Source organism: Escherichia sp. E10V10 (genome assembly GCF_004211985.1).
Lineage (GTDB): Bacteria > Pseudomonadota > Gammaproteobacteria > Enterobacterales > Enterobacteriaceae > Escherichia.
The window spans coordinates 1-115,343 of the sequence record NZ_RHJO01000004.1 but is presented as its reverse complement, the minus strand read 5'-3'; the positions used below and the strand labels follow the sequence as shown (position 1 = coordinate 115,343).

General features: G+C 50.7%; 115 protein-coding genes, 2 pseudogenes and 1 riboswitch (1 of these 118 running past the window's edge). Of the genes and pseudogenes, 64 read left to right on the top strand and 53 right to left on the bottom strand.

Translation table 11 applies throughout. The annotated features are described in order from the left end of the window. Together D9736_RS09310 and D9736_RS09305 are read left to right on the top strand one after the other, a co-directional pair. Positions 1 to 209 carry the final stretch of an SDR family oxidoreductase gene (locus D9736_RS09310; protein WP_130258193.1) on the top strand. It extends 1,222 nt beyond the left edge of the window, so the window shows 209 of its 1,431 coding nt (coding positions 1,223-1,431); its start codon lies off the left edge, out of view; the stop codon is at positions 207 to 209. Positions 210 to 308: 99 nt separating this feature from the next. After that, the gene (locus D9736_RS09305) at positions 309 to 1,322 is read left to right on the top strand and encodes an NAD(P)-dependent oxidoreductase (RefSeq protein ID WP_130205719.1); all 1,014 of its coding nucleotides are present in this window, start codon (positions 309 to 311) and stop codon (positions 1,320 to 1,322) included. Here the strand turns inward: D9736_RS09305 and D9736_RS09300 are convergent. Together D9736_RS09300 and D9736_RS09295 are read right to left on the bottom strand one after the other, a co-directional pair. Next, positions 1,319 to 2,149: an N-acetylmuramoyl-L-alanine amidase gene (locus D9736_RS09300; RefSeq protein WP_130258192.1), complete on the bottom strand. Its 831-nt coding sequence runs from the start codon at positions 2,147 to 2,149 to the stop codon at positions 1,319 to 1,321. The genes D9736_RS09305 and D9736_RS09300 overlap by 4 nt on opposite strands. After that, the gene (locus tag D9736_RS09295; RefSeq protein ID WP_001160732.1) at positions 2,146 to 2,469 is read right to left on the bottom strand and encodes a heavy metal-binding domain-containing protein; all 324 of its coding nucleotides are present in this window, start codon (positions 2,467 to 2,469) and stop codon (positions 2,146 to 2,148) included. The genes D9736_RS09300 and D9736_RS09295 overlap by 4 nt, the downstream gene beginning before the upstream one ends. A gap of 125 nt (positions 2,470 to 2,594) precedes the next feature. Here D9736_RS09295 and D9736_RS09290 point away from each other — a divergent pair, with 125 nt between their 5' ends. The 6 genes from D9736_RS09290 to artJ all read left to right on the top strand — a co-directional run bounded on the left by D9736_RS09290 (position 2,595) and on the right by artJ (position 7,173). Next, on the top strand, positions 2,595 to 3,110 hold the full coding sequence (locus tag D9736_RS09290) for a lipoprotein (RefSeq protein WP_130205231.1): 516 nt from the start codon (positions 2,595 to 2,597) through the stop codon (positions 3,108 to 3,110). A gap of 217 nt (positions 3,111 to 3,327) precedes the next feature. Next, positions 3,328 to 4,056 (top strand): arginine ABC transporter ATP-binding protein ArtP, encoded by a 729-nt coding sequence (artP, locus tag D9736_RS09285; protein ID WP_130222140.1) that lies wholly within the window; start codon positions 3,328 to 3,330, stop codon positions 4,054 to 4,056. A gap of 17 nt (positions 4,057 to 4,073) precedes the next feature. After that, complete coding sequence (artI, locus tag D9736_RS09280) at positions 4,074 to 4,805, top strand: arginine ABC transporter substrate-binding protein ArtI (RefSeq protein ID WP_130258191.1); 732 nt, start codon at positions 4,074 to 4,076, stop codon at positions 4,803 to 4,805. 6 nt (positions 4,806 to 4,811) lie between these two features. Further along, on the top strand, positions 4,812 to 5,528 hold the full coding sequence (artQ, locus tag D9736_RS09275; protein ID WP_130258190.1) for an arginine ABC transporter permease ArtQ: 717 nt from the start codon (positions 4,812 to 4,814) through the stop codon (positions 5,526 to 5,528). Next, positions 5,528 to 6,196: an arginine ABC transporter permease ArtM gene (gene artM / locus D9736_RS09270; protein WP_130258189.1), complete on the top strand. Its 669-nt coding sequence runs from the start codon at positions 5,528 to 5,530 to the stop codon at positions 6,194 to 6,196. Before artQ ends, artM begins: the two co-directional genes overlap by 1 nt. Before the next feature lie 245 nt (positions 6,197 to 6,441). Next, positions 6,442 to 7,173: an arginine ABC transporter substrate-binding protein ArtJ gene (gene artJ / locus D9736_RS09265; protein ID WP_130214725.1), complete on the top strand. Its 732-nt coding sequence runs from the start codon at positions 6,442 to 6,444 to the stop codon at positions 7,171 to 7,173. 174 nt (positions 7,174 to 7,347) lie between these two features. Here the strand turns inward: artJ and rlmC are convergent, their stop codons facing one another. The 10 genes from rlmC to D9736_RS09215 all read right to left on the bottom strand — a co-directional run bounded on the left by rlmC (position 7,348) and on the right by D9736_RS09215 (position 16,071). Continuing rightward, positions 7,348 to 8,475 carry a 23S rRNA (uracil(747)-C(5))-methyltransferase RlmC gene (rlmC, locus tag D9736_RS09260; protein WP_130258188.1) on the bottom strand — a complete coding sequence of 376 codons (1,128 nt, stop codon included), beginning with the start codon at positions 8,473 to 8,475 and terminating at the stop codon, positions 7,348 to 7,350. Between the two features lie 40 nt (positions 8,476 to 8,515). After that, complete coding sequence (locus D9736_RS09255) at positions 8,516 to 9,004, bottom strand: YbjO family protein (protein WP_130205221.1); 489 nt, start codon at positions 9,002 to 9,004, stop codon at positions 8,516 to 8,518. A 59-nt stretch (positions 9,005 to 9,063) separates the two neighbouring features. Continuing rightward, entirely contained in the window at positions 9,064 to 9,909 is an 846-nt protein-coding gene (potI, locus tag D9736_RS09250; RefSeq protein ID WP_130258187.1) for a putrescine ABC transporter permease PotI, read from the bottom strand. Further along, positions 9,906 to 10,850: a putrescine ABC transporter permease PotH gene (gene potH, locus D9736_RS09245; protein WP_130214732.1), complete on the bottom strand. Its 945-nt coding sequence runs from the start codon at positions 10,848 to 10,850 to the stop codon at positions 9,906 to 9,908. The genes potI and potH overlap by 4 nt, the downstream gene beginning before the upstream one ends. Positions 10,851 to 10,859: 9 nt before the next feature. Beyond that, positions 10,860 to 11,993, bottom strand: coding sequence for a putrescine ABC transporter ATP-binding subunit PotG (gene potG, locus D9736_RS09240; protein ID WP_130214734.1), 1,134 nt, complete (start codon positions 11,991 to 11,993; stop codon positions 10,860 to 10,862). 94 nt (positions 11,994 to 12,087) lie between these two features. After that, the gene (gene potF, locus D9736_RS09235) at positions 12,088 to 13,200 is read right to left on the bottom strand and encodes a spermidine/putrescine ABC transporter substrate-binding protein PotF (RefSeq protein ID WP_130205213.1); all 1,113 of its coding nucleotides are present in this window, start codon (positions 13,198 to 13,200) and stop codon (positions 12,088 to 12,090) included. A gap of 350 nt (positions 13,201 to 13,550) precedes the next feature. Then, entirely contained in the window at positions 13,551 to 14,027 is a 477-nt protein-coding gene (locus tag D9736_RS09230; protein WP_000203025.1) for a YbjN domain-containing protein, read from the bottom strand. 87 nt (positions 14,028 to 14,114) lie between these two features. Next, positions 14,115 to 15,017 carry a 30S ribosomal protein S6--L-glutamate ligase gene (gene rimK, locus D9736_RS09225; RefSeq protein ID WP_130258186.1) on the bottom strand — a complete coding sequence of 301 codons (903 nt, stop codon included), beginning with the start codon at positions 15,015 to 15,017 and terminating at the stop codon, positions 14,115 to 14,117. Between the two features lie 60 nt (positions 15,018 to 15,077). Next, positions 15,078 to 15,800 carry a nitroreductase NfsA gene (nfsA, locus tag D9736_RS09220; RefSeq protein WP_130258185.1) on the bottom strand — a complete coding sequence of 241 codons (723 nt, stop codon included), beginning with the start codon at positions 15,798 to 15,800 and terminating at the stop codon, positions 15,078 to 15,080. Further along, positions 15,784 to 16,071, bottom strand: coding sequence for a DUF1418 family protein (locus D9736_RS09215; RefSeq protein WP_130205207.1), 288 nt, complete (start codon positions 16,069 to 16,071; stop codon positions 15,784 to 15,786). The genes nfsA and D9736_RS09215 overlap by 17 nt, the downstream gene beginning before the upstream one ends. 159 nt (positions 16,072 to 16,230) lie before the next feature. Between D9736_RS09215 and D9736_RS09210 the strand changes: the two genes are divergently transcribed. Further along, entirely contained in the window at positions 16,231 to 16,488 is a 258-nt protein-coding gene (locus D9736_RS09210; RefSeq protein ID WP_130205205.1) for a GrxA family glutaredoxin, read from the top strand. Between the two features lie 31 nt (positions 16,489 to 16,519). Here the strand turns inward: D9736_RS09210 and D9736_RS09205 are convergent, their stop codons facing one another. After that, positions 16,520 to 16,897 (bottom strand): inner membrane protein YbjM, encoded by a 378-nt coding sequence (locus D9736_RS09205; protein ID WP_130205203.1) that lies wholly within the window; start codon positions 16,895 to 16,897, stop codon positions 16,520 to 16,522. Between the two features lie 267 nt (positions 16,898 to 17,164). On the opposite strand from D9736_RS09205, the gene D9736_RS09200 reads away from it, so the two are divergent. Then, entirely contained in the window at positions 17,165 to 18,850 is a 1,686-nt protein-coding gene (locus D9736_RS09200) for an aspartate:alanine antiporter (RefSeq protein ID WP_130214743.1), read from the top strand. Positions 18,851 to 18,985: 135 nt separating this feature from the next. Here the strand turns inward: D9736_RS09200 and rcdA are convergent, their stop codons facing one another. Next, complete coding sequence (gene rcdA / locus D9736_RS09195; RefSeq protein ID WP_130214746.1) at positions 18,986 to 19,561, bottom strand: DNA-binding transcriptional regulator RcdA; 576 nt, start codon at positions 19,559 to 19,561, stop codon at positions 18,986 to 18,988. 83 nt (positions 19,562 to 19,644) lie between these two features. On the opposite strand from rcdA, the gene D9736_RS09190 reads away from it, so the two are divergent. The 3 genes from D9736_RS09190 to ybjH all read left to right on the top strand — a co-directional run bounded on the left by D9736_RS09190 (position 19,645) and on the right by ybjH (position 22,037). Continuing rightward, positions 19,645 to 20,853, top strand: a complete 1,209-nt coding sequence (locus D9736_RS09190; protein ID WP_130258184.1) for an MFS transporter — start codon at positions 19,645 to 19,647, stop codon at positions 20,851 to 20,853. Further along, on the top strand, positions 20,853 to 21,668 hold the full coding sequence (gene ybjI / locus D9736_RS09185; RefSeq protein WP_130205195.1) for a 5-amino-6-(5-phospho-D-ribitylamino)uracil phosphatase: 816 nt from the start codon (positions 20,853 to 20,855) through the stop codon (positions 21,666 to 21,668). The genes D9736_RS09190 and ybjI overlap by 1 nt, the downstream gene beginning before the upstream one ends. An 84-nt stretch (positions 21,669 to 21,752) precedes the next feature. Continuing rightward, a complete protein-coding gene (ybjH, locus tag D9736_RS09180) occupies positions 21,753 to 22,037 on the top strand; it encodes a protein YbjH (RefSeq protein WP_074399644.1) in 285 nt (94 codons plus the stop codon). 40 nt (positions 22,038 to 22,077) lie between these two features. Here ybjH and mdfA read toward each other — a convergent pair whose 3' ends face one another. Beyond that, positions 22,078 to 23,310 carry a multidrug efflux MFS transporter MdfA gene (mdfA, locus tag D9736_RS09175; RefSeq protein WP_130205191.1) on the bottom strand — a complete coding sequence of 411 codons (1,233 nt, stop codon included), beginning with the start codon at positions 23,308 to 23,310 and terminating at the stop codon, positions 22,078 to 22,080. Positions 23,311 to 23,584: 274 nt separating this feature from the next. Between mdfA and ybjG the strand changes: the two genes are divergently transcribed. Together ybjG and deoR are read left to right on the top strand one after the other, a co-directional pair. Then, positions 23,585 to 24,181 (top strand): undecaprenyl-diphosphate phosphatase, encoded by a 597-nt coding sequence (gene ybjG / locus D9736_RS09170; protein ID WP_130215049.1) that lies wholly within the window; start codon positions 23,585 to 23,587, stop codon positions 24,179 to 24,181. A gap of 57 nt (positions 24,182 to 24,238) precedes the next feature. Next, positions 24,239 to 24,997, top strand: coding sequence for a DNA-binding transcriptional repressor DeoR (gene deoR / locus D9736_RS09165; RefSeq protein ID WP_130222152.1), 759 nt, complete (start codon positions 24,239 to 24,241; stop codon positions 24,995 to 24,997). 47 nt (positions 24,998 to 25,044) lie between these two features. On the opposite strand, the gene dacC is transcribed toward deoR, so the two are convergent. After that, a complete protein-coding gene (gene dacC, locus D9736_RS09160) occupies positions 25,045 to 26,247 on the bottom strand; it encodes a serine-type D-Ala-D-Ala carboxypeptidase (RefSeq protein WP_130222153.1) in 1,203 nt (400 codons plus the stop codon). Positions 26,248 to 26,493: 246 nt separating this feature from the next. Here dacC and gstB point away from each other — a divergent pair, with 246 nt between their 5' ends. Further along, positions 26,494 to 27,120: a glutathione S-transferase GstB gene (gene gstB / locus D9736_RS09155; protein ID WP_130258183.1), complete on the top strand. Its 627-nt coding sequence runs from the start codon at positions 26,494 to 26,496 to the stop codon at positions 27,118 to 27,120. Here the strand turns inward: gstB and yliI are convergent. The 3 genes from yliI to D9736_RS09140 all read right to left on the bottom strand — a co-directional run bounded on the left by yliI (position 27,117) and on the right by D9736_RS09140 (position 30,888). Then, positions 27,117 to 28,235: an aldose sugar dehydrogenase YliI gene (gene yliI / locus D9736_RS09150; protein ID WP_130258182.1), complete on the bottom strand. Its 1,119-nt coding sequence runs from the start codon at positions 28,233 to 28,235 to the stop codon at positions 27,117 to 27,119. The two genes, gstB and yliI, sit on opposite strands and share 4 nt — an antisense overlap. A 110-nt stretch (positions 28,236 to 28,345) precedes the next feature. After that, on the bottom strand, positions 28,346 to 28,729 hold the full coding sequence (gene bssR, locus D9736_RS09145; protein WP_130214762.1) for a biofilm formation regulator BssR: 384 nt from the start codon (positions 28,727 to 28,729) through the stop codon (positions 28,346 to 28,348). A 104-nt stretch (positions 28,730 to 28,833) separates the two neighbouring features. Then, positions 28,834 to 30,888: a beta-galactosidase gene (locus D9736_RS09140; protein WP_130258181.1), complete on the bottom strand. Its 2,055-nt coding sequence runs from the start codon at positions 30,886 to 30,888 to the stop codon at positions 28,834 to 28,836. A gap of 233 nt (positions 30,889 to 31,121) precedes the next feature. On the opposite strand from D9736_RS09140, the gene D9736_RS09135 reads away from it, so the two are divergent. The 3 genes from D9736_RS09135 to rimO all read left to right on the top strand — a co-directional run bounded on the left by D9736_RS09135 (position 31,122) and on the right by rimO (position 35,146). Beyond that, positions 31,122 to 32,204 (top strand): LacI family DNA-binding transcriptional regulator, encoded by a 1,083-nt coding sequence (locus D9736_RS09135; RefSeq protein ID WP_130258180.1) that lies wholly within the window; start codon positions 31,122 to 31,124, stop codon positions 32,202 to 32,204. A 253-nt stretch (positions 32,205 to 32,457) separates the two neighbouring features. After that, on the top strand, positions 32,458 to 33,693 hold the full coding sequence (locus D9736_RS09130) for an oligosaccharide MFS transporter (protein WP_130215051.1): 1,236 nt from the start codon (positions 32,458 to 32,460) through the stop codon (positions 33,691 to 33,693). 127 nt (positions 33,694 to 33,820) lie between these two features. After that, positions 33,821 to 35,146: a 30S ribosomal protein S12 methylthiotransferase RimO gene (gene rimO / locus D9736_RS09125; protein WP_130258179.1), complete on the top strand. Its 1,326-nt coding sequence runs from the start codon at positions 33,821 to 33,823 to the stop codon at positions 35,144 to 35,146. Between the two features lie 47 nt (positions 35,147 to 35,193). Here the strand turns inward: rimO and D9736_RS09120 are convergent, their stop codons facing one another. The 7 genes from D9736_RS09120 to iaaA all read right to left on the bottom strand — a co-directional run bounded on the left by D9736_RS09120 (position 35,194) and on the right by iaaA (position 45,289). Continuing rightward, a complete protein-coding gene (locus D9736_RS09120) occupies positions 35,194 to 36,522 on the bottom strand; it encodes a GGDEF domain-containing protein (protein WP_130205173.1) in 1,329 nt (442 codons plus the stop codon). A 7-nt stretch (positions 36,523 to 36,529) separates the two neighbouring features. Further along, the gene (locus D9736_RS09115; RefSeq protein WP_130258178.1) at positions 36,530 to 38,878 is read right to left on the bottom strand and encodes an EAL domain-containing protein; all 2,349 of its coding nucleotides are present in this window, start codon (positions 38,876 to 38,878) and stop codon (positions 36,530 to 36,532) included. A 177-nt stretch (positions 38,879 to 39,055) separates the two neighbouring features. Beyond that, a complete protein-coding gene (gsiD, locus tag D9736_RS09110) occupies positions 39,056 to 39,967 on the bottom strand; it encodes a glutathione ABC transporter permease GsiD (protein ID WP_130205171.1) in 912 nt (303 codons plus the stop codon). 2 nt (positions 39,968 to 39,969) lie between these two features. Further along, positions 39,970 to 40,890: a glutathione ABC transporter permease GsiC gene (gsiC, locus tag D9736_RS09105; RefSeq protein WP_130214772.1), complete on the bottom strand. Its 921-nt coding sequence runs from the start codon at positions 40,888 to 40,890 to the stop codon at positions 39,970 to 39,972. Between the two features lie 17 nt (positions 40,891 to 40,907). Further along, positions 40,908 to 42,446 carry a glutathione ABC transporter substrate-binding protein GsiB gene (gene gsiB / locus D9736_RS09100; RefSeq protein ID WP_130258177.1) on the bottom strand — a complete coding sequence of 513 codons (1,539 nt, stop codon included), beginning with the start codon at positions 42,444 to 42,446 and terminating at the stop codon, positions 40,908 to 40,910. Positions 42,447 to 42,465: 19 nt separating this feature from the next. Continuing rightward, the gene (gsiA, locus tag D9736_RS09095; protein ID WP_130258176.1) at positions 42,466 to 44,337 is read right to left on the bottom strand and encodes a glutathione ABC transporter ATP-binding protein GsiA; all 1,872 of its coding nucleotides are present in this window, start codon (positions 44,335 to 44,337) and stop codon (positions 42,466 to 42,468) included. Beyond that, the gene (gene iaaA, locus D9736_RS09090) at positions 44,324 to 45,289 is read right to left on the bottom strand and encodes a beta-aspartyl-peptidase (RefSeq protein WP_130258175.1); all 966 of its coding nucleotides are present in this window, start codon (positions 45,287 to 45,289) and stop codon (positions 44,324 to 44,326) included. The genes gsiA and iaaA overlap by 14 nt, the downstream gene beginning before the upstream one ends. A gap of 203 nt (positions 45,290 to 45,492) precedes the next feature. On the opposite strand from iaaA, the gene moeA reads away from it, so the two are divergent. Then, positions 45,493 to 46,728 (top strand): molybdopterin molybdotransferase MoeA, encoded by a 1,236-nt coding sequence (gene moeA, locus D9736_RS09085; RefSeq protein ID WP_130258174.1) that lies wholly within the window; start codon positions 45,493 to 45,495, stop codon positions 46,726 to 46,728. Then, positions 46,728 to 47,477, top strand: a complete 750-nt coding sequence (gene moeB / locus D9736_RS09080) for a molybdopterin-synthase adenylyltransferase MoeB (protein WP_130258173.1) — start codon at positions 46,728 to 46,730, stop codon at positions 47,475 to 47,477. Before moeA ends, moeB begins: the two co-directional genes overlap by 1 nt. A 188-nt stretch (positions 47,478 to 47,665) precedes the next feature. Here moeB and fsa read toward each other — a convergent pair whose 3' ends face one another. Then, positions 47,666 to 48,328 (bottom strand): fructose-6-phosphate aldolase, encoded by a 663-nt coding sequence (gene fsa, locus D9736_RS09075; protein ID WP_130258172.1) that lies wholly within the window; start codon positions 48,326 to 48,328, stop codon positions 47,666 to 47,668. A gap of 129 nt (positions 48,329 to 48,457) precedes the next feature. On the opposite strand from fsa, the gene D9736_RS09070 reads away from it, so the two are divergent. From D9736_RS09070 to D9736_RS09055, 4 genes are all read left to right on the top strand, one after another. Next, positions 48,458 to 49,357, top strand: a complete 900-nt coding sequence (locus D9736_RS09070) for a glycyl-radical enzyme activating protein (RefSeq protein ID WP_130258171.1) — start codon at positions 48,458 to 48,460, stop codon at positions 49,355 to 49,357. A gap of 5 nt (positions 49,358 to 49,362) precedes the next feature. Next, entirely contained in the window at positions 49,363 to 51,795 is a 2,433-nt protein-coding gene (locus D9736_RS09065) for a glycyl radical protein (RefSeq protein ID WP_130258170.1), read from the top strand. A gap of 144 nt (positions 51,796 to 51,939) precedes the next feature. Next, a complete protein-coding gene (ybiV, locus tag D9736_RS09060) occupies positions 51,940 to 52,755 on the top strand; it encodes a sugar-phosphatase YbiV (protein WP_130258169.1) in 816 nt (271 codons plus the stop codon). Between the two features lie 150 nt (positions 52,756 to 52,905). After that, positions 52,906 to 54,165, top strand: a complete 1,260-nt coding sequence (locus D9736_RS09055) for a DUF1479 domain-containing protein (protein WP_130258168.1) — start codon at positions 52,906 to 52,908, stop codon at positions 54,163 to 54,165. A 221-nt stretch (positions 54,166 to 54,386) separates the two neighbouring features. On the opposite strand, the gene D9736_RS09050 is transcribed toward D9736_RS09055, so the two are convergent. Next, positions 54,387 to 55,979: an ABC-F family ATPase gene (locus tag D9736_RS09050; protein ID WP_130258167.1), complete on the bottom strand. Its 1,593-nt coding sequence runs from the start codon at positions 55,977 to 55,979 to the stop codon at positions 54,387 to 54,389. Between the two features lie 218 nt (positions 55,980 to 56,197). On the opposite strand from D9736_RS09050, the gene ldtB reads away from it, so the two are divergent. Further along, the gene (ldtB, locus tag D9736_RS09045; RefSeq protein WP_130258166.1) at positions 56,198 to 57,118 is read left to right on the top strand and encodes a L,D-transpeptidase; all 921 of its coding nucleotides are present in this window, start codon (positions 56,198 to 56,200) and stop codon (positions 57,116 to 57,118) included. A gap of 215 nt (positions 57,119 to 57,333) precedes the next feature. Here the strand turns inward: ldtB and D9736_RS09040 are convergent, their stop codons facing one another. Together D9736_RS09040 and mntR are read right to left on the bottom strand one after the other, a co-directional pair. Then, positions 57,334 to 58,452 (bottom strand): anion transporter, encoded by a 1,119-nt coding sequence (locus D9736_RS09040; RefSeq protein ID WP_130258165.1) that lies wholly within the window; start codon positions 58,450 to 58,452, stop codon positions 57,334 to 57,336. Further along, entirely contained in the window at positions 58,449 to 58,916 is a 468-nt protein-coding gene (gene mntR, locus D9736_RS09035) for a manganese-binding transcriptional regulator MntR (protein ID WP_130214798.1), read from the bottom strand. Before mntR ends, D9736_RS09040 begins: the two co-directional genes overlap by 4 nt. Positions 58,917 to 59,101: 185 nt before the next feature. Between mntR and mntS the strand changes: the two genes are divergently transcribed. Beyond that, positions 59,102 to 59,230: a manganase accumulation protein MntS gene (gene mntS, locus D9736_RS09030; protein ID WP_001001761.1), complete on the top strand. Its 129-nt coding sequence runs from the start codon at positions 59,102 to 59,104 to the stop codon at positions 59,228 to 59,230. A 270-nt stretch (positions 59,231 to 59,500) separates the two neighbouring features. After that, entirely contained in the window at positions 59,501 to 61,084 is a 1,584-nt protein-coding gene (gene opgE / locus D9736_RS09025; protein ID WP_130258164.1) for a phosphoethanolamine transferase, read from the top strand. Positions 61,085 to 61,132: 48 nt separating this feature from the next. Here opgE and ompX read toward each other — a convergent pair whose 3' ends face one another. Next, positions 61,133 to 61,648 carry an outer membrane protein OmpX gene (ompX, locus tag D9736_RS09020; protein WP_105289445.1) on the bottom strand — a complete coding sequence of 172 codons (516 nt, stop codon included), beginning with the start codon at positions 61,646 to 61,648 and terminating at the stop codon, positions 61,133 to 61,135. Between the two features lie 52 nt (positions 61,649 to 61,700). Next, on the bottom strand, positions 61,701 to 61,766 hold the full coding sequence (locus D9736_RS09015) for a protein YliM (protein ID WP_120795379.1): 66 nt from the start codon (positions 61,764 to 61,766) through the stop codon (positions 61,701 to 61,703). A 233-nt stretch (positions 61,767 to 61,999) separates the two neighbouring features. On the opposite strand from D9736_RS09015, the gene rhtA reads away from it, so the two are divergent. The 6 genes from rhtA to ybiO all read left to right on the top strand — a co-directional run bounded on the left by rhtA (position 62,000) and on the right by ybiO (position 68,811). After that, a complete protein-coding gene (gene rhtA, locus D9736_RS09010; protein ID WP_130258163.1) occupies positions 62,000 to 62,887 on the top strand; it encodes a threonine/homoserine exporter RhtA in 888 nt (295 codons plus the stop codon). A 298-nt stretch (positions 62,888 to 63,185) separates the two neighbouring features. Next, on the top strand, positions 63,186 to 63,689 hold the full coding sequence (dps, locus tag D9736_RS09005; protein ID WP_064530112.1) for a DNA starvation/stationary phase protection protein Dps: 504 nt from the start codon (positions 63,186 to 63,188) through the stop codon (positions 63,687 to 63,689). 403 nt (positions 63,690 to 64,092) lie between these two features. Next, complete coding sequence (gene glnH / locus D9736_RS08995) at positions 64,093 to 64,839, top strand: glutamine ABC transporter substrate-binding protein GlnH (RefSeq protein ID WP_130205139.1); 747 nt, start codon at positions 64,093 to 64,095, stop codon at positions 64,837 to 64,839. Between the two features lie 107 nt (positions 64,840 to 64,946). Further along, the gene (glnP, locus tag D9736_RS08990; protein WP_061090926.1) at positions 64,947 to 65,606 is read left to right on the top strand and encodes a glutamine ABC transporter permease GlnP; all 660 of its coding nucleotides are present in this window, start codon (positions 64,947 to 64,949) and stop codon (positions 65,604 to 65,606) included. Beyond that, entirely contained in the window at positions 65,603 to 66,325 is a 723-nt protein-coding gene (glnQ, locus tag D9736_RS08985; RefSeq protein ID WP_032302757.1) for a glutamine ABC transporter ATP-binding protein GlnQ, read from the top strand. Before glnP ends, glnQ begins: the two co-directional genes overlap by 4 nt. A gap of 260 nt (positions 66,326 to 66,585) precedes the next feature. Next, the gene (gene ybiO, locus D9736_RS08980) at positions 66,586 to 68,811 is read left to right on the top strand and encodes a mechanosensitive channel protein (RefSeq protein WP_058101129.1); all 2,226 of its coding nucleotides are present in this window, start codon (positions 66,586 to 66,588) and stop codon (positions 68,809 to 68,811) included. Here ybiO and rlmF read toward each other — a convergent pair. After that, complete coding sequence (gene rlmF, locus D9736_RS08975; protein WP_001275941.1) at positions 68,808 to 69,734, bottom strand: 23S rRNA (adenine(1618)-N(6))-methyltransferase RlmF; 927 nt, start codon at positions 69,732 to 69,734, stop codon at positions 68,808 to 68,810. The two genes, ybiO and rlmF, sit on opposite strands and share 4 nt — an antisense overlap. A gap of 275 nt (positions 69,735 to 70,009) precedes the next feature. Here rlmF and mcbA point away from each other — a divergent pair, with 275 nt between their 5' ends. From mcbA to ybiJ, 6 genes are all read left to right on the top strand, one after another. Then, entirely contained in the window at positions 70,010 to 70,270 is a 261-nt protein-coding gene (gene mcbA / locus D9736_RS08970; RefSeq protein ID WP_010347475.1) for a DUF1471 family periplasmic protein McbA, read from the top strand. Between the two features lie 264 nt (positions 70,271 to 70,534). Then, a complete protein-coding gene (locus tag D9736_RS08965; RefSeq protein ID WP_130258162.1) occupies positions 70,535 to 72,817 on the top strand; it encodes a catecholate siderophore receptor Fiu in 2,283 nt (760 codons plus the stop codon). A 55-nt stretch (positions 72,818 to 72,872) separates the two neighbouring features. Next, entirely contained in the window at positions 72,873 to 73,190 is a 318-nt protein-coding gene (locus D9736_RS08960; RefSeq protein WP_130258161.1) for a hypothetical protein, read from the top strand. 50 nt (positions 73,191 to 73,240) lie between these two features. Continuing rightward, positions 73,241 to 73,918, top strand: a complete 678-nt coding sequence (gene ybiX / locus D9736_RS08955) for a PKHD-type hydroxylase YbiX (protein ID WP_130258160.1) — start codon at positions 73,241 to 73,243, stop codon at positions 73,916 to 73,918. Positions 73,919 to 73,991: 73 nt separating this feature from the next. After that, a complete protein-coding gene (gene ybiI / locus D9736_RS08950; RefSeq protein ID WP_130214871.1) occupies positions 73,992 to 74,258 on the top strand; it encodes a C4-type zinc finger protein YbiI in 267 nt (88 codons plus the stop codon). 264 nt (positions 74,259 to 74,522) lie between these two features. Further along, positions 74,523 to 74,783, top strand: coding sequence for a DUF1471 family protein YbiJ (gene ybiJ / locus D9736_RS08945; RefSeq protein WP_000849307.1), 261 nt, complete (start codon positions 74,523 to 74,525; stop codon positions 74,781 to 74,783). Positions 74,784 to 75,011: 228 nt separating this feature from the next. On the opposite strand, the gene hcxB is transcribed toward ybiJ, so the two are convergent. The 3 genes from hcxB to dinG all read right to left on the bottom strand — a co-directional run bounded on the left by hcxB (position 75,012) and on the right by dinG (position 79,378). After that, a complete protein-coding gene (gene hcxB, locus D9736_RS08940) occupies positions 75,012 to 76,097 on the bottom strand; it encodes a hydroxycarboxylate dehydrogenase HcXB (protein WP_130258159.1) in 1,086 nt (361 codons plus the stop codon). A gap of 140 nt (positions 76,098 to 76,237) precedes the next feature. Then, positions 76,238 to 77,200: a DNA-binding protein YbiB gene (gene ybiB / locus D9736_RS08935; protein ID WP_130258158.1), complete on the bottom strand. Its 963-nt coding sequence runs from the start codon at positions 77,198 to 77,200 to the stop codon at positions 76,238 to 76,240. 27 nt (positions 77,201 to 77,227) lie between these two features. Further along, positions 77,228 to 79,378 (bottom strand): ATP-dependent DNA helicase DinG, encoded by a 2,151-nt coding sequence (dinG, locus tag D9736_RS08930; RefSeq protein WP_130258157.1) that lies wholly within the window; start codon positions 79,376 to 79,378, stop codon positions 77,228 to 77,230. Positions 79,379 to 79,497: 119 nt separating this feature from the next. Between dinG and ybiA the strand changes: the two genes are divergently transcribed. Together ybiA and D9736_RS23360 are read left to right on the top strand one after the other, a co-directional pair. Further along, complete coding sequence (gene ybiA / locus D9736_RS08925; protein ID WP_130258156.1) at positions 79,498 to 79,980, top strand: N-glycosidase YbiA; 483 nt, start codon at positions 79,498 to 79,500, stop codon at positions 79,978 to 79,980. A 15-nt stretch (positions 79,981 to 79,995) separates the two neighbouring features. Beyond that, positions 79,996 to 80,136, top strand: coding sequence for a hypothetical protein (locus D9736_RS23360; RefSeq protein ID WP_165383153.1), 141 nt, complete (start codon positions 79,996 to 79,998; stop codon positions 80,134 to 80,136). Between the two features lie 77 nt (positions 80,137 to 80,213). On the opposite strand, the gene rhlE is transcribed toward D9736_RS23360, so the two are convergent. After that, a complete protein-coding gene (gene rhlE / locus D9736_RS08920; RefSeq protein ID WP_130258155.1) occupies positions 80,214 to 81,578 on the bottom strand; it encodes an ATP-dependent RNA helicase RhlE in 1,365 nt (454 codons plus the stop codon). Between the two features lie 228 nt (positions 81,579 to 81,806). Between rhlE and cecR the strand changes: the two genes are divergently transcribed. From cecR to D9736_RS08895, 5 genes are read left to right on the top strand one after another with little or no spacing between them, the layout of a single operon-like run. Further along, a complete protein-coding gene (gene cecR / locus D9736_RS08915; protein ID WP_024191852.1) occupies positions 81,807 to 82,478 on the top strand; it encodes a DNA-binding transcriptional regulator CecR in 672 nt (223 codons plus the stop codon). 2 nt (positions 82,479 to 82,480) lie between these two features. After that, the gene (gene hlyD, locus D9736_RS08910) at positions 82,481 to 83,476 is read left to right on the top strand and encodes a secretion protein HlyD (RefSeq protein WP_130258154.1); all 996 of its coding nucleotides are present in this window, start codon (positions 82,481 to 82,483) and stop codon (positions 83,474 to 83,476) included. Further along, positions 83,469 to 85,205: an ATP-binding cassette domain-containing protein gene (locus D9736_RS08905; protein WP_130258153.1), complete on the top strand. Its 1,737-nt coding sequence runs from the start codon at positions 83,469 to 83,471 to the stop codon at positions 85,203 to 85,205. Before hlyD ends, D9736_RS08905 begins: the two co-directional genes overlap by 8 nt. Continuing rightward, a complete protein-coding gene (locus D9736_RS08900; protein ID WP_000070131.1) occupies positions 85,198 to 86,331 on the top strand; it encodes an ABC transporter permease in 1,134 nt (377 codons plus the stop codon). The genes D9736_RS08905 and D9736_RS08900 overlap by 8 nt, the downstream gene beginning before the upstream one ends. A 10-nt stretch (positions 86,332 to 86,341) precedes the next feature. Continuing rightward, positions 86,342 to 87,448 (top strand): ABC transporter permease, encoded by a 1,107-nt coding sequence (locus D9736_RS08895; protein WP_000469031.1) that lies wholly within the window; start codon positions 86,342 to 86,344, stop codon positions 87,446 to 87,448. Here the strand turns inward: D9736_RS08895 and D9736_RS08890 are convergent. Then, on the bottom strand, positions 87,410 to 87,820 hold the full coding sequence (locus D9736_RS08890) for a YbhQ family protein (RefSeq protein WP_025237330.1): 411 nt from the start codon (positions 87,818 to 87,820) through the stop codon (positions 87,410 to 87,412). The genes D9736_RS08895 and D9736_RS08890 overlap by 39 nt on opposite strands. 132 nt (positions 87,821 to 87,952) lie before the next feature. Here D9736_RS08890 and D9736_RS08885 point away from each other — a divergent pair, with 132 nt between their 5' ends. The 3 genes from D9736_RS08885 to D9736_RS08875 are packed head-to-tail and all read left to right on the top strand — an operon-like array spanning position 87,953 to position 90,908. Then, positions 87,953 to 88,714 carry an endonuclease/exonuclease/phosphatase family protein gene (locus tag D9736_RS08885; RefSeq protein ID WP_130214893.1) on the top strand — a complete coding sequence of 254 codons (762 nt, stop codon included), beginning with the start codon at positions 87,953 to 87,955 and terminating at the stop codon, positions 88,712 to 88,714. Then, a complete protein-coding gene (clsB, locus tag D9736_RS08880) occupies positions 88,711 to 89,952 on the top strand; it encodes a cardiolipin synthase ClsB (protein ID WP_130258152.1) in 1,242 nt (413 codons plus the stop codon). Before D9736_RS08885 ends, clsB begins: the two co-directional genes overlap by 4 nt. After that, positions 89,952 to 90,908, top strand: coding sequence for a YbhN family protein (locus D9736_RS08875; RefSeq protein WP_130258151.1), 957 nt, complete (start codon positions 89,952 to 89,954; stop codon positions 90,906 to 90,908). Before clsB ends, D9736_RS08875 begins: the two co-directional genes overlap by 1 nt. A 247-nt stretch (positions 90,909 to 91,155) precedes the next feature. Here D9736_RS08875 and D9736_RS08870 read toward each other — a convergent pair whose 3' ends face one another. From D9736_RS08870 to moaA, 7 genes are all read right to left on the bottom strand, one after another. Next, a complete protein-coding gene (locus D9736_RS08870) occupies positions 91,156 to 91,869 on the bottom strand; it encodes a Bax inhibitor-1/YccA family protein (RefSeq protein ID WP_130222208.1) in 714 nt (237 codons plus the stop codon). Positions 91,870 to 92,076: 207 nt separating this feature from the next. Further along, entirely contained in the window at positions 92,077 to 92,781 is a 705-nt protein-coding gene (locus tag D9736_RS08865) for a Bax inhibitor-1/YccA family protein (RefSeq protein ID WP_130205105.1), read from the bottom strand. Between the two features lie 135 nt (positions 92,782 to 92,916). After that, positions 92,917 to 93,369 (bottom strand): molybdopterin synthase catalytic subunit MoaE, encoded by a 453-nt coding sequence (gene moaE / locus D9736_RS08860; protein ID WP_000852287.1) that lies wholly within the window; start codon positions 93,367 to 93,369, stop codon positions 92,917 to 92,919. 1 nt (position 93,370) lies between these two features. Continuing rightward, complete coding sequence (moaD, locus tag D9736_RS08855) at positions 93,371 to 93,616, bottom strand: molybdopterin synthase sulfur carrier subunit (RefSeq protein WP_000598612.1); 246 nt, start codon at positions 93,614 to 93,616, stop codon at positions 93,371 to 93,373. Further along, a complete protein-coding gene (gene moaC / locus D9736_RS08850) occupies positions 93,609 to 94,094 on the bottom strand; it encodes a cyclic pyranopterin monophosphate synthase MoaC (protein ID WP_000080885.1) in 486 nt (161 codons plus the stop codon). Before moaC ends, moaD begins: the two co-directional genes overlap by 8 nt. Before the next feature lie 2 nt (positions 94,095 to 94,096). After that, positions 94,097 to 94,609: a molybdenum cofactor biosynthesis protein B gene (gene moaB, locus D9736_RS08845; RefSeq protein ID WP_000084634.1), complete on the bottom strand. Its 513-nt coding sequence runs from the start codon at positions 94,607 to 94,609 to the stop codon at positions 94,097 to 94,099. A gap of 21 nt (positions 94,610 to 94,630) precedes the next feature. After that, a complete protein-coding gene (gene moaA, locus D9736_RS08840; protein WP_001295301.1) occupies positions 94,631 to 95,620 on the bottom strand; it encodes a GTP 3',8-cyclase MoaA in 990 nt (329 codons plus the stop codon). Then, positions 95,608 to 95,752: riboswitch (molybdenum cofactor riboswitch) on the bottom strand. It overlaps the preceding gene by 13 nt. A gap of 265 nt (positions 95,753 to 96,017) precedes the next feature. On the opposite strand from moaA, the gene yvcK reads away from it, so the two are divergent. Then, positions 96,018 to 96,926, top strand: coding sequence for a uridine diphosphate-N-acetylglucosamine-binding protein YvcK (yvcK, locus tag D9736_RS08835; RefSeq protein ID WP_130214903.1), 909 nt, complete (start codon positions 96,018 to 96,020; stop codon positions 96,924 to 96,926). A gap of 191 nt (positions 96,927 to 97,117) precedes the next feature. On the opposite strand, the gene uvrB is transcribed toward yvcK, so the two are convergent. From uvrB to bioB, 5 genes are all read right to left on the bottom strand, one after another. Then, positions 97,118 to 99,139: an excinuclease ABC subunit UvrB gene (gene uvrB / locus D9736_RS08830; RefSeq protein ID WP_130205097.1), complete on the bottom strand. Its 2,022-nt coding sequence runs from the start codon at positions 99,137 to 99,139 to the stop codon at positions 97,118 to 97,120. A gap of 574 nt (positions 99,140 to 99,713) precedes the next feature. Then, on the bottom strand, positions 99,714 to 100,394 hold the full coding sequence (gene bioD / locus D9736_RS08825; RefSeq protein WP_130258150.1) for a dethiobiotin synthase: 681 nt from the start codon (positions 100,392 to 100,394) through the stop codon (positions 99,714 to 99,716). Then, complete coding sequence (bioC, locus tag D9736_RS08820) at positions 100,387 to 101,142, bottom strand: malonyl-ACP O-methyltransferase BioC (RefSeq protein ID WP_130258149.1); 756 nt, start codon at positions 101,140 to 101,142, stop codon at positions 100,387 to 100,389. The genes bioD and bioC overlap by 8 nt, the downstream gene beginning before the upstream one ends. Further along, complete coding sequence (bioF, locus tag D9736_RS08815) at positions 101,126 to 102,283, bottom strand: 8-amino-7-oxononanoate synthase (protein ID WP_130258148.1); 1,158 nt, start codon at positions 102,281 to 102,283, stop codon at positions 101,126 to 101,128. The genes bioC and bioF overlap by 17 nt, the downstream gene beginning before the upstream one ends. Continuing rightward, the gene (bioB, locus tag D9736_RS08810; protein ID WP_000951213.1) at positions 102,280 to 103,320 is read right to left on the bottom strand and encodes a biotin synthase BioB; all 1,041 of its coding nucleotides are present in this window, start codon (positions 103,318 to 103,320) and stop codon (positions 102,280 to 102,282) included. Before bioB ends, bioF begins: the two co-directional genes overlap by 4 nt. A gap of 86 nt (positions 103,321 to 103,406) precedes the next feature. Between bioB and bioA the strand changes: the two genes are divergently transcribed. Beyond that, on the top strand, positions 103,407 to 104,696 hold the full coding sequence (gene bioA, locus D9736_RS08805) for an adenosylmethionine--8-amino-7-oxononanoate transaminase (protein WP_130258147.1): 1,290 nt from the start codon (positions 103,407 to 103,409) through the stop codon (positions 104,694 to 104,696). Between the two features lie 58 nt (positions 104,697 to 104,754). Next, positions 104,755 to 105,231 carry a kinase inhibitor gene (locus D9736_RS08800; RefSeq protein WP_000767391.1) on the top strand — a complete coding sequence of 159 codons (477 nt, stop codon included), beginning with the start codon at positions 104,755 to 104,757 and terminating at the stop codon, positions 105,229 to 105,231. Between the two features lie 220 nt (positions 105,232 to 105,451). On the opposite strand, the gene D9736_RS23355 is transcribed toward D9736_RS08800, so the two are convergent. After that, entirely contained in the window at positions 105,452 to 105,664 is a 213-nt protein-coding gene (locus D9736_RS23355) for a hypothetical protein (protein WP_162753496.1), read from the bottom strand. A 136-nt stretch (positions 105,665 to 105,800) separates the two neighbouring features. Beyond that, positions 105,801 to 106,253 (bottom strand): hypothetical protein, encoded by a 453-nt coding sequence (locus D9736_RS08795; protein WP_130258146.1) that lies wholly within the window; start codon positions 106,251 to 106,253, stop codon positions 105,801 to 105,803. A gap of 1,229 nt (positions 106,254 to 107,482) precedes the next feature. Between D9736_RS08795 and D9736_RS08785 the strand changes: the two genes are divergently transcribed. The 4 genes and pseudogenes from D9736_RS08785 to D9736_RS08770 form a co-directional block, all read left to right on the top strand. Continuing rightward, positions 107,483 to 108,421 (top strand): hypothetical protein, encoded by a 939-nt coding sequence (locus tag D9736_RS08785; protein WP_130258144.1) that lies wholly within the window; start codon positions 107,483 to 107,485, stop codon positions 108,419 to 108,421. A gap of 140 nt (positions 108,422 to 108,561) precedes the next feature. Then, positions 108,562 to 109,677, top strand: a complete 1,116-nt coding sequence (locus D9736_RS08780; RefSeq protein WP_130258143.1) for an HNH endonuclease signature motif containing protein — start codon at positions 108,562 to 108,564, stop codon at positions 109,675 to 109,677. Positions 109,678 to 109,803: 126 nt separating this feature from the next. Continuing rightward, positions 109,804 to 109,956: a DNA polymerase III subunit theta gene (locus tag D9736_RS08775; protein ID WP_130258142.1), complete on the top strand. Its 153-nt coding sequence runs from the start codon at positions 109,804 to 109,806 to the stop codon at positions 109,954 to 109,956. Continuing rightward, positions 109,932 to 110,042, top strand: a pseudogene (locus D9736_RS08770) (IS6 family transposase); the annotation flags it as partial. The gene D9736_RS08775 and the pseudogene D9736_RS08770, both read left to right, overlap by 25 nt. 139 nt (positions 110,043 to 110,181) lie before the next feature. Here D9736_RS08770 and D9736_RS08765 read toward each other — a convergent pair. Then, on the bottom strand, positions 110,182 to 110,883 hold the full coding sequence (locus D9736_RS08765; protein ID WP_130216485.1) for a hypothetical protein: 702 nt from the start codon (positions 110,881 to 110,883) through the stop codon (positions 110,182 to 110,184). A 489-nt stretch (positions 110,884 to 111,372) separates the two neighbouring features. Here D9736_RS08765 and D9736_RS23465 point away from each other — a divergent pair. From D9736_RS23465 to D9736_RS08730, 7 genes and pseudogenes are all read left to right on the top strand, one after another. Continuing rightward, a pseudogene (locus D9736_RS23465) lies at positions 111,373 to 111,640 on the top strand (hypothetical protein). A 28-nt stretch (positions 111,641 to 111,668) separates the two neighbouring features. Further along, the gene (locus tag D9736_RS08755) at positions 111,669 to 112,097 is read left to right on the top strand and encodes a DUF2513 domain-containing protein (RefSeq protein ID WP_130258141.1); all 429 of its coding nucleotides are present in this window, start codon (positions 111,669 to 111,671) and stop codon (positions 112,095 to 112,097) included. 83 nt (positions 112,098 to 112,180) lie between these two features. Continuing rightward, positions 112,181 to 112,348, top strand: coding sequence for a hypothetical protein (locus D9736_RS08750; protein WP_000545733.1), 168 nt, complete (start codon positions 112,181 to 112,183; stop codon positions 112,346 to 112,348). Positions 112,349 to 112,387: 39 nt separating this feature from the next. After that, entirely contained in the window at positions 112,388 to 112,606 is a 219-nt protein-coding gene (locus tag D9736_RS08745) for an excisionase (protein ID WP_001337487.1), read from the top strand. After that, entirely contained in the window at positions 112,584 to 113,654 is a 1,071-nt protein-coding gene (locus D9736_RS08740; RefSeq protein WP_000533637.1) for a tyrosine-type recombinase/integrase, read from the top strand. Before D9736_RS08745 ends, D9736_RS08740 begins: the two co-directional genes overlap by 23 nt. Positions 113,655 to 113,788: 134 nt before the next feature. After that, positions 113,789 to 115,072 carry a putative acyl-CoA thioester hydrolase gene (locus D9736_RS08735; RefSeq protein ID WP_130214915.1) on the top strand — a complete coding sequence of 428 codons (1,284 nt, stop codon included), beginning with the start codon at positions 113,789 to 113,791 and terminating at the stop codon, positions 115,070 to 115,072. A gap of 181 nt (positions 115,073 to 115,253) precedes the next feature. Then, the coding region (locus tag D9736_RS08730) for a type I-F CRISPR-associated endoribonuclease Cas6/Csy4 (protein WP_130258140.1) at positions 115,254 to 115,343 on the top strand (90 nt) is incomplete at its 3' end.

Genomic DNA, 115,343 nt, shown 5'->3' with positions numbered 1-115,343 from the left:
TATTTGGTATGAAAGCACCGGGACTGGGGCGGCTTTGTTTTACGCTGGAAGATAAAGGCGACTACCGCACCATAGACGTTCGCGCTTTCTGGCATCCGCACGGCATGCCAGGCTTGTTTTACTGGCTTTTCATGATCCCTGCACATCTGTTTATTTTTCGCGGCATGGCAAAACGAATCGCCAGACTTGCAGAACAAATCACAGATTAATCGAAAAAAACCTGCGTGATTCTTTCATGTTTCCCATTGCATCAAGGGGGAAATCACGAAAGAATGCGCACGTCGACTTATCAACAACAGTGGAATGATATGAAGGTACTGGTTACCGGCGCTACCAGCGGCTTAGGTCGAAACGCGGTTGAATTTTTATGCCAGAAAGGCATCAGCGTGAGAGCGACCGGTCGCAACGAAGCGATGGGCAAATTGCTGGAAAAACTGGGCGCAGAGTTTGTCCGGGCGGATCTGACCGAACTTGTCTCATCGCAGGCTAAAGTGATGCTCGCAGGCATTGATACGCTGTGGCACTGCTCCAGCTTTACTTCGCCGTGGGGAACGCAGCAGGCTTTCGATCTGGCCAACGTTCGCGCTACGCGTCGCCTGGGCGAATGGGCTGTTGCCTGGGGAGTGCGTAACTTTATTCATATCTCTTCCCCCTCCCTGTACTTCGATTATCACCATCATCGCGATATTAAAGAAGATTTTCGCCCTCACCGCTTCGCTAACGAGTTTGCCCGCAGCAAAGCTGCCAGCGAAGAAGTGATTAATATGCTTTCGCAGGCGAATCCACAAACGCGCTTTACTATTCTGCGCCCACAGAGTCTGTTCGGACCGCACGATAAAGTGTTCATCCCCCGCCTGGCGCATATGATGCACCACTACGGCAGCATTCTGTTACCGCACGGCGGCAGTGCGCTGGTCGATATGACCTACTACGAAAATGCCGTGCATGCCATGTGGCTGGCGAGCCAGGAAAACTGCGACAAACTGCCGTCCGGCAGGGCATACAACATTACCAATGGTGAGCATCGTACACTGCGCAGCATCGTGCAGAAGCTCATCGACGAACTGAATATTGATTGCCGTATTCGTTCAATTCCCTACCCGATGCTGGATATGATCGCCCGCAGCATGGAGCGTTTAGGCCGCAAGTCAGCGAAAGAGCCGCCGCTAACCCACTACGGCGTCTCTAAGTTGAATTTTGACTTTACGCTGGATATTACGCGTGCACAGGAAGAGTTAGGTTATCAGCCTGTCATCACGCTGGATGAAGGGATCGAGAAAACTGCCGCCTGGTTACGCGACCACGGAAAACTGCCGCGCTAATCCTGACCGTATTTCTCCAGCAACGCTTGTGCAATTGCCAGAGTTTCTGCATCCGCTTCGCCGTTATATAACGTCGGGCGGAAGTGCATCTGGAACGCCATAATCACTCGTTGCTGTTCGCCAGGAGTCATTTCTGGTTTCACGTCATAGCCGTAACGGGCCAACAGTTCCAGCAATGAGGCGGTATCTACCGGTGTGTGCGGCGCGCGCCCGGCAAGATAAAAGTTCACCCGCTGTGCATCAGGCCAGGCACCAATCCCCTCTTGTGCCAGTTGCTGCCACGGAAATAATGGCCCGGGATCATCTTTGCGCTGCGGCGCAATATCTGCATGAGCCACTACGTTTTCCGGTTTGATGTGATAGCGGGCGATAATATCCTTCGCCAGTGGAATAAGCGCCTGAATTTGTGTCGGTTCAAACGGGGCAAAATATTTCACCCCCGCTGATGTTTTCCAGCCACGATTTTCCAGCTCAATGCCAATAGAGGTGTCGTTAAGGCGCGTTGCCCCGCGCCAGGCGCTAATCCCCGCATGCCAGGCCAGTTCCTGTTCCGGTACCAGTTGCCAGATACGCGGCTTGCCGTTGTAAAGTGGTGGCTCGGCAGGAACCAGATAATGCGAACTTACGTGCTTATCGGTCAGTGTCGCCAGTGACGTATCAAAGTCCTCTGCGGTGTAGTGGATCACCAGCACTTTAATGCGCGGATACGCCGCCTGCGCCTGGCGTCGGGTATCAAGCTGGTATCCCCCTTTCTCGACAATGCCTTTTTCACCTGCACACCCAGCCAGGAACAAAGCGGCGGCAACCAGCCAGAAGACTCTGCTCATCGACGCGTTTTCACCGCCGTTCCGCTGACGCTAACCATCAGCATACTGCCGTTTTGCCCGACCGTTTCGTAGTCGATATCAATGCCGACCACGGCGTCAGCCCCCAGCGCTCGCGCCTGCTCACCAAGTTCCTCAAAGGCTATCTCCCGCGCTTTACGCAGTTCTTTTTCATACGCACCGGAACGTCCGCCAACGATATCGCGGATCCCCGCAAAGAAATCGCGAAAAATGTTAGCGCCTAAAATCGCTTCGCCGGTCACCACGCCGCAATATTCAACGATGGTCTGGCCTTCAAGTGTTGGGGTTGTGGAAAATTGCATGATCGATCTCCTTGTTTGCTAAGCCTTCGATCTTCAAAGCATTATCGGACTGATACGCTATTATTGAAAGGATATCATTATTATCGTAGAACGCTTTCAAGGTGTTCGCTTATAAGGAAATCATTATGCGCTACAGCAAATTGACTATGCTTATCCCTTGCGCACTGTTACTCAGTGCTTGTACCACCGTCACGCCTGCCTATAAAGATAATGGCCCCCGTACGGGATCTTGCGTTCAGGGCGGACCTGACAGCGTGGCCCAGCAGTTTTATGACTACCGCATTTCGCACCGCAGTAACGACATTACCGCTCTGCGTCCATATTTAAGTGACAAACTGGCAACTCTACTGAGCAATGCCAGCCGCGATAACAGCCATCGCGAATTATTAAGCAGCGATCCGTTCTCCAGTCGCACCACTTTGCCTGACAGCGCACAAGTTGCCAGCGCCTCGACCATCCCAAATCGCGATGCGCGCAATATTCCGCTGCGGGTGAATCTGAAACAAGGCGACCAGAGCTGGCAGGATGAAGTGTTGATGATTCAGGAAGGACAGTGTTGGGTGATCGACGATGTGCGCTATTTAGGTGGCAGCGTACACGCACCTGCCGGCACTCTGCGCCAGTCCGTAGAGAACCGCTAAAACCCTGATTAAACGATAACCCCCATAAATTGTCTGGCATTCTGTGAAGAATGCCGACATTTATGCTCGCCGCCCTTCGCCGCCGTTATTTTGTGCTATGTTTATTGAATAATGCGCTTTGCTTTTAACTTTTAAAGCAGAAATATTGCATAATTATTCTGTCAAAGGTACTATCTTCGACTTCAATAGCTATCCGACTGCCAGTATACGAGTGTCAATGAGTATTCAATTAAACGGCATTAATTGCTTCTACGGCGCGCATCAGGCGCTGTTCGATATCACGCTGGATTGTCCGCAAGGCGAAACGCTGGTGTTACTTGGCCCCAGCGGCGCGGGGAAAAGCTCGCTGCTGCGTGTACTCAATCTGCTAGAGATGCCGCGCTCCGGTACGCTCAACATCGCAGGCAACCATTTCGATTTCACTAAAACGCCATCTGACAAAGCGATCCGCGAGCTGCGTCGTAACGTCGGGATGGTGTTTCAGCAATACAATCTATGGCCGCATCTGACGGTACAGCAAAACCTGATTGAAGCGCCCTGCCGCGTGCTGGGGTTGAGTAAAGATCAGGCGCTGTCCCGTGCAGAAAAACTGCTGGAACGTCTGCGTCTCAAACCTTATAGCGATCGTTACCCGCTGCACCTTTCTGGTGGTCAGCAGCAACGTGTCGCTATCGCCCGCGCGCTGATGATGGAACCGCAGGTACTGCTGTTTGATGAACCGACCGCCGCGCTGGATCCGGAAATTACCGCACAAATCGTCAGCATTATTCGTGAGCTGGCGGAAACGAATATTACCCAGGTGATCGTCACCCACGAAGTTGAAGTGGCGCGTAAAACCGCCAGCCGTGTGGTGTATATGGAAAACGGTCACATTGTAGAACAAGGCGATGCGAGCTGCTTTACCGAGCCGCAAACCGAAGCATTTAAAAACTATCTCTCTCACTAAGATTCGGGATAACAACAATGAAAAAAGTTCTGATTGCCGCGCTAATTGCAGGTTTTAGTCTTTCCGCCACAGCTGCCGAAACCATTCGTTTTGCTACCGAAGCCTCTTATCCTCCGTTTGAATCGATGGATGCGAATAACCAGATCGTCGGTTTTGACGTCGACCTGGCACAGGCGCTGTGTAAAGAGATTGATGCAACCTGCACTTTCTCTAACCAGGCGTTTGACAGCCTGATCCCAAGCTTGAAATTCCGTCGCGTAGAAGCAGTGATGGCCGGGATGGATATCACCCCGGAGCGTGAAAAGCAGGTGCTGTTTACCACGCCCTACTATGACAACTCCGCGCTGTTTGTGGGTCAGCAGGGTAAATACACCAGCGTTGATCAGCTGAAAGGCAAAAAAGTCGGCGTTCAGAACGGGACGACGCACCAGAAGTTCATTATGGATAAGCATCCGGAAATCACTACCGTGCCGTATGACAGCTACCAGAATGCGAAACTGGATCTGCAAAACGGTCGTATCGACGGCGTCTTCGGAGACACCGCGGTGGTCACCGAATGGCTGAAAGACAATCCGAAACTGGCGGCAGTGGGCGAAAAAGTGACCGATAAAGATTACTTCGGTACTGGCCTCGGCATCGCGGTACGTCAGGGCAACACTGAGCTGCAGCAGAAACTCAACACTGCGCTGGAAAAAGTGAAGAAAGATGGCACTTACGAAACCATCTACAACAAATGGTTCCAGAAGTAATTCCTGATGAATGAATTTTTCCCTTTAGCAAGCGCCGCCGGGATGACCGTCGGCCTTGCCGTTTGTGCATTGATTGTCGGGCTGGCGCTGGCGATGTTCTTTGCGGTGTGGGAGTCGGCAAAATGGCGTCCTGTCGCGTGGGCAGGTTCAGCGCTGGTGACGGTTCTGCGCGGCCTGCCAGAAATTCTGGTGGTGCTGTTTATCTATTTTGGCTCCTCGCAGCTGCTGCTGACACTTGCGGATGGCTTCACCATCAATCTTGGGTTCGTGCAGATCCCGGTGCAGATGGACATTGAGAACTTCGACGTTAGCCCGTTCCTTTGTGGTGTTATCGCTCTGTCGCTGCTGTATGCCGCCTATGCTTCGCAAACTCTGCGTGGCGCACTGAAAGCTGTGCCGGTGGGTCAGTGGGAATCGGGTCAGGCGCTGGGGCTGTCGAAATCGGCTATCTTTTTCCGTCTGGTGATGCCGCAGATGTGGCGTCATGCGTTGCCTGGCCTCGGTAACCAGTGGCTGGTGCTGCTGAAAGATACCGCGCTGGTCAGTTTGATTAGTGTGAATGATTTAATGCTACAAACCAAAAGCATCGCTACCCGTACCCAGGAACCATTTACCTGGTACATTGTGGCGGCGGCGATTTACCTGGTGATTACTCTATTGAGTCAGTACATTCTCAAACGCATTGACCTGCGCGCGACACGTTTTGAGCGGAGGCCTGGCTAATGTTTGAGTATTTACCCGAACTGATGAAAGGGCTGCACACCAGCCTGACGCTAACCGTTGCCTCGCTGATTGTGGCGCTGATTCTGGCGTTGATTTTTACCATTATCCTGACGCTGAAAACGCCGGTGCTGGTGTGGCTGGTGCGGGGTTATATCACGCTGTTTACTGGTACGCCGCTGTTGGTGCAGATCTTCCTGATTTATTACGGGCCGGGCCAATTCCCGACGTTGCAGGAGTATCCGGCACTGTGGCATTTGCTGTCAGAACCGTGGTTATGTGCACTGATTGCGTTGTCGCTGAACAGTGCGGCGTATACCACGCAACTGTTTTACGGCGCGATCCGCGCGATCCCGGAAGGTCAATGGCAGTCCTGTAGCGCTCTGGGAATGAGCAAAAGAGACACGCTGGCGATCCTGCTGCCGTATGCCTTTAAACGCTCGCTCTCTTCGTATTCCAACGAAGTGGTGCTGGTGTTCAAAAGTACCTCTCTGGCATACACCATTACGTTGATGGAAGTGATGGGTTACAGCCAGTTGCTGTACGGACGCACCTACGATGTGATGGTATTTGGCGCGGCGGGGATTATTTACCTGATCGTTAACGGCCTGCTGACGCTGATGATGCGTTTGATCGAGCGTAAAGCGCTGGCGTTTGAGCGACGGAATTAATGTAGTTGCGTACGGTTTTGTAGGTCTGATAAGACGCGCCAGCGTCGCATCAGACACCTGCACAGAACCCACATAATGCATAAATTCTTATAATGAAGACGGGCAACCCACTAAGTTGTCCGTCTTTTTTATTCAACAGAAATTATTTAATCATATTTATTGCATATAAATTCACTTAGTGGCATTGTTATCCCATGCCGCAGACACGGCCAAAAATCATAAGATTGACAGACGGGAGTTCCATCATGAAAAAGTTAGTTCTTGCCGCATTACTTGCTTCCTTTACTTTCGGTGCTTCTGCCGCAGAGAAAATCAATTTTGGCGTATCAGCGACCTATCCTCCGTTCGAGTCGATGGATGCCAATAACCAGATTGTCGGCTTTGATATCGACCTGGCAAAAGCCTTGTGCAAACAAATGCAGGCAGAATGTACTTTTACTAATCACGCGTTCGACAGCCTGATCCCGTCGCTGAAATTCAGAAAATATGACGCCGTAATCTCCGGTATGGATATCACGCCGGAGCGTAGCAAGCAGGTATCGTTTACCACGCCCTACTATGAAAACTCAGCCGTCGTGATTGCCAAAAAAGATACCTACAAAACGTTTGCCGACCTGAAAGGCAAACGCATTGGGATGGAAAACGGCACCACGCACCAGAAATATATTCAGGATCAGCACCCGGAAGTGAAAACTGTCTCCTATGACAGTTATCAGAATGCCTTTATCGATCTGAAAAATGGCCGTATTGATGGGGTATTTGGTGACACCGCGGTGGTGAACGAATGGCTGAAAACCAATCCGCAACTGGGCGTTGCTACTGAAAAAGTGACCGATCCGCAATACTTCGGCACCGGCCTTGGTATCGCTGTACGTCCGGATAACAAAGCTCTGCTGGAAAAACTGAATAACGCGCTGGCAGCAATTAAAGCTGACGGCACGTATCAGAAAATCAATGACCAGTGGTTCCCACAGTAATTGAGACTGATGACAAAAGTAAGATTGCCTGATGCGCTGCGCTTATCCGGCCCACATCAACTCTGCAATGTATTGATTTAGCATGATTTTGTAGGCCGGATAAGGCGTTCACGCCGCATCCGGCATGAACAAAGCGCACCTGATCAGCAATCTGAAGCCGCAGCCGCGGCTTTTTTATTGTTTCACCAGCAGCGTCAGCACTTCATAGTGCGCGGTGTGCGGGAACATATCAAAAAGCTGTACCCGTTCAATGCGATAACCAGGCAGTTCGCGAATATCTTTCGCCATCGTTTGAGCATTACAGCTGGAGTAGATAATAAAACGCGGTGCCATCGTTGCGAGATAATCACACAGCGGTTTACCAATGCCGCGGCGCGGCGGGTTAACCAGCACCAGCTCCGGCACCTCTCCCTGAGCGGTGGCAAACTGAGTGGAATCCAGCGCCTGAAATTGCAGACGCGTTAAGCCCAGTTCAGAGGCTGACTGCTTCGCACAGGCAATGGCTTCTGGCGCAATTTCGATCCCGGTTAACTGCATGTCAGTCGTCGCGCAGTGTAAACCAAAGCCCCCCACGCCGCAGAACAGATCCCACATATGTTTGACCGGCAGCTGCCGTACCCAGTCGCGCGCGGTGGCATACAGCTGGCTGGCGACCGCCGGATTAGTCTGGAAGAAACTTTGCGGGCGGATCCACAGCGGCACATCGTTAAAACGCTCTGCCAGCGACTGTTGTTCCGTCAGGTAGATCTCCGTCTCCCCTTCCATAATCGCCATATGTACCGGCTGAATATTGACGGTAATGACTTTCAGCTGCGGCAATTGTGCCTGTAACCACGGCAATGCCTTACGCAGTTGTGCCAGTTTGGTTTCAGAACGCAGTACAAAGCGCAGCATCATGCCGCCATCACTCTGGCTTTCGGTCAGCAGAATGTATTTCAGTTCGCCACGCTTACGCGCCACGTTGTAGGGCGTTAACCCCGCACGGGCGATAAACGGTTTTAGCACCGCAAAAACGGGCGCAAATGAGGCAGGATAAAGCGGGCAATCGCAAAGATCTTCCGGCGTGCCGTCGCGATGCAGCATTCCGAGCAGTGGTTTTTCAACGCTGCCACTCACCACCATTTTGGCTTTATTACGAAACCCTTGTTCCGGGCCAGACATCGGCGCGCACCATTCCTCAACCGGAAAATCGGCCAGCAGATTCTTAAGATCGGCGGTTTTAGCGGAGAGTTGCTGTGGAATCGGCTGCGTTATCCACTGACAGGAACGACAGCGACCCGCGTCGTAAAGTGCGCACTGCATACATTGACCTTCACATCATCAGGGGCGACGATTATACACATTATTGCAACTGGAAGAACCGCCGACTGGTCGAGGGAACGAACAGCAGCATCAGGATGAGCATATCCGGCAACTTCTGCAGCATCAGGCTATGGAAGATTTCACGTTTTGATTCACCGGGAATGCTGAACAACTCCGGATAACCATAACCCAGCGAAGCAGCCCACAAATAACTGGCGGCCGTGATTTGTGTCAGCAGATACAGCCAGCGCGCCCAGCGACGCCCTTTCACCAGCGAAAACGCACACCAGATCTCAATAAAAACCAGCGCCAGACTGCTTAAAAAGACCAGCGTTAAACTCCAGGTTTGTACGCTGCGATGAATGAACTCGCCAATACCGCGCACGCCTAATGTATTGAAAATCATCAACACGTCGAGGCCACGGATCATAATAATGGCGAGCGCCGCCACCTGCACCAGCGCAGGCACATTCAGGCGAGCATGTGATGAAGATGTTTTCTTAAAAAATCCCAACGGTTCGTCTTCCATGAAAACAATGCCGCGACATGCGCGGCATTATGTAGCCAGGTTGGCAAATTTTAGTGTCTTCAGCCACGTCTTGCACGCTGGATATCACGTATCCGCTGCTTTTCTGCACGCGCCATCAGATACCAGGCGATAAATCCGACAATTCCGACCGCACCGAGAATTAACGTTGCAAGTGCGTTAATTTCTGGATTCACCCCCATCCGCACGCTGGAGAAGACCAGCATCGGTAACGTCGTGGCTCCCGGGCCGGAAACAAAGCTGGCAATCACCAGATCATCAAGCGACAAAGTAAAAGCCAGTAACCAGCCAGAAATAATCGCGGGCATGATCATCGGTAGCGTAATGACGAAAAACACTTTCAGCGGCATCGCACCGAGATCCATCGCCGCTTCTTCTATCGAGCGATCAAGTTCCCGCAGGCGCGACGAAATAACGACTGCCACATAAGCCGTACAGAAAGTGACATGCGCCAGCCAGATGGTGAGCATACCGCGGTCCGCAGGCCAGCCAATGGCATGAGCAAGCGCGACGAATAACAATAACAGCGACAATCCCGTGATCACATCTGGCATTACCAGCGGCGCGGTGATCATAAAGGCAAAACCATTTGATCCGCGAAACCTGCCAAAGCGCACCAGCACCACCGCCGCAATTGTCCCGAGGATCGCCGCCGCCGTCGCCGCACAGGCCGCAATTGTCAGACTTAAACCAACTGCACTCATCATTGCGTCATCGCGCAATAACTCACCGTACCAACGCGTTGACCAGCCCGCCCACACCGTCACCAGCTTCGAGCTGTTAAATGAATAGATAACCAGCATCAGCATTGGCGCATAAAGAAAGGTGAAGCCCAGCAGCAAAATCACAATCCGCCAGGGCGAACGAACGACCGGTAAATTATTCATCCGTGTTCTCCCACACTTTTTTGCTGATACTTGTGGAACCACATAATAGGCACGATTAGCAACAACAACATGATAATCGCCACTGCAGAGGCTACTGGCCAGTCACGGTTGTTGAAGAACTCCTGCCACAGCACGCGCCCGATCATGATGCTATCCGGACCGCCGAGCAGTTCCGGGATCACAAACTCGCCCACGGCCGGGATAAACACCAGCATCGACCCGGCAATAATCCCACCTTTAGTCAGCGGCACGATCACAGTAAAGAACGTTTTCAGCGGTCGTGCACCGAGATCCAGCGCCGCTTCCACCAGCGAATAATCAATACGAATCAACGCGGTGTAGATCGGCAGCACCATAAACGGCACATAGGCGTAAACAATGCCAATATATACCGCCAGGTTGGTATGCAGAATGGTCAGCGGTTGATCGATAACGCCCAGCCACAGCAGGAAGTTATTCAGCACACCATTGTTTTTTAATATTCCCATCCAGGCATAAACGCGGATCAGAAACGAGGTCCACGACGGCAGGATCACCAGCAGCAATAAGATATTGCGGGTCGAGGGTTTACTGTGCGCCACCGCCCACGCCAGCGGGTAGCCGATCAGTAAACAGCAAAATGTCGAAATCGCCGCCACCTGTAACGACTGGAGATAAGCATCGAAATAGAGCGGATCGTCGGTCAGTTGCAGGAAATTACCGAAATTAAGGGTGATGGACAGTTGCCCGTCAGCCCACTCCATCAGTTCGGTATAAGGTGGAATGGCGCGCGCCATCTCCGCCAGGCTTATTTTAAAGACAATCAGAAATGGCAGCAGAAACAGCAAGATCAACCAGATATATGGCAACGCAATGACCAGTTTGCGCCCGTGCTTCATCTGCCACTGCGTAAGCCACTGTTTTAACCCGCCCGGCTGGACAGGAGGTTCAAGTGTACTCATCTTTGCTCCTTAAACCGTCAGCACCACACAACTGTCCACTTCCCAACATAAACGAACTTCATCACCCCAGGTCGGTAGCCCTTTGCGGTGACGATGCGCGTTTTGTAGCTGGGCGCTAATCATCTGCCCGCTTTTCAGACGAACGTGATACACCGAAAGATCGCCGAGATAGGCAATGTGTATCACCTCCCCCACCGCGAAGTTACAACCATTGGCGGGCGGCTCCTCGCAAAGCATGATTTTTTCCGGTCGCAGCGCCACATGTACCGGCACGTTATCGACCACTGACGCCAGCGGATCGACTTTCAGCGGATGGACCAGCCCCGGTGAATCGAGCAACAGGCCGTCTTCCTGACGCTCTTTTAGTAGCCCTTCAAAGACGTTGACTGAACCAATAAACTCGGCGCTGTAGCGGGTAGTCGGATGCTCGTAAATCTCTTCCGGCTCGCCAATCTGAACAAATTTACCGCGATTCATAATGGCGATACGCCCCGCCATAGTCATCGCCTCTTCCTGATCGTGAGTAACCATTACGCAGGTCACGCCGACACGCTCCAGAATATCCACCACTTCAAGCTGCATCCGGTCACGCAGCTTTTTATCCAGCGCGCCCATCGGCTCGTCGAGCAGTAATAGTTTCGGGCGCTTGGCAAGGCTTCGGGCCAGGGCCACACGCTGGCGTTGGCCACCGGAAAGCTGATGCGGTTTGCGTTTGGCGAACTCCTGCATATGTACCAGCCCGAGCATCTCGTTGACCCGGCTGGCAATTTCCGCTTTTGGCAATTTGTCCTGCTTCAGGCCAAAGGCGATGTTCTGTTCCACGGTCATATGCGGAAACAGTGCGTAAGACTGAAACATCATATTGATGGGGCGTAGATAAGGAGGAACCCGTGACAGGTCGACGCCATCAAGCATAATCTGCCCGGCAGAAGGTTGTTCAAAACCTGCCAGCATACGTAACAGCGTGGATTTACCACAGCCGGATGCGCCCAGCAGCGCGAAGATTTCGCCTTTATAAATGGTCAGACTGACATCATCGACCGCATGTTGACCATCGTAGGATTTGGTCAAATTACGGATTTCTAATAGTGGTGTCAGCGACTTACGACTTTTCGCCTGCGGGCGAGGGATAGCGTCATTCACGGCTGCTCTCCGGCATTGAATGTGTGCAAGCGCACCATGATGGTGCGAATTGCCGGCGGGTGTGGTGCACCCGTCCGGCATCTACAACAGCAGATTATTTTCCGCTCTTCACTTTGGTCCAGGCGCGAGTGCGCACTCGATCTATTTTTGGATCCTGCACTTGTAGTGTGAACATTTTGGCGCGAACGTCCGCAGGCGGGTAAATTCCTGGGTTATCACGGACTTCCGCACTCACCAGCGGCGTGGCTGCTTTATTGGCGTTAGCATAGAACACATGGTCGGAGATATGCGCTACGACATCCGGACGCAGCAGGTAATTCAGGAACTGATACGCTTCGTCTTTATTTTTGGCATCCGCAGGCATGGCGAATACATCAAAGAATGCCATCGCCCCTTCTTTTGGAATCGAGAACGAGACATTCACGCCATTCTTCGCTTCCTTCGCGCGGTTTGACGCCTGCCACACATCACCCGCCCAGCCAATAGCGACGCAAATATCGCCGTTTGCCAGATCGTTAATGTATTGAGATGAATGGAAATAACGAATATTTGGACGCAGCTTTAACAGCAGATCGGTTGCCGGGCCAGTGTAATCATCCGCTTTGGTGCTGTTGGGATCTTTGCCGAGATAATTCAGCACGGTAGCAAACACTTCTTCCGGCGCATCGAGGAACGAGACTCCGCAGCTTTTCAGTTTTTCCAGATTTTCAGGTTTGAGGATCAAGTCCCAGCTATCGACTGGCGCGTTTTCGCCCAGTACCGCTTTGACTTTATCGACGTTGTAGCCAATTCCTGTGGTCGCCCACATATACGGCATGGCAAATTTATTGTCGGGATCGTGTTTTGCCACCAGCTTCAGCAGTTCTGGATCGAGATTCTTCCATTCTGGCAATTTGCTTTTATCCAACGGCTGGAATACACCAGCAGTCAACTGGCGTTCAAGAAAACTGGCTGATGGAACGACAAGATCAAAGCCGGTGCTCCCCGCCATTAACTTGCCTTCCAATACTTCGTTGGAATCGAAAACATCGTAGACGACTTTTATACCCGTCTCTTTTTCAAAATTTGCCACTGTATCTGGAGCGATATAATCAGACCAGTTATAGATGTGGAGTGTTTTTTGTTCAGCCGCGAGCGTGCCGACAGAGACGGCCATCAGAGCACCTGCAACCAGACCCGATAGCCATTTTTTATTTAAGGCGGTCATATCTCTTTCCTTCTGAAAGTTCGTTAACAAACGAACAAAAGTTGTCACACTGAAAGATATGCAATAAACGTGCATATTTTTTATCGGCGCGGCGCAAGAAAAGAGAACTCTCTCCCGGCCAGCATTGCTCGCTATATAAAAGCCTTGCAAGAATAACTTTAGCCAGGGTTTGAAACTATAGCTGTAATTAAAAAACAGTATTTAACAAATTTTTATGCGCATTTGCTCTATGTGATAAAGCAAATTCGGCATAAGGCAAGTGAAAAAATCTTTAATGGAAGGTTAAATTTAGCAGGAAATATTATAATGCGCAGTCACTGCGGCAGCGACTGCGTGCTCAAAAAGAGTTATCAGTGAAGGAAATAGTTTTCGGTAACGTTATTTTGCCCTTCATCGTCAGTCGGCAACAGCAGTTGATGGGCATTGGCTTCAAGGATGACCATCGAAATCTGCTCTTCACTCTGGCGTACGAACCATGCAAACTGTTCATAGGTTACGCCCTGCATAACGGATAAAGACTGGCAAACCACCAGCTTTGGCAGATTATCATCCTGCATATCAAGAAATGCTTTCACAGTCAGCGAACTGGCATTGATGGCCGACAAATCCGCCGCCAGCGGCAACACGGCTGAAGGTCTGACTTCCGCCATGGCAGAAAACAGGATCGTGTTATCAATCAGGTCGATTTTGGCATCAAAGACACCGTCGAAATTCTGCATATGCGGCAGATGTAGCGCCTGACAGTTATCACATTCAAAAAAACTCATCCCCAGGTCATCGAGCCATTGACGCAACGTATCCAGACCAGGAACGACCAGCGATGTCATAATTTTGTACAACCTCTTCCGATAAAAAGACTGGCACAGCTTACGCAAAAAGCGCAGGCAAAACCATGATCAGTCACGTTATTGCGACTAACCACCAGTTTTTAAGCAATATTCTGCCGTGGCGTGGCGCTCAATCCAGCGGATCATTTTACCCGCGATGTCGATACCGGTGGTTTTCTCTATTCCTTCCAGACCGGGCGACGCATTCACCTCCATCACTAACGGTCCGCGATTTGCACGCAGAATATCCACACCAGCAACATCCAGAGCCATCGTTCGCGCGGCTTTTATGGCAATTTCACGCTCCTGCGGGGTAATACTGGCAATGCTTGCCGCACCTCCGCGATGCAAATTGGAGCGAAAATCGCCCTCTTTCGCCTGCCGTTCAATTGCCGCGACCACTTCATCGCCAACGACCAGACAACGGATATCACGGCCTTTTGCTTCTTTTATATATTCCTGCACCAGAATATGCGCATTAAGACCGCGAAAAGCGTCAATTACGCTTTCTGCTGCCTGACGCGTCTCCGCAAGCACCACTCCAATCCCCTGCGTGCCTTCGACCAACTTGACCACCAGCGGCGCACCACCGACCATCTCGATTAAGTCGCTGGTATCATCCGGCGAATGCGCCATGCCTGTTACAGGCAGGTCAATGCCCTGTCGCGCTAACAGTTGCATGGAGCGCAATTTGTCACGCGCACGGGCAATCGCGACCGATTCATTCAACGGATAGCTCCCCAGCATTTCGAACTGGCGTAGCGCCGCCGTCCCATAAAAGGTAATGGCGGTGCCAATGCGTGGGATCACCGCGTCAAAATGGGGTAGCTTGCGGCCTTTATAATGAATAGAAGACGCCGCAGGATTAATGTTCATATAGCAAGAAAGCGGATCGAAAATTTCAACCAGGTGACCACGCTGTATAGCGGCTTCACGCAGCCGCTTACACGAATAGAGCGTTCCATCCCGGGACAATATGGCAATTTTCACCCTGCACCTCTCTGTCAGACCTGGTCAAAAGCCCGCGTATAATACATCGGCGTTACGGTTTTAGCGCGTCGCCCAACCTTGTTTATGCAAATAATCGAGAATAAAAGGACGGCTTTCTTTTATAATCGTCCGACGAATATGGTCGCTCCAGGTATCCCGACGATTATTGCTGCCACGGGTGAGATAATATTCTGCCAGTTGCTCGTCATACTGCGCCAGAGCGTCTTTATCCAGCGGTTGATAGCTGTTTTCATGCACTACAATAGAGGCGGGTAAACGCGGCTTGAGATCCGGGTTATCCGCAGGCCAGCCAAGGCACAGCCCGAACAGCGGCAGAACATGCTTTGGTAACTTCAGCAGTTCTGTCACTGCTTCGATATTATTGCGCAGTCCACCAATATATACTCCGCCCAACCCCAGCGATTCCGCTGCAGTTAACGCATTTTGCGCCATCATTGCCGTATCAACGACACCGAGCAACAGTTGTTCCGCCAGGCCAAGTTGTGCATCCGGACAGATCTGTAAATGACGGTTAAAGTCGGCACAGAACACCCAGAACTCCGCCGCTTGCGCCACGTGTTTTTGCCCCCCGGTCAGCGTTACCAGTTCTTCACGCAGCGTTCTATCGGTAATGCGAATAATGCTACTGCATTGCAAAAAACTGGAACTGGAAGTCGCTCGGGCGCTGTTGATAATCGCCTCACGCTGCGCCTCAGAAATGCGGTCATCAGTGAAATGGCGAATGGAGCGATGGCCACAAATAAGTTCAATGGTTGGCGTCATTATCTTTTTCTCTTTCTGAACGTGAAGATTCCAGTGGACGGTTCATCAGTTGTGGGGCAAGCCGTTTTGCCACCTGAAGAATAACCACCACCGCAGCGGGAAGCATGAGCAAAACACCGAGAAAAATCATCAGAATTTGTATCTCTGGCGTCGAAAACGGCACCGGAAGCGAAAGGTAATGGCTTAACGACAGCAGCGCCGTCACCAGTAACATCATGCCGATGAATTCCAGTATCAACACGCTTTTAGGTAATTTACCGATCGCGCGCATAAGCTTCCCTCTGCAAAGTGAATTGCTATTTTAAAACCTTTCGTTGCGTTGTGCTTAACAGTTATAGCTTTAAGCAATCAATGCAACAGGTTAAACCTACTTTCAGCGAATAAATTTTGGCGTAATCATGGCGGACATAAACAGATGAGGAGAGAAACAATGCAAACCGTTATTTTTGGTCGTCCGGGTTGCCCTTACTGCGTGCGTGCTAAAGAGTTGGCAGACAAACTGAGTAATGAACGCGATGACTTTGAATATCAGTATGTTGATATTCGTGCAGAAGGGATTAGCAAAGAAGATTTACAACAGAAAGCGGGTAAACCAGTAGAAACCGTACCGCAGATTTTTGTCGATCAGCAACACATCGGCGGCTATACCGATTTTGCTGCCTGGGTGAAAGAGAATCTTGAAGCCTGATTGCCGGATAAGCCCTCTCTGTTTGAGGGCTTTATTGATTTTTTCTGTGCTGTGACTTGAACAAACTACTAATAAACAAGAAACACAACGCCCCCAACGCACACCAGAATACGGCGCTCAATAACCATGCCAGCTCTTGCCAGAATGAGCGTGTTGGTGAAAAAAACAGACGCATAATTAACATAGAACACGGTGCCGCCAGCATTGCGCCAAACAGCGGTTTAAGGACTTCTCTACGCTGCGAAAAAAAGCTGGCAACCGCCCCAGGAAGAATGAAAAACAGCAAGCCGATTTCAGGATGCCCGGCAGCCCGAAAAGCGCCTTTCATTTGCGTCGCCAGGAACAGGCACACTACAATGAAGAGGACAAAACAGCAGATTGCCCCCGCCCAACGTTGTTTATGTTTCACTCGCTCCTCCTGACACTGCCTCTATCGAACACATTTTCGCCACTATGGCGTTCAGTAAGATAAAGCCGCTTCGCATTCCATGCTAATATAGGCCAACGCAATTTTTATAGCCGTTGGTACTTAATGTGATTACACTAGTAAAATATATTGTTTCTTTACTATTGCTTATGTGCGCTGAATGAATCCGCGCCCTGATTTCAGGTAAAAACATTATCTTAAATTACCATTTCTTTCAACAGCTTACTCGTAAACAAGAAGTTAGTCTCCGTGAATATAAACGTCGCCGAATTGTTAAATGGGAATTACATTCTGTTATTATTTGTAGTCCTTGCGCTTGGACTATGTCTAGGAAAATTACGACTTGGTTCAATCCAACTGGGTAATTCCATTGGCGTTTTAGTCGTCTCGTTACTATTAGGGCAACAACATTTCAGCATTAACACCGACGCGCTTAATCTTGGCTTTATGTTGTTTATTTTCTGCGTCGGGGTCGAAGCTGGACCCAACTTTTTTTCCATTTTTTTCCGCGATGGGAAAAATTACCTAATGTTAGCTCTGGTGATGGTTAGCAGTGCGCTGGTGATCGCCTTAGGGTTGGGTAAGCTGTTTGGCTGGGATATCGGTCTGACGGCCGGTATGTTGGCTGGCTCCATGACATCGACACCGGTTCTGGTCGGTGCTGGCGACACATTACGCCATTCCGGTATGGAAAGCGGACAGCTCTCCACAGCACTGGATAATCTAAGCCTTGGGTATGCGTTAACTTATTTAATTGGCCTGGTGAGTTTAATTGTCGGTGCACGTTATTTACCGAAGTTGCAACATCAGGATTTACAGACCAGCGCCCAACAAATCGCTCGCGAACGTGGCCTGGACACCGATGCCAGCCGAAAAGTTTATTTGCCGGTGATCCGCGCCTACCGTGTCGGCCCGGAGCTGGTGGCCTGGACCGACGGCAAAAATCTGCGTGAATTGGGTATTTATCGTCAAACTGGTTGCTACATTGAACGTATTCGTCGTAACGGGATTCTGGCAAATCCGGATGGCGACGCCGTGCTGCAAATGGGCGATGAGATAGCGTTAGTGGGATATCCAGACGCCCATGCCCGCCTCGATCCCAGCTTCCGTAACGGTAAAGAAGTTTTTGATCGTGACCTTCTCGACATGCGTATCGTCACTGAAGAGGTCGTCGTCAAAAACCATAACGCGGTAGGTAAACGTCTGGCACAACTAAAGTTGACCGATCACGGTTGCTTCCTTAACCGCGTCATCCGCAGCCAGATTGAGATGCCAATTGATGACAACGTTGTGCTTAATAAAGGTGATGTTTTGCAGGTGAGCGGCGATGCCCGTCGTGTGAAAACCATTGCTGACCGCATCGGCTTTATCTCGATTCACAGCCAGGTCACAGACCTGCTGGCATTCTGCGCGTTCTTTGTTATTGGCCTGATGATCGGGATGATCACCTTCCAGTTCAGTACATTTAGCTTCGGCATGGGTAACGCTGCTGGCTTGTTATTCGCCGGCATTATGTTGGGCTTTATGCGCGCTAACCACCCGACCTTCGGTTACATTCCGCAGGGGGCTTTAAGCATGGTGAAAGAGTTCGGCTTGATGGTGTTTATGGCAGGCGTTGGTTTAAGCGCCGGTAGCGGCATTAATAACGGCCTGGGCGCGATCGGTGGTCAGATGTTAATTGCCGGATTGATTGTCAGTCTGGTGCCGGTGGTTATCTGCTTCCTGTTCGGCGCTTATGTACTGCGTATGAACCGCGCACTCCTGTTCGGCGCGATGATGGGTGCGCGTACTTGTGCTCCGGCAATGGAGATCATCAGCGACACCGCACGCAGTAACATCCCAGCCTTAGGTTATGCGGGTACTTATGCAATAGCTAACGTACTGCTAACGCTGGCCGGGACAATCATTGTCATGGTATGGCCAGGACTCGGATAAAACTGAAGTTGCCCTGAAAATGAAATTTTTTTGTACAATCGGCGAACTTTTCTTTGGGGCATCAGTCTTAATTAGTGCCACTGCTTTTCTTTGATGTCCCCATTTTGTGGAGCCCATCAACCCCGCCATTTCGGTTCAAGGTTGATGGGTTTTTTGTTGCCTGAAATTTATCTCCTGCCCCGCCACTCGTGCCACCATCCGTAAAATCTCCTCGCGCGATAGCGGCTTACGGTCAGTGACAAAATGCAGCGTCATCCCTTCAATAAAAGCATCCAGAGCCCGGGCCGTTCCAGGTTCAAACCATTGTTCGAGTGTTTGCTGACTGCGCTGCATCCAGTTTTGCATCACTGTTTTTAATAACGGTTTTCGACTGGCCAGCGCGTAGAGTTGATACATCAGTTCCATGTTGTCCGGCGTTGCAACCTGCGAGCTGTAGATCATTTCTGTGATGGCCTGGCAGGCACTGGGGGCATCTCTGACATCGAGAAAAAATGCCTGATATTGCCGTGACATAGTCTGCGTAAAGCTACTGAACGCCTCCAGTAATAGCTCATCAATTCCTGAAAAATAGTAGGTCATCGACCCTAACGGTACCCCGGCAAGGGTAGCTATTTTACGGTGCGTCACGGCATGTATTCCGTAAAGTTTCACCGCCTCGAGAGTGGCCTGGATGATTTTTTCTCGCCGTTGTGGATCGTTAGCGCGACGCATGTCATTTCCTCTCTCTGCAATTGTGTACAAATGTACACAACCTTGCTAAGGTTGTCTTCTCTCTTCTTTTTTTGACGTGATCTATGACAGTAAATTCTTCACGTAATGCCTTGAAACGCCGTACCTGGGCGCTGTTCATGTTCTTCTTTTTGCCGGGCCTTCTAATGGCTTCCTGGGCAACCAGAACGCCCGCTATCCGCGACATTCTTTCTGTCTCTATCGCCGAAATGGGCGGAGTGCTCTTTGGTCTGTCGATCGGTTCGATGAGCGGTATTCTCTGCTCGGCGTGGTTAGTAAAACGCTTTGGGACGCGTAATGTCATCCTGGTCACGATGTCCTGCGCATTGATAGGGATGATGATATTAAGTCTGGCGCTCTGGCTGACATCTCCTGTGCTCTTTGCCGTTGGTCTTGGCGTTTTTGGCGCCAGTTTTGGTTCCGCAGAAGTGGCGATAAACGTTGAAGGTGCTGCCGTTGAGAGAGAAATGAATAAAACGGTTTTGCCGATGATGCATGGCTTCTACAGTCTCGGTACGCTGGCGGGGGCTGGTGTAGGGATGGCGCTGACGGCCTTTGGCATTCCGGCAACTGTTCACATTTTGCTGGCGGCGCTGGTGGGCATCGCGCCTATTTATATCGCTATTCAGGCAATCCCTGACGGTACGGGAAAAAATGCTGCTGATGGCACGCAGCATAGTGAAAAAGGGGTTCCTTTTTATCGCGATATTCAGTTGCTATTAATTGGTGTCGTGGTGCTGGCAATGGCTTTTGCAGAAGGTTCTGCCAACGACTGGTTACCCTTATTAATGGTTGATGGTCACGGTTTTAGCCCTACTTCCGGCTCGCTGATTTATGCCGGTTTTACCCTGGGGATGACCGTTGGACGTTTTACCGGCGGCTGGTTTATTGATCGCTACAGTCGCGTTGCCGTGGTACGTGCCAGTGCACTAATGGGTGCGTTGGGTATCGGGCTAATTATTTTTGTTGATAGCGCCTGGGTCGCCGGGGTATCTGTCGTTCTTTGGGGACTGGGTGCCTCGCTGGGCTTCCCGCTGACCATTTCAGCCGCCAGTGATACCGGCCCCGACGCGCCAACCCGTGTCAGCGTAGTGGCCACGACCGGTTATCTGGCTTTCCTCGTCGGGCCGCCACTGCTGGGCTATCTCGGCGAACATTATGGATTACGTAGTGCAATGCTGGTTGTACTGGCGCTGGTTATTCTCGCGGCTATCGTCGCAAAAGCCGTCGCCAAACCCAATACAAAAACGCAGACTGCGATGGAGAATAGTTGATGGGCATTAAATTAATTGCGGTAGACATGGACGGTACTTTCTTAAGCGATCAAAAAACCTATAACCGCGAGCGGTTTATGGCCCAATATCAGCAGATGAAAGCACAAGGTATTCGCTTTGTGGTTGCCAGCGGGAATCAATATTATCAGTTGATCTCATTCTTCCCCGAAATTGCCGATGAAATTGCTTTTGTGGCGGAAAATGGCGGCTGGGTAGTGAGCGAAGGCAAAGATGTTTTTAATGGTGAGCTATCGAAAGATGCTTTTGCCACTGTCGTGGCGCATTTGCTGACGCGCCCGGAAGTGGAGATTATTGCCTGCGGTAAAAATAGCGCCTATACCCTCAAAAAATATGACGATGCCATGAAAACTGTGGCGGAAATGTATTATCACCGTCTGGAATACGTCGATAACTTTGACAACTTAGAAGATATCTTCTTCAAGTTTGGCCTGAATCTTTCCGATGAACTGATTCCACAAGTGCAGAAAGCATTACATGAAGCCATCGGCGATATTATGGTGCCAGTGCATACCGGCAACGGCAGCATCGATTTAATCATCCCCGGCGTGCATAAAGCCAATGGTCTGCGTCAACTCCAGAAATTATGGGGAATAGACGACAGCGAAGTCGTGGTCTTTGGCGATGGCGGTAATGATATTGAGATGCTGCGTCAGGCAGGATACAGCTTCGCAATGGAAAATGCCGGCAGCGCGGTTGTTGCAGCGGCGAAATATCGTGCAGGTTCCAATAATCGTGAAGGCGTACTGGACGTGATTGATAAAGTTCTTAAACACGAAGCGCCATTTAATCAATAAAACGGCAGCACGCCCGGCAACACAACGCCTGAATGAAGGCTGCATAATTTGCAGAAATTAACTCACCGAATTATTTCAGGCGAAATGATTATGAAGAATTATGTTTTGCTGGGCGCGTTTCTCATGAGCTTTGCCGGTGCAACGATGGCGCAAAGTGTTACCGTCGATGTGCCGAGTGGATACAAAGTGGTAGTGGTCCCTGATTCTGTCAGCGTTCCACAAGCAGTCAGTGTCGCTACTGTGCCGCAAACCGTCTATGTGGCCCCGACTCCTGCTCCAGCTTACCGTCCACATCCGTATGTTCGTCACCTTGCCAGCGTTGGCGAAGGAATGGTTATCGAACATCAGATCGATGACCATCACCATTAATACGAAAATGCCTGATTGCATTGTGCAATCAGGCATTTTTTTACCCTTCGTGCGAATTTCCTACCTGTTTATCTTTTAAAAAGATAAACATCAGCAGCAGCCACAAAATTCCGTTGGCAAGGTTGAAGAGGTTAAACAGACCATTGCCGCCGTTCAGATACGCGTGTTTACTGATCTCAATACCGACAGTGAAAATCAGCATTTGCAACATCCCCATCGCCGCAGAAACCGTACCTTTACTCATATCGCTGGCAAACAACGTCAGACGCACCAGTCCCGCATTCGCCAGACCAATACCAAAAGCATAAATACTTAACCCAGCGGTCATCCACAAATACGCGTGCGATGAGATGACCGTTGCCGCAGCGGCGACCAACAGACCAATCATAATCGGCCAACCGCCCATAATGATCAGCGAACGTACGGTGCGACGCGAGGTCAGTCGCGCCAACAGTAGGTTCCCCGCAATTAATGCGCCGAAAATGGGAACTTGCAGCAAACCATATTCATAGCTGCTCAACTGCTCGCCGGTTATGATAATAATCGGCGACTGGGCGATCCACGCCAACAACGGCAGGCTAACGAATCCCAGCGCCAGCGCCCCCGCAACAAAGCGGCCATTCTTCAGCACCAGCTTGTAGTCACGCCCGAGCTCTTTCAGCGACAGTTTCTCGCCTATACGCGTGGCGGTTTCTGGCATGGCACGTTGCAGGCCGAAGAAGGAGATCGTTGCCAATGCGGCAAATAATACAAACATCCCTTCCCAGGGCAGCACATGGATCCACGCCGCGCCCACCAACGGGCCGAGTAGCGGAGCAATCAGCGCCACATTCGCCATCAGCGCGGTGATCTTGATACAAACCGCCTCTTCGAAGGATTCCTGAATTGCGGCGTAACCCACAGCGCCAATGAAACAGAGGCTTATGCCCTGCAAGAAGCGCAACAGCGTGAATTGTTCAATGTTTTGCGCCAGTAATATCGCCAGACAAGTGATGATAAACCACACTACGCCCGCCAGCATCACCGGACGGCGACCAATACGATCCGACAATGGCCCCAGCAGCCACTGTAAAAACATCCCACCCGCAAGGTACGCGGTCATCGAGGTAGGAACCCAATCAATGCCCGCCTGGTACTGTTCAACCACGGCCAACATACCGGGCTGAATCATATCGTTACCGATATAGGTTGAGAATTCGTAGAGCACCAGACAGAGAGGGAAAAGTAATGCCTGACGTCCAAGTCTGGCACCATTAGCTAATCTATTTTGCATGCAATTTCTTCGCCAATAATAATCGCGCAAAGTTTAATAAAAGCGCGGCTAACGAGAAAGCAATTTTTGCCCCTTAAGCACATTCTTACATTAATCGGCGATTAGACTCTCTTTTTTTAAGCTTTATTTAACTACCGCGCGTTACCATTACTTCACGTAATACGGGCCGCTTATGAGAAATAAGACGATGCCGCTTTACCCTGTTTAACATGCACCTTATTCTCACCGCCTTGCCTGACGGCTCCCCATTAAACACCTTATGAGTCTGGAAGTTATGCTGGAAAATCTCAATTACTCATTATTCTCTCTAATTAATGCCACGCCAGATTCTTCTCCGTGGATGATCTCGTTGGCGATTTTTATTGCCAAAGATTTGATTACTGTGGTGCCGCTACTGGCCGGGGTACTTTGGCTGTGGGGACGTACGGCGCAACGGCAGATAGTGATAAAAATAGCGATCGCACTGGCTGTAAGTCTGTTTGTTTCCTGGGGGATGGGTCATTTATTTCCGCATGACCGCCCGTTTGTCGAGAATATCGGCTATAACTTCCTGCACCATGCGGCGGATGACTCTTTCCCGAGCGATCACGGCACAGTGATCTTCACCTTCGCTCTGGCATTTTTAATCTGGCATCGTTTGTGGTCCGGATCGCTTCTCATGGTGCTGGCCGTAATTATTGCCTGGTCGCGGGTCTACCTTGGCGTCCACTGGCCACTGGATATGCTTGGTGGATTGTTAGCGGGAATGATTGGTTGCCTTAGCGCGCAGATTATCTGGCAAGCTGCGGGGGCGATGCTCTACCAGCGACTGCAATCGTGGTATCGCTTCTGTTTCGCCTTACCGATCCGTAAAGGCTGGGTACGTGGCTGATTTCGGATAAAACGTGTAATATCAGGCGGCTCGCTTCAATAACTATTCAGAGGGAATATGGAAACACGTCGCGAAGAGCGCATCGGGCAATTACTCCAGGAATTAAAACGCAGCGATAAGTTACATCTGAAGGACGCCGCCGCCCTACTTGGGGTTTCAGAGATGACGATTCGTCGCGACCTGAATAACAACAGCGCCCCCGTCGTATTACTCGGCGGCTATATCGTTCTCGAACCACGCAGCGCCAGCCATTACCTGCTAAGCGACCAAAAATCCCGTCTGGTGGAAGAAAAACGCCGCGCTGCGAAACTGGCCGCGACGTTGGTAGAACCCGGTCAGACCCTCTTTTTTGACTGCGGCACCACTACGCCCTGGATTATTGAAGCGATTGATAATGAAATCCCTTTCACCGCCGTTTGTTATTCACTAAATACCTTTCTGGCGCTGCAAGAGAAACCACATTGCCGGGCGTTTCTTAGTGGTGGAGAATTTCACGCCAGCAACGCCATCTTCAAACCTATCGATTTTCAACAAACGCTGAATAATTTTTGTCCGGATATCGCTTTTTATTCCGCTGCGGGTGTACATATCAAAAAAGGCGCAACCTGTTTTAATCTTGAAGAGTTGCCGGTAAAACACTGGGCTATGTCGATGGCGCAAAAGCATGTGCTGGTTGTCGACCACAGTAAGTTTGGTAAAGTACGTCCGGCGCGCATGGGCGACCTGAAACGCTTTGATATCGTAGTAAGCGATCGTAGTCCGGAAGATGAGTATGTGAAGTACGCGCAAACGCAGCGTATTAAGTTAATGTATTAATTAAGCATCGCCGGATGACGTCAACGCGTCATCCGGTCATCTCAAGATTAAGAGAACCAGCTACCAAACCACTGATGGAATTTCATCATCACGAAATCCCACATCCGACCAAAGAATCCCCCCTCTTCCACATTCTCCATTACGATCAGCGGACGCTGTTCAATAGATTTACCATTAAGCTGGAAATCAATGGTTCCGACGACCTGGCCTTTTTTCAGCGGTGCGGTGAGCTGCGGTTCGGTTAATGTATAACTGGCTTTCAGGTTTTTCAGTTGTCCACGCGGAATAGTCACCGATCCGCCTTCGCCAGCACCGAGGTTCACTTCACTCTTATCGCCAAACCAGACTCGCTGGGTCACAAAGGTGGCATCAGGTTTAATTGGTGTCACGGTTTCAAAGAAACGGAAGCCCCAGGTGAGCAACTTTTCGGACTCATTAAAACGGATACGATCGGTTTTCGCTCCCAGTACCACAGAGATCAAACGCATGTCGCCCTGGGTCGCGGAGGCCACCAGGTTGTAACCGGCTCCTGCCGTAGTACCGGTCTTCATGCCATCGACATTGACATTACTACTCCACAGCAGACGGTTACGGTTAGGCTGGCGAATCTTGTTGAAGGTAAATTCCTTCTCTTTATGAATGGCGTACTCTTCCGGTACATCGTGGATTAACGCTTTGCCCAGCAAGGCCATATCGCGTGCGGTACTAAACTGCCCCGGTGCGTCGAGGCCGTGCACCGTCTGGAAGGTGGTGTTGGTCAGGCCCAATTTTTTAGCATAACCATTCATCAAGCCAATAAATGACTCCTGACTGCCCGCGACGTAATCAGCCAGCGCAATACAGGCGTCATTACCGGACTGAATAATCACGCCTTTGTTTAAATCGGCCACCGAAACCTGATCGCCCGGTTTGAGGAACATCACCGATGAACCGCGCAGCGCCGGATTCCCCGTCGCCCAGGCATCTTTACCGACCGTCACCATATCGGTGAGTTTAATCTTATCGGCCTTGAGCGCCTGCCCAACCACATAGCTGGTCATGATTTTGGTCAGACTGGCTGGGTCCAGTTTCTCATCCGCATTACCTTCAGCCAGCACTTTTCCGCTGGCGTAATCCATTAAAATCCATGCACGCGCATCCACGCTCGGCGCGTCAACGGTTTGTTCCGCCGCGAATGCCATTGGGGCAAAAAGGAATAAAAATGCAGAACCCGCTGCAAGACCACGAAGGAGAGAGGAGTATTGCGTCATAAATGCCACCCGAGTATCCATTCAAAAAAAATACGTTATATCGCCGTATGATAAGTTCGGTGATTAATAACGCACACACAAACTTAAAGAAACCGTAAGTTGGTAAAGTTTTTAAAGTTTATGCAATATCCTGCCGCTTCGCTGCTTCTGGCGTCATTTTTTTACCAACTGTTGCTTAAAAGTTAACTTTACTCCACCATCAGAGTCCTGTTCAGCCTGTGGCTGCCTGTGTAAAAAGGGGTGAGTATGATTACGCTGTGGGGTCGGAATAATTCAACCAACGTAAAAAAAGTGTTGCTGACGCTCGAAGAACTGGATCTACCTTATGAGCAAATTCTCGCGGGCCGTGAGTTTGGAGTAAACCATGACGCCGACTTTCTGGCGATGAATCCCAACGGGCTGGTGCCGCTGTTGCGCGACGACGAAAGTGGTTTAATTCTCTGGGAATCGAACGCCATTGTCCGCTACCTGGCAGCACAGTACGGGCAAAACCGCTTGTGGATCGACTCGCCAGCACGTCGTGCAGAAGCGGAAAAATGGATGGACTGGGCAAACCAGACGCTCAGTAATGCCCATCGCGGGATCCTGATGGGATTGGTCAGAACACCACCTGAAGAGCGCGACCAGGCCGCCATTGATGCCAGTTGCAAGGAATGCGACGCTCTGTTTGCCCTTCTTGATGCGGAACTGGCAAAAGTGAAATGGTTCTCTGGTGATAAATTTGGCGTGGGTGATATCGCTATTGCACCGTTTATCTACAATTTGTTTAACGTCGCTCTGACCTGGACACCGCGTCCAAATCTGGAACGCTGGTATCAACAGCTCACTGAACGCCCCGCAGTGCGTAAAGTGGTGATGATCCCCGTTAGCTAATTATTACGTGGACTTACTTTCAGTAATTCGCCATTGGACTCGTCGGTCAATACGTACAAATAACCGTCGGGCCCAGTGCGAACATCACGAATTCGCTGCCCTCTGTCCGTTAATATGCGGCCATCTTCTGTCACTTTGTCGCCGTTGACGCTCATCACGATGATATCTTTGTCTTTTAACGCGCCAATAAATAATTTTTGCTGCCACTGGGGGAATTTGTCGCTGTTATAGAAGGCCATACCGCTCACGGCAGGCGAATCTTTCCAGTAGAAAATCGGTTGTTCGGTTCCGGCAACGATTTCCCCTTTCGCTTCCGGTATTTTAAGTCCCGAGTAATTGATGCCCCAGGATGCCAGCGGCCAGCCGTAATTTTTGCCTTTTTCCGGGATATTAATTTCATCACCACCGCGCGGACCATGCTCATTCAGCCACAGCGCATTGCTCCACGGATTCATCGCCATCCCTTGCGGATTACGAATGCCGTAAGACCAGATCTCAGCGCGCGCACCGGATTCCTTTGCAAAAGGATTATCATCCGGGATCTCGCCCTGGTCGGTCAGACGCACCAGTTTGCCCTGTAATTTATCCAGATCCTGCGCCGTCGGGCGCTGATTGTTTTCCCCCAGACCAATAAACAAATAACCTTTGCCGTCAAATACCAACCGTCCACCAAAATGGTTACCGGTAGAAAGCTTAGGCATCTGACGAAAAACGGTGCGGAAATCCGTTATTTTTGTCAGATCATCGCTCAAACGGCCATAACCTACGGCAGTACCGGCTTTGTCATCATCTCCCTGTTCCGAATAACTTAACCAGATGCGGCGAGACTGGGCAAAATCAGGCGCTAAAGCTACATCCAACAAGCCTCCCTGCCCGTGCACCCAGACTTCCGGCACACCAGCCAGCGGCGCAGATAATCCTTTTCCTTCTTGCCAGTGGCGTAACTCGCCACCACGCAGCGTGATTAACATACCGTGATTATCGGGTAAAAAGGCCAGCGCCCAGGGATGGTCGAGTTTGTCTTGCAATACTTCGACATTTACCGTTGCAGGTGCCGCCCAGAGAGCGGAAGAAACACAGAAAAGGGTCACAAGGAAAAGAGATTGTCGATGCATAACGCCTCCGGATTGACTCTGGCTTAAAGCGTAGTCAGTCAAAAGCGCAACAAATGCATTTTTACATAAACTTAAACATGAAGGGGGAGATGCTTTCTCCCCCTTAGTTTTCAGGCCTGCTCAAGCATGGTGTGCTTTTCAAGGCTCTGGATACTCAGCGTTAAGCTCATCAGACAATTTTCAAGCTTATCGGCGTTGACGGTAATAACAGTCGGGCAATCATGATGCCCGCTCATCAAACATACTGCGGCTGTCGCTAATGCTTCTTCAGCGTGATGAAGAGCACCCCACTCTTCCTGATCCAGATGAAGATTCAACCGCAGCGATTTATCGTGCAATTCGCGATGCAGTTTAAAAAAGTTATCTCGTAGATGATTGCTTTCGCTGACGGACATGTATCCTTTGGCCTTCCTCAGATGCACGTATGCAGCGAGGTCAACTTGTGCGTCTTTCAACCGGTTCAGCAGGTCGCTTCGCTGTCTGTCAACGAACATACTTCGATCCTCCTCTTTCCAGCCTTATTGCAATTAAATAGTATGGCCATTTTTTGAGCAAAATGCTGTCAAGGATCAATACTTCACATCTTATTAATAAGAATTTACATTATTTCTCTTTCCAGTACCTCACATCCCCACGGCGCCAGTTCTAATTCTTGTGAACAAGCCTTGCCCGTTTCCGCCACTCGCCACGCTCCAGGAAGCACAACATTTTGTACATGAGCAGTGTAATTTTGTACAAAAACCCATTCCTGAGCGCCGTCTGTCCGACGCGTTGCAATAACGCCAGCAGGAAGTTCAGTAGCAAGTGCTTTTGGGAGATGAAGTGTGTTGATCAACATCGCGGCAAACGCTTGATGAAATGACGCATCATTACGCGAAGCCACATAGAAAGCACGACCTTGTCCGACGTGATTTACCGTTAACGCAGGTGTACCCGCATAAAAATCCTCACCATAGCGCGCCAGAACCTGAGCACCTTCGGCGTGAATAACCGCACATAATTCCCGTGCCTGCCATTGCCCCTGCAGTCCATACGCATTCGGCTCGCAGATAACTTCGTTATGCTGATAATCATTAAGACTATCAATCTCTTCAGCCCATACGCCCATCAGGTCACGCAACGGGCCAGGGAACCCACCCAAGTGACATAAATCGGTTTCATTGACAATCCCGGACCAGTAAGTGGTGATAAAATTGCCACCAGCTTCGACATAGGCACGAGCACGAGCAGCAAATCCATCGCGAACCATATAGAGCATTGGGGCGATAACTAACTGATAACCCGTAAGATCACAATCAGCATTGATAATATCGACCGCCACGCCCTGCTCCCAGAAAGGTCGGTAATGCTCCACTACCGTTTGTTCGTAGTGGATCCCGCAATTGCGCGGCCCGGCAGCATCATTGACCGCCCAGCGGTTTTCCCAGTCGAAAATAATGGCAACTTTGGCCTGCGTTTTCGTCCCAACCAATTGTTTAAGATGAGCCAGCCGTTGCCCCAGTTGTATGACTTCGCACCCGGTACGCGTCTCCAGATGACCGACGTGATCAACCACCGCACCATGAAACTTCTCCACGGCACCACGACTCTTACGCCACTGAAAATAGTGCACGCCGTCTGCGCCGTGAGCGACGGCCTGTAAGGAAGAAAGAATATTCATTCCCGGCTTTTTCAATTTGCTGGTTGGCTGCCAGCTTGTCTGACTGGGCGTGGATTCCATCAGAATAAACGGTTTATTTTTCAAGGTACGCATCAGGTCGTGATACATCGCTGTTTTACAGGCTACGGCGCGTTCATCTTCCTGTTTGTGCCACATGGGGTAGCTATCCCAACTCACAAAATCAACCACTTCGGCTAATGCCCAGTAGTTGTAGTCATTGAAATACCACATAAAATTGGTCGTCGCAGGTAAATCGGGGCGTTCAGCTTTTAACGGCGCGATTTCCATTTGATAGAACTCTTTTACCTGCGATGTGACAAAGCGCCGCCAATCAAGATTCAAACCGTGGTTGGACATTTCACCTATTGGGGAAGGAGATTCAATTTGTGACCAGTCACTGTATGTATGGCTCCAGAAGCCAGTCCACCATGCCTGATTAAGCGCCTCAAGAGTGGTGTAACGCGTCTGCAACCAACGGCGAAACGCCTGCTGGCATCCATTACAATGACACTCTCCGCCATACTCATTACTGATATGCCATCCCAGAACCGCCGGATGATTGGCGTATCGCTGCGCCAGATTACGGTTAATTTGCGTCACTTTATCTTTATACACTGGCGAAGAAAGGCAGTGATTATGGCGACCACCGTGAAGCATTTTCTCGCGTGAGGCGCTAACTCTCAGAACCTCCGGATAACGAGCAGCAAGCCAGGCGGGTTTGGCTCCGCTTGGTGTTGCGAGGAAGACAGAGATCCCACCAGCATGAAGTTTATCCAGCACCTCATCCAGCCAGTCAAAGCGATACTCACCCTCTGTGGGTTCCAGTATTGACCAGCTAAAAATGCCCACCGACATGGTGTTACAACCAGCCTGTTGCATCATGGCGATATCTTTCTCCAGAATCCCAGGGACATGTAACCATTGCTCCGGATTGTAATCAGCTCCATGAAGTAACCATGGGGCTCTGGGGATAATCGGTGGGTACTTGTCCATGCTGACTCCTGAATTGTTTTAAACAGACAAAAAATGTTATTCGTTCACAATACTGTCATCTAGTAATTTATTGCTTCGTTATGCAAGGAATGTCCGGCAGGAATGTGATCAAGTACGCGTTTTTCCCTTCAAACAGGTTCGTCGGTTCAGCTTACCGGCACTGAGACAGGTGAGCGTGATACGTATGACATTCACTGCGGTATACTGTGACAAATCTTTTAGCCGGGGCGAATATGAAAACCAAAGCTGCAACCCTTGCCGATGTTGCTCGTCATGCCAATGTTTCTTATCAGACAGTGTCGAGGGTGCTTAACAATTCAGCGAACGTGTCTGCAAAAACACGTCAAAAAATTGAACAAGCCATCGCCGAACTTAAGTACGTTCCAAATCGCGTAGCTCAACAGTTGGTAGGGAAAGAGAGCAAAACGGTCGGGTTGGTTACAACTTCACTTGCCCTGCATGCCCCCTCGCAAATTGCGGCAGCAGTGAAAAAATATGCCGGAGAACAGGGATATCAGGTGCTGATATCCATGATTGACGATGTTGATATTAAAGGTATTCAGGCTGCAATTAATGAATTAAAAGCACAACGGGTAACAAAGATTATTATCAACGCACCACTGGAAACGGCATTGGCTGAAACACTGGTTACTGAAAACAGCGATGTATTGTGTCTGTTTCTCGACGTGGACCCTTATAGCCCGGTATTTAACGTCACCTTTAATCCCGCAGAAGGTGCACGCGCCAGCGTGAAACATCTTTACGATTTGGGGCATCGTCAATTTTGCTTGATCTCTGGCCCTGAAAATTCAGTACCCGCGCGGCTACGACTCAATACCTGGCGCGACACACTCGCTTCACTCCAACTGACGCCGCTGGCCATTCATTACGGTCGTTGGGACGCTCAAAGTGGCTATCTGGCGACGTTACAGATGCTACGTGAAACACCACAGGCGACCGCTCTTCTGGTAGCCAATGATCAGATGGCATTGGGGGCATTAAGCGCCTTACATCAACAAAAACGTAAAATCCCGCAAGATATTTCTGTCATAGGCTATGACGACACCTATGAGAGTGCGTTTTTTGAACCTTCGCTAACGACCGTCGCAATCGACTTTGATTTACAAGGGAAAATTGCCGTTCAACAAATTTTACAGCCGGACGATGAACACGCGATGCTCCGCTCTTCAACCATCCTTCCCAGTCGCCTGGTCGTGCGTAACTCTGCTGGTCCCCTGCACTCACCACAGACTGATCTGATGAATATTGCTGAACACCTTCGCACACTGGCAGATGAGCTAACACGAAAGGCATAAAAGTAATACGTTCGCATAAAAAGATTTAGTGATCTGTTTCGCTAAATCTTTTTTATTATCAGCAATAATTGTGATGTAAATCTCAAACATTCATTTAACACATTGCCTAATCATCGCGGTCAGGGTCAGAGTAAAAATGAAATTGTTAACGTATGACATTTCAGGAGATGCATACCAAAACAATAACCAGTAAGCACAGCTAATGCCTGTGCCAACGGTAAATGACCCAACGCCAGTGATTGAGGATATGGCTATGTTATTGCCCGGTAAACGTAATTATATTTTGCTCAGTATTTTCGATTTTCTGTACCTCTTCGCCTGGTCGGCAACGATGGCATTTTTTGTCATATGGACGACACAGCATCTGGAAATTACCGCCACTCGCACAGGATTGCTTTATTCCGTTAATGCTTTCATTGCGTTATTAATGCAGCCGTTCTTCGGTTTCATCTCCGATAAATTTGGTCTTAAGAAACAACTCATCTGGATCCTCGTCGCATTATTACTTCCCGTAGGCCCATTCTTTATTTATGTGTATGCCCCGCTTCTGGTTCATAACTTCTGGCTGGGCGCTGTTTTGGGTGGTGTTTACCTGGGGATCATTTTTAATTCTGGCTGTGGCGTTCTGGATTCCTGGATAGATAAAGTTTCGCGCCGTTATCATTTTGAATATGGTCGCGTAAGAATGTGGGGCTCTCTGGGATGGGCTGCCGCCGCGTGGATTGTGGGTAAATACATTGATACCAGCCCTAATCTCTCTTTCTGGCTGGCAAGCTGTGCCATTGTGATCGCCGCAATCTGCTTTATGTTTACCAAAATTGAACTGACCGAGGCGGAAATTGAAAAAACCAATTCGCTGAAAGCTATCCATGCGCTTGAACTGGCGAAAAATAGTCAGTTCTGGTTTTTATTGATGTTCACTCTGTTCGTAACGCAAATTTATGACACCTACGATCAACAATTCGCACAATATTTTTCGCTGCAATTTCCGACGCCAGAAGAAGGCAATCGCTGGTACGGAATTCTGGCTTCTGTCCAGGTCTGTGGAGAAACCTTATTTCTCTGTCTGATGCCGTGGTTTGTTAACCGCACTGGCGCCAAATGGGCATTAGTGATTGCCGGAACCATTATGTCGCTACGCATTGCCGGTTCAGCTATCCAACTGGGACCTGTGTGGATTGCGGCCGTTAAAATGATGCACGCCATCGAAAAACCACTGATCCTGGTGTCTGTGTTTAAATTTATCGCGGCTAACTTTGATCATAAACTCTCTTCGACGGTATACCTGCTGGTGCTTTTTGTGGCATCCATCGCCACGGCAATCTATTCACCCATTGCCGGCTATCTGTATGACACCATTGGCTTTGCTGAAACCTATCTAATCCTGGGGGCGATTGCCGGTTGCTTCACGATTATTTCGGTCTTTACGCTGCGGGACAAATCCAGCAGCCAGCCTGCGGAGGCGCTAACTGAAAACCCAGTAGCATGACAATCATTTGCGCCCCGATATTTGGGGCGTTTTCCTCACCTGTTGACCAGATTACGATACAAATTTTATCCAGAACTCTGTAGAATCCCTGCCCTGACCTTTCCTGTAACTGAATATTTTTTAAGCTATGAGCAAAGTAACTCCCCAGCCGAAAATCGGCTTTGTTTCCCTTGGCTGCCCGAAAAACCTTGTCGATTCAGAGCGCATTCTGACCGAACTGCGTACTGAAGGTTATGACGTTGTACCGAGCTATGACGACGCGGATATGGTGATCGTTAACACCTGCGGCTTTATTGACAGCGCGGTGCAAGAATCTCTGGAAGCCATTGGCGAAGCGTTGAATGAAAACGGCAAGGTGATTGTGACTGGTTGTCTGGGGGCAAAAGAAGATCAGATCCGCGAAGTCCACCCGAAAGTGCTGGAAATCACCGGGCCTCATAGCTACGAGCAGGTTCTGGAGCACGTTCATCATTACGTGCCAAAACCGAAACACAATCCGTTCCTGAGCCTGGTGCCGGAACAGGGTGTTAAGTTGACCCCACGTCATTATGCCTATCTGAAGATTTCCGAAGGTTGTAACCACCGCTGTACCTTCTGCATTATTCCTTCAATGCGCGGCGATCTGGTGAGCCGCCCGATTGGCGAAGTATTAAGCGAAGCGAAACGTCTGGTTGATGCGGGCGTTAAAGAGATTCTGGTGATTTCCCAGGATACTTCCGCCTATGGCGTAGATGTTAAACACCGTACTGGCTTCCACAACGGCGAGCCGGTAAAAACCAGCATGGTCAGCCTGTGCGAACAGTTATCGAAACTGGGGATCTGGACACGTCTGCACTACGTTTACCCTTATCCGCACGTGGATGACGTTATCCCGCTGATGGCTGAAGGCAAAATCCTGCCATATCTGGATATTCCGCTGCAACATGCCAGCCCGCGCATTCTCAAACTGATGAAGCGCCCGGGTTCGGTGGATCGCCAACTGGCGCGTATCAAAAAATGGCGTGAAATCTGCCCAGAACTGACCCTGCGTTCAACCTTTATTGTCGGCTTCCCTGGCGAGACGGAAGAAGATTTCCAGATGCTGCTCGACTTCCTGAAAGAAGCACGTCTGGATCGCGTTGGCTGCTTTAAATACAGCCCGGTTGAAGGCGCAGATGCCAATGCTCTGCCGGACCAGGTCCCGGAAGAAGTGAAAGAAGAACGCTGGAATCGCTTCATGCAACTGCAACAACTGATTTCCGCCGAGCGCCTGCAGGAGAAAGTTGGCCGTGAAATTCTGGTGATCATCGACGAAGTGGATGAAGAAGGCGCGATTGGCCGCAGTATGGCTGATGCGCCAGAAATCGACGGCGCGGTCTATCTCAACGGTGAAACCAACGTTAAGCCGGGCGACATCCTGCGTGTGAAAGTCGAGCATGCCGATGAGTACGATTTGTGGGGTAGTCGGGTTTAATTAATGCCAGGCCGGGCAAATTTATTTTCCCGGCCTGCTAATAAACATTATTGCCAGCTAATCTGCGCCCTGCCGTTTTTCTTGCTCTTATACAGTCGCTCATCTGCCAACATTTTCAGCCGTTCAACGGTGGTACATTCATTTGAATGTGCTACGCCGATGCTGGTGCTTAAATTAATGCTCCCCACCTGGAAATGAACGATTTCTTTTAATATCGATAGCAACTCTTCCAGCGTTCCACCTGTATATATCACCGCAAATTCGTCGCCGCCAAAACGATAGACTTTGCCTTTATCCACCGGAATTTGTGATTTAAGGATTTTCACAACCTTAATCAACACTTCATCGCCCAACAAATGGCCGAAGGTGTCGTTAATGTTCTTGAATTTATCGACGTCAAACAGGCACAAATATCCGCCTTTTTCCGGCAAGGCTTTTAAGTCTTCGTCAAAGGATTTTCTGCCCATCGCTTTGGTCAGGTCGTCAAGAAACGCTGAGTTATACATGCTGTAGAGTTTTTTGACATCCGCCGCCGAGAAGAAAAGCCCACCGTCCAACACGCGGTCAAAATGGTTATTAATAATGGCTTCTTTTTCAACAATGCCCTGATTGATCACTCTGCGTACCAGATAGAGGCAGCTGGCCCCTGATATAACCGCCACCAATGCGGCAAAGAAGATGATCAACGTACATACCTGAAAATAAACGTCTTTTTTATAGGCAAACACATACAATCCTGTCGGCAAATAGGAGAAGTGCTCCATCGCTTCCGAAACAGTGAAGATGGCGTTTTTGGCGTTATATTCATCACCAGTAACCGATTTGCCATTCTTAAAAAGTGAGAACATCAGGTTATCGCTGTCCATTGCCAGTGATTTTGACAGTAAAGAAAAGCGCTCCAGCCCAAGCAAAAATATCAGACTACGATTATGGCTAACCGGGTAGAGATAATAGACGAAGGTTTTACCGTCAAAAGAGATAAACCCCGTATTCTTAACATGCAAATACTTAACCACCTGCATGATATTAGTACAATAGTTATTCTCGTACTCCTTTACCTGAATACACTCATCACTGGAAATCAGATAAGGTCCAACATCATACAAATAAGAAGGAGAAACCGAATCGGCATAGGCTGTGCGTAAGCCAACCAGCAATTGTTCTTCCGTAGGATTTAGCGTATTGATGAGATCAATTGCCACACTACGCCGATATTCAGCAATATTTGCCACCGCAAAAGCAGTATCAATAACGGACTGTTTCAGGCCATACACCCGTTCTTTCACCATTTGAGTGTAGATCCCGCAGGCAACTGCCGAAATCATAATAAAAATCAGCAGACTGACTGTAAGTACGAATTTATTGATTCTGGACATACCTAAACTACTCTTTTACTAACTTTCCACTTTTATCCCAGGCAGAGAATGGCATAGGCTTCTGGTACAGATACCCTTGGGCCTGAACACAGCCTAATTTCATTAATTCACGCGCAACCTCTTCGCTCTCAACGCCTTCTGCAATCACCGGAATCTGGTTATAGCGTGCCAGGTCGAAGATAATGCGTACAATTTTTCCCGCGGTGCCGAAAATATCGCCGGTAAATTGTGAATCTACTTTTATGCTGTCAGGGTTAATTTCATAAAAACGTTTCAGGTTTGACAGCCCTGTGCCAAAGTCATCAATCGATATCCCTACCCCTTGTTTACGCAGTTGTGCAATATTGAGATAAAAATGTTCATTAATTCGTTCGATCACTGTTTCAGTGATCTCAATACAGATGCTATTTGCCTGCAGATCATGCTCTTTCATGATAGTTGTAAAATGCTCATGAAAGTGTGGTTCGTTTAGCTGCCAGGGCGAAACATTAATATGCAGTAAGAAACCGTCCTTCAGGGCCGCACGCTGGCTAAAATGCCTGAATTCACGCATTGCGGTTTTAATAATTTGATAGCCAAGCTCATTGATAAACCCAATATCTTCAGCAATCGTAACAAACTTCAGCGGTGAGATTATTCCTCGTTCCGCAGAGATCCAGCGGCATAATGCTTCTGCGCCGACAATGTCTCTGGTTTTCATATCAACAATCGGTTGATAGACTAAAAATAGTTCGCCTATTTCCATTGCATGGCGAATATTACGCGCAATCCAGATATTCTCTTCAATTTCGTTGAGTTTCGCGTCATCACAGAAAATAAACTCAGAGAACATATGGTCACGGATACTGGAGATCGCCAGTTTCAGTTTTTCGGCATAACTCCAGGCATTTTCACCTTTCAAAGGTTCACAAATGGCAGATTTGTGTATACGCAGATTACGATAACCAAAGCTGCTGTCAAAATCATTTACCATCGCTATCTTGCGGGTAAACGTCTGTACATTTTCCCGGCACAATAATAAATAGAGATCGGCATTGAATGTCACTATATCGCAGCATTGCGCATATTTCTCGGCAATTCGCTGACACAGTTTCCTGACGATTTTATTGCGTTCCTCGACGCCAAACACAGCTTCGACGGCTTCCAGTCCGCACAGTTTGATGATCCCGACGGCCAGATATTGGCTATTATTAGATTCAATAATCGCCATGTTTTTGATAAAACCACTCTCCTGATCGTAGGAGATTAGCGAGAGCAGTTTATTCGAACGTTCAACTTCGGCATCTTTCATTTCCGCTATGGAATTTTTGATGCTGATAATCTCTTTCGCATCGCCTTCACGGATTTTCAGCGCCTGCATTTGTTCAGTAGAATCGGGCAAAAACTCCAGCGTATTGACCAGTTCTGTCATTTCGGAAAATTGTCGACGAAACACACGCGTGGTCATTAAGTAAACCAACAGCAATACGATAATAATAAATGCAAATGGTAGATAAAAGAGTTTATCCGATGCGTTAAATAAATTACCTGTGGGATAATAAAAATATATTTCGAACAACGCGTTATTTGGAACTTCTGATGTTCTTGCGATATATTCCGTGTCGAAAGAATCAATAATGTTATAGTTTCCTTCGCTATTATAAATAATCAGTTTTTCACGGGCGAGTTGGTTTTTGGCGATGATCTCATGGCCTTGTTTCAAAAACAGCACTTCATCAGTCGAACTGATTTGATCAAGATATTCATTCAGATAGCGCCAGTTTAAGTCAACATGAATTTTGTTAACCGCCAGTAAGTCACGGTCTTTGCCATTAATTCGTAGAGTAAAAGAGATACACTTTTTCCCTGGCCGATCAAAGCAGTTGTAGGCCGGATTCCAGCTACTACCCGAGTCGTCTGATGCCACCGACCAGGGCCGCTGGGACGGGTTAAAGTCGGCAAAGATGACGCGTCCTGCCTCATCGACAAGTGGCCCATTTACTTTTTCCTGATGGTAAACAATGATTTTATCATTCGCCCGACGGGTAAAGAGATAATATTTATCATCATCCAGCACCAATCCTACCGTATCCAGAAATGGCATCATTTCCATTTTCAGAATGACGGCACGTTTAATCTCCTCACTGTTTTTCAATAAATACAGCGAATCCTTTAACGTTAAGGCAGCACGCTCAATATCTTTAAAAAAATAACCTACATTTTTTTGAATAAGTTCAAAGCGGCTATCGGCACGTTTTACCGCCCTTTCCGATACCAACTGATAGTTAATGATGAAAAAAAGACCAATAAATGACAGCGTAGCCAACAAAAATAAAATAATCAGTCTTATCTTTATTTTTTCGTATAAACTAAGCATGTTAATACACGTAACAAAATAACTATCAGTACGCTACTTCGCTGCATAAATAGACTTTTACAGCAGCATATTTACCCAATTACCTGATTCTACAAAATCGGCAGAAAGTTACAACATTTGCGTATAGCAATAATTTCCTATGACGCCATTACATTTTTAAGCAATATTCTGCCGTGGCTATGCTTTAATTTTCGGGTCCAGCGCGTCGCGTAAGCCATCGCCCAGCAAGTTGAAAGCCAGCACGGTAAGGAAGATAGCGAGTGCCGGGAAAACCGCCACATGCGGCGCGATGACCATATCCGCTCGCGCTTCATTGAGCATAGCCCCCCATTCTGGTGTCGGCGGCTGCGCCCCCAGGCCAAGAAATGAAAGGCTGGCAGCCGAGATGATCGAAGTGCCAATACGCATTGTGAAAAAGACGACAATGGAAGAGACAGTCCCGGGCAAGATATGGCGCAACAAGATGGTCATGTCGCTGGCACCAATACTGCGCGCCGATTCAATAAAAGTTTGCTGTTTCAACACCAGCGTGTTGCCGCGCACCAGACGGGCAAAAGCCGGAATGGAAAAGATGGCGACTGCGATAATTACGTTGGCAATACCGCTTCCTAACACCGCAACAACAGCAATCGCCAGTAAAATACCCGGGAAGGCAAACAGAACATCGCAAATACGCATAATCAATCGGTCCCACCAGCCTTCGTAATATCCCGCCAGTAAGCCCAATAGCGTACCGATCGCCGCACCAATAAAGACAGCAAACACACCCGCCGCCAGCGAGATTTGCGCGCCGACCAGGACACGGCTGAAAATATCACGCCCCAGCGAGTCGACACCAAACCAGTGTTGCAAAGAAGGGCCGTTATTTAGGTTGTCATAATCGAAAAAATTTTCGGCATCATAGGGGGCGATCCAACGGGCAAAAATTGCCACCACAATCAGCAAAATGACGAACAGTGCGGCGGCCATCGCCATATGCTGACGGCGAAAACGCCGCCAGAATTCATGCCACGGTGTACGTACCTGGTCAGGTTTTACCAGTGGCATAGCGTTTAACACCGCCTGGCGTCGCCAGTTAAATAGTCGCATCCTTACTTGTACCTGATAGCCGGGTTAATGGCGGCGTAAAGCACATCCACCACTAAGTTGATAAGAATAAACTCCAGCGAGAAGAGCAGAATTTCTGCCTGAATCACCGGGTAATCACGCATTTCTACCGAATCGACCAGTAAACGCCCAAGTCCGGGCCAGTTAAATACTTTCTCCACCACGATAGAGCCACCGAGCAAAAAGCCAAACTGCAATCCCATCATGGTGACCACAGGGATCATGGCGTTGCGTAAACCATGCTTGAGGACAACCCAGGTTTCGCTTACCCCTTTCGCCCTCGCGGTACGCATATAATCTTCATTTAAAACGTCAACAAACGAGGCACGGGTAAAACGCGCCATCACTGCCGCCACCGCCGCGCCGAGCGTCAGAGAAGGTAATATGTAGTGCTGCCAACTGTCTGCACCTACGGTAGGCAACCAGCCCAGTTCAACAGAGAAAACCTGAATCAGCAGTATTCCGAGCGCAAATGCCGGAAATGAAATCCCTGATACCGCGATGGTCATACTTAATCGATCCGGCCAACGGTTACGCCAGACGGCGGCGATAATACCCGCCGCCATGCCGAACAGCACCGCCCATGTCATACTGGTAATGGTCAACCACAGCGTAGGCATGAAACGGCTGGCGATCTCCTCGGCAACCGGACGACGCGACACCATCGACAGACCAAAATCCCCCTGCACGGCATTGCTGATATAGTGCCAGAACTGGTGATACAGCGGCTGATCCAGCCCCAGTTGCTGACGCACCAGTTCGATGACCTGCGCATCGGCTTCTGGACCGGCAATCAATCGCGCCGGGTCGCCGGGTAGCATATGGACAAACAAAAACACCAGCACCGAGACAATAAACAGCGTCGGAATCAGCCCCAGCAAGCGTTTGATAACGTAATTAAGCATTCCTCTCCCTGCGTTGCTTATTGCAAATCCGCATCTTCAAAGCTAAAGCCAGTGTCTGGCATAATCCAAAAACCACTCAGTTTTTTGCTGTGTGCCGACACCAGTTTTTCTACCACCAGCGGGATCCACGGCGACTCTTGCCAGATGGTATCCTGCGCCGCCTTATACAAGCGCGCCTTTTCCGCCGGATCGTTGGTTTTCAGCGCCTGGGCAAGCTCGTCATCCACCTGCTTATTGCTGTAAAACGCAGTATTAAACAGCGTCGGTGGCCAGTTCTGCGAGGCGAACAGCGGCGATAGCGCCCAGTCAGCTTCACCGGTCGAGGCCGACCAGCCAGTATAGAACATTCGCACGCCGCTCTCTTTCTGCCCTTTACCTTCAACTTCTGCCGCCCGCTGCCCGGCATCCATCGCCGTTACCTGGGCTTTAATCCCCACCTGCGCTAGCTGTTGCTGGGTAAATTGCAGCACTTTCTGCGCGGTACTGTGATTATGTGATGACCACAATGTGGTACTGAAACCGTTGGGATATCCCGCCTCTTTTAATAGTTCGCGCGCTTTAGCCGGATCGTAAGGCCACGGTTTATAACTTTGCGCGTAAGCAATACTCGGTGGCACCACACCAGTGGCAGGAACTGCATACCCCGCGAAGGCCACTTTCACCAGTGCCTGACGGTTGATGGCGTAATTCAGCGCCTCACGCACTTTTGGGTTATCGAATGGTTTCTGCGTCACGTTCATACTGATATAACGCTGCATAATCGACGGGCTGGCCATCAGCTCGATATTTTTGTTCTTGTCCAGTAGCGCAGCTTGTTCATAAGGGATGGGGAAAGCAAACTGCGCTTCACCGGTTTGCAGCATTGCCGCGCGGGTATTGTTGTCCGCCACCGGACGCCAGGTGATGCTGTCCAGTTTGGGCAAGCCTGGCTGCCAGTAACCCGCGAATTTTTTAACCTTCACAAAATCGGTCTGGTTCCAGGTATCCAGTTCATACGGTCCAGTTCCGACCGGATGAAAACCAATCTCCTTGCCATATTTTTCCAGCGCCGCCGGTGAAATCATCGCGGTCGCCGGGTGAGCGAGGATGTTAATAAACGCGGAGAACGGTTGCTTGAGCGTAATCTTCACCGTTGTCGGATCGACCGCTTCAGTTTTGGCAATATTTTTGTACAAGTTATAGCGTTTTAGATGATTTGCCGGATCGCTGGCTCGGTCCAGATTCGCTTTGACGGCTGCGGCGTTAAAGTCGGTGCCGTCCTGGAACTTAATCCCTTCGCGCAATTTCACGGTGTAAGTGAGGCCGTCATCGGAAACGGTATAACTCTCCGCCAGCACGTTTTTCAGTTTCATCTCTTTATCCAGACCGAACAGCCCCTGATAAAAAGATTTCGCTACAGCCTGAGATAACGTGTCATTCGCGTCATACGGATCGAGCGTAGTGAAGTTCGATCCCACTGCCACAACCACATCTTTGGCAGCGAATGCACAAGGTGCCATCAACGCTGCGGCAATGCCCAGCGCCACTAACCCACTACGGTGTACAGCTCTTGCCATTTTATTCTCCGCCTGAATGTTATCTACGCAAAAATGCGTACTCTGATTGTGGTTGTGCGACGTAATGCCCCGGTCCGACGCATTGCAACGAGACGGCTGCAACCTCTTCTCCACGCAGATGAATATTGCTGGGAAGATCATCCGACAGCAGCACGCGCTGCGGTCGTAGTCGGGACGGTTCTGCGACCGGAACTGCCGCCAGTAATTTACGTGTATAAGGGTGCTGCGGATTTTCAAAGACCGCACGCCGTGGACCAATTTCAACGATTTGCCCGAGATACATCACCGCCACACGATGACTAATCCGCTCTACAACGGCCATATCGTGGGAGATAAACAGAAAGGCGATGCCAAAATCACGCTGAAGATCGAGCAACAAGTTGATGATTTGCCCACGGATAGAAACATCCAGCGCCGAGACGGCTTCATCGGCAATGATCACTTTTGGATTCAATGCCAACGCGCGAGCAATGCAGATGCGCTGACGCTGACCGCCGGAAAACTCATGCGGGTAACGCCACGCATGTTCAGGTAACAGGCCAACGCGTTCCAGCAACCACGCAACGCGTGCAGCAGCTTCGTTACCTTGCAATAAACCGTGTACGCGCAGCGGTTCGACAATCGAATCACCAATGGTCTGTCGTGGATCCAGCGAGGCGTAAGGATCCTGAAAAATAAACTGGATGTCGCGACGCAATGCCTGAAGTTTGCCAGGTGAAAGGGTATCGATTCGCTGCCCTTTGAAGATGATTTCGCCGCCCTGGGATTCAACCAGACGCAGCAACGCCCTACCGGTGGTTGATTTGCCGCTCCCGGACTCTCCCACCAGCGATAACGTTTCGCCCGGCCGGAGATCAAAACTGACCTTCTCAACCGCATGCACTTCTCGCGTAACGCGATTCAGTAAGCCACTACGTAAAGGGAAACGGGTCACCAGATTACGCACCTGCAAAACAGGGTCGCCATCAACCACCGTTTTCTGCTCGACTGGTCGTTCCTGTTTAGCCGGATGTTCAAGCGATATCAGCGGGAAACGGCGAGGATAATCTTGCCCTTTCATCGCCCCCAACTGCGGCACGGCAGCCAACAGCGCGCGGGTATAAGGATGCTGTGGCGCATGAAAAATCTGTTCAACGCTGCCCGTTTCGACCGCTTCGCCCTGATACATCACCAGCACCCGATCGGCAATCTCTGCCACCACGCCCATGTCGTGAGTGATAAAGATGACGCCCATCGACATCTCTTTTTGCAATACTTTGATTAATTGCAGGATCTGCGCCTGAATGGTGACATCCAGTGCGGTGGTCGGTTCATCCGCAATCAGCACCGCCGGGCGACATGACAGCGCCATTGCAATCATCACTCGCTGGCGCATCCCGCCGGAGAGTTGATGCGGATAACGCGAAAGAATGGTTTGGGCTTCCGGGATGCGAACCTGATCCAGCATCCGCTTCGCCTCTACCATCGCCTGTTCACGACTGGCGTTTTGATGCAAACGGATAGACTCGGCAATCTGCTCACCCACAGTAAATACCGGATTCAGCGAGGTCATCGGCTCCTGAAAAATCATCGCGATATCTGCGCCGCGCACATGCTGTATTTGCCTGGCACTCTGCTCGTTAAGCTCAATCACTTCACGACTGCGCCGCCGCAATAGCATTTGATCGCACTGCACTAAACCGCCTGCTTGTTCCAATAGACGCATCAATGCCAGTGCTGTGACAGATTTACCGGAGCCGGATTCCCCGACAATGGCCAGCGTCTCACCGCGTCGCAGCCGAAAAGAAAGATTGCGCACCGCAGCCACTTTCTGCTGGTCCTGCATAAAGGCAATGTTGAGATTATCGACCGCCAGGACATCACCGGCATCAAGTTCATCACTGTGTGGCAACGGTGTCCCCTTTTTCGCGGTAGATACCAGTGGTTGGTGTATCGCCTGCGTAGCCCCAGGCGCGATACATTCCTTCGGTGTTAAACGGTAGTGCGACGTTACCTTCGTGGTCGATAGCGATTAAGCCACCGCTGCCGCCAAGCACAGGGAGTTTTTCCATCACCACCCGCTCGCAGGCTTCCGCGAGGCTTAGACCGCCATAATCCATTAACGCGCCGATGTCATACGCCGCCAGCGCGCGGATGAAGACTTCGCCCGTACCGGTACAAGAAACCGCCACACTGGCGTTATTGGCGTAGCATCCGGCACCCACTAAGGGACTATCGCCCACTCGTCCGGGTAATTTATTGGTCATTCCGCCCGTGGACGTGGCTGCCGCCAGATTGCCGTGTAAATCCAAAGCCACGGCCCCCACGGTGCCCATTTTTTGTTTTTCATCCAGCGGAGCGCCGCTATGGTCGAGGACTGTTGCCCCTTCCTCGCGCGCTGCCAGTAGTTGTTCATAACGCAACGGCGTGGAGAAAATCTCCGGCGAGACGCGCTCCATGCCATGAGAAAAAGCAAAGTTTTCCGCCCCCTCACCAATCATCATCACATGCGGGCTTTGCTCCATCACCAGACGAGCGGCAAGAATTGGGTTGCGCAGATGGCTAATGCCCGCCACCGCCCCCGCTTTCAGTGTGTTGCCATCCATCACGCAGGCGTCCAGTTCATGCGTTTCATCACGCGTAAAGACGGCGCCAATTCCGGCGTTAAAGAGCAGACACTCTTCCAGCAAGCGCACCGCTTCTGTCACCACATCCAGCGCGCTTTCACCCGCTTCGAGCATTTGCTGTCCGGTTTCAACAATGGCAGACAGCGCCTCAATGTAGCGTAATTCCTGTTGCAGACTCATCTGTGCGCGGCTAATTGCGCCTGCGCCGCCGTGGATTGCAATGACTGCTTTGCCCATAGTCTTCGTCCATTAAGGGTGGCTCGCCACTTTTGCTATAAATATCAGAATTTTTATGAATTACTCATTCAATTTTTGAATATAGAAAGATGTATATGGCATGTAAAGGCGAGTGTCTGCTCTACGACCGAGGTGGCATACAGTCTGTGGCGTTTTTCTGACATAATAGGCAAATTCGATTTTGCCTCCGCAGGAGTGTTTTCATGGAATTTACCACCGGATTGATGTCGCTCGACACCGCGCTTAATGAGATGCTTTCTCGCGTTACCCCACTGACCGCCCAGGAAACGCTGCCACTGGTACAGTGTTTTGGCCGTATTCTGGCGAGCGATGTGGTTTCGCCGCTGGATGTCCCAGGGTTTGATAACTCCGCAATGGACGGTTACGCGGTACGTTTGGCCGATATCACCTCCGGACAACCGCTGCCCGTTGCCGGGAAGTCGTTTGCCGGTCAGCCTTATCATGGCGAGTGGCCCGCTGGCACCTGCATCCGCATTATGACTGGCGCACCAGTACCGGAAGGCTGCGAAGCGGTGGTGATGCAGGAACAGACTGAGCTAACGGACAATGGCGTACGTTTTACTGCTGAAGTGCGTAGCGGGCAAAATATTCGCCGTCGCGGTGAAGATATCTCTGCGGGCGCGGTTGTTTTCCCGGCGGGGACTCGCCTGACTACCGCTGAACTGCCAGTGATTGCTTCGCTAGGGATTGCCGAAGCTCCGGTGATTCGTAAAGTGCGAGTGGCGCTATTTTCCACGGGTGATGAGTTGCAGTTACCCGGTCAGCCTCTGGGCGATGGGCAAATTTACGATACCAACCGCCTCGCGGTGCATTTGATGTTAGAACAGCTGGGTTGTGAAGTAATCAACTTAGGGATTATTCGCGACGATCCACATGCCCTGCGCGCCGCATTTATTGAAGCCGACAGCCAGGCGGATGTGGTGATCAGTTCCGGTGGTGTTTCGGTTGGTGAGGCGGATTACACCAAAACCATTCTCGAAGAACTGGGCGAAATTGCTTTCTGGAAACTGGCGATTAAACCGGGCAAACCGTTCGCGTTTGGTAAACTCTCTAATAGCTGGTTCTGCGGCCTGCCAGGCAATCCGGTTTCTGCGACGCTGACCTTCTATCAATTGGTACAACCTTTGCTGGCCAAATTAAGCGGCAATACCGCCAGTGGCCTGCCCGCGCGCCAGCGCGTACGCACGGCATCGCGTCTGAAGAAATCCCCTGGACGTCTTGATTTCCAGCGCGGCGTGCTGCAACGCAACGCCGACGGCGAGCTGGAAGTCACGACCACCGGGCATCAGGGTTCACATATATTTAGCTCCTTTAGCCTCGGCAACTGCTTTATCGTGCTGGAGCGCGATCGCGGCAATGTTGAAGCGGGCGAATGGGTGGAAGTCGAGCCATTTAACGCGTTGTTCGGAGGCCTGTAATGGCGGAACTCAGCGATCAGGAGATGCTGCGCTACAATCGGCAAATCATCCTGCGGGGTTTTGATTTTGACGGTCAGGAAGCATTGAAAGATTCCCGCGTGCTGGTAGTTGGCCTGGGCGGCCTCGGCTGTGCGGCCTCGCAATATCTGGCAAGCGCCGGTGTCGGCAACCTGACGCTGCTCGACTTCGACACGGTTTCGCTCTCAAATTTACAGCGCCAGACGCTGCACAGTGATGCCACGGTCGGGCAACCGAAGGTAGAATCAGCCCGTGACGCACTGGCGCGGATCAATCCACATATCGCGATTACGCCGGTAAACGCGTTGCTTGATGACGCTGAACTGGCTGCGTTGATTGCTGAACACAATCTGGTGCTCGACTGTACGGATAACGTTGCGGTACGTAATCAACTGAACGCGGGCTGTTTTGCCGCGAAGGTGCCGCTGGTTTCCGGCGCGGCAATTCGTATGGAAGGGCAAATCACGGTCTTTACTTATCAGGACGGTGAGCCGTGCTATCGCTGCCTTAGCCGTTTGTTTGGCGAGAACGCGCTAACCTGCGTGGAAGCAGGCGTAATGGCACCGTTGATTGGGGTGATTGGTTCGTTGCAGGCAATGGAAGCGATCAAACTGCTGGCAGGTTATGGCAAACCTGCCAGCGGGAAAATCGTAATGTACGATGCGATGACCTGTCAGTTTCGCGAAATGAAACTGATGCGTAATCCGGGGTGTGAGGTGTGCGGGCATTAATTGCCAGCTCCGGGCCTGATAAGATGCGGCAAGCGTCGCATCAGGCATTTGCTCCTGACGCCAGATGCGGCGTGAACGCCTTATCTGGCCTACGGTTCGGGTACACATTTCCAGGCCTGATAAGACGCGGCAGGCATCGGTGCACTCTGCCACGTCATCAGCAATTTATGAGGATGACAAGCGCCCTGTTAAATCGACGTTCTGCCAAACGCCCCCTGCCAGTCCTGCTCAAACTTCGCCACTGCGGCATCAACTGCCGGATAGCTAATCATCTGTTGCGCGACATCCAGCGGCAGTGTGATTGATTCGCATCCTGCCAGTAAGCAGTCCAGCGCCTGACGCGGGGTTTTGAAACTGGCTGCCAGCACTTTCGCCTGTGGCGCATGCATTTTCAGTAACTGGTGTAAGTCGGTCACCGTCTGAATGCCACTTCCGCCCTGAGCATCAATTCGGTTGACGTAAGGCGCAACATACTCTGCCCCCGCCAGCGCCGACAGCAGCCCTTGCGCCGCGCCATACACCGCCGTACCCAGCGTCGGAATACCTTCCGCTTTTAATAGCTTAATCGCTGCCAACCCCTCGGCAGTCACAGGTACTTTAACCACGATATCCGCAATAATAGAACGCAGTTTACGGGCATCGTTCACCATACCTTCAGCAGTAGTAGACATGACCTGGGCAAACAAACGCCCCTGTCCGCCCATCGCCTCATGTAACTCAGGAAGTAAAACTTCCAGAGGCTTCTTACCTGCCGCCACAATACTTGGGTTAGTGGTCACACCCGCCAACGGAAAAATACGAGCCAGCGTCTTCACTGCGGCGACGTCTGAAGTATCCAGATACAGTTCCATAGTCATCCTCTAAATCTACTTTTGTATGAAATCAGACTATCACGAAAAAACCCTCTGAACAGTTGATGTACATCAATCTAACTTTCATTCGAAAGTATTTTAATGTTTGAACGAAAAAGAGGGACATCTATGATTTTCAACATTCAGCGCTATTCGACCCACGACGGTCCCGGTATCCGCACGGTAGTTTTCCTTAAGGGGTGCTCGCTGGGCTGCCGCTGGTGTCAGAACCCGGAAAGCCGCGCCCGCACGCAGGACCTGCTATATGACGCGCGTCTGTGCCTGGAAGGCTGCGAACTATGCTCAAAAACCGCGCCGGAAGTGATTGAGCGCGCGCTGAATGGTTTACTCATTCACAGGGAAAAGTTAACGCCTGAACATCTGACGGCGCTGACCGACTGCTGTCCGACTCAGGCATTAACCGTGTGTGGTGAAGTGAAAAGCGTTGAGGAGATCATGGCGACCGTTCTGCGCGATAAACCGTTTTACGATCGCAGCGGCGGCGGCTTAACGCTTTCCGGTGGTGAGCCGTTTATGCAGCCGGAAATGGCGACGGCGCTGCTGCAAGCCAGCCACGAGGCCGGTATTCATACTGCGGTAGAAACCTGTCTGCATGTGCCGTGGAAATACATCGCCCCTTCTCTGCCGTATATCGATCTGTTTCTTGCCGATTTAAAACACGTTGCCGACGCGCCGTTTAAACAGTGGACCGACGGCAGCGCCGCCAGAGTGCTGGATAACCTGAAAAAACTCGCCGCAGCGGGCAAAAAAATCATCATTCGCGTGCCGCTGATTCAGGGCTTTAATGCCGACGAAACCTCTGTAAAAGCCATTACCGATTTTGCCGCCAGTGAACTGCACGTTAACGAAATCCATTTCTTGCCCTACCACACGCTGGGCATCAACAAATATCACTTACTTAATCTGCCCTATGACGCCCCGGAAAAACCGCTTGATGCGCCAGAACTGCTCGACTTTGCCCAGCAGTATGCCTGCCAGAAAGGGTTAACCGCGACCTTACGAGGATAACAATCATGACAACACTGAAACTGGACACGCTCAGCGACCGCATTAAAGCGCACAAAAATGCGCTGGTGCATATTGTGAAACCGCCGGTCTGTACCGAGCGCGCACAGCACTATACTGAGATGTATCAACAACATCTCGACAAGCCAATCCCGGTACGTCGCGCGCTGGCGCTGGCGCACCACCTGGCTAATCGCACCATCTGGATCAAACACGATGAGTTAATCATCGGCAACCAGGCCAGTGAAGTCCGTGCCGCGCCGATCTTCCCGGAATATACCGTCTCCTGGATCGAAAAAGAGATTGATGATCTGGCGGATCGTCCGGGTGCTGGTTTTGCGGTCAGCGAAGAGAACAAACGTGTTCTGCATGAAGTGTGCCCATGGTGGCGCGGTCAGACCGTACAGGATCGCTGCTATGGCATGTTTACCGATGAGCAAAAAGGCCTGCTGGCGACCGGCATCATTAAAGCGGAGGGCAATATGACCTCCGGCGATGCGCACCTGGCGGTGAATTTCCCGCTGCTGCTGGAAAAAGGTCTTGATGGTCTGCGCGAGAAAGTGGCAGAGCGTCGCTCGCGCATCAACCTGACAGTGCTGGAAGATTTGCACGGCGAGCAGTTCCTGAAAGCGATTGATATCGTACTGGTGGCAGTCAGTGAACACATTGAACGTTTCGCTGCCCTGGCGCGTGAAATGGCCGCGACCGAATCTCGCGAAAGTCGTCGTGATGAACTGCTGGCGATGGCAGAAAACTGCGACATCATCGCCCACCAGCCGCCACAGACTTTCTGGCAGGCGCTGCAACTGTGTTACTTCATCCAGTTGATTTTGCAGATCGAATCTAACGGTCACTCGGTGTCGTTTGGTCGTATGGATCAGTATCTCTATCCGTACTATCGCCGCGACGTTGAACTCAACCAGACGCTGGATCGCGAACACGCTATCGAGATGCTGCATAGCTGCTGGCTGAAACTGCTGGAAGTGAACAAGATCCGCTCCGGCTCGCACTCAAAAGCCTCTGCGGGAAGTCCGCTGTATCAGAACGTCACCATTGGCGGGCAAAATCTGGTTGATGGTCAGCCGATAGACGCGGTGAATCCACTCTCTTACGCGATCCTCGAATCCTGCGGTCGCCTGCGTTCGACTCAGCCTAACCTCAGCGTGCGCTACCATGCGGGAATGAGCAACGATTTCCTCGATGCCTGTGTGCAGGTGATCCGCTGCGGCTTCGGGATGCCCGCGTTCAACAACGACGAAATCGTCATCCCGGAATTTATTAAACTCGGTATTGAACCGCAGGACGCTTACGACTACGCAGCGATTGGTTGTATCGAAACCGCAGTCGGCGGTAAATGGGGCTATCGCTGCACCGGCATGAGCTTTATCAACTTCGCCCGCGTAATGCTGGCGGCGCTGGAAGGTGGTCGTGATGCCACCAGCGGCAAAGTGTTCCTGCCACAAGAAAAAGCGTTGTCAGCGGGTAACTTCAACAACTTCGATGAAGTCATGGACGCGTGGGATACGCAAATCCGTTACTACACCCGTAAATCGATCGAAATCGAATATGTCGTCGACACCATGCTGGAAGAGAACGTGCACGATATTCTCTGCTCGGCGCTGGTGGATGACTGTATTGAGCGAGCGAAAAGTATCAAGCAAGGCGGCGCGAAATATGACTGGGTATCTGGCTTACAGGTCGGTATTGCTAACCTCGGCAACAGCCTGGCGGCAGTGAAGAAACTGGTATTTGAACAGGGCGCGATTGGTCAGCAACAACTGGCTGCCGCACTGGCGGAAGACTTCGACGGTCTGACTCACGAGCAGCTGCGTCAGCGTCTGATTAACGGCGCGCCGAAGTACGGCAACGACGATGATACCGTCGATACGCTGCTGGCTCGTGCTTATCAGACCTATATCGACGAACTGAAGCAGTACCATAACCCGCGCTACGGTCGTGGTCCGGTTGGCGGCAATTATTACGCAGGTACATCATCTATTTCCGCCAACGTACCATTCGGCGCGCAAACTATGGCAACGCCGGACGGACGTAAAGCGCATACCCCGCTGGCAGAAGGCGCAAGCCCGGCCTCCGGTACCGACCATCTCGGCCCAACGGCGGTCATTGGCTCGGTGGGTAAACTGCCTACCGCAGCGATTCTCGGCGGTGTGTTGCTCAACCAGAAACTGAATCCGGCGACGCTGGAGAACGAATCTGACAAGCAGAAACTGATGATCCTGCTGCGCACCTTCTTCGAAGTGCATAAAGGCTGGCACATTCAGTACAACATCGTTTCCCGCGAAACATTGCTGGAAGCGAAAAAACATCCGGATCAATACCGCGATCTGGTGGTGCGTGTCGCGGGCTATTCCGCCTTCTTCACCGCGCTCTCTCCAGACGCACAGGACGATATCATCGCCCGTACCGAACATATGCTGTAACTCTTCCGCCCGGCGGCCACCGTCGCCGGGCCATATCATTCACGCTATCAATTTCTCGCTCAATTACATTCGAAATAAATTTGTGCCCTGCGTCACATTGTTATTACACTGTGGCGGTTTGCATTCATTGCCAGGAGCACTTCTATGAGCGTAAAAGTTATCGTCACAGACATGGACGGTACTTTTCTAAACGACGCCAAAACGTACAATCATGAGCGTTTTATGGCGCAGTATCAGGAACTGAAAAAGCGCGATATTGAGTTCGTTGTCGCCAGCGGTAACCAGTATTACCAGCTCATTTCCTTCTTCCCTGAGCTAAAAGATGAAATCTCTTTTGTTGCAGAAAACGGCGCTCTGGTTTACGAACACGGCAAGCAGCTTTTTCACGGCGAACTGACCCGACATGAATCGCAGATTGTTATTGGCGAGTTGTTGAAAGATAAACAACTGAATTTTGTTGCCTGCGGTCTGCAAAGTGCATACATCAGTGAAAATGCCCCGGAATCATTCGTTGCATTGATGGCAAAACACTACCATCGCCTGAAACCTGTAAAGGATTACCAGGACATTGACGACGTACTGTTCAAGTTTTCTCTGAACCTGCCGGATGAACAGATCCCACAGGTGATAGACAAACTGCACATTGCACTCGACGGCATTATGAAACCGGTGACCAGTGGTTTTGGGTTTATTGACCTGATTATACCTGGCCTGCATAAAGCGAACGGTATTTCACGGTTGATAAAACGCTGGGATTTGTCGCCGCAAAATGTAGTGGCAATTGGTGACAGCGGTAACGACGCCGAAATGTTAAAAATGGCGCATTACTCTTTTGCAATGGGCAATGCTGCTGAAAATATTAAACAAATCGCTCATTACGCTACGGATGACAATAATCATGAAGGCGCGCTGAATGTAATTCAGGCGGTGCTGGATAACATCGCTCCTTTCAATCGTTGATTTTCCCCGGGCCGGAGTGACCACTTCGGCCTCTCGCCTTTTTGCTCGCTTTGTGCAGTGACTCAAGATCTTTATCTTGCGTTAACTTATTTTTAACTTAAAGTATCAATCGTAATCATTTTACTTTCGAACGAAAGATGAGAGGTTGATATGACTTTTTCCTGTGAGACGCTGCCCACAGATGCGAAAGCGGCTATCCGAGAAATGAAAGCTGCGCTGCGGGAACAGCTCGGTGATGTACAACAGGTTTTCGATACACTCTCTGCAAAAATCGAAACGCGTGTTGCTGAAATCGATGCCCTAAAAGCGCAAGGGCTGCCGGTTTGGCCGGAAGTTTCTTATAGCGATATTGCCGCAAGTACAGTAAGCGATGTCACTCGCAATGAAATTAAACGTCGCGGCTGTGCAGTAATAAAAGGTCATTTCCCTCGCGAGCAGGCGCTGGCGTGGGATCGTGCCATGCTCGATTATCTCGATATCAATCATTTTGATGATGTTTATAAAGGCCCTGGCGACAGTTTTTTCGGCTCACTGGAGGCTTCTCGTCCCGAAATCTATCCCATTTACTGGTCACAAGCACAGATGCAGGCGCGGCAGAGCGAAAATATGGCTGCTGTGCAATCTTTCCTGAACCGCCTGTGGAAGTCTGAAAGCAACGGCAAGCAGTGGTTTGATCCTGATATCAGTGTGATTTACCCGGACAGGATCCGTCGCCGTCCTCCAGGCACTACATCTAAAGGTCTTGGCGCGCATACCGATTCTGGTGCGCTGGAACGGTGGTTATTGCCCGCTTATCAGCGCGTTTTTGCCAATGTGTTCAATGGTAATTTCGATGATTACGATCCCTGGGATGCTGCACACCGGACCGATGTCGAAGAGTACACGGTGGATAACACGACCAAATGTTCAGTGTTCCGCACGTTTCAAGGCTGGACTGCGCTCTCTGATATGTTATCGGGTCAGGGATTGTTGCATGTGGTGCCTATCCCGGAAGCGATGGCGTATGTTTTATTGCGCCCGCTGCTGGATGACGTACCGGACGATGAACTGTGCGGGGTTGCACCTGGCAAAGTTCTGCCCATTTCAGAGAAATGGCATCCGCTACTGATTAAAGCGCTGACATCCATTCCCGCGATAACAGCAGGGGATTCCGTCTGGTGGCACTGCGATGTGATTCACTCCGTCGCGCCAGTAGACAATCAACAGGGGTGGGGCAACGTGATGTATATCCCTGCTGCGCCAATGTGCGAGAAAAATCGAGCTTATGCACACAAAGTCAAAATGGCGCTGGAAAAAGGCGCATCACCGGGCGACTTCCCGCGGGAAGATTATGAAGCAAACTGGGAAGGCCGCTTTACACTGGATGATCTGAACATTCACGGTAAGCGCGCACTGGGCATGGACGTGTAAGAGTTGATGGATTATTGGAAGTGAGGTTAAGGAAGTAGGTTCGATGTTGCTCAGATTGCTGACAAAGTGCGCTTTGTTCATGCCGAATGCGGCCTACAAAGTCTTGCAGATTCAATATATTGCAGGGACTGCGTAGGCCTGATAAGCGTAGCGCATCAGGCAATCTTGCGTTTGTCCTCAGCAGCCGTCACCCCGACTGTATCGGGGTGACGGGCAATAACTTACTCGATCCCTCTGCTACGCAGATAATCTTCGTAATTACCGCTAAAGTCGATCACGCGTTCCGGGGTGATTTCCAGAATGCGGGTTGCCAGGGAGCTTACAAACTCACGGTCGTGAGAAACAAAGATCAGCGTACCCTGATACAGTTCCAGCGCCATGTTCAGTGACTCGATGGATTCCATATCCAGGTGGTTGGTCGGTTCGTCCATGATCAGAATGTTCGGTTTCTGCATCATTAACTTACCAAACAGCATCCGCCCTTTTTCCCCACCGGAAAGCACTTTCGCAGGCTTTTTGATGTCGTCCTGGCTGAACAGTAAACGACCAAGAATGCTGCGTACCGCCTGCTCATCATCGCCTTCTTGCTTCCACTGACTCATCCATTCGAACACGGTCAGATCATTTTCGAACTCATATTCGTGGTCCTGGGCATAGTAACCAATGCGCGCGTTCTCAGACCATTTTACGGTGCCGCTGTCCGGTTGCAGATCGCCCACCAACGTTTTCAACAGGGTCGATTTACCGACGCCGTTGGTACCCAATACCGCCAGTTTTTCACCGACTTCCAGCAGCAGGTTGAGATTTTTAAACAGCGGACCGTTATCAAAACCTTTAGTCAGACCTTCCACTTCCAGCGCGTTACGGAACAGTTTCTTATCCTGTTCAAAACGAATGAACGGGTTCTGACGGCTGGAGGCTTTCACCTCTTCCAGTTTGATTTTATCAATCTGACGCGCGCGTGAAGTCGCCTGGCGAGATTTCGAGGCGTTGGCGCTAAAGCGGCTAACGAAGGATTGCAGCTCAGCAATCTGCGCTTTCTTCTTGGCGTTATCAGCCAGCAGACGTTCACGCGCCTGGGTCGCGGCCGTCATGTACTCATCGTAGTTGCCCGGATAAACGCGCAGTTCGCCGTAGTCCAGATCCGCCATGTGAGTACAAACCATGTTGAGGAAGTGACGGTCGTGCGAAATGATGATCATAGTGCTGTCACGCTCGTTCAGCACCTGCTCCAGCCAGCGAATGGTGTCGATGTCCAGGTTGTTGGTCGGTTCGTCGAGCAGGAGAATGTCCGGGTCAGCAAACAGCGCCTGCGCCAGCAGCACACGCAGTTTCCAGCCAGGAGCAACTTCACTCATCGGGCCGTAGTGTTGTTCCAGTGGAATACCGACGCCAAGCAACAATTCCCCCGCACGCGATTCTGCAGAGTAACCGTCCATTTCGCCGTATTTCACTTCCAGATCGGCCACTTTGTAGCCATCTTCTTCGCTCATTTCCGGCAAAGCATAGATGCGGTCGCGCTCTTGCTTCACTTCCCACAACTCTCTATGCCCCATGATCACCGTATCCAGCACGGTGTACTCTTCAAAGGCAAATTGATCCTGGCGCAGCTTACCAATGCGCTCATTCGGATCGAGGGAAACGTTGCCCAGCGTCGGCTCAAGGTCGCCGCCGAGGATTTTCATAAAGGTGGATTTACCACTACCGTTCGCGCCAATCAGGCCGTAACGGTTGCCGCCGCCAAATTTGACGGAAATGTTTTCAAACAACGGCTTACTGCCGAACTGCATGGTGACGTTACTGGAAACTAACACAGGCGTATCCTGAAAAGATATATGACAAACCGCGTATTATGCCATAAGTCTGAAAGAAGATCCCGTCCCCCGCTTAAGGTCTACACTCTTCCCAAAGGCAAAAAATGTGATTTAGTACACATCTGATTTCACTGTTAGCTGGAATGAACATATAATGCGCTTCCAATACTCTAATATTCTCAACCTAATGGCCTGCCAGGCACTAAATCTCGCTTAACATGAATATGAAATTGAAAACATTATTCGCAGCGGCCTTCGCTGTTGTCGGCTTTTGCAGTACCGCCTCTGCGGTAACTTATCCTCTGCCAACCGACGGGAGTCGCCTGGTTGGTCAGAATCAGGTGATCACTATCCCTGAAGGTAACACTCAGCCGCTGGAGTATTTTGCTGCCGAGTACCAGATGGGTCTTTCCAACATGATGGAAGCGAACCCTGGTGTGGATACCTTCCTGCCGAAAGGCGGCACCGTACTGAACATTCCACAGCAGTTGATCCTGCCAGATACCGTGCATGAAGGTATCGTGATTAACAGCGCAGAGATGCGTTTGTACTACTATCCGAAAGGGACCAACACCGTTATCGTGTTGCCGATCGGGATTGGTCAGTTAGGTAAAGACACACCTATCAACTGGACCACCAAAGTAGAGCGTAAGAAAGCAGGCCCGACCTGGACACCGACCGCCAAAATGCACGCCGAGTACCGCGCAGCAGGCGAACCGCTTCCGGCTGTCGTTCCGGCTGGCCCGGATAACCCAATGGGGCTGTATGCACTGTACATCGGTCGCCTGTACGCTATCCACGGCACCAACGCTAACTTCGGTATCGGTCTGCGCGTAAGCCACGGCTGTGTGCGTCTGCGTAACGAAGACATTAAATTCCTGTTCGAGAAAGTGCCAGTCGGTACTCGCGTGCAGTTTATTGATGAGCCGGTAAAAGCGACTACCGAGCCAGACGGCAGCCGTTATATTGAAGTCCATAACCCGCTGTCTACCACCGAAGCCCAGTTTGAAGGTCAGGAAATTGTACCGATTACTCTGACGAAGAGCGTGCAGACAGTGACCACTCAGCCAGACGTTGATCAGGCGGTTCTGGACCAGGCTATTCAAAACCGTTCCGGGATGCCGGTTCGTCTGAATTAACCTTCAAAACTTAAAGCAGAAGGCGGAGTGATAATCCGCCTGAGGCTGCTGATGGCAATACATAATTGCCTGATGCGCTACGCTTATCAGGCCTACGCAGAACCTGCAATATATTGAATCCGCAAGTTTTTGTAGGCCGCATCCGGCATGAACAAAGCGCGTATTACCAACAATCAGAGGCGGACTAATAATCCGCCTTTTTAATTTGCCCGACCTTACCCCGCCGGGATCATAACCAACAAAACATATCCCACCAGCGCCGCCCACAACAGCATCGGTATTGAATAGAGATGGAAACGCCACCAGATACGGCGATCGTTCGCCATCCGTAGCGCAATCAAATTTGCCAGCGATCCGGGTAATAAACCAAAGCCACCTACGTTTACCGCCCATGCCAGTAGTAAAGACGGTGGCACATAATTGAGCAGCAAAATCGTGCTCGGCACGTTACTGATTACCTGCGATAAACCAATCGCCGTCAGCCATAATCCAGGTTCAGATAAATGACTCACGTTGCTCAACACGCCCTGTAATACCGGAAGTTGGGTCAGTAAATGGACGTCGATAAACATCGCCATAAACACCAGCAGCAACGTCCAGTCCACGCTCAGCACCACGCGACGCGCCAGCAGCGCAAAGCCCGCCGCCACAATCACCAGCCCCCACAGCTCTTGTTTCAACTCCAGCGCCATAAGGAAGACGATATACAGCCCCAGACAACTCCACACCAGCCGAGGTTTCCACTCCGGCATCTGCGAACCAGTATGGTATTGCAGCGCCTTTCCAGGGAAACAACACCAACACAGCAGCAGTAGTGTCAGCATCATCGCACCAGCCAGCGGGGCCATTTGGGCAATAAAACCGACAAACGAAAGATCAGAGCGTCCCCAGATTAGGATATTTTGCGGATTGCCAATCGGCGTCAGCAACGATCCGGCATTCACCGCCAACGCCTCGAAAATAATCAGCCGATTAACCGGGATCTCACACAGTCTTTTTAGCGTGATGGTCAGCGGAACAACAATAAACAGCGCGACGTCGTTGGTCAGAAACGTAGAAAGCAGCGCCGCTGCCAGCACCATAAACATCGCCAGTCGACGCTCAGTAGCAAAACGGCGCACCATTTTGCGCCCAAGCACATCAAAATAACCGCTTAACTCGACCCCTTTGGTCAGCAGCATCAGGCCACTTAAGGTGATGATGGTGTGCCAGTCAATAGCGCCAGGCCAGGACTTAGGTGTGAAAGGAACGAAAAAACTTAATCCGATGCCAACGAGAATTAATAACTGAAAAAAGCGATCGCCTTGCAGCGTGCGTAAAAAAGGCAGACTCATTTGGCACCGTGTTTCTGGGTAAACAAACGAAAGGCGTCCAGCGTCTCTTCACTGACATGGTGCTCCATGCCTTCCGCGTCGCGACGGGCGATTTCCGGGCTAACGCCCAATACCAGCAAGAAGTTTTCAACTATCTGATGCCGCTCGCGGCTTTCCTGTGCCAGCTTCTCTCCTTCCGCCGTTAAAAACACGCCACGCCAGGGGATCATTTCAATCAATCCCATTGTTGCCAGGCGCTTAAGCATTTTAGCCACCGTAGGTTGAGAGACTCCCAGACGGGCGGCCATGTCAACCTGGCGCGCTTCTCCCACCTCCATCATCAGGTCAGAAATCAGCTCAACGTAATCGTCGATAAGCTCACGGCGATGTGCCTCTCTGACCTGGCGGAATCCTTCAACGTGCTCTTCCACGTTCACTAACTGCGTCACTTTTTTTGCTGTTGGCGTACCTGCGCGACGACTCATTGTGCTTCCTCATTATGGTGACGCATGGATAGCGTTCTCATTTCGTGCACACATTGTAAACCAGAGTTGCTAAGGCACAAAAATTTAACGTTTTAGCAATAGCTATATAATATAGCCTGTGCTATATCTGTATGTAATGCAATCATCCCTCATGGATCGACGGGATTAGCAAGTCAGGAGGTCTTATGAATGAGTTCAAGAGGTGTATGCGCGTGTTTAGTCACTCTCCCTTTAAAGTACGGTTAATGCTGCTCTCGATGTTGTGCGATATGGTCAACAACAAACCGCAGCAAGATAAACCTTCCGATAAATAGCGGCGTCGCGGTACGCCGCTTTACTCCTGCTTTATTGCAGGCATAGAGTGTTCTGGATTGAAAAACCCCACTTTTTATCGGATTTGCTATTCTCTTCGCAAAAGATTTGTTCCTCAGTAGTTGACCTGAACGGCAGCTCGCTCTATCTTCTTGCAGCCCTGCGTATATTGCGGCTCGCAGATGCGGACCCTTCCCCCTCTTCACGCACTCTTGCAGGTATTGACCCTTGACGCCAGGGTAAGCACATGGCGTTTGTTACGATAGTGGCATATGAACTTAACCCTTAAAGAATCGCTTGTTTCCCGTAGCCGGGTTTTTAGCCCGTGGACTGCGTTCTACTTTTTACAGTCGCTATTGATTAACCTTGGTTTAGGTTATCCCTTTAGTTTTCTCTATACCGTCGCTTTTACTGCCGTTTTGCTTTTGTTATGGCGGATGTTGCCGCGCGTGCAAAAAACCTTAATAGGTGTCTGTTCGCTGGTGGCGGCCTGTTATTTTCCTTTTGCTCAGGCGTACGGTGCGCCTAACTTCAATACATTGCTGGCGCTGCATTCCACCAATATGGAAGAGTCGACCGAAATTCTTACGATCTTCCCGTGGTATAGCTATCTGGTCGGCTTATTTATTTTTGCGCTCGGCGTGATTGCGATCAGGCGGAAAAAAGAGAATGAAAAAGCACGCTGGAATAAATTCGACACCCTGTGTCTGGTATTCAGTGTGGCGACATTTTTTGTCGCTCCGGTTCAAAATCTCGCCTGGGGCGGTGTATTTAAACTCAAAGACACCGGTTATCCGGTATTTCGTTTTGCTAAGGATGTCATCGTCAATAATAACGAGGTGATTGAAGAGCAAGAACGGATGGCGAAACTTTCCGGGATGAAAGATACCTGGACAGTCACTGCGGTTAAACCAAAATATCACACTTATGTGGTGGTCATTGGCGAAAGCGCACGTCGCGATGCCCTCGGTGCCTTTGGCGGTCACTGGAACAATACCCCGTTTGCCAGTAGCGTTAACGGCTTGATTTTTGCTGATTACATTGCTGCCAGTGGCTCCACGCAGAAATCTCTCGGATTAACGCTTAACCGCGTAGTCGATGGTAAGCCACAGTTTCAGGATAACTTTGTGACCCTGGCCAACCGAGCAGGATTCCAGACCTGGTGGTTTTCTAATCAGGGACAAATTGGCGAATACGATACGGCTATCGCCAGCATCGCTAAACGTGCAGATGAAGTGCACTTCCTGAAAAACGGTAATTTTGAAGCAGATAAGAACGCTAAAGACGAAGAACTACTGACAATGACCGCTCAGGTATTGGCGGAAGAACACTCGCAGCCGCAACTGATTGTTTTGCATCTGATGGGTTCACATCCTCAGGCCTGTGACCGGACACAAGGCAAATACGAAACCTTTGTACAATCGAAAGAAACATCGTGCTATCTCTACACCATGACGCAGACGGACGATTTACTGCGCAAACTGTACGACCAGTTACGCAACAGCGGCAGCAGTTTCTCCATGGTTTATTTTTCAGACCACGGTTTAGCCTTTAAAGAACGCGGAAAAGAAGTGCAATACCTGGCCCACGATGATAAATATCAGCAGAATTTCCAGGTGCCTTTTATGGTCATTTCCAGCGACGATAAAGCGCATCGGGTGATTAAAGCCCGCCGTTCAGCCAATGATTTCTTAGGTTTTTTCTCACAGTGGACGGGAATTAAAGCGCAGGAAATCAACATCAACTACCCGTTTATTTCCGAGAAGAAAGCCGGGCCGATATACATCACCAACTTCCAGTTACAGAAGGTGGATTACAACCATCTCGGAACCGATATTTTCGACCCGAAACCTTAAAAACAAAAATCCGCCCCGAAGGGCGGATTTTTTATATCACCGAAGTGATTAGAAGCGGTAACCAACACCGGCAATCCAGGTGCCTACGTCAACGCTACGAATACGGCTCTGCTCGTAAGAGAAGTCAAGCGCAACGTTTTCGATTGGGTTGAACTGCAGACCTGCGCCGTAGGAGAAACCGTAGTCGCTGGTGTCGTGTTTATAGGTCGGGTAGTTGGTGTCCTGGAATTTACCGTAGCCCACACCTACAACACCGTAGATGCTCGCCCAGTCGTTGATGCGGTATGCCGGACCAGCGGTGATGCCGTAGTACTGGGTTTTGTTGTAATCGCCTGCACTGTTAGTACGACTTTTTTCAGTGTAAGTGAAAGAACCGATCACACCCAGCGGGCTGTTGTCTTCTTCATAGCGGTATTTCAGGTTGAAACCGCCCATTTTGTTCATTTTGCCCTGAGCGTCGCTCTGAGCGTAACCGCCAGTTACGGTAGAAGTAGCAGCTACGGAAGTACCTGCGGTGAAAGCCAGAACTGCGGCCAGTGCTGAAAGACATGCAATTTTTTTCATAACCACCTCAAATGTGATTCAAATAAGTCCTAAGCTTTAAATATATCAAAAATTAATGGGAAACTCTTCGCGATTTGTGATGTCTAACGGGCCATTTCATGTAACAGAACGTTTCCACATGCCGCTATCCATCTAAATTTAAATCATTTTTTCAGTGAACTGCGTAAGTATTACGCATATTTTCACTGCCGTTCATCCAGATTATTCCTAATCACCAAGCTGATGAATCAATCAATCCTGGCGCATTTTAGTCAAAACGGGGAAAATTTTTTCAACAAATGCTCAACCAGTTTTAGTTATATCCAGTACACTCCTCGCTTTACCTGACTATACAAATTTATGGGGGAACGGATGCCAGGGACATTACGTAAAATGCCGGTCTGGTTACCGATATTATTATTGCTCGTTGCCATGGCGTCTATTCAGGGCGGGGCCTCATTAGCAAAGTCGCTTTTTCCATTGGTTGGCGCGCCGGGCGTGACTGCACTGCGTCTGGCGCTGGGAACACTGATTCTTATCGCATTCTTTAAACCGTGGCGACTGCGGTTTGCCAAAGAACAGCGCTTGCCGCTGTTGTTTTACGGCATCTCACTGGGTGGAATGAACTATCTTTTTTATCTTGCTATTCAGACCGTACCGCTTGGGATTGCGGTGGCGCTGGAGTTCACCGGGCCACTGGCAGTGGCGCTGTTCTCTTCTCGTCGCCCCGTAGACTTTGTTTGGGTTGTGCTGGAGGTACTCGGCCTGTGGTTCCTGCTGCCGCTGGGGCAGGATGTTTCGCATGTCGACCTAACCGGCTGTGCGCTGGCGCTCGGTGCCGGTGCTTGTTGGGCTATCTACATATTAAGTGGGCAACGCGCCGGTGCGGAACACGGCCCGGCGACGGTGGCTATCGGTTCGCTGATTGCAGCGCTTATTTTCGTGCCGATTGGCGCATTCCAGGCTGGAGAGGCGCTCTGGCACTGGTCGGTTGTTCCATTGGGTCTGGCTGTCGCTATCCTCTCTACCGCTCTGCCCTATTCGCTTGAGATGATTGCCCTCACCCGTCTGCCGACCCGGACATTTGGTACGCTAATGAGTATGGAGCCTGCACTGGCTGCCGTTTCCGGAATGATTTTCCTCGGTGAGACATTGGCGCCAATACAACTGCTGGCCCTCGGCGCGATTATTGCCGCCTCAATGGGCTCAACGCTGACAGCGCGCAAAGAGACTAAAATTAAAGAATTAGATATTAATTAAAGCTAGCTTTCTGCATGGTTATGCATAACCATGCAGAATATTACACGACTCTTCATCCCTGCCCTTTTTATATATCTTGTTATCCTAAAACCTATTCTCTCTGAATAGCTCGCGTAAAAAAGAAAATAAGAATCGCCTCCAGCAATATACATAACTATGTGAATTTATATGGTTTTTATTTTTCACGCTTGTTACCGCTATTAGTGTGATAGGGACAGCCAGAATAGCAGAACACCAGGGCGGTGCTATACTTAGTCTCGTTAATTACTGGGACACAACATCAAGAGGATATGAAATTATGAGTACCGCTAAATTAGTCAAAGCAAAAGCGACCAATCTGCTTTATACCCGCAACGATGTCTCTGACAGCGAGAAGAAAGCGACAGTTGAGTTGCTGAATCGCCAGGTTATCCAGTTTATTGATCTCTCTTTGATTACCAAACAAGCGCACTGGAACATGCGCGGCGCTAACTTCATTGCCGTACATGAGATGCTGGATGGTTTCCGTACCGCACTGACCGATCACCTGGATACTATGGCAGAGCGCGCAGTGCAGCTGGGTGGCGTTGCCCTTGGTACCACTCAAGTTATTAACAGCAAAACTCCGCTGAAAAGCTACCCGCTGGACATCCACAGCGTTCAGGATCACCTGAAAGAGCTGGCTGACCGTTACGCGATTGTTGCCAACGACGTGCGCAAAGCGATTGGCGAAGCGAAAGATGACGACACCGCAGATATCCTGACCGCCGCTTCCCGCGACCTGGATAAATTCTTGTGGTTTATCGAATCTAATATCGAATAAATCCATCGCAGATGGTGCAAAACTTAAGTAAGCGATAAAAGCGGCTTCCTGACAGGAGGCCGTTTTGTATTGCTGCCCGCCTCTACGCACTTTTTTAGTGCAACTCATCGCCTTCTCCGCCTGTCAAAGTAAAATACTTGTATCAACAACATCACACAATCGTTACATAAAGATTGTTTTTTCATCAGAATTTACGCTAAATAACCTCTGTGTTGAGTGCACTATTTTTGCGCACCACTTTGGCGCCCCAATATGGTGCAGACCGGAGATGTTGCCCCATAAATTGTGCAACCCGTTTTTACTGCTCCTATAAAAATCAAAGAGTTGTAAAACTGGCACGATTTTTTCATATACGTAAATGTCACGCAGGGGATCGTCCCGTGGATAGAAAAAAGGAAATGCTATGAAGTCTGTATTAAAAGTTTCACTGGCTGCACTGACCCTGGCTTTTGCGGTTTCTTCTCATGCCGCGGATAAAAAACTGGTTGTGGCGACGGATACCGCCTTCGTTCCGTTTGAATTTAAACAGGGCGACAAATACGTTGGTTTTGATGTGGATCTGTGGGCTGCTATCGCCAAAGAACTGAAGCTGGATTACGAACTGAAACCAATGGATTTCAGTGGCATCATCCCAGCACTGCAAACCAAAAACATCGATCTGGCGCTGGCGGGCATTACCATTACCGACGAGCGTAAAAAAGCGATCGATTTCTCTGACGGCTACTACAAAAGCGGCCTGTTAGTGATGGTGAAAGCCAACAATAACGATGTGAAAAGCGTGAAAGATCTCGACGGTAAAGTGGTTGCTGTGAAGAGCGGCACTGGCTCCGTTGATTACGCAAAAGCAAACATCAAAACTAAAGATCTGCGTCAGTTCCCGAACATCGATAACGCCTATATGGAACTGGGGACTAACCGCGCAGACGCCGTCCTGCACGACACACCAAACATTCTGTACTTCATCAAAACCGCCGGTAACGGTCAGTTCAAAGCGGTAGGCGACTCTCTGGAAGCACAGCAATACGGTATTGCGTTCCCGAAAGGTAGCGACGAGCTGCGTGACAAAATCAACGGCGCGTTGAAAACCCTGCGCGAGAACGGCACATACAACGAAATCTACAAAAAATGGTTCGGTACTGAACCGAAATAATGATTGCCTTTAATTTATGGCCCGGTGGCCTTTTGCATACCGGGCCAGCGTTTCGCCCCGCCAGCCTTCTGGCTCGGGTATTTACACCACGGTAACAGGAACAACATATGCAGTTTGACTGGAGTGCCATCTGGCCTGCCATTCCGCTTCTGATTGAAGGCGCCAAAATGACCCTGTGGATTTCGGTCCTCGGTCTGGCTGGCGGCCTGGTGATCGGACTGGCGGCAGGTTTTGCACGCACCTTCGGTGGTTGGATAGCCAACCACGTCGCGCTGGTCTTTATTGAAGTGATCCGCGGCACACCTATCGTCGTCCAGGTGATGTTTATCTACTTCGCCCTGCCGATGGCGTTTAACGACTTACGCATCGACCCGTTTACTGCGGCGGTGGTCACCATCATGATCAACTCCGGCGCGTACATTGCGGAAATCACGCGTGGTGCGGTGCTGTCAATCCACAAAGGTTTTCGTGAAGCAGGACTGGCGCTCGGCCTTTCACGTTGGGAAACCATTCGCTACGTCATTTTACCGCTGGCACTGCGCCGTATGCTGCCGCCGCTGGGTAACCAGTGGATCATCAGCATTAAAGATACATCGCTGTTTATTGTTATCGGCGTGGCGGAACTGACCCGTCAGGGGCAAGAAATTATTGCCGGTAACTTCCGCGCCCTTGAGATCTGGAGCGCCGTGGCGGTGTTCTATCTGATTATTACCCTGGTGCTGAGCTTTATTCTGCGTCGTCTGGAAAGAAGGATGAAAATCCTGTGATTGAATTTAAAAACGTCTCCAAGCACTTTGGCCCAACCCAGGTGCTGCACAATATCGATTTGAATATTGCCCAGGGCGAAGTCGTGGTGATTATCGGGCCGTCCGGTTCCGGTAAATCGACCCTGCTGCGCTGCATCAACAAACTGGAAGAAATCACCTCCGGCGATCTGATTGTCGATGGTCTGAAGGTTAACGATCCGAAAGTTGACGAGCGCCTGATTCGCCAGGAAGCGGGTATGGTGTTCCAGCAGTTTTACCTTTTCCCGCATCTGACGGCGCTGGAAAACGTCATGTTTGGCCCGCTACGCGTGCGTGGCGCGAACAAAGAAGAGGCGGAAAAACTGGCACGTGAACTGCTGGCGAAAGTCGGTCTGGCGGAACGCGCCCATCACTACCCTTCCGAACTTTCTGGTGGTCAGCAGCAGCGTGTGGCGATTGCCCGCGCGCTGGCGGTGAAACCGAAAATGATGCTGTTTGATGAACCGACTTCCGCTCTTGACCCGGAACTGCGCCATGAAGTGCTGAAGGTTATGCAGGATCTGGCTGAAGAAGGGATGACGATGGTGATCGTGACCCACGAAATCGGTTTTGCCGAGAAAGTAGCTTCGCGCCTGATCTTTATCGACAAAGGCCGGATTGCGGAAGATGGCGATCCGCAGGCGTTGATCAAAAATCCGCCGAGCCAGCGGTTGCAGGAATTTTTACAGCACGTCTCTTAATAAGACACATTGCCTGATGCGCTACGCTTATCAGGCCTACAGGATATATGGCAACTTATTAAAATTGCATGAACGTGTAGGACGGATAAGGCGTTCACGCCACATCCGGCAAAAAATCCCGCACGTTGTCAGCAACCTGCTTAATATCCCTTCCTCCCTTTCACCCGAAAGGGAGACACACCAGATTCCTCTCATTTAAAATCGCCCCTCCCCCAGCATCTATACTTATCTTTTTGCTCTGTTTTCTCACTGGAGGAGTCATGCGGTGGATCCTGTTCATCCTCTTCTGCCTACTGGGCGCACCTGCCCACGCGGTATCCATACCCGGCGTTACAACCACAACGACAACGGACTCAACGACTGAACCGGCCCCGGAACCGGATATCGAACAAAAAAAAGCGGCCTATGGCGCACTGGCGGATGTGCTGGATAATGACACCTCGCGTAAAGAGTTGATCGACCAGTTGCGTACTGTCGCCGCGACGCCCCCTGCGGAACCGGTCCCGAAGATCGTGCCGCCGACGCTGGTTGAAGAGCAAACCGTGCTGCAAAAGGTCACCGAAGTCAGCCGCCATTATGGTGAAGCCCTTTCCGCCCGCTTCGGGCAACTTTATCGCAATATCACCGGCTCCCCGCATAAGCCATTTAATCCACAAACCTTCAGCAATGCGCTGAGCCATTTTTCAATGTTAGCGGTATTAGTGTTTGGTTTTTACTGGCTGATTCGTCTGTGCGCACTGCCGCTGTATCGCAAAATGGGCCAGTGGGCGCGGCAAAAAAATCGCGAACGCAGCAACTGGCTGCAGCTTCCGGCGATGATTATCGGGGCGTTTATTATCGACCTGCTGTTACTGGCACTGACATTATTTGTCGGCCAGGTATTAAGCGACAACCTGAATGCGGGCAGTCGCACCATCGCTTTCCAACAAAGTTTGTTTCTCAACGCCTTTGCCCTGATTGAATTTTTCAAAGCCGTACTACGTCTGATTTTTTGCCCAAACGTGGCGGAGCTGCGCCCGTTCACGATTCAGGACGAGAGCGCCCGTTACTGGAGCCGTCGCCTGAGCTGGTTAAGCAGCCTGATTGGCTATGGCCTGATTGTGGCCGTGCCGATTATCTCTAATCAGGTGAATGTACAGATAGGTGCGCTGGCGAACGTCATCATTATGCTGTGCATGACCGTCTGGGCGTTGTACCTGATCTTTCGTAATAAAAAAGAGATTACCCAACATTTGCTCAACTTTGCGGAGCATTCGCTGGCCTTTTTCAGCCTGTTTATCCGCGCCTTTGCGCTGGTGTGGCACTGGCTGGCAAGCGCCTATTTTATCGTGCTGTTTTTCTTTTCGTTGTTCGATCCAGGCAACAGCCTGAAATTTATGATGGGTGCAACGGTGCGCAGCCTGGCGATTATTGGTATCGCAGCGTTTGTTTCCGGTATGTTTTCCCGCTGGCTGGCGAAAACCATCACCCTCTCGCCACATACTCAGCGTAACTATCCGGAGCTGCAAAAACGGCTGAATGGCTGGCTTTCGGCGGCACTGAAAACGGCGCGTATTCTGACAGTCTGCGTGGCGGTAATGTTGCTGTTGAGCGCATGGGGATTGTTCGATTTTTGGAACTGGCTGCAAAACGGCGCGGGGCAGAAAACCGTAGATATCCTGATCCGTATCGCACTCATTCTTTTCTTCTCGGCGGTTGGCTGGACGGTGCTCGCCAGTTTGATCGAAAACCGGCTGGCTTCGGATATTCATGGCCGCCCGCTACCCAGCGCCCGTACGCGTACCCTGCTGACGCTATTTCGTAACGCGCTGGCGGTGATTATCAGTACCATCACCATCATGATTGTGTTGTCGGAAATCGGCGTCAATATCGCGCCATTGCTGGCAGGTGCCGGGGCATTAGGTCTGGCGATCTCGTTTGGTTCGCAAACGCTGGTGAAAGATATTATCACCGGGGTATTTATTCAGTTTGAAAACGGCATGAACACTGGAGATTTGGTGACTATCGGGCCGTTGACCGGCACAGTCGAACGGATGTCGATTCGCTCCGTGGGCGTGCGCCAGGATACCGGGGCGTATCACATCATTCCGTGGTCTTCGATTACCACTTTTGCTAACTTCGTCCGCGGCATTGGTTCGGTGGTGGCAAATTACGATGTTGATCGCCATGAAGATGCTGATAAAGCCAATCAGGCACTGAAAGATGCGGTAGCGGAATTGATGGAAAACGAAGAAATTCGCGGGCTGGTTATTGGTGAACCGAACTTTGCCGGGATTGTCGGCTTAAGCAATACCGCGTTTACGCTGCGTGTTTCGTTCACCACGCTGCCACTCAAACAGTGGACGGTACGCTTTGCCCTCGACAGCCAGGTGAAAAAACATTTCGACCTGGCGGGTGTTCGCGCGCCAGTGCAGACTTATCAGGTGCTGCCTGCTCCGGGCGCGGCCCCGGCAGAACCGCTGCCGCCGGGGGAGCCAACGCTTTAACGCTGGCGATTGACAAAACGGCGACGCTGCTCGTCGTTCATAAAGGTCCAGGCAATAAAGCGACTCTGCTTTTGCCCCTGGGCCATCTCTTTTTTGACCACTTTCACCGCGCCAACATCCGTCAGAGCACGATACAACGGCGGTAAGTTTTCACCACGAGATACCAGCGAGGTAAACCACATCACCTGCTTCGCGAAGCCTTTGCTCTCTTCAATCATCTTTTTGATAAAGGCGACTTCACCGCCTTCACACCACAACTCCTGTTGCTGACCACCAAAGTTCAGTGCATCGTCTTTGTTCAGCCCCAGGTTACGGCGTTTACGCTCACTACCTGCCCGTGCCGCAGCGGCGGAATCGTGGAATGGCGGGTTACACAAGGTCGCGTCGTATTGCTCGTTTTTATGGATGATGCCGTTAAAAATCGCCCCACTCTCTTTTTGCCGACGCAGACGAATGGCGCGGTTAAGCCCTGGATTAGCACTGATGATCGCCTGCGCACTGCTTAACGCCTGGCTGCTGGTTTCGCTGCCGGTAAAACGCCAGCCATATTCATGTACGCCAATCAGCGGGTAAATACAGTTCGCACCAACGCCGATATCCAGAATGCTGGCATTAGCTGGAATTGTTCCGCTTGCTTCAGCCAGTAAATCGGCAAGGTGATGAATATAATCCGCCCGGCCCGGTACTGGCGGGCAGAGAAAACCGTCCGGAATATCCCAGTTCGCTACGGCGTAAAAATGGGCCAGCAACGCCTTATTGAGCGCCTTCACCGCCAGCGGATTGGCAAAGTCTACGCTTTGCTCCCCGGCGGGTGTAAGCGTGAGGAATTGCCTGAGTTCAGGATTGACCTGACAAAGCGTGGCGAGATCGTAGCGGCTGTGATGACGGTTGCGCGGATGCAACCCCGGTTTCTGGGCGGACATAGCATTCTCCTTTAAGCAGCGGCGTAAGATACCCGCATAACGCGACAGGGTAAATATCTGGCTGCGTTTATCATTTCGAAAGACCTTAACATGACTATGGCTTATAGCAATTCACCATAAAAATCAGCATCATGCATGTCATTGATTTGTCTTGTTTTGTAAAAATATATCGTTCAAAAAATAAGCACATCTCTGTCAATTTTTTGCGTCATTTGCACCGCACAGGCGACCTACACTTATCAGGCACTACTCGTTGTATTTCTGAGGATGTCATTATGAAAAAGTGCCTCGCACTACTGATTGCCACCGTCCTGAGCGGAATCACCTTCACGGCTTATGCCGCGCAGCCTCTGAGTAACCAGGACAGCGGTCAGCTACGGCCCGCCGGTACCGTTTCGGCAACTGGCGCATCAAACCTAAGCGATCTGGAGGATAAACTGGCAGAAAAAGCGCGCGAACAAGGCGCGAAAGGTTATGTCATTAATTCCGCGGGCGGAAATGACCAGATGTTCGGTACTGCAACCATCTACAAATAACCCCACCAACGTAACTGCATTCGCCTCTGGATGCAGTTTTCGCCTGTTTTGTAATCAAAAAACATCAAATATGAACGCAATGTAAATAAATGTATTTCTTTTTCGCGCAATGGGTGATAGAAAATCGCGCTAAGTGATAATGCTTATCAAAATTATTATCACTTTCACGAACACTATTACGGGATTAACAGTGGCATCGCATCCGCAGAGATGCTTTCTCGTGACAGTGAAAACTTAAACATATAAGAAAAAGTCACCTGCTAAATGGAAAACAATCGCAATTTCCCTGCCAGACAATTTCATTCGCTCACGTTCTTTGCTGGTCTTTGTATTGGCATCACGCCTGTGGCACAGGCACTCGCCGCCGAAGGGCAAACTAACGCGGATGACACGCTGGTTGTCGAAGCCTCAACGCCTTCGCTTTATGCGCCACAACAATCTGCCGATCCGAAATTCTCGCGTCCGGTAGCGGATACGACCCGCACGATGACGGTGATTTCTGAACAAGTGATTAAAGATCAGGGCGCGACCAACCTTACCGACGCGCTCAAAAACGTCCCCGGCGTAGGTGCATTTTTTGCTGGTGAGAACGGTAACTCCACCACTGGCGACGCCATTTATATGCGCGGTGCCGACACCTCTAACAGTATTTATATTGATGGCATTCGCGATATCGGCAGCGTCTCGCGCGACACCTTCAATACTGAGCAGGTCGAAGTGATTAAAGGGCCGTCCGGTACCGACTACGGGCGCAGCGCGCCGACGGGCTCGATCAATATGATCAGCAAGCAGCCGCGCAATGATTCCGGCATTGACGCCTCCGCCAGTATTGGCAGCGCCTGGTTCCGCCGCGGCACGCTGGACGTCAATCAGGTGATTGGCGATACCTCCGCGGTGCGTCTGAATGTGATGGGCGAAAAAACGCACGATGCCGGACGCGACAAAGTCAAAAATGAGCGTTACGGCGTCGCCCCTTCCGTAGCTTTTGGCCTTGGCACAGCGAATCGTTTGTATCTTAATTATCTGCATGTCACCCAGCACAACACGCCAGACGGCGGCATTCCGACCATCGGTTTGCCGGGCTATTCCGCCCCATCTGCGGGAACGGCGGCACTGAATCATTCCGGAAAAGTAGATACGCATAACTTTTATGGCACGGATTCCGATTACGACGATTCGACCACCGATACCGCCACCATGCGTTTTGAGCACGACATCAACGATAACACCACCATTCGCAATACGACCCGATGGTCGCGCGTGAAGCAGGATTACCTGATGACGGCGATTATGGGCGGGGCGTCGAATATTACCCAGCCCACCAGCGATGTGAATAGTTGGACGTGGTCACGCACGGCGAACACCAAAGATGTGAGTAATAAAATTCTCACCAACCAGACCAACCTGACTACCACGTTTTATACCGGCTCTATCGGTCATGATGTTAGTACTGGCGTGGAATTTACCCGTGAAACGCAGACCAACTACGGCGTTAATCCGCTGACGTTACCGGCGGTGAATATTTATCATCCTGACAGCAGCATTCATCCCGGCGGCCTGACGCGCAACGGCGCAAACGCCAATGGTCAGACGGATACCTTCGCAATTTATGCCTTCGATACGCTGCAAATCACCCGTGATTTTGAGCTGAACGGCGGGATCCGCCTGGATAATTATCATACTGAATATGACAGTGCCACCGCCTGCGGCGGCAGTGGACGCGGCGCAGTCACCTGCCCTGCTGGCGTGGCAAACGGTTCTCCGGTCACCACCGTCGACACTGCCAAGTCGGGCAATCTGGTCAACTGGAAAGCCGGGGCGCTGTATCACCTGACGGAAAACGGCAATGTCTATATTAACTATGCCGTTTCCCAGCAGCCGCCGGGCGGCAACAACTTCGCCCTTGCGCAGTCTGGCAGCGGTAACAGCGCCAGCCGCACCGACTTTAAACCGCAAAAAGCCAACACCAGTGAGATTGGCACCAAATGGCAGGTGCTGGATAAACGCCTGTTGCTTACCGCCGCGCTGTTCCGTACTGATATCGAAAATGAAGTTGAGCAAAACGATGACGGGACTTACTCACAATACGGTAAGAAACGCATCGAAGGCTATGAGATATCCGTGGCCGGGAATATCACGCCCGCGTGGCAGGTGATTGGCGGCTACACCCAGCAAAAAGCGACCATAAAAAATGGCGCGGATGTGGCTCAGGATGGTTCATCATCACTGCCATATACGCCGGAGCACGCCTTTACCTTATGGAGCCAATATCAGGCAACCGATGATATTTCCGTTGGCGCAGGCGCACGTTACATCGGCAGTATGCATAAAGGTTCAGATGGCGCGGTGGGAACGCCAGCGTTTACCGAAGGTTACTGGGTCGCCGATGCCAAACTGGGATATCGGGTTAATCGCAATCTCGACTTCCAGCTAAACGTCTACAACCTGTTTGATACCGATTACGTCGCCTCAATCAACAAGAGCGGCTACCGTTACCACCCGGGCGAACCAAGAACGTTCCTGCTCACCGCCAATATGCATTTCTGATTCAGATGTGGGGCGCAAGGCTCACTAATGTTGATGGCGAGAACAGGTCTGCCTGATGCGCTGCGCTTATCAGGCCTACAAGGTTGTGCAATGCATTGAATTCACATCATTTGGTAGGCCAGATAAGGCGTTCACGCCGCATCCGGCATCTGAACACCGTTGCCTGATGCGCTGCGCTTATCAGGCCTACAAGGTTGTGCAACACATTGAATTCACATCATTTTGTAGGCCGGATAAGGCGTTCACGCCGCATCCGGCACCTGAGTACCATTGCCTGATGCGCTGCGCTTATCAGGCCTACAAGGTTGTGCAATACATTGAATTCACATCATTTGGTAGGCCGGAAAAGGCGTTCACGCCGTATCCGGCATGACTGTTAAAAATCGGTGTGGGGCACAAGGCCCCACTTTTTGGAGAACTTGTATGATGTACCACATTCCTGGCGTGCTATCGCCACAGGACGTCGCCCGGTTTCGCGAACAACTGGAACGAGCCGAATGGGTTGATGGACGCGTCACCACCGGTGCACAAGGCGCACAAGTTAAGAGCAATCAGCAAGTGGACACCCGCAGCGCCCTGTACGCCGCACTGCAAAATGAGGTGCTGAACGCGGTTAACCAACATGCTTTGTTCTTTGCCGCTGCCTTGCCGCGTACCCTTTCCACACCGCTGTTTAATCGCTATCAGAACAATGAAACTTATGGTTTTCATGTGGATGGCGCAGTACGCAGCCATCCACAAAACGGCTGGATGCGCACTGACCTTTCTGCCACGCTGTTTTTGAGCGATCCACAAAGCTACGACGGCGGCGAACTGGTCGTTAATGACACCTTCGGACAACATCGGGTAAAACTCCCGGCTGGCGATCTGGTGTTGTACCCCTCCAGCAGCCTGCACTGCGTGACACCCGTAACCCGCGGCGTGCGAGTGGCATCATTTATGTGGATCCAGTCGATGATCCGCGATGATAAAAAGCGCGCCATGATGTTTGAACTGGACAACAATATTCAGTCGCTGAAAAGCCGCTATGGCGAAAGTGAAGAGATCCTGTCGCTGCTCAATCTTTATCATAATCTGCTGCGGGAATGGTCGGAGATCTGACGCTTGAACTGCCAGAGTTCGACCCTATATTAGCTACACTTAACTGTACAAGCATTGATATGGGGAGGACGATATGGCATCCGGTTGGGCTAGCGATGACGCCGTCAACGAACAGATCAACAGTACAATTGAAGATGCGATCGCTCGCGCTCGGGGTGAAATTCCGCGTGGCGAAAGCCTGTATGAATGTGAAGAGTGTGGCGCCCCCATCCCGCAGGCCCGTCGGGAAGCCATTCCTGGCGTGCGCTTATGCATTCATTGTCAGCAGGAGAAAGATTTACAAAAACCAGCTTATACAGGATATAATCGCAGAGGTTCGAAAGACAGCCAGTTACGTTAACTACAACTGGCGGGATGTATAGCGAGTATAATTTGTATTTTTCGTGGCATTCCGTGCCTTTAACGCTGCCGTGACTGCCACGCGATATAAAACGGGTCCATAAGTACAACAAATAAATGATTTATCAATATGTTAGATATCAATCAATTTATTTGAACAAGGCGGTCAATTCTCTTCGATTTTATCTCTCGTAAAAAAACGTGATACTCATCACATCGACGAAACAACGTCACTTAAACAAAAATCACCTGCGAGAGATTAATTATGAAAACTATCAATACTGTTGTTGCTGCTATGGCTCTTTCAACTCTGTCATTTGGCGTATTTGCCGCGGAACCGGTAACGGCATCCCAGGCACAGAGCATGAACAAAATCGGCGTAGTTTCTGCCGATGGCGCATCCACCCTCGATGCCCTGGAAGCGAAACTGGCTGAGAAAGCGGCAGCTGCCGGTGCCAGTGGATACAGCATTACTTCCGCCACCAACAACAATAAATTAAGCGGAACTGCGGTTATCTATAAGTAATTCGTAAGTCGGATAAGACGTTTACACCGCATCCGACAGCAGATGCCTGATGCGACGCTATCGCGTCTTGTCAGGCCTACAAATTCCGAACCGTTGGTCGGATATGACGTTTACGCTACGTCCAGCACAAGTATTTCCCTGTCTGTTTGCCGACAGACGCATATGCTCTAACCCTCATTGATCCTATGTTACCCTTGTTTGCCCGTCCGACACTGGACGGGCTTTTTTTTAGCTGGCTAACTGCTGACAGAAAGCCTGCAACGTCTCTTCCGGCATACCAACCTGTCGCGCCGCATCACAAATGGCCTGCCAGCTTCCCGCATCCAATGGGATCCCCAACTCCTGCCGTTCGCGACGCGTGTTCACTTCCCACTCACCCGGTAGCAAAATCGGCTTATCTTTATCATGCGGCGAAGCTTTCACCCACTCGGCAAAGGCTTCGGTCTGCGCGCTACAATCCGGCGCGCCGAACAGTTCCGGGTTGATGATGATAGTGGTCATGCAGTTAAGAATGGTATCGGGACTGGTTTGTAACGTTTCCTGATGCGTCGTTTTACCGCCGGAAAGCGCCCCGCCAAGAATTTCACACATCGCCGCCAGCGCGTAGCCTTTATGTTCGGCAAAGGTCAACAACGACCCCAACGGCGACTCCTGCATGACCGCCGGGTTAGTCGTCGGGACGCCGTTAACATCAATCAGGCAGCCTGGCGGCACGGGGACACCTTTATGCCAGGCGACGCGAGTTTTACCAAATGCGATGGCGCTGGTGGCGTAATCAAGCAACAGCGGGAAGTTATCTTTACGTGGAAAAATCACACAGAACGGATTGGTTCCAAAGCGGCTGTCGCGGCCGTGGAACGGTGCAACCATTGGAATACCAACCACGTTAACAAAGTGGATAGAGACAAACCCCGCCGCCGCGCACTGTTCCGCCCAATAACCGATTCGGCCGATATGATGCGAGTTATGTAGCGCCACGGCGGCAATGCCGTGCTGATGCGCTTTCTCAATCCCCAGCGCCATCGCTTCGTGTGCCGCCACCTGACCAAATGCGCGATCGCCATCAAGCGTGACCACAGCCCCCGCCTCTTTGATAATTTTGGCGTGATGGTTGATTTGCAAAGAACCCAGGCGCCAGGAATGCACATAGCTTGGGATCATGCCAATGCCATGTGAATCATGCCCAGCCAGATTTGCCGCGATTAAATGATCGGCAACTAATTTTGCTTCCTGTTCCTCGCTCCCCATCTGACGAAATACAGCCTGAATAAAACGGTGTAGCGTCTGCGCATCAAAGCGATGACCACTTTCCATGGTTAACTCCTGTTTATGTTATATGCCTGTTGCTTTTTTATGCTGCGCGCCAGACGCGGGAAGGTCAATAAAGATGCAGGAATTTCATATTGCGGTGGGGTAAAGGCCGGATGACAGTGCTCATCCGGCTGGGGGAGAACTTAAAATGATTGCTTAACGCGCGCCAGGCCGTCGCTGATAGTTGCCGCTTCACCCGTAGCCACCAGGCAGCAAGCCATCTGGATTTTCAGCGATTCGGGAATCGGTTCGTTGCCAGCCAGGCAACGTTCAATCCACTGCGCCGTAGTTTCCGGGTCTTTGGCTTGTGGCAGTAGCTCGCTGCCAGCAGTGTCCTGTTTTTCATACAGCACCCGCATCCCTTCACGGTCGATCAGATTGATTTGCGGGCAGCGTTGCGGATTAGCATACACTTCACCTTCAGTGCCATGCATTAACAGCGCTCGTCCGCCAATATCGCTAAAGAACTTCGCGACGCGTCCGATGTATTCCGGATGCGAAACGCTGGAAAGACGCAGCGCCTCACCTTCGGCAAATGGCGTCGCCAGTTTCGCCAGGGTATGCGCACTGTTACGCACGCCCATCCGCCAGCGCATCGCCAGTTGTTTTTCCAGCGGCGGGCAAAACGCGCCCACAGGCATAAACACCAGTTGATGTTCGTCGAGCTTCGCCTGCGCCTGCCCGCCGTGCAGCGTTGGCGCTATCCCCATCAGTTCGAAAATGGTTTCGGTCAGCACACGAGTTGGATCTTCGCTAACGCCGTGAACCACCACAGGAAAACCGAGTTTATGCAGCAGAATCGCTAACAACGGCGTCAGGTTGGCCTGTTTACGCGCGCCGTTGTAACTGGGGATGACAATCGGCATCGGCTTGCCGGTAGGCGGCGTCAGCTTGATGGTGTGATTTTGCATGGCTTCGTAAAAGCCGAGCATCTCTGCTTCCCCTTCCCCTTTGATACGCAGCGCAATCAATACGCCGCCCAACTCAAGGTCAGGGACTTCACCGTTGAGCATATGGGCATACAGACCGCGCGCAGTATCCCGGTCTAAATCGCGCGCGTGGTTTTTCCCGCGCCCGATCTCTTTAATGATTTTGCGATAGTCCATTTACGACTCCTTACCTGACTCACATCATTAACGCCGCCGACGGCGTGGGGATTTCGCTTTTTCTTTCTTTTTAACTATACCTTCAGGGACTTCCGGTTGCTCAATCGGAAATACCGGTAATGCATCCAGTAGTCGCTTGCCATAGTTTTTGGTCAGCAAGCGTTTATCGTAAATCACCACTTCCCCCCAGCAGCTGTGGCTTCGGATCAAACGCCCGACCTGCTGGATCAGGTTAAACGAGGCGCTCGGCAGGCTTTGCACCTCAAACGGATAGCGATTGAGGCTTTTCAGCCATTCTCCTTCGGTGATCACCACCGGGCTATCAATAGGTGGGAAGGCAATTTTATGGATATGCACCTGACTTAGCAGCTCGCCCTTTAAATCCAGCCCTTCGGCAAATGACTGTAAGCCCACCAGCACACTGCGCTCACCGTTGCCGACGCGTTTGCGGTGCAGTTCAACTAAACGGTAACGTGGCTGATCGCCCTGCACCAGCAACATCAACCGTAAATCCGTCACATAGTCGAGAAACCGCTGCATCGCCCGTCCGCTGGCAAACAGTACCAACATACCGAGATGTTTTTTGCTCTCCACCTGCTCACGGAAGAACGCCGCCATTTCAGCAATGTGCTGTTCTTCGTTGTCAATGGAAGGCTCAAAGCGCATCCGGGGAATAACAATTTTGCCCTGTTCGCAGTGGTTGAAGGGGGAATCCAGCGCCACAAAGCGGTCGCCCGCTTTCTCTTTCAGCCCGCTCATCTCCTGCAAACGCGAAAAACTGTTCAGCGAACGCAAGGTTGCAGAGGTGACAATAATGTGCGGAATACTGCGCCACAGCAGCCTTTCCAGCTGATCGCTAACACGGATCCCCACGCAGTGAAACCAGAGATGCAACTGCCCGTCGCGCTCTTCCCGCGTCGCCCATTTGGTCACCGGCGCACCGGAAGATTGCGCCAGAGACGCCAGCCGCCAGAGTTTGCTTTGCGCCTCGAACATCCCCAACGCGCGGTTCATCTGCAAAATCAACCGATGCAGACGTACAATGTCATGGCTGCCGGTTTTCTCACTTAAATCGTTAAGAAATAACTCCGCCAGACCACGCAACATCTCGGTGAGTTTCGCCAGCCGCTGGCAGATCTCCAGCACTTCATCAGGCAATTCGCCCATCGCGAAACGGTGCTCTGCCTCTTGCCCGGCAGGCATGTAGAGATTGAGAATGTTGTTTAACGAGGCGATAAGCTCATACAACTCTTCACAATGCGCATTCAAACGTTCAGGGATCGCCAGCGGTGGGATCGTCTTCGGGCGAAACTGCTCCATGCAGGTAGCGACCAGTTTGGTGAACAAGTCCAGCTGTAGCCGATACCAGGGCGCGGTGATTTCGGCGCTCATCTCCAGCGCATCCCGCGCCACGTCCGGCAGGTGATGACCTTCGTCCAGTACCAGCAGCAGATTTTTCGGGTCAGGCAATACGGCTTCGCTTTCCATCGCCGCCATTACCAGCGCATGGTTTGCCACCACCACTTCCGCTTCCTGAATCTCCCGACGAGCGACAAAAAACGGGCATTCACGATAGTAGTAACAGTTGCGGTTGAGGCAGCTGGCTTTGTCGGTACTCAAACGACGCCAGAGATCGTCATCTATAGCGATATCCGTATGATCGCGCAGACCATCCCATTTATAAGTGTCGAGATCGCCCTTCAGCTTCGCACAACGTTTTTGCTCTTCCTGATTGTTCGGCGTCAGTTCGTCGTCAAGAAACGCCAGCAGATCCTGTTGCGTGGGTTCAGTGCTGGCGAGCGCCGTCAGATTACGCGGGCAAACGTAGCGCCCACGCCCAAAAGCGGCAGTGAATTTAAGATCGGGAATGATCTTTTTCAGCAGCGGTAAATCTTTGCTGTAGATCTGATCCTGCAACGCCACGTTGGCGGTACTCACCACCAGCGTTTTTTGCTCTTCGCGGGCAATGGCGATGCCGGGAATCAAATAGGAGAGCGTTTTCCCAACGCCGGTGGGGGCTTCAATCGCCAGATGCCGCCCTTCTTCTCCGGCCAGCGTTTTGGCGACGTCCGCAATCATCTGCCGCTGCGGCGCACGGGGAATAAAGTCGGGGATCTGTTCCTGAAGCGCCTTATACCAGGCGGCAATTTGCGCTTTAAGCGCGGCGGTTAATGCCATGAGAAAACCTGAAATACTGTATAAACAGCCAATATTGTGGCATTTTTCGGTTTTCAGGGGTAATGGTTTTTCTGTTTCAGGAAAGCGACTCGCAATAACCACCAACATAATGCGGTTTAATGCCCGTTCGAACACAAAGGATCCAACACGTCATGCAAGACACCACCATAAATTTCTACAGCACCGGCGATGACTACGGTGATTTTTCTAACTTTGCCGCTTGGCCCATTAAGGTTGACGGGAAAACCTGGCCCACCTCAGAACACTATTTCCAAGCACAAAAATTCCTTGATGAAAAATACCGCGAAGAGATCCGTCGGGTTTCTTCCCCCATGGTCGCCGCACGCATGGGGCGCGATCGTTCTAAGCCTCTGCGTAAAAACTGGGAGTCGGTCAAAGAACAGGTGATGCGAAAAGCGCTTCGCGCTAAATTCGAACAGCATACAGAACTGCGCACGCTTTTGCTGGCAACCGCGTCCGCAAAACTGGTTGAGCATACGGAAAATGATGCTTACTGGGGAGACGGTGGTAATGGTAAGGGCAAGAATCGACTGGGCTACCTTTTAATGGAGTTGCGCGAACAATTGGCTATAGAGAAGTAACGTCTCGGGTGGCTTATGAGCGGTAAAACAGAGAAATCTTTTTTCCGCGTTCTCAAATTGCTGACAAGTGCTTGTTGTGAAATGCCGGATGCGGCGCAAGCGCCTTATCCGGCCTACAAAAGCATGCAAATTCAATATATTGCAGAGTTCACGTAGGCCTGATAAGCGTAGCGCATCAGGCAGTTTTGCGTTTGTCATCAGCCTGATGCCGGGCTATGCCCGGCATCAAAAGATTACTGCGCAGCGGCAGGTTTACGCGGACGACGACGACGTTGTTGCTCGCCTGCCGGTTTGGCATCGCCGAGGCGACGAGAGGGTTTTTCTGCAGGTTTCGCACTTGCAGATTTTGCACCACTTTCCGCACGGCGAGGTTGCTGTTGACCGCGACCACCACCTTGCCCACGACCGCCGCCGCCACGTTGCTGGCGACCATTCTGGATTGGTTCCGCTTTGATTGACGGGTCCGGCTCATAGCCCGGAATCGCAATGCGCGGGATCTCTTTTTTCAGCAGTTTTTCGATATCACGCAGCAGTTTGTGTTCATCAACACACACCAACGACAACGCTTCACCGGTAGCTGCCGCGCGACCGGTACGCCCTATACGGTGGACATAATCTTCCGGTACGTTTGGCAGTTCATAGTTGACGACGTGCGGCAACTCTTCGATATCCAGACCGCGCGCAGCGATGTCAGTTGCCACCAGCACACGAATATCGCCCGACTTAAAATCGGCCAGCGCACGAGTACGCGCACCTTGCGATTTATTGCCGTGGATCGCCGCACTACGGATGCCATCTTTATTGAGCTGTTCAGCCAGATGGTTAGCACCATGTTTGGTACGGGTAAACACCAGCACCTGCTGCCAGTTCCCTTTACCAATCATATGCGACAGCAATTCGCGTTTGCGTTTCTTATCGACAAAGTGAACGTGCTGGGTCACCTGATCAGACGCGGTATTGCGGCGTGCCACTTCGATTTCCAGCGGGTTGTGTAGCAGCTTTTCTGCCAGCGCTTTAATGTCGTCAGAGAAAGTGGCGGAGAACAGCAGGTTCTGGCGCTTCGCTGGCAGTTTTGTTAACACGCGACGAATATCGTGGATAAAGCCCATGTCGAGCATGCGGTCAGCTTCATCGAGGACGAGGATTTCTATCTGGTCCAGCTTCACCGCATTCTGATGTTCCAGGTCCAGCAAACGCCCCGGTGTTGCCACCAGCACATCAACGCCGCCACGCAGTTTCATCATCTGCGGGTTAATGCTCACACCACCAAACACCACCAGCGAACGAATGTTCAGGTATTTGCTGTAATCACGGACGTTTTCGCCAATCTGCGCCGCCAGTTCACGGGTCGGGGTAAGAATGAGCGCACGAACCGGACGACGCCCTTTGGCGTGCGGCTCGCGGGAAATCAGGTGTTGTAGTAGCGGCAACGTAAAGCCCGCTGTTTTGCCCGTGCCGGTCTGGGCACTGGCCATCAGGTCGCGGCCTTCCAGCACCGCAGGGATCGCCTGCTGCTGAATAGGGGTGGGTTCACGGTAACCTTGCTCGGCAACGGCGCGCAGGATATCAGGGCTTAAACCCAAAGAATCGAAAGACATAACTACTCCGAACCGCCCCGACCGTTACCGGTGTAGTTTTCAGGGAGATACTGAAAAGGAAAATGACAAAAACCACAATGTCATGAGGGAGCGGAGTGTAGCAGTTTTTGTGACGCAGCGCATAAATTATCCCTGTGACTGGCGTTGCTAAAATTCCTGGCCATACTGGACAACGCTAAAAATGAGTCATAATCTTAATCAATCATTTGATTAAGAATGGGCTGTGCTATGAATAGTCCTGCCATGACAACCAAAGGTGAACAGGCGAAAAAACAGCTGATTGCTGCGGCACTGGCACAGTTTGGTGAGTATGGAATGAACGCCACCACCCGCGATATCGCCGCCCAGGCCGGGCAGAATATCGCTGCCATTACCTATTACTTCGGTTCGAAAGAAGATTTGTACCTCGCCTGCGCCCAGTGGATTGCCGATTTTATTGGCGAGCAGTTCCGTCCGCACGCCGAGGAAGCCGAACGCTTGTTCGCACAACCACAGCCGGATCGCGCCGCTATCCGCGAACTGATCCTTCGCGCCTGCAGGAACATGATCCAACTGCTCACCCAGGATGACACCGTCAACCTCAGCAAGTTTATCTCCCGTGAACAGCTCTCTCCCACGGCGGCCTACCATCTGGTGCATGAACAGGTGATTAGCCCGCTACACAGCCACCTGACACGCCTGATTGCCGCCTGGACCGGCTGCGACGCCAACGATACCCGCATGATCCTCCATACCCATGCGCTGATTGGCGAGATTCTGGCGTTTCGTCTCGGCAAAGAAACGATTCTGTTACGTACCGGCTGGACTGCGTTCGATGAAGAAAAGACCGAACTGATTAACCAGACGGTAACCTGTCATATTGACCTGATTTTGCAAGGATTATCGCAAAGGAGTTTGTAGTGATGAAAAAACCTGTCGTGATTGGACTGGCGGTAGTGGTACTTGCCGCCGTGATTGCCGGAGGCTACTGGTGGTATCAAAGCCGCCAGGATAACGGCCTGACGCTGTATGGCAATGTGGATATTCGCACCGTAAATCTGAGTTTCCGTGTCGGTGGTCGCGTTGAATCGCTGGCGGTGGACGAAGGTGATGCGATCAAAGCGGGTCAGGTGCTGGGCGAGCTGGATCACAAGCCGTATGAGATTGCCCTGATGCAGGCGAAAGCGGGCGTTTCGGTGGCGCAGGCGCAGTATGACCTGATGCTTGCCGGGTATCGCGATGAAGAAATCGCTCAAGCCGCCGCAGCGGTGAAACAGGCGCAAGCCGCCTATGACTATGCGCAGAACTTCTATGCTCGTCAGCAAGGATTGTGGAAAAGCCGCACCATTTCGGCAAACGACCTGGAAAATGCCCGCTCCTCGCGCGACCAGGCCCAGGCAACGCTGAAATCAGCGCAGGATAAATTGCGTCAGTACCGTTCCGGTAACCGTGAACAGGACATCGCCCAGGCGAAAGCCAGCCTCGAACAGGCGCAGGCGCAACTGGCGCAGGCAGAGCTGAATTTACAGGACTCAACGTTGATAGTCCCGTCTGATGGCACGTTGTTAACGCGCGCGGTGGAGCCAGGCACGGTGCTTAATGAAGGGGGCACGGTGTTTACCGTCTCGCTAACGCGGCCAGTGTGGGTGCGTGCCTATGTTGATGAACGTAATCTTGACCAGGCCCAGCCGGGGCGCAAAGTGCTGCTTTATACCGATGGTCGTCCGAACAAACCGTATCACGGGCAGATTGGTTTCGTTTCGCCGACTGCTGAATTTACCCCGAAAACCGTCGAAACACCGGATCTGCGTACCGACCTCGTCTATCGCCTGCGTATTGTGGTGACCGACGCCGATGATGCGTTACGCCAGGGAATGCCGGTAACGGTGCAATTCGGTAACGAGGCAGGACATGAATGATGCCGTTATCACGCTGAACGGCCTGGAAAAACGCTTTCCGGGCATGGACAAGCCCGCCGTCGCGCCGCTCGACTGCACCATTCATGCCGGTTATGTGACGGGGTTGGTGGGGCCGGACGGCGCGGGCAAAACCACGCTGATGCGGATGCTGGCAGGATTACTGAAACCCGACAGCGGCAGCGCCACGGTGATTGGCTTTGATCCGATCAAAAACGACGCTGCGCTGCACGCCGTGCTCGGCTATATGCCGCAGAAATTCGGTCTGTATGAAGATCTCACGGTGATGGAGAATCTCAATCTGTACGCGGATTTGCGCAGCGTCACCGGTGAAGCGCGGAAGCAAACTTTTGCTCGCCTGCTGGAGTTTACGTCTCTTGGGCCGTTTACCGGACGCCTGGCGGGCAAGCTCTCCGGCGGGATGAAGCAAAAACTCGGCCTGGCCTGTACCCTGGTGGGCGAGCCTAAAGTATTGCTACTCGATGAACCCGGCGTCGGCGTTGACCCTATCTCACGGCGCGAACTGTGGCAGATGGTGCATGAGCTGGCGGGCGAAGGGATGTTAATCCTCTGGAGCACCTCGTATCTCGACGAAGCCGAGCAGTGCCGTGACGTGTTACTGATGAACGAAGGCGAGCTGCTGTATCAGGGAGAACCGACGGCCCTGACGCAAACCATGGCCGGACGCAGCTTTCTGATGACCAGCCCGCACGAGGGCAACCGCAAACTGCTACAACGCGCCTTGAAACTACCGCAGGTCAGCGACGGCATGATCCAGGGGAAATCGGTACGCCTGATCCTCAAAAAAGAGGCCACGCCCGACGATGTTCGCCACGCCGACGGGATGCCGGAAATCGACATCAGCCAAACCACGCCCCGCTTTGAAGATGCGTTTATCGATTTGCTGGGCGGTGCCGGAACCTCGGAATCGCCGCTGGGCGCAATATTACATACGGTAGAAGGTACACCTGGCGAGACGGTGATCGAAGCGAAAGAGCTGACCAAGAAATTTGGTGATTTTGCCGCCACCGATCACGTCAACTTTGCCGTTAAACGTGGGGAGATTTTTGGTTTGCTCGGGCCAAACGGCGCGGGTAAATCGACCACCTTTAAGATGATGTGCGGTTTGCTGGTGCCGACCTCTGGTCAGGCGCTGGTGCTGGGGATGGATCTGAAAGAGAGTTCTGGTAAAGCGCGCCAGCATCTCGGCTATATGGCGCAAAAGTTTTCGCTCTACGGCAACCTGACGGTCGAACAGAATTTACGCTTTTTCTCTGGTGTGTATGGCTTACGCGGTCGGGCGCAGAACGAAAAAATCTCCCGTATGAGCGAGGCGTTCGGCCTGAAAAGTATCGCCTCCCACGCGACCGATGAACTGCCATTAGGTTTTAAACAGCGGCTGGCGCTGGCCTGTTCGCTGATGCATGAACCGGACATTCTGTTTCTCGACGAACCGACTTCCGGCGTTGATCCCCTCACCCGCCGTGAATTTTGGCTGCACATCAACAGCATGGTAGAGAAAGGCGTCACGGTGATGGTCACCACCCACTTTATGGATGAAGCGGAATATTGCGACCGCATCGGCCTGGTGTACCGTGGGAAATTAATCGCCAGCGGCACGCCGGATGATTTGAAAGCACAGTCGGCTAACGATGAGCAACCCGATCCCACTATGGAGCAGGCTTTTATTCAACTGATCCACGACTGGGATAAGGAGCATAGCAATGAGTAATCCGATCCTGTCCTGGCGTCGCGTGCGGGCGCTGTGCGTCAAAGAGACGCGGCAGATCGTTCGCGATCCGAGTAGCTGGCTGATTGCGGTAGTGATCCCACTGCTACTGCTGTTTATTTTTGGTTACGGCATTAACCTCGACTCCAGCAAGCTGCGCGTCGGGATTTTACTGGAACAGCGTAGCGAAGCGGCGCTGGATTTCACCCACACCATGACCGGTTCGCCCTATATCGACGCCACCATCAGCGATAACCGTCAGGAACTGATCGCCAAAATGCAGGCGGGGAAAATTCGTGGCCTGGTGGTTATTCCGGTGGATTTCGCCGAACAGATGGAGCGCGCCAACGCCACCGCACCGATTCAGGTGATCACCGACGGCAGTGAGCCGAATACCGCTAACTTTGTGCAGGGGTATGTCGAAGGGATCTGGCAGATCTGGCAAATGCAGCGAGCGGAGGATAACGGGCAGACTTTTGAACCGCTTATTGATGTACAAACCCGCTACTGGTTTAACCCGGCGGCGATAAGCCAACACTTTATTATCCCCGGTGCGGTGACCATCATCATGACGGTCATCGGCGCAATTCTCACCTCGCTGGTGGTGGCGCGAGAATGGGAACGCGGCACCATGGAGGCTTTGCTCTCTACGGAGATTACCCGCACGGAGCTGCTGCTGTGTAAGCTCATCCCCTACTATTTCCTCGGGATGCTGGCGATGTTGCTGTGTATGCTGGTGTCGGTGTTTATTCTCGGCGTGCCGTATCGCGGGTCGCTGCTGATTCTGTTTTTTATCTCCAGCCTGTTTTTACTCAGTACCCTGGGGATGGGGCTGCTGATTTCCACGATTACCCGCAACCAGTTCAACGCCGCTCAGGTCGCCCTGAACGCCGCGTTCCTGCCGTCGATTATGCTTTCCGGCTTTATATTTCAGATAGACAGTATGCCCGCGGTGATCCGCGCGGTGACGTACATTATTCCCGCACGTTATTTCGTCAGCACCCTGCAAAGCCTGTTCCTCGCCGGGAATATTCCAGTGGTGCTGGTGGTGAACGTGCTGTTTTTGATCGCTTCGGCGGTGATGTTTATCGGCCTGACGTGGCTGAAAACCAAACGTCGGCTGGATTAGGGAGAAGAGCATGTTTCATCGCTTATGGACGTTAATCCGCAAAGAGTTGCAGTCGCTGCTGCGCGAACCGCAAACCCGCGCGATTCTGATTTTACCCGTGCTGATTCAGGTGATTCTGTTCCCGTTCGCCGCCACGCTGGAAGTGACCAACGCCACCATCGCCATCTACGATGAAGATAACGGCGAGCATTCGGTGGAGCTGACCCAACGTTTTGCCCGCGCCAGCGCCTTTACCCATGTGCTGCTGCTGAAAAGCCCGCAGGAGATCCGCCCGACCATCGACACACAAAAGGCGCTACTGCTGGTGCGTTTCCCGGCTGACTTCTCGCGCAAACTGGATACCTTCCAGACCGCGCCGTTGCAGTTGATCCTCGACGGGCGTAACTCCAACAGTGCGCAAATTGCCGCTAACTACCTGCAACAGATCGTCAAAAATTATCAGCAGGAGCTGCTGGAAGGAAAACCGAAACCCAACAACAGCGAGCTGGTTGTACGCAACTGGTATAACCCGAATCTCGACTACAAATGGTTTGTGGTGCCGTCGCTGATCGCCATGATCACCACTATCGGCGTGATGATCGTCACTTCACTTTCCGTCGCCCGCGAACGTGAACAAGGTACGCTCGATCAGTTGCTGGTTTCGCCGCTCACCACCTGGCAGATATTCATCGGCAAAGCCGTACCGGCATTAATTGTCGCCACCTTCCAGGCCACCATTGTGTTGGCGATTGGTATCTGGGCGTATCAAATCCCCTTCGCCGGATCGCTGGCGCTGTTCTACTTTACGATGGTGATTTACGGTTTATCGCTGGTGGGATTCGGTCTGTTGATTTCATCACTCTGTTCAACGCAACAGCAGGCGTTTATCGGCGTGTTTGTCTTTATGATGCCCGCCATTCTCCTTTCCGGTTACGTTTCGCCGGTGGAGAACATGCCAGTATGGCTGCAAAACCTGACGTGGATTAACCCTATTCGCCACTTTACGGACATTACCAAGCAGATTTATTTGAAGGATGCGAGTCTGGATATTGTGTGGAACAGTTTGTGGCCGTTACTGGTGATAACGGCCACGACAGGGTCAGCGGCGTACGCGATGTTTAGACGTAAGGTGATGTAGCTTCTTATCTTTCGCCAGCAAAGACACTACCGCCGGGCCGGCAAGGATCGCCAGCCCTGCAACGGCCAACAAATAGTTATTTTCCAGTACGCGGGACAGCAACCACAGCACAATCAGCGCCGCGCCAAAATACCAGGTGGTGGTCAGCTCTTCCAGCACATCCGCCACCTCACGCCAGCGTTGCTCGGGGTGACGCTGAAACACCAGCATCATCACTACCGTTACGCAATACAGCACGCATAATCCCACGCCGACGTGAACCAGAGTTTTACTCATCCAGCCCACCACCAGCAGCGCCACTACCAGTAAATGCAACATAATCTGCCAGCAACTTAGGCCAGTTGCGACACGAACACGTTGTTGCCACTTCATGGCTTCTCTCCTGAAGAATTTATCTCTACTTACTCAGAGTACCGAACTTTACGGAAAATTCCGTAAGACCGCACCTTTTTGTGACGCCGACTACACTATTTCAATGAGATAAGAGGCCAAAACGGGAAAATTATGCCCGATCAAACACAACACTTTTCGTTCAAGGTACTCACCATCAATATTCACAAAGGCTTTACCGCGTTTAACCGACGCTTCATTTTGCCGGAACTTCGCGACGCCGTGCGCACCGTCAGCGCCGATATTGTTTGCCTGCAGGAAGTGATGGGCGCACACGAAGTTCATCCGCTGCATGTGGAAAACTGGCCCGATACCTCGCACTACGAGTTTCTCGCCGACACAATGTGGAGCGATTTTGCCTACGGTCGCAATGCTGTGTATCCGGAAGGGCATCACGGCAACGCCATACTGTCACGCTATCCCATTGAACATTATGAGAATCGTGATGTTTCGGTCGATGGTGCGGAAAAGCGCGGCGTGCTCTACTGCCGCATTGTTCCGCCGATGACCGGGAAAGCGATTCATGTGATGTGCGTACATTTGGGCCTGCGTGAGGCGCACCGTCAGGCGCAGATTGCGATGCTCGCCGAATGGGTGAATGAGCTGCCGGACGGCGAACCGGTATTGGTAGCGGGTGATTTCAACGACTGGCGGCAAAAAGCTAATCATCCGTTAAAAGTGCAGGCCGGACTGGATGAGATTTTTACCCGCGCCCACGGACGCCCGGCGCGCACGTTTCCGGTGCAATTTCCTCTACTACGACTGGACAGGATCTACGTCAAAAATGCCAGCGCCAGCGCGCCAACCGCGTTGCCGCTGCGGACATGGCGACACCTTTCTGATCATGCCCCTTTAAGTGCGGAGATTCATTTATGAAATGTAGCTGGCGCGAAGGCAATAAGATCCAGTTGCTGGAAAACGGCGAGCAATATTATCCTGCGGTGTTTAAGGCGATTGGCGAGGCGCAAGAACGCATCATTCTTGAAACGTTTATCTGGTTTGAGGATGACGTCGGCAAACAGCTGCATGCGGCGCTACTGGCAGCAGCGCAACGTGGGGTAAAGGCGGAAGTCTTGCTGGATGGCTACGGTTCGCCGGATCTCAGCGATGAGTTTGTCAATGAACTGACGGTAGCTGGCGTGGTGTTCCGCTACTACGATCCCCGCCCTCGCCTTTTTGGTATGCGCACCAATGTGTTTCGCCGGATGCATCGCAAAATTGTGGTGATCGACGCGCGTATCGCCTTTATTGGCGGGCTGAATTACTCCGCCGAGCATATGTCCAGCTACGGTCCAGAGGCTAAACAGGATTACGCGGTACGCCTCGAAGGGCCGATTGTTGAAGATATTCTGCAATTTGAACTGGAAAACCTGCCAGGACAGAGCGCGGCCCGGCGCTGGTGGCGACGTCATCATAAAGCGGAAGAAAACCGCCAGCCGGGAGAAGCGCAGGTATTGCTGGTCTGGCGCGATAACGAAGAACATCGCAGTGATATCGAACGCCACTATTTGAAAATGCTCACTCAGGCGCGGCGGGAAGTGATTATTGCCAACGCCTACTTCTTCCCCGGCTATCGATTTTTACACGCCTTGCGTAAAGCGGCACGGCGCGGGGTGCGGATCAAACTGATCATTCAGGGCGAACCGGATATGCCCATTGTCAGAGTCGGTGCGCGCTTGCTGTATAACTATCTGGTTAAAGGCGGCGTTCAGGTGTTTGAGTACCGTCGCCGCCCGCTCCACGGCAAAGTGGCATTGATGGACGACCACTGGGCGACGGTAGGGTCCAGTAATCTCGATCCGCTCAGTTTGTCACTGAATCTCGAAGCAAATGTCATCATCCACGATCGTAATTTTAACCAGACGCTGCGCGATAATCTGAACGGCATTATCGCCGCAGATTGTCAGCAGGTCGATGAGACCATGCTGCCGAAACGGACCTGGTGGAACCTGACCAAAAGCGTGCTGGCGTTCCACTTTTTACGCCACTTCCCGGCGCTGGTGGGCTGGCTTCCGGCGCACACGCCACATCTGGCGCAGGTTGATCCGCCCGCCCAACCGACAATGGAAACGCAGGATCGGGTCGAAACTGAAAGTTCAGGGATGAAGCCCTGATGAGTAAATCACATCCGCGCTGGCGCTTAGCAAAGAAGATCCTCACCTGGCTGTTTTTTATCGCGGTGATTGTGTTGCTGGTGGTCTACGCCAAAAAAGTGGACTGGGAAGAGGTCTGGAAGGTCATCCGCGACTACAATCGCGTTGCGCTGCTCAGTGCGGTTGGGCTGGTGGTCATCAGTTATCTGATTTACGGCTGCTATGACCTGCTCGCCCGCTCTTACTGCGGTCACAAACTGGCGAAGCGCCAGGTCATGCTGGTGTCGTTTATCTGCTATGCCTTCAACCTGACGCTCAGTACCTGGGTCGGCGGCATTGGTATGCGATATCGTTTGTACTCCCGGCTAGGGTTACCGGGCAGCACTATTACACGAATTTTCTCGCTCAGTATTACCACCAACTGGCTGGGCTATATTTTACTGGCAGGGATTATCTTTACCGCAGGCGTGGTGGAACTGCCGGATCACTGGTATGTCGATCAAACTACGCTGCGTATTCTCGGCGTGTGCTTGCTGTTGATAATTGCGGTTTATTTGTGGTTTTGCGCTTTCGCGAAGCACCGCCATATGACCATCAAAGGGCAAAAGCTGGTGTTGCCTTCATGGAAATTCGCCCTCGCCCAGATGCTGATTTCCAGCGTTAACTGGATGGTAATGGGAGCGATTATCTGGCTGTTACTCGGTCAAAGCGTGAACTATTTCTTTGTACTGGGCGTGTTGCTGGTTAGTAGTATTGCTGGCGTCATCGTGCATATTCCGGCGGGAATTGGTGTGCTGGAAGCGGTGTTTATCGCGCTACTGGCTGGGGAGCATACATCCAAAGGCACAATTATCGCCGCCCTACTCGCTTACCGTGTGCTGTATTACTTTATCCCGCTGCTGCTGGCGCTGATCTGTTACCTGTTGCTGGAAAGCCAGGCGAAGAAGCTACGAGCGAAAAATGAAGCGGCGATGTGAAGTTCGGTTAAGTTCTTTTGGTTTGTGCAGATTGTTAGCAAAGTGCTATTTGTTCATGGCGGATGCGGCGTGAACGCCTTATCCGCCCTACACAACCGGACTAAGTTAATAGTTTACAATTCCAGTCAGTACCAGCTAAGCATAGCGCATCAGCCTCATTACATTTCTTCACGATTTTATTCATGAGGTTATATAAAAACGATTAACACGCATTTTTCCAAAAAAGAAACTTACCTATTTTTTACGACTAATGAAAAAACCGCGTATGCCTTTGCCAGACAAGCGTTATCGCTATTGCTGCAAGTATCCCAAAGAAGCCGATAAAATAGTAATAGAGTGTTAATGCGCCTATAAAAGCGCAACGAACCGGACTCCATAACTCTTCACTATGGCATTTTCCCGCCAGTTCAAGGAGCTTATTTCGTCCATGCGAGATAATGCCTGACCATAACACAATCATTAAGCAACTTATTACCCAAATGGGCCGTTCACTCATTAATGCCGCATTCACGATGATTACCAGGGCCAACCCTGTCAACGTCATCATAATGATGAAACGGTGAGAACCAGGATCAAATTTAAACAATAGACCTGCCAGCATACTGATTAAAAACATCGCTCCCGCAGTGCTGAACACGACAATAATGGCAGATACAGGCGCTAAACTCGCAACGACAATCGCCACCAAAGAGAGTAAAAACAGATATATTACGCCTGCGACGGTCGCATTTATCTTGTTGATATCTTTACTTAAGCCATACATACAAAGTAATAATAACCCTATGGCGACATACATTGGTGGTGAATCATATTTGGTTGCCGTAATTTCGAGATACTTAGCTCCCCAGGCCAGCCCTGCGGTTGCCACCAAACCTAAAGCGGTAATGAGCCATATACCGTTTAATATCCTGGCCTCGTGCTGAAAATCGAATTTATTGCTGTTTTGCGAGTATGATTCCATTCTTTTAGTTATCCTTATAGAAAAATATTAATATTCATCATGAATAAATTTAAAACCACGCATACAAAATACTTTTGTATTTATGGATACGGAAAACGCTTCCGCTCGGCCATAAGGCGTATTTTATACCTGGTACTTGTTAAGTGTCGTTTTTAGTAAGAAAAAAAATCCCGACACATGGCCGGGATATTGATGGTGAAAAAGGAATTAACGACGATTGCCAAAAATTCGCAGCAACATCAGGAACAGGTTGATGAAGTCCAGATACAAGGTTAACGCGCCAAGAATGGAGTATTTACGCAGGTTCGACGCGTCGCGGGTATCAATCTGCTCACCCATATTTTTCAATTTCTGAGTGTCATACGCTGTCAATCCGACAAAGACAATCACGCCGATGTAGGTGACCGCCCACATCAACGCTTCGCTTTTCAGCCAGAAGTTGACCAGCGAAGCCAGCACAATGCCGATCAACGCCATAAACAGCATATTGCCGAAGCCGCTTAAATCGCGTTTGGTGGTGTAACCGTACAGGCTCATTGCGCCGAACATCCCGGCAGTAACGACGAAAGTGCTGGCGATAGAGGCCGCGGTATAGACAATGAAAATACTGGAAAGCGTCAGGCCCGTCAGCGCTGAATAAAGCATAAAGAGCATGGTTGTCACACCTGCACTCAGCTTTTGAATCATCGCAGATAACACAATAACCAGAGCTAATTGTGCTATTACCAGACCAATTAAAAAGATTCGGTTGGTGAATAACAGCTCCATAACGGCGGCGGAATTAGCCGCGTACCAGGCAACAAACGCAGTAAGCAGCAAGCCTACTGTCATCCAGCCATAGACCTGTGCCATATAGGTTTGCAGGCCAGCTCGGGTTTGTACGATTGAATCAGAACGCGGGAATCTGTCCATGACTTTCTCCTGAAGATATAAGGAATATCTTAAGGATACTGCAAATGATGGGGCTGTGCATCGACGCAGCGTGAAAGCATGTACTGAGCGGTGAAATTGCCGGATGCAGCTGTGCGGTATCCGGCCTGCTAAAAACTACCAGCGTTTTGCCGCCTGCTGATCGCTCTCCCGGGCTTCGACCCAGCGGTCGCCTTCCGGCGTGGCTTCGCGCTTCCAGAACGGTGCGCGGGTTTTGAGATAGTCCATAATAAACTGCCCGGCTTCAAACGCACTGCTGCGATGCGCACTGGTAACACCGACAAAAACAATTTCATCACCCGGCCATAATTCACCAATGCGGTGAATTACCGTAACGCGCCCCAGCGGCCAGCGGTTACGCGCTTCATCAACGATTTCCGCCAGTGCTTTTTCTGTCATTCCCGGATAGTGTTCGAGGGTTAATGCTTTGACGCTGTCTCCCAGGTTATGGTTGCGCACCTTACCGGTAAACGTGACCACTGCACCGTCTTCGTCACGCTCCGCCAGCCACGGGTACTCTTCCCCTACACTGAACGGCTGCGGTCCGACAACAATTTTGGTTTCTGCCATTTTAACCTCCGGTTACCGGCGGGAAGAAAGCCACTTCGTCGCCGTCAGTCAGCGGATGGTCAAAACTCACCAGCGTCTGGTTGACGGCAGCCAGCAATTTGCCATCTTCCAGCGCCAGCGCCCAGCGATCGCTCTGCGCAGCCAGGTGCTGGCGTAACGCTTCAACGGTTGGGAAATCCGCAGCCACTTCGGTTGCATCTGTTCCTACCAACTCGCGCACCTGGGCGAAAAAAAGAACTTTAATCATCCGCTTCCACCTTAAAGTCACCTGATTTGCCGCCGCTCTTTGCCAGCAAACGAACCGGACCAATTACCATATCTTTTTGCACCGCTTTGCACATGTCATAAATGGTCAGCGCCGCCACGGAGGCCGCGGTTAACGCTTCCATTTCAACGCCGGTTTTCCCGGTCAGGCGGCATAAGGTTTCTATACGCACCCGATTGTGCTCCGGCTCGGCCTGTAAATTGACTTCGACTTTACTGAGCATCAGCGGATGACACAGCGGGATCAGATCCCAGGTGCGTTTTGCCGCCTGAATACCGGCAATACGCGCGGTGGCAAACACGTCGCCTTTGTGGTGGCGACCATCGATGATCATCGCCAGCGTCTCGCTACGCATGGTGACAAAGGCTTCAGCTCGCGCTTCACGTACGGTTTCCGCTTTGGCGGAGACATCCACCATGTGCGCTTCGCCAGCGGCGTTGATATGGGTCAGTTGCGACATACTTATTTCTTCAAATGTGGATGGAAATTGCATGGACGCGTACGGGCATCCAGCTGCGGCGCGATGATATTTTCCCACGCGGTGCGGCACGCTTTGGTCGAGCCCGGCATGGCGAAAATCAGTGTCTTGTTAGCGACGCCCGCTACCGCACGGGATTGCAACGTTGCGGTGCCAATCTCTTCGAACGACAGCATACGGAACACTTCACCAAAACCTTCGACTTCACGGTCGAACAGCGGCAGCAGTGCTTCGGGAGCCTGATCACCTTCCGTCAGGCCAGTACCACCCGTAATCAACACCACTTGTACATCGTCGCTGGCGATCCACGCAGATACCTGAGCGCGAATAGCGTAGCGGTTTTCTTTCACAATGGCTTTATCGACAACGTGATGGCCGGCTTCTTGCGCCGAATCGCGCAAATAGTGACCGGAGGTATCGTCTTCTTCACCGCGACGATTAGAAACCGTAAGAATAGCAATACGGGTCGGGATAAATTCAGTGCTTACCTGACTCATCTGATCTCTCCTTTTGACGTTTTAGCCGCCAATGTACGATAAGTTTTGCGTAATACCGGTGTTGTTTTGATGCAGGAAATGGGTCTGTTTTTTCTCCCGCAGCGCCGCTGAAATACGCGCTTCCAGCGCCTGTTGCTGGGTATCGTCTTCCAGCAGATCGCGCAGGTTAACGCCGCCCTCACCAAACAGGCAGAGATGGAGTTTACCAATGGAGGAGACACGCAGGCGGTTGCAAGTGGCGCAGAAGTCTTTTTCATACGGCATAATTAGGCCAATCTCTCCGGCGTAATCCGGATGACAAAAGACTTGCGCGGGACCGTCGCTACGTTGACGTAATTGGTGGATCCAGCCGCGACGCAGTAGCTCGTCACGCAGAACCTGACCAGAGATGTGATGCTTACGGAAGAGCTCGCTGCCCTCGCCCGTTTCCATCAGTTCGATGAAACGCAGCTGGATAGGACGATGCTGGATCCAGTTCAGAAAGGTGTCGAGTTGGTGATGGTTGACATCGCGCATCAGCACGGTATTGACTTTGACCTTCTCAAAGCCCGCCTCAAATGCAGCATCGATGCCAGCCATTACCTGATTGAATTTATCCTGGCCGGTAATGGCATGAAACTGACGAGCGTCGAGACTATCAACACTGACGTTAATGCCCGTCAGTCCCGCATCGCGCCAGTTCGCTACGTCGCGTTCCAGACGGTAACCATTAGTGGTGACCGCTATCTGACGGATGGCGTCGTTTTCTCGCACAGCGGCGATGATATCGGTAAAGTCGCGACGTAAAGACGGCTCTCCGCCTGTCAGACGGACTTTTTCGGTGCCCAGACTGGCAAAGGCGCGCGTAACCCGACGAATTTCATCGACGGTCAGAAAGCCTTTATTGGTGACGCCGCTCGGCTTGTAGCCATCCGGCAGGCAATATGTGCAACGAAAGTTACACACATCGGTAATCGACAGGCGCAAGTAATAAAACTTACGCGCAAATGCATCAGTCAGTTGTGAAGCCATGTACACCTTTCCAGATACGGGAGGCGAAGTCATTTCTTCCTTCGCCCTGGTGGCAACCTTTCAAAGCATTGTCACGGCCAAAGCACCATATCAGTTGACCCAGGTGCAGAGGCTAGAGTGTTTAGTGGTTATGCCGATACTAGCGCGTAAATGAGATTTTTACCATTCACCCTTTTGGCTATGTAATCATGTATATAGCGTCATGATCGGCCTATTTCGCTACAGAATAAGGGAAAATGGCGGTTTTACTTTGATATACATCATCAGGGATGCAGAGCGAATATTGTCCTTTGGGGGTAGAAAACCATGAGTTGTATCCTCAATATTGGCAGGCTAATTGCTGTTTCCCCGTAATTTGCGCTACTGTAGCGCGGATAATCTGACTTCAGGAATGTATATGCGCAATCGTACGCTGGCTGACCTTGATCGTGTCGTTGCTCTCGGCGGGGGGCATGGACTGGGACGCGTTCTCTCATCACTTTCGTCATTAGGCTCTCGCTTAACGGGTATCGTCACCACCACGGATAACGGTGGCTCGACGGGACGTATTCGTCGCTCGGAAGGCGGTATTGCCTGGGGCGATATGCGCAACTGCCTCAACCAGCTGATAACGGAACCGAGCGTCGCCTCCGCGATGTTTGAATACCGTTTTGGCGGCAATGGCGAGCTTTCCGGTCATAATCTCGGAAACTTGATGTTAAAGGCGCTGGATCACCTTAGCGTGCGGCCTCTGGAAGCCATCAATTTAATTCGTAATCTGTTGAAAGTGGACGCGCAATTAATTCCGATGTCAGAGCATCCCGTTGATCTGATGGCCATTGACGATCAGGGACATGAAGTTTACGGCGAGGTCAACATCGACCAGCTAACTACGCCGATTCAGGAACTACTGTTAACCCCCAACGTACCTGCCACCCGTGAAGCGGTGCTGGCAATCAATGAGGCTGACTTGATAATTATCGGGCCAGGCAGTTTTTATACCAGCCTGATGCCAATCCTGCTGCTTGAGGAAATGGCGCAGGCACTACGCCGCACGCCAGCCCCTATGGTTTATATTGGCAATTTGGGAAGAGAATTAAGCCTGCCTGCGGCGAATCTGAAGCTTGAAAACAAGCTGGCGATTATGGAGCAGTATGTCGGTAAAAAGGTGATTGATGCGGTGATTGTTGGGCCGAAGGTCGATGTTTCTACAGTTAACGACAGATTAGTCATTCAGGACGTACTGGAGGCCAGCGATATCCCTTATCGTCATGACCGCCAGTTGTTACATAACGCACTGGAAAAAGCATTACAGGCTTTAGGTTAACGTGAAGCCGAAAGAAAATTCCGGCTTCCAATTGAAGACAAAGTACACGTTGTTCATGCCGGAGGCGGCGTGAACGCCTTATCCGGCCTACAAACCGCGCAAATTCAATGTATTGCAGAGAAAATGTAGGCCTGATAAGCGTAGCGCATCAGGCAATTTTGCTTTTGCCATCTCTCTTCTTCGTTATCCTGTCACGAAGCCGCAATAAACAACTCACGCAGCTGATGCAACTGGTCACGAATTTGCGCCGCCTCTTCGAACTCCAGATTTTGCGCGTGTTGCATCATCAGGCCTTCCAGTTCATGGATTTTCTGCTGCAACGCTTTAGGCGACATATCCATCGGTACATTATCCGGCTCAACAATCGGGCGCGATTTTCCTCTGCCCTTCGCTTTGGTTTTGGCAATGTTCTGCCCCAGCGCCAGGATATCGACCACCTTCTTGTTCAAGCCTTGCGGCGTAATGCCGTGTTCCTCGTTGTACTTCTGCTGTTTCTCGCGGCGACGTTCGGTTTCGCCAATCGCTTTCGCCATTGATGGGGTGATCTTATCGCCGTAGAGAATCGCTTTACCGTTGACGTTACGCGCCGCGCGACCAATGGTCTGAATCAATGAACGTTCGGAACGCAGGAAGCCTTCTTTGTCTGCGTCGAGGATCGCCACCAGCGAAACTTCTGGCATATCCAGACCTTCGCGCAGTAAGTTGATCCCCACCAGCACATCAAACTCGCCCAAACGCAAGTCGCGGATGATTTCCATACGCTCGACGGTGTCGATATCCGAGTGAAGATAACGCACGCGTTCACCGTGTTCTTCCAGATATTCGGTGAGATCTTCCGCCATCCGCTTAGTCAACGTCGTGACCAGTACGCGTTCGTTAATTGCCGCCCGCAGGCGAATTTCTGAGAGAAGATCATCAACCTGGGTCGCTACCGGGCGCACTTCGATAATCGGGTCCAGCAGCCCTGTTGGACGCACGACCTGATCCACCACGTCGCCACCGGATTTCTCCAGCTCGTAATTACCGGGTGTTGCAGAAACATAGATGGTTTGCGGGGCTAACGCTTCGAACTCTTCGAATTTCAGCGGACGGTTATCCAGCGCCGATGGCAGGCGGAAACCGTACTCCACCAGCGTCTCTTTACGCGCCCGATCACCTCGATACATGCCGCCAATTTGCGGAATAGTCACGTGGGATTCATCGACCACCAACAGGCCATCGGCGGGGAGATAATCAAACAGCGTCGGCGGTGGCTCACCAGGTCCACGACCGGAAAGAAAGCGCGAATAGTTTTCAATGCCTGAGCAATAACCGAGCTCGTTCATCATCTCCAGATCAAACTGGGTACGCTGAGTCAGGCGTTGTTCTTCCAGCAGCTTGTTATTTGCCAGCAGCACTTTGCGCCGATCGGCCAGCTCTTCTTTGATCTCTTCCATCGCCTGCACAATACGTTCACGCGGGGTAACGTAGTGTGTTTTCGGGTAAATGGTAAAGCGGGGAATGGTTGAGATAATTTGCCCTGTTAACGGGTCGAAAAGCGACAACCGCTCTACCTCTTCGTCGAACAATTCAACACGTAGCGCAACGTCGTCGGACTCCGCCGGAAAAATATCAATCACTTCCCCGCGAACACGGAAAGTCCCGCGCTGGAACGCCTGGTCGTTGCGGGTGTATTGCAGTTCCGCCAGGCGACGCAGAATCGCGCGCTGATCGATAATCATGCCGACCGTCAGATGCAGCATCATCTTAAGATATAAGTCAGGGTCGCCCAGACCGTAGATGGCTGAAACAGAGGCGACTACCACCACATCGCGCCGCTCCAGCAAAGCTTTGGTCGCTGAAAGCCGCATCTGTTCAATATGTTCGTTTACCGAGGCATCTTTTTCAATGAAGGTGTCCGAGCTCGGCACATAGGCTTCCGGTTGATAGTAGTCGTAGTAAGAGACGAAGTATTCCACCGCATTTTCCGGGAAAAATTCTTTCATCTCGCCGTACAACTGGGCTGCCAGCGTTTTGTTGGGCGCCAGCACCATCGTCGGGCGCTGAAGGTCGGCAATGACGTTAGCAATGGTAAATGTTTTTCCGGAGCCCGTTACGCCGAGTAGAGTCTGGTGAGCCAGGCCATCTTCAAGCCCTTCTTCGAGGCGTCGAATTGCCTCAGGCTGATCGCCAGAAGGTTTAAAAGAGGAATTCAGTTTGAACGGTTTACTCATGAGTCGCTACCTGAAGGAGTGGGCGGGCAGGTATGTAATTTTACTCGTCGTGTTTAATAATGCCAACAAATTATACTGGATAAAAAAACAGTTTCACGCCACATTATTTCTGTTACACCGTCAACGAAGGTATCAATCATGAGCATAATTTGCTCAGTGACGAGATAAAACTCCAGGCTTGCGGGGTTATCCCCAAAGCAACGGCTTTTTTAACAATTGTCAAGATGGCTGATGACGGATTTATGGCAAGAGATGTCACTTTCATGACTGCCATTGCTTTTATATAATTAATTGAAAAATAACAAATATTTCCTTAAGCCTTCTTTCGCGTCAATTCGCGTGCAAGCCGCGTATTCTCTCGCTTGCATCACGTTTTCTAACTCTAATGCACATGGTTATCCACAGGAATAGTGGATAACTGCCTGCAGCCCGTATGCCCTGCCGCCTGGGCAATTCCCACACTAACCGCATATTGTGGGGGTAAATATTTTTTCTCAATTCTTTTGAAATTTAATTGGTTGAATTGCAGGCAGCAGACGACGCGATCTCGCTCGCAATTTAACCAAATATATTGCTACAACAATGCGGTGAGATTGAGGTACTTTCCGGTTAGCGCGTTTTCAGTGGGTTCATCAAGCCATGGGATCTCCCCAAGCAACGGTGCGGAAATCATCCGCTTGAGCGTGGCCATATATTCAGCGTGACGTTTGCCCGGTGGAGTGACATCGTTCGCTACCCACCCTGCAAGGGTAAGTCCGGCTTGCTGTACAGCCTGTGCGGTCAGCATCGCGTGATTAATACAACCGAGTTTCACGCCCACAACCAGTATCACTGGCAGTTGTTCTTGCGTTACCCAATCCGCGAAAGTGAAAGACTCAGAAAGCGGCGTAAACCAGCCTCCTGCACCTTCTACCAGTACCCAGTTTGCCTGCTGTGCCAGCGCGTGTAACCCGGCGCTCATAACCACGGGGTCGATGGGTCTGCCCTCTTCCGTACTGATGATATGCGGCGAGGTCGGTTCTGCGAAGGTGTAAGGGTTTACCGTGGCGTAATCCAGTTGCAGGCTACTGTTGCGTTGCAACGCCAGTGCGTCGCTATTACGTAAGCCTTCTACTGTCATTTCGCTGCCGGAGGCAACAGGTTTGTAACCTGCCGTCCGGTAGCCTGCAGCCTTTGCGGCTTGTAAAAGTGCGCAGCTGGCGACGGTTTTCCCTACTTCGGTATCCGTTCCGGTGACAAAATAACGTTTACTCACGAGCAATCACTCCCAAAAAAAGATGATACGTCAGAGGATATCGCCCCTGTTGTTGCGGCCAGGCCAGTTGCAATCGCTGCAACTGCGAACGCGTTAATATTCGCTGGTCGCGCCCTTCATGAAGATGCGTGGCACCGATGCCTTTCAGCGAACGCATGGCACTGAGCGCGTCATCAAACCACAGTGTGACGGGCTGAATATGGTGTTGATAATGCAAACCTTTCAGCGACTGTTCGATTTCATCTGGCGGTAAAAAGCGATTGGCATGAGGCCGTTCGTCTACCGCCTGCCACGCCTGATGCAGTTCGGGTAACGATCCCTGCGCCAGCGTGGTAAACGCGACCACGCCTCCGGGGCGCACCACCCGATACAGCTCGCGGAGTGCCGTGGATAAATTACCGCACCACTGCACCGCGAGATTGCTCCATGCAAGATCGAACGTCGCAGTCGCTAACGGCAGGGATTCGATATCGCCTGCCAGATAATGATCTGCGGCATCTTGTTGGCGTGCCTGCGCAAGCATAAGTGGCGAGAGATCTAAGGCCGTCACCTGTACATGACGTTCGCGCCAGTGGCGGCTCATCCAGCCAGGTCCACAGCCAGCGTCCAGTACGTGGGGGTATTTACGCTGTGGGAGCATTGCCAGTAAGGCATCGGCACTCTGGCGCTGTAGATTTGCGTGTTCCTCGTATTGCGCGGCTGCCCGACCAAATGCCGCCGCAATGGCTTGTTTATTGACCGTTGCCATGCAGCACCTCCAGCAGACGGTCGATATCCTGCATTTCATGCGCTGCGGTTAGCGTTAAGCGCAGTCGCGCAGTACCAGCGGGTACGGTTGGCGGGCGAATCGCCGTGACCCAGCAGCCTTGCTGGCGCAGTTTATCTGCCAGTTGTAACACTCGGCTGTTATCACCGACGATTAATGGCTGGATGGCGCTGCATGAATCCGCAAGCGTAAACGGCAAACCCTGCACTCCGGCACGAAAACGCGTAATGAGTGCCGCCAGTTTTTCGCGTCGCGCATCGCCCTCTTCACTGCGAATGACCGCCAGCGACGCACGTAATGCCTGCGCCTGAGCGGGCGGCATACTGGTGCTGTAGATAAGATGGCGGGCGAATTGCAGCAGATAATTCGCCACGCTATCAGAACAAAGCACCGCCGCGCCGCTGACGCCAAATCCTTTGCCAAAAGTGACTACCAGCAGTTCCGGCTTCACCTTTTGCTGCCAACAACTGCCCCGCCCCTGTTCACCGATAACACCCGTGCCGTGGGCATCATCAACCATCAACCAGCCATTGTGCTGTTGCGTGACTTGCTGGATTTCCGCCAACAGCGCGCTATCGCCGTCCATGCTGAACACGCCTTCTGTCACCACCAGTTGCTGCCCCGGACAGGGGGAAGCAAGCAGTCGCGCCAGATGAGCGACATCGTTATGAGTAAAACGGCGAAGCGGCGACGGGCTTAAACTGGCAGCCTCCAGCAAGGAGGCATGGCTAAGCCGGTCGGCAACAATACGGTCCTCTTTCGCCATCATCGCGGCAATGACTGCCTGATTCGCGGCAAAACCAGAGATAAACAGCAGCGCCCGCGAATAGCCAAGCCACTCGGCCAGTTCTTCTTCCAGCGCCCGATGCGCCACGCTATAACCGCTGACATGCCCGGAACCGCCGCTACCTACACCAAACTTTTCTGCGCCCTGCTGCCAGGCGCGGATAATTTTCGGATGATGGCTTAAACCGAGGTAATCATTGCTGGAAAAGTTCAGATACTGGCGCTCGTCCGCCACCAGCCAGCGTCCGGCTCCTTGCGCCACCGGATAACGGCGACGCAGGGCATCGGCAGCACGCCGCGCATCGAGCGCCGCGTTGATTTTCTCCTGCCAGCTCATAGTGCTGCCGCGTTGTAATATTCGTCGGTGTCCGGGGTCATCAGCGCCTGCTCCAGACGCTGCTGTTGTTCGTTATCGCCTGCCAGCACGGCAGTTTGCTGCGGATTCAGCCCCAGTTTGCGGAACAGTTGCAGGTCTTTATCTTCTTCCGGATTCGGCGTGGTCAGCAGTTTGCAACCGTAGAAAATCGAGTTTGCGCCTGCCATAAAGCACATCGCTTGAGTCTGTTCGTTCATCTGCTCGCGTCCGGCAGAAAGGCGTACGTAAGAGGTCGGCATCATGATCCGCGCTACGGCAATGGTGCGAATAAAATCAAAGGCATCGACATCATCGTTATCCGCCAGCGGCGTGCCTTTCACCTTCACCAGCATGTTGATTGGCACGCTTTCCGGCGGCGTCGGCAGGTTTGCCAGTTGCAGCAATAATCCGGCGCGATCTTTTACCGTTTCGCCTAAGCCAACAATGCCACCTGAACAGACTTTGATCCCGGCATCGCGCACTTTTTCCAGCGTATCGAGACGTTCCTGATAAGTGCGTGTGGTGATGATATTGCCGTAAAACTCCGGCGAGGTGTCGAGGTTGTGGTTGTAGTAATCCAGCCCGGCGTTCGCGAGGCGCTGCGCCTGAGATTCACTCAACGTGCCCAGCGTCATACACGCCTCCAGCCCCATCGCTTTTACCCCCTGCACCATTTGTTCCAGGTACGGCATATCGCGTTCGTGGGGATTCTTCCACGCAGCGCCCATGCAAAAACGCGTCGATCCCGCCGCTTTCGCTTTGCGCGCCGACTCCAGCACCTGTTCAACTTCCATCAACCGCTCGGCTTCCAGCCCGGTTTTGTAGCGCGAGCTTTGCGGGCAGTATTTGCAATCTTCCGGGCAAGCACCCGTTTTAATTGACAGCAAAGTGCTGACCTGCACCTGACGAGGATCGAAATGCTGACGATGCACCTGCTGCGCTTCAAACAGCAGATCCAGCAATGGTTTTTCAAATAATTCTGTGACTTGCGACAATGTCCAGCGTGGGCGGTGAGCCATGGGGCTTCTCCAAAACGTGTTTTTTGTTGTTAATTCGGTGTAGACTTGTAAACCTAAATCTTTTCAATTTGGTTTACAAGTCGATTATGACAACGGACGATCTTGCCTTTGACCAACGCCATATCTGGCACCCATACACATCCATGACCTCCCCGCTGCCGGTTTATCCAGTGGCGAGCGCCGAAGGTTGCGAGCTAATTTTGTCTGACGGCAGACGCCTGGTTGACGGTATGTCGTCCTGGTGGGCGGCGATCCACGGCTACAATCACCCGCAGCTTAATGCGGCGATGAAGACGCAAATTGATGCTATGTCGCATGTGATGTTTGGCGGTATCACCCATGCGCCAGCCATTGAGCTGTGCCGCAAACTGGTGGCGATGACGCCACAACCGCTGGAGTGCGTTTTTCTCGCGGACTCCGGTTCCGTAGCGGTGGAAGTCGCGATGAAAATGGCGTTGCAGTACTGGCATGCCAAAGGCGAAGCGCGCCAGCGTTTTCTGACCTTCCGCAATGGTTATCATGGCGATACCTTTGGCGCAATGTCGGTGTGCGATCCGGACAACTCAATGCACAGCCTGTGGAAAGGCTATCTGCCAGAAAACTTGTTTGCTCCCGCCCCGCAAAGCCGCATGGATGGTGAATGGGATGAGCGCGATATGGTGGGCTTTGCCCGCCTGATGGCGGCGCATCGTCATGAAATCGCGGCGGTGATCATTGAACCGATTGTCCAGGGCGCAGGCGGGATGCGCATGTACCATCCGGAATGGTTAAAACGAATCCGCAAAATGTGTGACCGTGAAGGTATCTTGCTGATTGCCGACGAGATAGCCACCGGATTTGGTCGTACCGGCAAACTGTTTGCCTGTGAACATGCAGAAATCGCGCCGGACATTTTGTGCCTCGGTAAAGCCTTAACCGGCGGCACAATGACCCTTTCCGCCACACTCACCACGCGCGAGGTTGCAGAAACCATCAGTAACGGCGAAGCCGGTTGCTTTATGCATGGGCCAACTTTTATGGGCAATCCGCTGGCCTGCGCGGCAGCAAACGCCAGCCTGGCGATTCTCGAATCTGGCGACTGGCAGCAGCAGGTGGCGGCTATTGCAGTACAGCTGCGCGAGCAACTTGCCCCCGCCCGTGATGCCGAAATGGTTGCCGATGTGCGCGTGCTGGGGGCCATTGGCGTGGTCGAAACCACTCGCCCGGTGAATATGGCGGCGCTGCAAAAATTCTTTGTCGAACAGGGCGTCTGGATCCGGCCTTTTGGCAAACTGATTTACCTGATGCCGCCCTATATTATTCGCCCGCAACAGTTGCAGCGCCTGACCGCAGCAGTTAACCGAGCGGTACAGGATGAAACATTTTTTTGCCAATAACGGGAAGTCAGCGCGAGGGTTTCTGGCTACACTTTCTGCAAACAAGAAAGGAGGATTCATGAAACTCATCAGTAATGATCTGCGCGATGGCGATAAGCTGCCGCATCGTCATGTCTTTAACGGCATGGGTTACGATGGCGATAATATTTCACCGCATCTGGCGTGGGATGATGTTCCTGCGGGAACGAAAAGTTTTGTTGTCACCTGCTATGACCCGGACGCGCCAACCGGCTCCGGCTGGTGGCACTGGGTAGTTGTTAATTTACCCGCTGATACCCGCGTATTACCGCAAGGGTTTGGCTCTGGTCTGGTAGCAATGCCAGACGGCGTTTTGCAGACGCGTACCGACTTTGGTAAAACCGGGTACGATGGCGCAGCGCCGCCGAAAGGCGAAACCCATCGCTACATTTTTACCGTTCACGCGCTGGATGTAGAACGTATTGATGTCGATGAAGGTGCCAGCGGCGCGATGGTCGGGTTTAACGTCCATTTCCACTCTCTCGCCAGCGCATCGATTACCGCGATGTTCAGTTAATCACTCTGCCAGATGGCGCAATGCCATCTGGTATCACTTAAAGGTATTAAAAACAACTTTTTGTCTTTTTACCTTCCCGTTTCGCTCAAGTTAGTATAAAAAAGCTGAACGATAAACAGTAAAAACCATTAATATCAGTGTGTTATGAAAGTTTTAGTCTAAATGATAGACTGCATAATACTGCAAAACACAACATATGCAGTCACTATGAATCAACTACTTAGATGATATTAGTGACCTGTAACAGAGCATTAGCGCAAGGTGATTTTTTGTCTTCTTGCGCTAATTTTTTGACATAAAAACATGTCGCACTCAAGAGAAGCACAACGCCTTGCAATCCAGTGCAAAGCTTTGTGTGCCCCACTACGACCTTCATAAGCAATAAGAAGATAGCAGTGACGACAAACGGCGAAGCAGTCTTCTTTTCTTTCACACTTTCCCCCACCCAGCATACATACCTTTCTGCCACTTCAAGCCGACTGCTTTAGCGATTTCTTTTAATGTACTGGTAACCTTTAATCATCCTGTCAGAGTTGCCGTTATGGGCTGGGTTGTAGCAGTGCCCCGGCTCAGAATTGTTTGTTCTCATAGGCATCTTTCACTCCGGCGTGTTTCTCCGCACAGGCCCGTAGGATGGTGAGAGCGTGCCGGATTAGCTGCTCACTGCGTTCTGGTTCAAACCAATTACCATTGAATTTTCCGCCGTGAAAGAGATTGTTTCTTACTCGACAGACCAGCAGTAAAATCAGTTCAGCCCGGTGCCGGGAACTCGGTAGTTTTTCCAACCACATGATCCCCTTTTCACCGTAAATCTGTTTTTTAGGGGGATGCTCTTCGAAGTAATGAATCGCTTCGTTAAGTTCAGGGGTAGACGGGTTTTCGATAACGTCACGCACCTGATCGGAATATCCATTCCAGTCAGCTTTTAAATGGCCACCATTGATTAAAACCCCACATGCCTTGAGGCAATATTCATATCGTGAAAACTCGATAAAAAACTCACAGGCCAGTTGTTGTAACATCAAAAATTCCCATATCCGGTAAGAAGTTAACTTTAAAACAACTATGTTAATCACCGCTGCTACACATTATAGAACTTATGATTTAACTTTTAGGAATGGTAATTTACTAGCCCAAAGCATGGAGTAATGAGGATTGTTCAGCTCCTATATAGCTTGTTGGAAGATCCGCTTCTGGCACAAAGCAGTCCCCATGACAGTGCCAAGCAGCCATGGGGACTTGTAGATTCAAATCCTCTCGTAAAAAACTACATTTCTCAGTCAAACAGTAGATATCTGCAGATACATGAAATTAGCATATTGTATGATAAGCGAACATATATCGAACATGTAAATTACAGAAATGTATATTCTATATTTCAACTAATTGCAAATTTACATTTAATAGCCAACAAATCCCTACAGTAAATTATAACAAATGTTACTAACATTTTTTCGACCTTAATAGATGACAATTTTTCTGCCTTAATGCAAATTAACCACTTAATATCTGGTACTACTCAGGTTATTAATATCATGACTTGACATATATAATTCCTCCTTTCTCGCACCAGAAAAATGTGAGCCATATCGAATTGGGCAATATTTTATTTGTTTTTATTATCCGCATATAAATTACTTCTTTACTTTTTTGAGGTTAATCCTAAAAATACGCACTTTAACAATTCTGCCCACGAAGGAGAAACGTAATGTTTACATACAAAAAAAACAATAACTATCACCATGTTATGCCTATCTTCCGGCATCTCTGGATGTCAATCATATGACCATGTATATTTCATAAATGACAAAGATTGCCCAAGAGCACACCAGATAACAGGCGGTTAGAGTTGACTGAAATATCAAGCATCGTAGTTCTCCGTAGATCTAACGGTGTTATTTGCCCCATATATGCCCCACCACTCAGCATCGAAGAGCACAAAGCCTTGCAATCCAGTGCAAAGCTTTGTGTGCCTCCCACTACGGCCTGCATAACCAGTAAGAAGATAGCAGTGATGTCAAACGACGCAGCAGCCTTCTTTTCTTTCACGACTTCCCCATCCCCAGCATGCATACCTTTCTGTCATAACTGAAGTGAATGTCTGTTATGAGCGATGAGTGGACATTGCTAACAGCATTTTGTTTGAATCAACTGGGAGAAGATCACATGGACGTAACATTGTACGTTGGTAGTGTTGAAATCAGATTACGAATCATCAAATTAATATTATTTAGAAACAAGGGAGTTCAGAGTGGATTTTAAAATTGAAAGATTAAATGCTTATCATCAATGGCCACAAAGCACGAAATTTAAAGGCGAAGAAAAATTTGACTCGTGTCTTGATAAAAATCATAACAAGATTCCTTTCGAAGTCGCTAGGCTAGCTAAGCCTTCGGATAATAACCAAAGCATCCATATTGGTCATTATTTAGACGGCCTTGAGGCACTTCCACACCGTCCAGATTACATGTTTGATCACTGTTTTAGGGTTATAGATAATTCCTCAAAGATACGCTATACAAAAAAAGGCTTGAAAGGAATAGTGCAAGGTCTGGGCAAAGAGTTAGTTAAATCGGATCCAGCTCATTGGAAGATCATCACAGACAGTCTTTGCCACAATTTACCCTCCCCGACATTGATGTATATTGTTAAGCGTATGTGCGAATCGTATGTGCCTCAAAACGATTCAAGCAAGCAGTTTCGTGGGAGAGTGGTTGACTGCACAGGAAAAGATTTTTACGACGAATTTATTAAAAAATTTAGCATTGATGATTCCCAAAATATCACGCCAACCCCATCTGGAAAACTCCTTCAGTCGGCGTCCAGTTTTATGCGACTTTATCTATCGGGCGCAGTTGGCACGAAGAAAAGACCAAATATCGCTCAAGCTATTGATCTTACAAACCCCAACAATATTCCGTCTGATGCCAGGAGGATAGAGTTCTTATTGTCGATATGGTTATTCACCATGCGAAATGATCGAGCCCATGGTTCAGCATTAAGCCCATTTAAAACGAGTAAGTCTTCATTGGAGCGATATGAGAGTTACTATTTCGCTATGCTCGCGTCTTACATATTTTCTCTCGGTGCATTGAGTCTATCGGCCCCTCAAATGATTAATGTATTGGATATAGAATTATGCAGTTTATCAAACACGGCCTCACAGAAACATTTTTTCATGCGAAGTTGAACAAACCGCAATATAATTTATTGTTTCACTAGAACTACTTTTGGAATATCCCCCCTACGGCCACGACTGGCAAGATGATGTGGCGAGGTTGAGCACAAGGGGATGAGCTTGAAATCAACATTGGTTAGGGGGGATTGATTATGCGCATCGTCAAAATGATGGAGAATATGGAAGTCCAACATGGCGGTATGGGGTCGCAAAAACTTCGTGACCTGATTAGTTTTCATCTGAATATGGGAAAAAACGAAGAAGAAACCATGCTCTTGGTTGCGGATAAAGCCGAAGAAGTCCGCACTATGCAAGGCAATTCTAGGCAACAAAAAATTGATCAGGCAATGACTTATATGTGGCAGCGCTATCGTGACCGCTGGCCCACTGTCGTTGCACATAAAGCGAATAGCCAATCTGGCATGACTAACTTTTACTATTCCGAACCCGATGGCATTAAATCTCCCCCCCTTTGGGGCTTTTTTGTCGTTGACGGAAAATTCCTTTTATCTCATCTTTACATGGGTGAGGTTGGGAAAGTCGCCTTCAGCCGTGAGGAAATGCTAGCCAAGTTTGCACCGAAACCTTCTGAAAAATCAGCACTGCAGATCACAGATTATGTTCATAAAAATCCAGACCCTAGGCATCAGATCGATCCTGTATTGGCTCGCCGCTTGTATTCCGGTACAGATTTCCACCCTTTTGCCAGTGTTAGGGATGCATTCGAAACACTGGGAATTGGCGTTGATGCTGAAGCACGAAAATTCCGCCGCGTACTAAAGCAAGAAGACCGCGCTTTTTGGCCGCAAGCCAACCCCGAATGGGAATTTCTGCTCAAATATCCACGTAATACTGAGCGTGAACTGGTTCAGGAACGCGCCCACGAAGACGGTGTAATTACTCATACTCGTACTCGTAATAATCAAGACGAGTTCAGACAAGATGTGGCGTATAACTGTTATGGGATCTGTGTATTGACTGGGGCGAGCGACTTCCGTTGCGAAGCCGCACATCTGGTTCCCCATGCGCGCAAAGGAGGGGCCAGCTATCTCAATGGTATTTTCCTGCGTCGTGATCTTCATAAATTGTTCGATGACAATCTTTGCGCTATCGACCCAACCACAATGGAAATGTTCTTTTGTGATGCTGTGCTTGAAAGCGACCCTGACCTTCGTCTCCTCCACCGACGTAAAGTTGTAACACGTAATCCCTTGAAGGCCGAAAATCTTTATAATCGTTGGGAAATCTATGGGACAGGAGGTGCTTAATGGAGTCCGCTTGGAAACGGAGAACATTCCACATTAAGACTTTTTTGAAGCGTAAGAAATTGCCAGACGCCTAAGTGAAAGGCTGTAGTGGCACAGTAAATTTGGCCATCTCAACAAAGATGGACGATGTCCACTACAGTTGACCAGGCTGCCAGCGGCGTTGCCTACAAAGAGCGGATGAATATACCGGTAATTGCAGAACAGGTAGCCCGTGAGCAACCGGAGAACCTGCACACCTATTTCATGGAACGGCTACGATACTGGCCGGCGTTGAATTAATCCACATGATGTGCAAGGTGCAATATCAGCATCCTCAGGGTGATGGATTGTCACCCGCGGAACAATTTTATCTGCTAGCTGTATGAAAAAACAGCAATACAACTTTTGCTGACTTTCCACCGTTAACGCGACACAACCTTTGTTCCTGGGCTTCACGTTGCAGAGCCGGTAATCTCCGTCTCTTTAAATTAAAAAGACGGAGACTATTAAAAACTCATTAAAACATCAGGAAACAACAGATTCCCCGTAAAACGCTACAGCCTGTGCAGACTGGGAGTCCATATCATCATGGAGATCTCTGGAGTATGGGAGGGAGTTGACTGTCGATATAAATATACTGTCATTTTCTAAAGTGAAAATTTCTGATTCGAGACTACCAATATCACCACGTACAGGATTAGTCCACCCACTAAACAGTAAAAATCCCCATTCCTGAAAAAGCCCGGAATTCACTTCACGTTTTACATCATGAAACATTTCTCCCGTCAGTTCATCGAATGGGACATTATTGATATCGCGTCGTGCCGGGACAGTCCCTTTTTTATCCTCAATCCAAAACAATGCATTGTAAAATCTGTCCGACGTTGCGGTACGAGGTTTAAAGAAGCGATAAGGTTTAATTAAATAAGATGACACATTTTTCCCTGTGGCTTTATCCTTCGCAAAAATAACAAATGTTTTACCAATGCAACTTTCATCAATATCATTTGAAAATGACACCACGCCGTCCTGATTTACAGTCAGCGAATTGTCTCCCGCATTGGTGACAACACTCCAGTCCAACGTATTATTATTGACAACATCATTGTCAACCACCATCTGAAATGTCGCCCCTGGAAATAATGTTTTCGGGAATGAACCATTAGCCATGTCTTTTTTTATATCGAAAACATGGTGGCTCACTAGAACACCGGTAATTTTTGGCATAAAAAACTCCTTATTTGTTTAATTGAAATGCGATCAATAAATTCGATCACCAGAGAGATATTATTACTTTTACAAGAATAAATGTTGTTATTTGTTTATTATAAAACAATCATCACCCAGAAAAGAAAAAGATGCAGCTCGTTAACAAAAACCTTTGTGGCATATTAAGGTTGTGTCGCGTTAACGGTGGAAAGTCAGCAAAAGTTGTATTGCTGGCTTTTCATACAGCCAGCAGATAAATTGTTCCGCGGGTGACAGCCATTACCGCGAAGGCATATTGCAAGGGGCGTTGCTTGTGGTCGATTCCTCACTCACTCCAGTTGATGGTTCGCTGCTTGTATGTGCTATAGAGGGGTAATATCGCGTAAAAAGATACCGGAAGTATCCGCGTCGCCATGATTGTCTTTCTCCTGATGCAGGAAAAGCAGAATGACTAAATCAGCAGCAGAGCGCAAAGCCGATCAGAGAGCCAAGTAAGCATCATCCGGTATGCGTAAGCTGGAGCTTGTACTTGATGCTCAGGAAATTGAAATGCTGGAGCGTAACTGAGCCACGCGCCGCTTCAGGCGTGCGCCTTACGAGTTTGGTGAGTACATCGCGTTACTGATCCGCCAGGATGATGCACGTGTGCGCTGGCGTATAAAGAAAACGTTGCGGTAAGTGCGGCGAGAGAGTTCCTGTTAATTCATGCCCGTGTAATGGTGACTCACAATGCTGGGTGACCAAAGGCTGGCACGAAACAAAATTAATGATATAAATCTCTGTGACATGTCACGGAGGCGGCAATGAAATTAGACCAGCAATATCTAAAAGATCTACTTATCGCATTCGAAAAAACTCATGGCCCTGACACGATGCTTAGTGGACTAGAGGATAATGGCTTTAATAGATATGACCAAAATTTTATTTTCCATATGCGATTATTATGTGACTACGAATTAATAGTCAGGGTTGATGGAAAACCTGGGTTCGGTCATATAATGTCCAACGAGTTAGGGGAAGGTGTTGGATATAGTTGGATCGAAGTACCACTGAGGTTGACAGCAAGAGGGCATGACTTTATTGCTGACTTACGTCAAAAGGAGGTCTGGCAAGCTATAAAAACAAACTTTAAGGATGAGGGAATTAGTACACTTATGAGTGTTTCAAAATCACTAGCAAAAGGCTTTGCAAGGAAAAAGATAAAAGATATTACAGGAATAGATATTGAATAATTCTTAGCATCAAGCAACTACTGCCTTTGGTGGAAATTATATCTGAACTCGCTACGGCGAGTTTTGTTTTATGGAGATGATAAATGCACTTCCGAGTCACAGGTGAATGGAATGGAGAACCATTCAACAGAGTTATCGAAGCAGAGAACATCAATGACTGCTATGACCACTGGATGATATGGGCGCAGATAGCACATGCAGACGTAACCAATATTCGAATTGAAGAACTGAAAGAACACCAAGCCGCCTGATGGCGGTTTTTTCTTGCGTGTAATTGCGGAGACTTTGCGATGTACTTGACACTTCAGGAGTGGAACGCACGCCAGCGACGCCCAAGAAGCCTTGAAACAGTTCGTCGATGGGTACGCGAGTGCAGGATATTCCCACCACCGGTTAAGGACGGAAGAGAGTATTTGTTCCACGAATCAGCGGTAAAGGTTGACTTAAATCGACCAGTAACAGGTAGCCTTTTGAAGAGGATCAAAAATGGGAAGAAGGCGAAGTCATGAGCGCCGGGATTTACCCCCTAATCTTTATATAAGAAACAATGGATATTACTGCTACAGGGACCCAAGGACGGGTAAAGAGTTTGGATTAGGCCGAGACAGGAGGATAGCAATCACTGAAGCAATACAGGCCAACATTGAGTTATTTTCAGGACACAAACACAAGCCTCTGACAGCGAGAATCAACAGTGATAATTCTGTTACGTTACATTCATGGCTTGATCGCTACGAAAAAATCCTCGCCAGCAGAGGAATCAAGCAGAAGACACTCATAAATTATATGAGCAAAATTAAAGCAATAAGGAGGGGGCTGCCTGATGCTCCACTTGAAGACATCACCACAAAAGAAATTGCGGCAATGCTCAATGGATACATCGACGAGGGCAAGGCGGCGTCAGCCAAGTTAATCAGATCAACACTGAGCGATGCATTCCGAGAGGCAATAGCTGAAGGCCATATAACAATAAACCCGGTCGCTGCCACTCGCGCTGCAAAATCAGAGGTAAGGAGATCAAGACTTACGGCTGACGAATACCTGAAAATTTATCAAGCAGCAGAATCATCACCATGTTGGCTCAGACTTGCAATGGAACTGGCTGTTGTTACCGGGCAGCGAGTTGGTGATTTATGCGAAATGAAGTGGTCTGATATCGTAGATGGATATCTTTATGTCGAGCAAAGCAAAACAGGTGTAAAAATTGCCATCCCTACAACATTGCATGTTGATGCTCTCGGGATATCAATGAAGGAAACACTTGATAAATGCAAAGAGATTCTTGGCGGAGAAACCATAATTGCATCTACTCGTCGTGAACCGCTTTCATCCGGCACAGTATCAAGGTATTTTATGCGCGCACGAAAAGCATCAGGTCTTTCCTTCGAAGGGGATCCGCCAACCTTTCACGAGTTGCGCAGTTTGTCTGCAAGACTCTATGAGAAGCAGATAAGCGATAAATTTGCTCAACATCTTCTCGGGCATAAGTCGGACACCATGGCATCACAGTATCGTGATGACAGAGGCAGGGAGTGGGACAAAATTGAAATCAAATAATGATTTTATTTTGACTGATAGTGACCTGTTCGTTGCAACAAATTGATAAGCAATGCTTTTTTATAAGGCCAACTTAGTATAAAAAAGCAGGCTTCAACGGATTCATTTTTCTATTTCATAGCCCGGAGCAACCTGTGAACACATTTTCAGTTTCCCGTCTGGCGCTGGCATTGGCTTTTGGCGTGACGCTGACCGCCTGTAGCTCAACACCGCCCGATCAACGTCCTTCAGATCAAACCGCGCCTGGTACCTCTTCTCGCCCGATTCTGTCGGCAAAAGAAGCGCAGAATTTCGATGCTCAACACTATTTTGCGTCCCTGACACCAGGTGCGGCAGCGTGGAATCCTTCCCCCATTACCCTGCCTGCGCAACCTGACTTTGTTGTCGGCCCGGCGGGTACTCAAGGTGTAACGCATACCACGATTCAGGCAGCGGTGGATGCGGCAATTATCAAGCGTACCAACAAGCGCCAGTATATTGCCGTGATGCCTGGTGAGTATGAAGGCACGGTCTATGTCCCTGCCGCTCCGGGTGGAATTACTCTGTACGGTACAGGCGAAAAACCGATTGATGTGAAGATTGGGCTTTCCCTTGATGGTGGCATGAGCCCAGCCGACTGGCGTCACGACGTCAACCCACGCGGCAAATATATGCCAGGTAAACCAGCATGGTATATGTACGATAGCTGCCAGAGCAAACGCAGCGACAGCATTGGCGTGCTCTGTTCTGCGGTCTTCTGGTCACAAAACAATGGCCTGCAACTGCAAAACCTGACCATCGAAAACACGCTGGGCGATAGCGTAGATGCGGGTAACCATCCGGCGGTGGCACTGCGTACTGATGGCGACAAAGTGCAGATCAATAACGTCAACATTCTTGGTCGTCAGAACACCTTTTTTGTCACCAACAGCGGTGTGCAAAACCGTCTGGAAACCAATCGTCAGCCGCGTACGCTGGTGACCAACAGCTACATTGAAGGGGATGTGGATATCGTTTCTGGTCGCGGCGCGGTGGTGTTCGATAACACCGAATTCCGCGTGGTGAACTCCCGTACCCAGCAAGAAGCGTATGTGTTTGCACCGGCTACGCTGTCTAACATCTATTACGGTTTCCTCGCCGTAAACAGCCGTTTCAATGCTTCCGGTGATGGCGTGGCGCAACTGGGCCGCTCGCTGGATGTTGATGCTAATACCAACGGTCAGGTGGTGATCCGTGATAGCGCCATCAACGAAGGTTTTAACACGGCGAAACCGTGGGCCGATGCGGTGATTTCCAATCGTCCATTTGCGGGTAATACCGGCAGCGTTGACGATAGCGACGAAGTACAGCGCAATCTGAATGACACTAACTACAACCGCATGTGGGAATACAATAACCGCGGCGTGGGTAGCAAAGTGGTTGCAGAAGCTAAGAAGTAAGAGCTATTAACTATTTGCCGGATGCGGCGTAAACGCCTTATCCGGCCTACAGTTCGATGCGATTCGTAGGTCGGATAAGATGCGCAAGCATCGCATCCGACAATAAGTGCCGAATACTGCGTAAACGCCTTATCCGGCCTACGGTTCGATGCGATTTGTAGGTCGGAATAAGGAGCTGCCAATGGATCACTACCTTGAGATCCGCGTTCTGCCAGATCCTGAATTTTCGAGCGAAATGTTGATGGCGGCGTTATTTGCCAAATTGCATCGG

Coding starts and splice junctions, on each gene's coding strand:
- D9736_RS09305 (WP_130205719.1), top strand. CDS start 309: ATGAAGGTACTGGTTACCGGCGCTACCAGCGGCTTAGGTCGAAACGCG.
- potH (WP_130214732.1), bottom strand. CDS start 10,850: ATGAGTACACTTGAACCTCCTGTCCAGCCGGGCGGGTTAAAACAGTGG.
- yvcK (WP_130214903.1), top strand. CDS start 96,018: ATGCGCAATCGTACGCTGGCTGACCTTGATCGTGTCGTTGCTCTCGGC.
- D9736_RS08780 (WP_130258143.1), top strand. CDS start 108,562: ATGCGCATCGTCAAAATGATGGAGAATATGGAAGTCCAACATGGCGGT.
- dps (WP_064530112.1), top strand. CDS start 63,186: ATGAGTACCGCTAAATTAGTCAAAGCAAAAGCGACCAATCTGCTTTAT.
- glnH (WP_130205139.1), top strand. CDS start 64,093: ATGAAGTCTGTATTAAAAGTTTCACTGGCTGCACTGACCCTGGCTTTT.
- D9736_RS08875 (WP_130258151.1), top strand. CDS start 89,952: ATGAGTAAATCACATCCGCGCTGGCGCTTAGCAAAGAAGATCCTCACC.
- gsiD (WP_130205171.1), bottom strand. CDS start 39,967: ATGCGACTATTTAACTGGCGACGCCAGGCGGTGTTAAACGCTATGCCA.
- dacC (WP_130222153.1), bottom strand. CDS start 26,247: ATGACGCAATACTCCTCTCTCCTTCGTGGTCTTGCAGCGGGTTCTGCA.
- ybiV (WP_130258169.1), top strand. CDS start 51,940: ATGAGCGTAAAAGTTATCGTCACAGACATGGACGGTACTTTTCTAAAC.
- D9736_RS08800 (WP_000767391.1), top strand. CDS start 104,755: ATGAAACTCATCAGTAATGATCTGCGCGATGGCGATAAGCTGCCGCAT.
- D9736_RS09290 (WP_130205231.1), top strand. CDS start 2,595: ATGCGCTACAGCAAATTGACTATGCTTATCCCTTGCGCACTGTTACTC.
- ybiA (WP_130258156.1), top strand. CDS start 79,498: ATGCCCGTTCGAACACAAAGGATCCAACACGTCATGCAAGACACCACC.
- ybiI (WP_130214871.1), top strand. CDS start 73,992: ATGGCATCCGGTTGGGCTAGCGATGACGCCGTCAACGAACAGATCAAC.
- D9736_RS08865 (WP_130205105.1), bottom strand. CDS start 92,781: ATGGACAGATTCCCGCGTTCTGATTCAATCGTACAAACCCGAGCTGGC.
- hcxB (WP_130258159.1), bottom strand. CDS start 76,097: ATGGAAAGTGGTCATCGCTTTGATGCGCAGACGCTACACCGTTTTATT.
- D9736_RS08895 (WP_000469031.1), top strand. CDS start 86,342: ATGTTTCATCGCTTATGGACGTTAATCCGCAAAGAGTTGCAGTCGCTG.
- moaE (WP_000852287.1), bottom strand. CDS start 93,369: ATGGCAGAAACCAAAATTGTTGTCGGACCGCAGCCGTTCAGTGTAGGG.
- dinG (WP_130258157.1), bottom strand. CDS start 79,378: ATGGCATTAACCGCCGCGCTTAAAGCGCAAATTGCCGCCTGGTATAAG.
- artQ (WP_130258190.1), top strand. CDS start 4,812: ATGAATGAATTTTTCCCTTTAGCAAGCGCCGCCGGGATGACCGTCGGC.
- moeA (WP_130258174.1), top strand. CDS start 45,493: ATGGAATTTACCACCGGATTGATGTCGCTCGACACCGCGCTTAATGAG.
- moaB (WP_000084634.1), bottom strand. CDS start 94,609: ATGAGTCAGGTAAGCACTGAATTTATCCCGACCCGTATTGCTATTCTT.
- D9736_RS09055 (WP_130258168.1), top strand. CDS start 52,906: ATGACTTTTTCCTGTGAGACGCTGCCCACAGATGCGAAAGCGGCTATC.
- ybjG (WP_130215049.1), top strand. CDS start 23,585: ATGCTGGAAAATCTCAATTACTCATTATTCTCTCTAATTAATGCCACG.
- D9736_RS09140 (WP_130258181.1), bottom strand. CDS start 30,888: ATGGACAAGTACCCACCGATTATCCCCAGAGCCCCATGGTTACTTCAT.
- glnP (WP_061090926.1), top strand. CDS start 64,947: ATGCAGTTTGACTGGAGTGCCATCTGGCCTGCCATTCCGCTTCTGATT.
- mdfA (WP_130205191.1), bottom strand. CDS start 23,310: ATGCAAAATAGATTAGCTAATGGTGCCAGACTTGGACGTCAGGCATTA.
- mcbA (WP_010347475.1), top strand. CDS start 70,010: ATGAAAAAGTGCCTCGCACTACTGATTGCCACCGTCCTGAGCGGAATC.
- bioF (WP_130258148.1), bottom strand. CDS start 102,283: ATGAGCTGGCAGGAGAAAATCAACGCGGCGCTCGATGCGCGGCGTGCT.
- ybiJ (WP_000849307.1), top strand. CDS start 74,523: ATGAAAACTATCAATACTGTTGTTGCTGCTATGGCTCTTTCAACTCTG.
- deoR (WP_130222152.1), top strand. CDS start 24,239: ATGGAAACACGTCGCGAAGAGCGCATCGGGCAATTACTCCAGGAATTA.
- ybiO (WP_058101129.1), top strand. CDS start 66,586: ATGCGGTGGATCCTGTTCATCCTCTTCTGCCTACTGGGCGCACCTGCC.
- D9736_RS09120 (WP_130205173.1), bottom strand. CDS start 36,522: ATGTCCAGAATCAATAAATTCGTACTTACAGTCAGTCTGCTGATTTTT.
- gstB (WP_130258183.1), top strand. CDS start 26,494: ATGATTACGCTGTGGGGTCGGAATAATTCAACCAACGTAAAAAAAGTG.
- rlmC (WP_130258188.1), bottom strand. CDS start 8,475: ATGCAGTGCGCACTTTACGACGCGGGTCGCTGTCGTTCCTGTCAGTGG.
- rlmF (WP_001275941.1), bottom strand. CDS start 69,734: ATGTCCGCCCAGAAACCGGGGTTGCATCCGCGCAACCGTCATCACAGC.
- bioB (WP_000951213.1), bottom strand. CDS start 103,320: ATGGCTCACCGCCCACGCTGGACATTGTCGCAAGTCACAGAATTATTT.
- ompX (WP_105289445.1), bottom strand. CDS start 61,648: ATGAAAAAAATTGCATGTCTTTCAGCACTGGCCGCAGTTCTGGCTTTC.
- D9736_RS08885 (WP_130214893.1), top strand. CDS start 87,953: ATGCCCGATCAAACACAACACTTTTCGTTCAAGGTACTCACCATCAAT.
- ybiB (WP_130258158.1), bottom strand. CDS start 77,200: ATGGACTATCGCAAAATCATTAAAGAGATCGGGCGCGGGAAAAACCAC.
- potF (WP_130205213.1), bottom strand. CDS start 13,200: ATGACCGCCTTAAATAAAAAATGGCTATCGGGTCTGGTTGCAGGTGCT.
- D9736_RS08795 (WP_130258146.1), bottom strand. CDS start 106,253: ATGTTACAACAACTGGCCTGTGAGTTTTTTATCGAGTTTTCACGATAT.
- ldtB (WP_130258166.1), top strand. CDS start 56,198: ATGAATATGAAATTGAAAACATTATTCGCAGCGGCCTTCGCTGTTGTC.
- artP (WP_130222140.1), top strand. CDS start 3,328: ATGAGTATTCAATTAAACGGCATTAATTGCTTCTACGGCGCGCATCAG.
- D9736_RS09230 (WP_000203025.1), bottom strand. CDS start 14,027: ATGACATCGCTGGTCGTTCCTGGTCTGGATACGTTGCGTCAATGGCTC.
- D9736_RS23360 (WP_165383153.1), top strand. CDS start 79,996: ATGAGCGGTAAAACAGAGAAATCTTTTTTCCGCGTTCTCAAATTGCTG.
- bioA (WP_130258147.1), top strand. CDS start 103,407: ATGACAACGGACGATCTTGCCTTTGACCAACGCCATATCTGGCACCCA.
- D9736_RS09255 (WP_130205221.1), bottom strand. CDS start 9,004: ATGGAAGACGAACCGTTGGGATTTTTTAAGAAAACATCTTCATCACAT.
- cecR (WP_024191852.1), top strand. CDS start 81,807: ATGAATAGTCCTGCCATGACAACCAAAGGTGAACAGGCGAAAAAACAG.
- ybiX (WP_130258160.1), top strand. CDS start 73,241: ATGATGTACCACATTCCTGGCGTGCTATCGCCACAGGACGTCGCCCGG.
- D9736_RS08890 (WP_025237330.1), bottom strand. CDS start 87,820: ATGAAGTGGCAACAACGTGTTCGTGTCGCAACTGGCCTAAGTTGCTGG.
- D9736_RS08870 (WP_130222208.1), bottom strand. CDS start 91,869: ATGGAATCATACTCGCAAAACAGCAATAAATTCGATTTTCAGCACGAG.
- D9736_RS08775 (WP_130258142.1), top strand. CDS start 109,804: ATGTCCACTACAGTTGACCAGGCTGCCAGCGGCGTTGCCTACAAAGAG.
- artM (WP_130258189.1), top strand. CDS start 5,528: ATGTTTGAGTATTTACCCGAACTGATGAAAGGGCTGCACACCAGCCTG.
- rhlE (WP_130258155.1), bottom strand. CDS start 81,578: ATGTCTTTCGATTCTTTGGGTTTAAGCCCTGATATCCTGCGCGCCGTT.
- D9736_RS08900 (WP_000070131.1), top strand. CDS start 85,198: ATGAGTAATCCGATCCTGTCCTGGCGTCGCGTGCGGGCGCTGTGCGTC.
- D9736_RS08765 (WP_130216485.1), bottom strand. CDS start 110,883: ATGCCAAAAATTACCGGTGTTCTAGTGAGCCACCATGTTTTCGATATA.
- D9736_RS08740 (WP_000533637.1), top strand. CDS start 112,584: ATGGGAAGAAGGCGAAGTCATGAGCGCCGGGATTTACCCCCTAATCTT.
- D9736_RS08745 (WP_001337487.1), top strand. CDS start 112,388: ATGTACTTGACACTTCAGGAGTGGAACGCACGCCAGCGACGCCCAAGA.
- D9736_RS09190 (WP_130258184.1), top strand. CDS start 19,645: ATGACAGTAAATTCTTCACGTAATGCCTTGAAACGCCGTACCTGGGCG.
- D9736_RS09040 (WP_130258165.1), bottom strand. CDS start 58,452: ATGAGTCTGCCTTTTTTACGCACGCTGCAAGGCGATCGCTTTTTTCAG.
- D9736_RS09065 (WP_130258170.1), top strand. CDS start 49,363: ATGACAACACTGAAACTGGACACGCTCAGCGACCGCATTAAAGCGCAC.
- fsa (WP_130258172.1), bottom strand. CDS start 48,328: ATGGAACTGTATCTGGATACTTCAGACGTCGCCGCAGTGAAGACGCTG.
- D9736_RS09210 (WP_130205205.1), top strand. CDS start 16,231: ATGCAAACCGTTATTTTTGGTCGTCCGGGTTGCCCTTACTGCGTGCGT.
- mntR (WP_130214798.1), bottom strand. CDS start 58,916: ATGAGTCGTCGCGCAGGTACGCCAACAGCAAAAAAAGTGACGCAGTTA.
- clsB (WP_130258152.1), top strand. CDS start 88,711: ATGAAATGTAGCTGGCGCGAAGGCAATAAGATCCAGTTGCTGGAAAAC.
- moaD (WP_000598612.1), bottom strand. CDS start 93,616: ATGATTAAAGTTCTTTTTTTCGCCCAGGTGCGCGAGTTGGTAGGAACA.
- ybjI (WP_130205195.1), top strand. CDS start 20,853: ATGGGCATTAAATTAATTGCGGTAGACATGGACGGTACTTTCTTAAGC.
- D9736_RS09070 (WP_130258171.1), top strand. CDS start 48,458: ATGATTTTCAACATTCAGCGCTATTCGACCCACGACGGTCCCGGTATC.
- D9736_RS08905 (WP_130258153.1), top strand. CDS start 83,469: ATGAATGATGCCGTTATCACGCTGAACGGCCTGGAAAAACGCTTTCCG.
- uvrB (WP_130205097.1), bottom strand. CDS start 99,139: ATGAGTAAACCGTTCAAACTGAATTCCTCTTTTAAACCTTCTGGCGAT.
- D9736_RS09215 (WP_130205207.1), bottom strand. CDS start 16,071: ATGCGCGCGATCGGTAAATTACCTAAAAGCGTGTTGATACTGGAATTC.
- yliI (WP_130258182.1), bottom strand. CDS start 28,235: ATGCATCGACAATCTCTTTTCCTTGTGACCCTTTTCTGTGTTTCTTCC.
- D9736_RS09135 (WP_130258180.1), top strand. CDS start 31,122: ATGAAAACCAAAGCTGCAACCCTTGCCGATGTTGCTCGTCATGCCAAT.
- potI (WP_130258187.1), bottom strand. CDS start 9,909: ATGAATAATTTACCGGTCGTTCGTTCGCCCTGGCGGATTGTGATTTTG.
- artJ (WP_130214725.1), top strand. CDS start 6,442: ATGAAAAAGTTAGTTCTTGCCGCATTACTTGCTTCCTTTACTTTCGGT.
- D9736_RS08960 (WP_130258161.1), top strand. CDS start 72,873: ATGCGCTGCGCTTATCAGGCCTACAAGGTTGTGCAATGCATTGAATTC.
- nfsA (WP_130258185.1), bottom strand. CDS start 15,800: ATGACGCCAACCATTGAACTTATTTGTGGCCATCGCTCCATTCGCCAT.
- moaC (WP_000080885.1), bottom strand. CDS start 94,094: ATGTCGCAACTGACCCATATCAACGCCGCTGGCGAAGCGCACATGGTG.
- bioC (WP_130258149.1), bottom strand. CDS start 101,142: ATGGCAACGGTCAATAAACAAGCCATTGCGGCGGCATTTGGTCGGGCA.
- D9736_RS08750 (WP_000545733.1), top strand. CDS start 112,181: ATGCACTTCCGAGTCACAGGTGAATGGAATGGAGAACCATTCAACAGA.
- ybjH (WP_074399644.1), top strand. CDS start 21,753: ATGATTATGAAGAATTATGTTTTGCTGGGCGCGTTTCTCATGAGCTTT.
- rhtA (WP_130258163.1), top strand. CDS start 62,000: ATGCCAGGGACATTACGTAAAATGCCGGTCTGGTTACCGATATTATTA.
- opgE (WP_130258164.1), top strand. CDS start 59,501: ATGAACTTAACCCTTAAAGAATCGCTTGTTTCCCGTAGCCGGGTTTTT.
- D9736_RS08755 (WP_130258141.1), top strand. CDS start 111,669: ATGAAATTAGACCAGCAATATCTAAAAGATCTACTTATCGCATTCGAA.
- rcdA (WP_130214746.1), bottom strand. CDS start 19,561: ATGCGTCGCGCTAACGATCCACAACGGCGAGAAAAAATCATCCAGGCC.
- hlyD (WP_130258154.1), top strand. CDS start 82,481: ATGAAAAAACCTGTCGTGATTGGACTGGCGGTAGTGGTACTTGCCGCC.
- moeB (WP_130258173.1), top strand. CDS start 46,728: ATGGCGGAACTCAGCGATCAGGAGATGCTGCGCTACAATCGGCAAATC.
- D9736_RS09115 (WP_130258178.1), bottom strand. CDS start 38,878: ATGCTTAGTTTATACGAAAAAATAAAGATAAGACTGATTATTTTATTT.
- D9736_RS09130 (WP_130215051.1), top strand. CDS start 32,458: ATGTTATTGCCCGGTAAACGTAATTATATTTTGCTCAGTATTTTCGAT.
- D9736_RS09295 (WP_001160732.1), bottom strand. CDS start 2,469: ATGCAATTTTCCACAACCCCAACACTTGAAGGCCAGACCATCGTTGAA.
- gsiB (WP_130258177.1), bottom strand. CDS start 42,446: ATGGCAAGAGCTGTACACCGTAGTGGGTTAGTGGCGCTGGGCATTGCC.
- artI (WP_130258191.1), top strand. CDS start 4,074: ATGAAAAAAGTTCTGATTGCCGCGCTAATTGCAGGTTTTAGTCTTTCC.
- D9736_RS08965 (WP_130258162.1), top strand. CDS start 70,535: ATGGAAAACAATCGCAATTTCCCTGCCAGACAATTTCATTCGCTCACG.
- bssR (WP_130214762.1), bottom strand. CDS start 28,729: ATGTTCGTTGACAGACAGCGAAGCGACCTGCTGAACCGGTTGAAAGAC.
- moaA (WP_001295301.1), bottom strand. CDS start 95,620: ATGGCTTCACAACTGACTGATGCATTTGCGCGTAAGTTTTATTACTTG.
- mntS (WP_001001761.1), top strand. CDS start 59,102: ATGAATGAGTTCAAGAGGTGTATGCGCGTGTTTAGTCACTCTCCCTTT.
- gsiC (WP_130214772.1), bottom strand. CDS start 40,890: ATGCTTAATTACGTTATCAAACGCTTGCTGGGGCTGATTCCGACGCTG.
- iaaA (WP_130258175.1), bottom strand. CDS start 45,289: ATGGGCAAAGCAGTCATTGCAATCCACGGCGGCGCAGGCGCAATTAGC.
- D9736_RS09300 (WP_130258192.1), bottom strand. CDS start 2,149: ATGAGCAGAGTCTTCTGGCTGGTTGCCGCCGCTTTGTTCCTGGCTGGG.
- rimO (WP_130258179.1), top strand. CDS start 33,821: ATGAGCAAAGTAACTCCCCAGCCGAAAATCGGCTTTGTTTCCCTTGGC.